General features: G+C 64.8%; 104 protein-coding genes, 1 tRNA gene and 1 other RNA gene (2 of these 106 cut by a window edge). 30 read left to right on the plus strand and 76 right to left on the minus strand.

The genetic code is table 11. The features are described 5' to 3' along the window. The 5 genes from H578_RS12920 to H578_RS12935 all read right to left on the minus strand — a co-directional run. A protein-coding gene (locus H578_RS12920; protein ID WP_022872265.1) for a glycosyltransferase family 4 protein crosses the window boundary here: on the minus strand, positions 1-1,218 show its 5' portion. The gene continues 9 nt to the left of window position 1, outside the view; only the first 1,218 of its 1,227 coding nucleotides appear in the window; the start codon lies at positions 1,216-1,218; its stop codon lies beyond the left edge, outside the window. Between the two features lie 69 nt (positions 1,219-1,287). Further along, positions 1,288-1,839: a 16S rRNA (guanine(966)-N(2))-methyltransferase RsmD gene (gene rsmD, locus H578_RS0103215; protein ID WP_022872266.1), complete on the minus strand. Its 552-nt coding sequence runs from the start codon at positions 1,837-1,839 to the stop codon at positions 1,288-1,290. 12 nt (positions 1,840-1,851) lie between these two features. Beyond that, entirely contained in the window at positions 1,852-4,143 is a 2,292-nt protein-coding gene (locus H578_RS16385) for an ATP-dependent DNA helicase RecG (RefSeq protein ID WP_022872267.1), read from the minus strand. Positions 4,144-4,153: 10 nt separating this feature from the next. Beyond that, positions 4,154-5,149 carry a DAK2 domain-containing protein gene (locus H578_RS12930; RefSeq protein WP_022872268.1) on the minus strand — a complete coding sequence of 332 codons (996 nt, stop codon included), beginning with the start codon at positions 5,147-5,149 and terminating at the stop codon, positions 4,154-4,156. An 11-nt stretch (positions 5,150-5,160) separates the two neighbouring features. Beyond that, positions 5,161-6,264 (minus strand): LCP family protein, encoded by a 1,104-nt coding sequence (locus H578_RS12935; protein WP_022872269.1) that lies wholly within the window; start codon positions 6,262-6,264, stop codon positions 5,161-5,163. Positions 6,265-6,328: 64 nt separating this feature from the next. Between H578_RS12935 and H578_RS0103235 the strand changes: the two genes are divergently transcribed. After that, the gene (locus H578_RS0103235) at positions 6,329-6,844 is read left to right on the plus strand and encodes a DUF3515 family protein (RefSeq protein WP_022872270.1); all 516 of its coding nucleotides are present in this window, start codon (positions 6,329-6,331) and stop codon (positions 6,842-6,844) included. 37 nt (positions 6,845-6,881) lie between these two features. On the opposite strand, the gene H578_RS0103240 is transcribed toward H578_RS0103235, so the two are convergent. From H578_RS0103240 to H578_RS0103255, 4 genes are read right to left on the minus strand one after another with little or no spacing between them, the layout of a single operon-like run. Further along, complete coding sequence (locus H578_RS0103240; RefSeq protein WP_156837193.1) at positions 6,882-8,462, minus strand: hypothetical protein; 1,581 nt, start codon at positions 8,460-8,462, stop codon at positions 6,882-6,884. Continuing rightward, complete coding sequence (locus tag H578_RS0103245) at positions 8,447-9,214, minus strand: ABC transporter ATP-binding protein (RefSeq protein ID WP_022872272.1); 768 nt, start codon at positions 9,212-9,214, stop codon at positions 8,447-8,449. Before H578_RS0103245 ends, H578_RS0103240 begins: the two co-directional genes overlap by 16 nt. A gap of 23 nt (positions 9,215-9,237) precedes the next feature. Next, the gene (locus H578_RS12940) at positions 9,238-9,762 is read right to left on the minus strand and encodes a redoxin domain-containing protein (protein ID WP_028463885.1); all 525 of its coding nucleotides are present in this window, start codon (positions 9,760-9,762) and stop codon (positions 9,238-9,240) included. A gap of 5 nt (positions 9,763-9,767) precedes the next feature. Beyond that, positions 9,768-10,172 (minus strand): DUF3052 domain-containing protein, encoded by a 405-nt coding sequence (locus tag H578_RS0103255; protein ID WP_028463886.1) that lies wholly within the window; start codon positions 10,170-10,172, stop codon positions 9,768-9,770. A gap of 200 nt (positions 10,173-10,372) precedes the next feature. Here H578_RS0103255 and aceE point away from each other — a divergent pair, with 200 nt between their 5' ends. Next, positions 10,373-13,099, plus strand: coding sequence for a pyruvate dehydrogenase (acetyl-transferring), homodimeric type (aceE, locus tag H578_RS0103260; RefSeq protein ID WP_022872275.1), 2,727 nt, complete (start codon positions 10,373-10,375; stop codon positions 13,097-13,099). 338 nt (positions 13,100-13,437) lie between these two features. Here aceE and H578_RS0103265 read toward each other — a convergent pair whose 3' ends face one another. From H578_RS0103265 to ku, 11 genes are all read right to left on the minus strand, one after another. Continuing rightward, positions 13,438-14,697, minus strand: a complete 1,260-nt coding sequence (locus tag H578_RS0103265; protein ID WP_022872276.1) for a beta-ketoacyl-[acyl-carrier-protein] synthase family protein — start codon at positions 14,695-14,697, stop codon at positions 13,438-13,440. A gap of 85 nt (positions 14,698-14,782) precedes the next feature. Further along, positions 14,783-15,028: an acyl carrier protein gene (locus tag H578_RS0103270; protein WP_022872277.1), complete on the minus strand. Its 246-nt coding sequence runs from the start codon at positions 15,026-15,028 to the stop codon at positions 14,783-14,785. A gap of 46 nt (positions 15,029-15,074) precedes the next feature. Next, positions 15,075-16,139: a beta-ketoacyl-ACP synthase III gene (locus H578_RS0103275; RefSeq protein WP_022872278.1), complete on the minus strand. Its 1,065-nt coding sequence runs from the start codon at positions 16,137-16,139 to the stop codon at positions 15,075-15,077. A gap of 25 nt (positions 16,140-16,164) precedes the next feature. Continuing rightward, positions 16,165-17,100, minus strand: a complete 936-nt coding sequence (locus H578_RS0103280; protein WP_022872279.1) for an ACP S-malonyltransferase — start codon at positions 17,098-17,100, stop codon at positions 16,165-16,167. Between the two features lie 46 nt (positions 17,101-17,146). Further along, the gene (locus H578_RS12945) at positions 17,147-18,337 is read right to left on the minus strand and encodes a helix-turn-helix domain-containing protein (RefSeq protein WP_022872280.1); all 1,191 of its coding nucleotides are present in this window, start codon (positions 18,335-18,337) and stop codon (positions 17,147-17,149) included. Between the two features lie 76 nt (positions 18,338-18,413). Continuing rightward, complete coding sequence (locus tag H578_RS0103290) at positions 18,414-18,917, minus strand: DUF3145 domain-containing protein (RefSeq protein WP_022872281.1); 504 nt, start codon at positions 18,915-18,917, stop codon at positions 18,414-18,416. Between the two features lie 102 nt (positions 18,918-19,019). After that, on the minus strand, positions 19,020-19,952 hold the full coding sequence (locus H578_RS0103295) for a tyrosine recombinase XerC (RefSeq protein WP_022872282.1): 933 nt from the start codon (positions 19,950-19,952) through the stop codon (positions 19,020-19,022). Continuing rightward, entirely contained in the window at positions 19,933-21,201 is a 1,269-nt protein-coding gene (locus H578_RS12950) for a DNA-processing protein DprA (protein WP_022872283.1), read from the minus strand. The genes H578_RS0103295 and H578_RS12950 overlap by 20 nt, the downstream gene beginning before the upstream one ends. Next, entirely contained in the window at positions 21,198-22,745 is a 1,548-nt protein-coding gene (locus H578_RS0103305) for a YifB family Mg chelatase-like AAA ATPase (RefSeq protein ID WP_022872284.1), read from the minus strand. Before H578_RS0103305 ends, H578_RS12950 begins: the two co-directional genes overlap by 4 nt. Further along, the gene (locus H578_RS0103310) at positions 22,742-23,104 is read right to left on the minus strand and encodes a YraN family protein (RefSeq protein ID WP_028463888.1); all 363 of its coding nucleotides are present in this window, start codon (positions 23,102-23,104) and stop codon (positions 22,742-22,744) included. Before H578_RS0103310 ends, H578_RS0103305 begins: the two co-directional genes overlap by 4 nt. A 180-nt stretch (positions 23,105-23,284) precedes the next feature. Further along, positions 23,285-24,079, minus strand: a complete 795-nt coding sequence (gene ku, locus H578_RS12955; protein WP_051130761.1) for a non-homologous end joining protein Ku — start codon at positions 24,077-24,079, stop codon at positions 23,285-23,287. 88 nt (positions 24,080-24,167) lie between these two features. Between ku and H578_RS0103320 the strand changes: the two genes are divergently transcribed. After that, positions 24,168-26,666, plus strand: coding sequence for an ATP-dependent DNA ligase (locus H578_RS0103320; RefSeq protein ID WP_022872285.1), 2,499 nt, complete (start codon positions 24,168-24,170; stop codon positions 26,664-26,666). On the opposite strand, the gene H578_RS15415 is transcribed toward H578_RS0103320, so the two are convergent. After that, positions 26,659-27,726 carry a polyphosphate kinase 2 family protein gene (locus H578_RS15415; RefSeq protein WP_022872286.1) on the minus strand — a complete coding sequence of 356 codons (1,068 nt, stop codon included), beginning with the start codon at positions 27,724-27,726 and terminating at the stop codon, positions 26,659-26,661. The genes H578_RS0103320 and H578_RS15415 overlap by 8 nt on opposite strands. A 12-nt stretch (positions 27,727-27,738) precedes the next feature. On the opposite strand from H578_RS15415, the gene H578_RS0103330 reads away from it, so the two are divergent. Further along, a complete protein-coding gene (locus H578_RS0103330; RefSeq protein ID WP_022872287.1) occupies positions 27,739-28,365 on the plus strand; it encodes an NUDIX domain-containing protein in 627 nt (208 codons plus the stop codon). 30 nt (positions 28,366-28,395) lie between these two features. Here the strand turns inward: H578_RS0103330 and panD are convergent, their stop codons facing one another. The 3 genes from panD to H578_RS0103350 all read right to left on the minus strand — a co-directional run bounded on the left by panD (position 28,396) and on the right by H578_RS0103350 (position 31,383). Further along, complete coding sequence (gene panD / locus H578_RS0103335; protein ID WP_022872288.1) at positions 28,396-28,815, minus strand: aspartate 1-decarboxylase; 420 nt, start codon at positions 28,813-28,815, stop codon at positions 28,396-28,398. Between the two features lie 51 nt (positions 28,816-28,866). Further along, entirely contained in the window at positions 28,867-30,309 is a 1,443-nt protein-coding gene (locus H578_RS15420) for a DUF1461 domain-containing protein (RefSeq protein ID WP_051130762.1), read from the minus strand. 78 nt (positions 30,310-30,387) lie between these two features. Next, entirely contained in the window at positions 30,388-31,383 is a 996-nt protein-coding gene (locus H578_RS0103350) for a stage II sporulation protein M (RefSeq protein WP_033420206.1), read from the minus strand. A 37-nt stretch (positions 31,384-31,420) separates the two neighbouring features. Here H578_RS0103350 and H578_RS0103355 point away from each other — a divergent pair, with 37 nt between their 5' ends. Beyond that, positions 31,421-32,239: an RDD family protein gene (locus tag H578_RS0103355; RefSeq protein ID WP_033420236.1), complete on the plus strand. Its 819-nt coding sequence runs from the start codon at positions 31,421-31,423 to the stop codon at positions 32,237-32,239. Positions 32,240-32,277: 38 nt separating this feature from the next. Here H578_RS0103355 and ahcY read toward each other — a convergent pair whose 3' ends face one another. The 6 genes from ahcY to H578_RS16565 form a co-directional block, all read right to left on the minus strand. Beyond that, entirely contained in the window at positions 32,278-33,756 is a 1,479-nt protein-coding gene (ahcY, locus tag H578_RS0103360) for an adenosylhomocysteinase (protein WP_022872290.1), read from the minus strand. Continuing rightward, entirely contained in the window at positions 33,753-33,926 is a 174-nt protein-coding gene (locus H578_RS16390; RefSeq protein ID WP_022872291.1) for a Trm112 family protein, read from the minus strand. Before H578_RS16390 ends, ahcY begins: the two co-directional genes overlap by 4 nt. 27 nt (positions 33,927-33,953) lie before the next feature. Next, positions 33,954-34,328, minus strand: a complete 375-nt coding sequence (locus H578_RS0103370) for a DUF3499 domain-containing protein (RefSeq protein ID WP_022872292.1) — start codon at positions 34,326-34,328, stop codon at positions 33,954-33,956. 1 nt (position 34,329) lies between these two features. Continuing rightward, on the minus strand, positions 34,330-35,853 hold the full coding sequence (locus H578_RS0103375) for a DUF5719 family protein (RefSeq protein WP_022872293.1): 1,524 nt from the start codon (positions 35,851-35,853) through the stop codon (positions 34,330-34,332). Continuing rightward, positions 35,850-38,762, minus strand: a complete 2,913-nt coding sequence (locus H578_RS0103380; RefSeq protein ID WP_022872294.1) for a hypothetical protein — start codon at positions 38,760-38,762, stop codon at positions 35,850-35,852. The genes H578_RS0103375 and H578_RS0103380 overlap by 4 nt, the downstream gene beginning before the upstream one ends. A gap of 323 nt (positions 38,763-39,085) precedes the next feature. Then, entirely contained in the window at positions 39,086-39,631 is a 546-nt protein-coding gene (locus tag H578_RS16565; RefSeq protein WP_022872295.1) for a WhiB family transcriptional regulator, read from the minus strand. A gap of 134 nt (positions 39,632-39,765) precedes the next feature. Here H578_RS16565 and H578_RS15425 point away from each other — a divergent pair, with 134 nt between their 5' ends. After that, positions 39,766-40,485 carry a TIGR03089 family protein gene (locus tag H578_RS15425; RefSeq protein WP_156837195.1) on the plus strand — a complete coding sequence of 240 codons (720 nt, stop codon included), beginning with the start codon at positions 39,766-39,768 and terminating at the stop codon, positions 40,483-40,485. On the opposite strand, the gene H578_RS12975 is transcribed toward H578_RS15425, so the two are convergent. The 5 genes from H578_RS12975 to H578_RS0103415 all read right to left on the minus strand — a co-directional run bounded on the left by H578_RS12975 (position 40,467) and on the right by H578_RS0103415 (position 45,785). After that, a complete protein-coding gene (locus H578_RS12975) occupies positions 40,467-40,988 on the minus strand; it encodes a GtrA family protein (protein WP_022872297.1) in 522 nt (173 codons plus the stop codon). The two genes, H578_RS15425 and H578_RS12975, sit on opposite strands and share 19 nt — an antisense overlap. Continuing rightward, entirely contained in the window at positions 40,985-42,214 is a 1,230-nt protein-coding gene (manA, locus tag H578_RS12980) for a mannose-6-phosphate isomerase, class I (protein WP_211215176.1), read from the minus strand. Before manA ends, H578_RS12975 begins: the two co-directional genes overlap by 4 nt. A gap of 96 nt (positions 42,215-42,310) precedes the next feature. Then, positions 42,311-43,978 carry an LCP family protein gene (locus H578_RS0103405; RefSeq protein ID WP_022872299.1) on the minus strand — a complete coding sequence of 556 codons (1,668 nt, stop codon included), beginning with the start codon at positions 43,976-43,978 and terminating at the stop codon, positions 42,311-42,313. After that, positions 43,975-44,523 carry a 5-(carboxyamino)imidazole ribonucleotide mutase gene (gene purE / locus H578_RS0103410; RefSeq protein ID WP_022872300.1) on the minus strand — a complete coding sequence of 183 codons (549 nt, stop codon included), beginning with the start codon at positions 44,521-44,523 and terminating at the stop codon, positions 43,975-43,977. The genes H578_RS0103405 and purE overlap by 4 nt, the downstream gene beginning before the upstream one ends. After that, a complete protein-coding gene (locus H578_RS0103415; protein WP_022872301.1) occupies positions 44,520-45,785 on the minus strand; it encodes a 5-(carboxyamino)imidazole ribonucleotide synthase in 1,266 nt (421 codons plus the stop codon). Before H578_RS0103415 ends, purE begins: the two co-directional genes overlap by 4 nt. 59 nt (positions 45,786-45,844) lie before the next feature. On the opposite strand from H578_RS0103415, the gene fmt reads away from it, so the two are divergent. The 3 genes from fmt to rpe are packed head-to-tail and all read left to right on the plus strand — an operon-like array spanning position 45,845 to position 48,898. Continuing rightward, complete coding sequence (gene fmt / locus H578_RS0103420) at positions 45,845-46,792, plus strand: methionyl-tRNA formyltransferase (protein ID WP_022872302.1); 948 nt, start codon at positions 45,845-45,847, stop codon at positions 46,790-46,792. Continuing rightward, on the plus strand, positions 46,785-48,254 hold the full coding sequence (locus H578_RS12985; RefSeq protein ID WP_022872303.1) for an RsmB/NOP family class I SAM-dependent RNA methyltransferase: 1,470 nt from the start codon (positions 46,785-46,787) through the stop codon (positions 48,252-48,254). The genes fmt and H578_RS12985 overlap by 8 nt, the downstream gene beginning before the upstream one ends. Next, the gene (gene rpe, locus H578_RS0103430; RefSeq protein ID WP_022872304.1) at positions 48,251-48,898 is read left to right on the plus strand and encodes a ribulose-phosphate 3-epimerase; all 648 of its coding nucleotides are present in this window, start codon (positions 48,251-48,253) and stop codon (positions 48,896-48,898) included. Before H578_RS12985 ends, rpe begins: the two co-directional genes overlap by 4 nt. Before the next feature lie 117 nt (positions 48,899-49,015). Here the strand turns inward: rpe and nrdR are convergent, their stop codons facing one another. From nrdR to dinB, 24 genes are all read right to left on the minus strand, one after another. Beyond that, positions 49,016-49,516 (minus strand): transcriptional regulator NrdR, encoded by a 501-nt coding sequence (gene nrdR, locus H578_RS0103435; RefSeq protein ID WP_022872305.1) that lies wholly within the window; start codon positions 49,514-49,516, stop codon positions 49,016-49,018. 112 nt (positions 49,517-49,628) lie between these two features. Then, positions 49,629-53,180 (minus strand): DNA polymerase III subunit alpha, encoded by a 3,552-nt coding sequence (dnaE, locus tag H578_RS0103440; protein WP_022872306.1) that lies wholly within the window; start codon positions 53,178-53,180, stop codon positions 49,629-49,631. 56 nt (positions 53,181-53,236) lie between these two features. Further along, positions 53,237-54,175 (minus strand): RluA family pseudouridine synthase, encoded by a 939-nt coding sequence (locus H578_RS0103445; RefSeq protein ID WP_022872307.1) that lies wholly within the window; start codon positions 54,173-54,175, stop codon positions 53,237-53,239. Then, a complete protein-coding gene (locus tag H578_RS0103450; protein ID WP_028463895.1) occupies positions 54,172-54,768 on the minus strand; it encodes a signal peptidase II in 597 nt (198 codons plus the stop codon). The genes H578_RS0103445 and H578_RS0103450 overlap by 4 nt, the downstream gene beginning before the upstream one ends. 10 nt (positions 54,769-54,778) lie before the next feature. Further along, entirely contained in the window at positions 54,779-55,699 is a 921-nt protein-coding gene (locus H578_RS15430) for a DivIVA domain-containing protein (RefSeq protein ID WP_022872309.1), read from the minus strand. 143 nt (positions 55,700-55,842) lie between these two features. Continuing rightward, positions 55,843-56,130 carry a YggT family protein gene (locus H578_RS0103460; protein ID WP_022872310.1) on the minus strand — a complete coding sequence of 96 codons (288 nt, stop codon included), beginning with the start codon at positions 56,128-56,130 and terminating at the stop codon, positions 55,843-55,845. Positions 56,131-56,150: 20 nt separating this feature from the next. After that, positions 56,151-56,801: a cell division protein SepF gene (locus tag H578_RS0103465; RefSeq protein WP_022872311.1), complete on the minus strand. Its 651-nt coding sequence runs from the start codon at positions 56,799-56,801 to the stop codon at positions 56,151-56,153. Between the two features lie 46 nt (positions 56,802-56,847). Further along, positions 56,848-57,549, minus strand: a complete 702-nt coding sequence (locus H578_RS13000) for a YggS family pyridoxal phosphate-dependent enzyme (protein ID WP_033420242.1) — start codon at positions 57,547-57,549, stop codon at positions 56,848-56,850. Between the two features lie 213 nt (positions 57,550-57,762). Then, the gene (locus H578_RS0103475) at positions 57,763-58,536 is read right to left on the minus strand and encodes a purine nucleoside phosphorylase YfiH/LACC1 family protein (RefSeq protein WP_022872313.1); all 774 of its coding nucleotides are present in this window, start codon (positions 58,534-58,536) and stop codon (positions 57,763-57,765) included. Positions 58,537-58,764: 228 nt separating this feature from the next. Then, on the minus strand, positions 58,765-59,967 hold the full coding sequence (gene ftsZ, locus H578_RS0103480; RefSeq protein WP_022872314.1) for a cell division protein FtsZ: 1,203 nt from the start codon (positions 59,965-59,967) through the stop codon (positions 58,765-58,767). A gap of 333 nt (positions 59,968-60,300) precedes the next feature. Next, on the minus strand, positions 60,301-61,083 hold the full coding sequence (locus tag H578_RS0103485; RefSeq protein WP_084709875.1) for a cell division protein FtsQ/DivIB: 783 nt from the start codon (positions 61,081-61,083) through the stop codon (positions 60,301-60,303). After that, positions 61,080-62,552 carry a UDP-N-acetylmuramate--L-alanine ligase gene (gene murC / locus H578_RS0103490; RefSeq protein ID WP_022872316.1) on the minus strand — a complete coding sequence of 491 codons (1,473 nt, stop codon included), beginning with the start codon at positions 62,550-62,552 and terminating at the stop codon, positions 61,080-61,082. Before murC ends, H578_RS0103485 begins: the two co-directional genes overlap by 4 nt. Beyond that, complete coding sequence (gene murG, locus H578_RS0103495; protein WP_022872317.1) at positions 62,549-63,643, minus strand: undecaprenyldiphospho-muramoylpentapeptide beta-N-acetylglucosaminyltransferase; 1,095 nt, start codon at positions 63,641-63,643, stop codon at positions 62,549-62,551. Before murG ends, murC begins: the two co-directional genes overlap by 4 nt. A gap of 46 nt (positions 63,644-63,689) precedes the next feature. Beyond that, the gene (gene ftsW, locus H578_RS13005; RefSeq protein ID WP_022872318.1) at positions 63,690-65,126 is read right to left on the minus strand and encodes a putative lipid II flippase FtsW; all 1,437 of its coding nucleotides are present in this window, start codon (positions 65,124-65,126) and stop codon (positions 63,690-63,692) included. Between the two features lie 9 nt (positions 65,127-65,135). Continuing rightward, positions 65,136-66,626, minus strand: a complete 1,491-nt coding sequence (murD, locus tag H578_RS13010) for a UDP-N-acetylmuramoyl-L-alanine--D-glutamate ligase (RefSeq protein WP_022872319.1) — start codon at positions 66,624-66,626, stop codon at positions 65,136-65,138. A gap of 88 nt (positions 66,627-66,714) precedes the next feature. Next, positions 66,715-67,818 carry a phospho-N-acetylmuramoyl-pentapeptide-transferase gene (gene mraY, locus H578_RS0103510; protein ID WP_022872320.1) on the minus strand — a complete coding sequence of 368 codons (1,104 nt, stop codon included), beginning with the start codon at positions 67,816-67,818 and terminating at the stop codon, positions 66,715-66,717. Then, entirely contained in the window at positions 67,815-69,299 is a 1,485-nt protein-coding gene (locus tag H578_RS0103515; protein WP_022872321.1) for a UDP-N-acetylmuramoyl-tripeptide--D-alanyl-D-alanine ligase, read from the minus strand. The genes mraY and H578_RS0103515 overlap by 4 nt, the downstream gene beginning before the upstream one ends. After that, positions 69,296-70,939 (minus strand): Mur ligase family protein, encoded by a 1,644-nt coding sequence (locus H578_RS13015; protein ID WP_022872322.1) that lies wholly within the window; start codon positions 70,937-70,939, stop codon positions 69,296-69,298. The genes H578_RS0103515 and H578_RS13015 overlap by 4 nt, the downstream gene beginning before the upstream one ends. Continuing rightward, a complete protein-coding gene (locus H578_RS0103525; protein WP_028463898.1) occupies positions 70,933-72,729 on the minus strand; it encodes a peptidoglycan D,D-transpeptidase FtsI family protein in 1,797 nt (598 codons plus the stop codon). Before H578_RS0103525 ends, H578_RS13015 begins: the two co-directional genes overlap by 7 nt. Positions 72,730-72,828: 99 nt before the next feature. Further along, positions 72,829-73,473, minus strand: coding sequence for a cell division protein FtsL (ftsL, locus tag H578_RS0103530; RefSeq protein ID WP_022872324.1), 645 nt, complete (start codon positions 73,471-73,473; stop codon positions 72,829-72,831). Then, complete coding sequence (rsmH, locus tag H578_RS0103535; protein WP_022872325.1) at positions 73,470-74,474, minus strand: 16S rRNA (cytosine(1402)-N(4))-methyltransferase RsmH; 1,005 nt, start codon at positions 74,472-74,474, stop codon at positions 73,470-73,472. Before rsmH ends, ftsL begins: the two co-directional genes overlap by 4 nt. Before the next feature lie 153 nt (positions 74,475-74,627). Beyond that, the gene (gene mraZ, locus H578_RS0103540) at positions 74,628-75,059 is read right to left on the minus strand and encodes a division/cell wall cluster transcriptional repressor MraZ (protein ID WP_028463899.1); all 432 of its coding nucleotides are present in this window, start codon (positions 75,057-75,059) and stop codon (positions 74,628-74,630) included. A gap of 444 nt (positions 75,060-75,503) precedes the next feature. Next, positions 75,504-75,911, minus strand: a complete 408-nt coding sequence (locus H578_RS0103545) for a DUF3040 domain-containing protein (RefSeq protein WP_022872327.1) — start codon at positions 75,909-75,911, stop codon at positions 75,504-75,506. A 103-nt stretch (positions 75,912-76,014) separates the two neighbouring features. Further along, the gene (gene dinB, locus H578_RS13020) at positions 76,015-77,238 is read right to left on the minus strand and encodes a DNA polymerase IV (RefSeq protein ID WP_051130763.1); all 1,224 of its coding nucleotides are present in this window, start codon (positions 77,236-77,238) and stop codon (positions 76,015-76,017) included. A gap of 11 nt (positions 77,239-77,249) precedes the next feature. On the opposite strand from dinB, the gene H578_RS13025 reads away from it, so the two are divergent. Both H578_RS13025 and H578_RS13030 read left to right on the plus strand, forming a co-directional pair. Continuing rightward, a complete protein-coding gene (locus tag H578_RS13025) occupies positions 77,250-78,419 on the plus strand; it encodes a polyprenyl synthetase family protein (RefSeq protein ID WP_022872329.1) in 1,170 nt (389 codons plus the stop codon). Between the two features lie 81 nt (positions 78,420-78,500). Then, a complete protein-coding gene (locus H578_RS13030) occupies positions 78,501-79,934 on the plus strand; it encodes a protein kinase domain-containing protein (protein WP_022872330.1) in 1,434 nt (477 codons plus the stop codon). Between the two features lie 60 nt (positions 79,935-79,994). Here H578_RS13030 and H578_RS0103565 read toward each other — a convergent pair whose 3' ends face one another. From H578_RS0103565 to H578_RS13040, 4 genes are all read right to left on the minus strand, one after another. Further along, positions 79,995-81,422 (minus strand): class II 3-deoxy-7-phosphoheptulonate synthase, encoded by a 1,428-nt coding sequence (locus H578_RS0103565; RefSeq protein ID WP_022872331.1) that lies wholly within the window; start codon positions 81,420-81,422, stop codon positions 79,995-79,997. A 73-nt stretch (positions 81,423-81,495) separates the two neighbouring features. Next, a complete protein-coding gene (locus H578_RS13035) occupies positions 81,496-83,394 on the minus strand; it encodes an AMP-dependent synthetase/ligase (RefSeq protein ID WP_022872332.1) in 1,899 nt (632 codons plus the stop codon). A 64-nt stretch (positions 83,395-83,458) separates the two neighbouring features. Then, a complete protein-coding gene (locus H578_RS0103575) occupies positions 83,459-83,833 on the minus strand; it encodes a hypothetical protein (protein ID WP_022872333.1) in 375 nt (124 codons plus the stop codon). 28 nt (positions 83,834-83,861) lie between these two features. Beyond that, positions 83,862-84,584 carry an alpha/beta hydrolase gene (locus tag H578_RS13040; protein WP_022872334.1) on the minus strand — a complete coding sequence of 241 codons (723 nt, stop codon included), beginning with the start codon at positions 84,582-84,584 and terminating at the stop codon, positions 83,862-83,864. 69 nt (positions 84,585-84,653) lie between these two features. Here H578_RS13040 and H578_RS0103585 point away from each other — a divergent pair, with 69 nt between their 5' ends. Next, positions 84,654-85,364: a lysophospholipid acyltransferase family protein gene (locus tag H578_RS0103585; RefSeq protein ID WP_022872335.1), complete on the plus strand. Its 711-nt coding sequence runs from the start codon at positions 84,654-84,656 to the stop codon at positions 85,362-85,364. An 82-nt stretch (positions 85,365-85,446) separates the two neighbouring features. Here H578_RS0103585 and H578_RS0103590 read toward each other — a convergent pair. Further along, positions 85,447-85,530 (minus strand) — tRNA-Leu (locus tag H578_RS0103590). Positions 85,531-85,663: 133 nt separating this feature from the next. On the opposite strand from H578_RS0103590, the gene hrpA reads away from it, so the two are divergent. Next, complete coding sequence (hrpA, locus tag H578_RS0103595; protein WP_022872336.1) at positions 85,664-89,635, plus strand: ATP-dependent RNA helicase HrpA; 3,972 nt, start codon at positions 85,664-85,666, stop codon at positions 89,633-89,635. Between the two features lie 25 nt (positions 89,636-89,660). On the opposite strand, the gene H578_RS0103600 is transcribed toward hrpA, so the two are convergent. Then, on the minus strand, positions 89,661-90,095 hold the full coding sequence (locus H578_RS0103600; protein ID WP_022872337.1) for an HIT family protein: 435 nt from the start codon (positions 90,093-90,095) through the stop codon (positions 89,661-89,663). Between the two features lie 37 nt (positions 90,096-90,132). On the opposite strand from H578_RS0103600, the gene H578_RS0103605 reads away from it, so the two are divergent. Then, complete coding sequence (locus H578_RS0103605; RefSeq protein WP_022872338.1) at positions 90,133-90,546, plus strand: Fur family transcriptional regulator; 414 nt, start codon at positions 90,133-90,135, stop codon at positions 90,544-90,546. 64 nt (positions 90,547-90,610) lie between these two features. Here H578_RS0103605 and H578_RS13045 read toward each other — a convergent pair whose 3' ends face one another. The 6 genes from H578_RS13045 to guaB1 all read right to left on the minus strand — a co-directional run bounded on the left by H578_RS13045 (position 90,611) and on the right by guaB1 (position 97,449). Continuing rightward, complete coding sequence (locus H578_RS13045) at positions 90,611-91,486, minus strand: metal ABC transporter permease (protein ID WP_033420250.1); 876 nt, start codon at positions 91,484-91,486, stop codon at positions 90,611-90,613. Between the two features lie 59 nt (positions 91,487-91,545). Next, a complete protein-coding gene (locus H578_RS0103615) occupies positions 91,546-92,376 on the minus strand; it encodes a metal ABC transporter ATP-binding protein (RefSeq protein WP_022872340.1) in 831 nt (276 codons plus the stop codon). Next, entirely contained in the window at positions 92,369-93,295 is a 927-nt protein-coding gene (locus H578_RS0103620) for a metal ABC transporter substrate-binding protein (RefSeq protein WP_169558493.1), read from the minus strand. The genes H578_RS0103615 and H578_RS0103620 overlap by 8 nt, the downstream gene beginning before the upstream one ends. 98 nt (positions 93,296-93,393) lie before the next feature. After that, positions 93,394-94,467, minus strand: coding sequence for a hemolysin family protein (locus H578_RS0103625; protein ID WP_022872342.1), 1,074 nt, complete (start codon positions 94,465-94,467; stop codon positions 93,394-93,396). Next, positions 94,464-95,882, minus strand: coding sequence for a hemolysin family protein (locus tag H578_RS13050; RefSeq protein ID WP_022872343.1), 1,419 nt, complete (start codon positions 95,880-95,882; stop codon positions 94,464-94,466). Before H578_RS13050 ends, H578_RS0103625 begins: the two co-directional genes overlap by 4 nt. Before the next feature lie 106 nt (positions 95,883-95,988). Continuing rightward, complete coding sequence (guaB1, locus tag H578_RS0103635; RefSeq protein WP_022872344.1) at positions 95,989-97,449, minus strand: GMP reductase; 1,461 nt, start codon at positions 97,447-97,449, stop codon at positions 95,989-95,991. Between the two features lie 135 nt (positions 97,450-97,584). Between guaB1 and H578_RS0103640 the strand changes: the two genes are divergently transcribed. Genes H578_RS0103640 through H578_RS16755 form a run of 3 tightly spaced genes read left to right on the plus strand, consistent with a single transcriptional unit; the run spans position 97,585 to position 102,263 of the window. Continuing rightward, complete coding sequence (locus H578_RS0103640; RefSeq protein WP_022872345.1) at positions 97,585-101,529, plus strand: multifunctional oxoglutarate decarboxylase/oxoglutarate dehydrogenase thiamine pyrophosphate-binding subunit/dihydrolipoyllysine-residue succinyltransferase subunit; 3,945 nt, start codon at positions 97,585-97,587, stop codon at positions 101,527-101,529. An 11-nt stretch (positions 101,530-101,540) separates the two neighbouring features. After that, positions 101,541-102,155, plus strand: a complete 615-nt coding sequence (locus tag H578_RS0103645; RefSeq protein ID WP_022872346.1) for a GDSL-type esterase/lipase family protein — start codon at positions 101,541-101,543, stop codon at positions 102,153-102,155. A 33-nt stretch (positions 102,156-102,188) separates the two neighbouring features. Beyond that, on the plus strand, positions 102,189-102,263 hold the full coding sequence (locus H578_RS16755) for a 50S ribosomal protein bL37 (protein ID WP_370452405.1): 75 nt from the start codon (positions 102,189-102,191) through the stop codon (positions 102,261-102,263). 76 nt (positions 102,264-102,339) lie between these two features. Here H578_RS16755 and rsrA read toward each other — a convergent pair whose 3' ends face one another. Together rsrA and H578_RS0103655 are read right to left on the minus strand one after the other, a co-directional pair. Next, positions 102,340-102,627: a mycothiol system anti-sigma-R factor gene (gene rsrA, locus H578_RS0103650; protein WP_022872347.1), complete on the minus strand. Its 288-nt coding sequence runs from the start codon at positions 102,625-102,627 to the stop codon at positions 102,340-102,342. Beyond that, positions 102,624-103,244 carry a sigma-70 family RNA polymerase sigma factor gene (locus tag H578_RS0103655; protein WP_022872348.1) on the minus strand — a complete coding sequence of 207 codons (621 nt, stop codon included), beginning with the start codon at positions 103,242-103,244 and terminating at the stop codon, positions 102,624-102,626. Before H578_RS0103655 ends, rsrA begins: the two co-directional genes overlap by 4 nt. A gap of 169 nt (positions 103,245-103,413) precedes the next feature. On the opposite strand from H578_RS0103655, the gene H578_RS13055 reads away from it, so the two are divergent. The 13 genes from H578_RS13055 (at position 103,414) to H578_RS13075 (ending at position 113,116) form a co-directional block, all read left to right on the plus strand. Continuing rightward, a complete protein-coding gene (locus tag H578_RS13055; protein WP_022872349.1) occupies positions 103,414-104,055 on the plus strand; it encodes a DoxX family protein in 642 nt (213 codons plus the stop codon). 2 nt (positions 104,056-104,057) lie between these two features. Further along, positions 104,058-105,410, plus strand: coding sequence for a 3-phosphoshikimate 1-carboxyvinyltransferase (aroA, locus tag H578_RS0103665; RefSeq protein ID WP_022872350.1), 1,353 nt, complete (start codon positions 104,058-104,060; stop codon positions 105,408-105,410). Positions 105,411-105,437: 27 nt separating this feature from the next. Continuing rightward, a complete protein-coding gene (rsgA, locus tag H578_RS0103670) occupies positions 105,438-106,595 on the plus strand; it encodes a ribosome small subunit-dependent GTPase A (RefSeq protein WP_022872351.1) in 1,158 nt (385 codons plus the stop codon). A 32-nt stretch (positions 106,596-106,627) separates the two neighbouring features. Continuing rightward, complete coding sequence (gene hisN / locus H578_RS0103675; protein ID WP_022872352.1) at positions 106,628-107,434, plus strand: histidinol-phosphatase; 807 nt, start codon at positions 106,628-106,630, stop codon at positions 107,432-107,434. Between the two features lie 50 nt (positions 107,435-107,484). After that, the gene (locus H578_RS0103680) at positions 107,485-108,402 is read left to right on the plus strand and encodes a metal ABC transporter solute-binding protein, Zn/Mn family (protein ID WP_051130764.1); all 918 of its coding nucleotides are present in this window, start codon (positions 107,485-107,487) and stop codon (positions 108,400-108,402) included. Positions 108,403-108,410: 8 nt separating this feature from the next. Next, positions 108,411-109,184, plus strand: coding sequence for a metal ABC transporter ATP-binding protein (locus H578_RS0103685; protein ID WP_022872354.1), 774 nt, complete (start codon positions 108,411-108,413; stop codon positions 109,182-109,184). Beyond that, complete coding sequence (locus tag H578_RS0103690; RefSeq protein WP_022872355.1) at positions 109,184-110,035, plus strand: metal ABC transporter permease; 852 nt, start codon at positions 109,184-109,186, stop codon at positions 110,033-110,035. The genes H578_RS0103685 and H578_RS0103690 overlap by 1 nt, the downstream gene beginning before the upstream one ends. 10 nt (positions 110,036-110,045) lie before the next feature. After that, positions 110,046-110,747 (plus strand): metal-dependent transcriptional regulator, encoded by a 702-nt coding sequence (locus H578_RS13060; RefSeq protein WP_022872356.1) that lies wholly within the window; start codon positions 110,046-110,048, stop codon positions 110,745-110,747. A 23-nt stretch (positions 110,748-110,770) separates the two neighbouring features. Then, a complete protein-coding gene (locus tag H578_RS13065) occupies positions 110,771-111,265 on the plus strand; it encodes a fluoride efflux transporter FluC (RefSeq protein WP_084709883.1) in 495 nt (164 codons plus the stop codon). Then, positions 111,265-111,621 (plus strand): fluoride efflux transporter FluC, encoded by a 357-nt coding sequence (locus tag H578_RS13070; RefSeq protein ID WP_022872358.1) that lies wholly within the window; start codon positions 111,265-111,267, stop codon positions 111,619-111,621. The genes H578_RS13065 and H578_RS13070 overlap by 1 nt, the downstream gene beginning before the upstream one ends. Before the next feature lie 104 nt (positions 111,622-111,725). Continuing rightward, positions 111,726-112,101, plus strand: a transfer-messenger RNA (tmRNA) gene (gene ssrA / locus H578_RS15865). Positions 112,102-112,267: 166 nt separating this feature from the next. After that, positions 112,268-112,498 (plus strand): hypothetical protein, encoded by a 231-nt coding sequence (locus H578_RS0103710; RefSeq protein WP_156837196.1) that lies wholly within the window; start codon positions 112,268-112,270, stop codon positions 112,496-112,498. Positions 112,499-112,618: 120 nt separating this feature from the next. After that, positions 112,619-113,116, plus strand: a complete 498-nt coding sequence (locus H578_RS13075) for a DUF6480 family protein (protein WP_022872360.1) — start codon at positions 112,619-112,621, stop codon at positions 113,114-113,116. Positions 113,117-113,173: 57 nt separating this feature from the next. On the opposite strand, the gene smpB is transcribed toward H578_RS13075, so the two are convergent. The 3 genes from smpB to ftsE all read right to left on the minus strand — a co-directional run. Then, the gene (smpB, locus tag H578_RS0103720; RefSeq protein WP_022872361.1) at positions 113,174-113,695 is read right to left on the minus strand and encodes an SsrA-binding protein SmpB; all 522 of its coding nucleotides are present in this window, start codon (positions 113,693-113,695) and stop codon (positions 113,174-113,176) included. Positions 113,696-113,799: 104 nt separating this feature from the next. Then, positions 113,800-114,717, minus strand: a complete 918-nt coding sequence (gene ftsX / locus H578_RS0103725) for a permease-like cell division protein FtsX (RefSeq protein ID WP_022872362.1) — start codon at positions 114,715-114,717, stop codon at positions 113,800-113,802. Next, on the minus strand, positions 114,714-115,343 hold the 3' portion of the coding sequence (ftsE, locus tag H578_RS16460) for a cell division ATP-binding protein FtsE (RefSeq protein ID WP_022872363.1). Its footprint extends 570 nt past the window's final position; the window shows 630 of its 1,200 coding nt (coding positions 571-1,200); its start codon lies off the right edge, out of view — the gene reads right to left on this strand; its stop codon occupies positions 114,714-114,716. Before ftsE ends, ftsX begins: the two co-directional genes overlap by 4 nt.

The following is a 115,343-nucleotide window of genomic DNA, read 5'->3' on the forward strand; positions in this document are numbered from 1 at the left end:
CTCGTCTCGTCTGCGGGAGCCCGCCTTCGCTCGCCCCTCTGCGGCCTGCTCGATCACGCCTAAAAAGCGGCGGAACAGCAGGTCCCGGTCGAACTGTTCACGCGCCAGTGTTAAGGCTGCCTCGGAGCCGGTTGCGGGGTCGATCTCCCCGGTGGCCAGCTCAGCGGTGAGTTGATCGGCGGCGGCAGCTGGATCCCGCGGCAGCTGCCAGCCGGCTCCAGCCTCAGCGAGCACCTGGGGCAGCCATCCGGTGTGATTGAACAACACCGGTCGGGCGGCTGCTAGAGCGTCGAAGACTTTGTTCAGCGAGTTGATCTCCAAGGCGGGGTTGTCCACCAGTGTGGAGACAGCGAAGTCAGCCGCCGGCAGCATCCGTTCGATCTCGGTGCGCGGGATCTTCCCTGGCAGCACGTCCAACGGGGAGAGCCCGTACTGTCGGGCGATATCCCGAGCCTGTCCGGTGGCCGCTCCTTCTCCGTAGGCGACCACACGGAAACGTGAGTCACGGCGAGCCAGCTCCCCCGCCAGGCGGACCAACCAGGGGATGTCATAGGTCACTCCGAAGCTGCCAGCATAGAAGAGCACGACGTCGTCGTCGGCCCATCCCAGTTCGGCACGGATGGCCTGGCGATTCCGGCGACCTTCGGCGAAGTTCTCCACATCGGAGGCGTTAGGCACCACGGTGGTGCGTGCCGCCGGCCAGACCCGTTTAACCCCCTCCTCCATCCCCGGGGAGAGCGCGATGACATGCTCAGCAGCCCGGTAGGAGAGCTTCTCCAGACCGCGGGCGGCGGCGATGGTTACGGGGTTCTTCACAAACCCCAGCGCCACCGGGGCCTCAGGCCAGAGGTCCCGCACTTCGAAGACGAAGGGAGCACGGCGCAACCGGGAGGCGATAATGCCCGGCACCGCGGTTGTCAGCGGCGTGGAGGAGGCGAAGACGACGTCGGCGTCGACTTTCGCCGCATACCAGCAAGCACGAGCCATGAAGGAGACGAAAGAACGCACCCGCTGTTGGAAGACCATGGCGTTCTCATAGGGCACGGCCAAACGGTGAACGGTGACCCCTTCGAGCTCGGTGAGCTTATGGTCCCGTCCGCCGCAGATGACGGTGACCTCGTGACCGGCGCGGACCAGCCGCCGAGCGAACTGCCAGGGCCGCTGCCAGCCCGGTTCCCAGGGGAAGTTGAAGTGCTGGTGAATGTAGACGATCTTCAAACAGTCTCCTGGGAAGGTCGAAGGGTGGCGGCCTGCCCTGCTGAGTCTAAAGGAGAGTCCATGGCCGCTTCATCGCGGTTCGGCTAACCACACCGCTGTGGTGCCGTAGGTCTTGTGGTGAAAGGGGCGCATACTCGGGGGCCAGGTGGGTTCGGGGCTACGCGAGGAGCGTTCGACGACCACAGTGGCCGCCTGGTGCAGTTGCTCCGCCGCGGCGGCGAGTACTTCAGCCAGTGCGGTCTCCTCCAGGGTGTAAGGCGGATCAAGGAACAGCAGTTCGATGGGTTCCCCCTGACGCTGACGCAGCGTAGCGAGCGCTGGTCCTTTGGTCACGCTTACCTGGTGCTCCTCGAAGAGTGCGGCGTTGCGCCGAAGCGCCCGGTAGGCGGCTTCGGCCCGGTCCACTGCTTCCAGGCTGCGTGCTCCACGGGAGAGCGCCTCGAAGCCCAGTGCCCCGGAGCCGGCATAGAGGTCGACGACGACGGCGTCATCAAGAGCGTTGAGCCCCTCAAGCCGAGAGAACAGCGATTCCTTGACCCGATCGGAGGTGGGCCGGGTCCCCTCCCCGCTCACCGGCGTCAAGCGACGGCCTTTATGGGTGCCGGCGATAATCCGCGCCATCGTGTGCTCCTCTCAGCTGGTTCTGACCTCGGAGTCGGCCCGCCACTGGGTGACCCGTCGGCGCAGCTCTTTGGCAGTTTCCCACGTGGGGTCCCGGGTGGTCAGCGCGGTGATGTGCTTTTCGGCACTGCGAATGAGGTCCTCGTCGTCGACGAGGCGTAGCAGCTTCAACCGCTGGCTGCGTCCAGTCTGGGTGGCACCGAGCACATCACCCTCGCGCCGGCGCCGCAGGTCTAATCGGGCTAAGGCCATGCCATCGCCGGTGGAGGCGACCTCGTGTAACCGCTCCATCGAGGGGTGGTCCTCGGGCAACCGGGTGACCAGCAGGCACAGATTCCCCTCGGTACGGCCGCGGCCGATGCGTCCACGCAACTGGTGCAGTGTGGAGATACCGAAGGAGTCGGCGTCGAGGATGACCATCATGGTCGCGTTGGGAACATCGACGCCGACTTCGACCACTGTGGTGGCCAGCAGCACATCGATCTCACCGCGTTCGAAGGCACGCATCCGCTCAGCGGTCTCCGCAGCGGGCATCTGCCCGTGAGCCACCTCGAGGCGGACCCCGGCCAGCTGCGGCATGGCCCGTAGGCGTTCCTCCATGCCTTCAACAGAGGCATCCTGGGCGATATGGGCCAGAGCTGCTTGACGGGTGAAGTGCCGGGTGCGCTGGATTCCGGCGGCGTCGGTGTAGGTCAGTTCGACCGCAGCAGCACCCTGTTCGAGCCCGAACCGGGTGAGCAGTTGACGGTTGAGCGTCTCGGCATCCTGTTCAGTCTGGGAGATCTTCGGGCACACGATGTAGACCTGGTGCCCGGCGGCGACTGTCTCGGCCACACGTGCCCACACCCGGTTGATCCATTCGGGTCCGCGGATCATCGGGACCACATGGGTGGCGATGGGGCTGCGGCCGGCGGGCAGGCCGTCAAGCACGGTGAGCTCGAGGTCTCCGAAGACGGTCACCGCCACCGAACGTGGAATGGGGGTTGCCGACATCACGAGCATATGCGGGGTGGGGGTGTAGCGTTCGCGCAGGGCATTGCGCTGTTCCACACCGAAGCGGTGCTGTTCGTCGATGACCACCAGTCCCAGGGCCGCGAAGCTGACCTTCTCGCTGAGCACTGCGTGGGTGCCAATGACGATCCCCGCGGCACCGGAGGCGATATCCAACAGTGCTTTCTTCCGCTCGGAGGTGCTCATCGAGCCGGTCAGCACAGTGATACCAACGGGCAACTCACCCACGGCCGCGTGGATGGAGCGCGCGTGCTGCAAGGCGAGCACTTCGGTGGGGGCGATGAAGGCCGCTTGCCCACCGGCGTCGACGACCTGCAGCATGGCACGCAGCGCGACGAGGGTCTTGCCGGAACCGACTTCACCTTGTAGCAGCCGGTTCATCGGGGCGGCTGCGGCCAGGTCGCCGGCGATGAGCTCACCACAGTGCCGTTGACCCTCAGTGAGCTCGAATTCAAGCTGCTCATCGAAGGCCGCCAGCAACCCGTCCTCCACCGGTGGTGCGGGGCTGGCCACTGCGAGGCTCAACTCGCGGGCCTGGTCTTCACGCACCCCCTGCAGCAGGAAGGCTTCGGTAAACCGCAGCCGTCGCAACCCCCGCTCAGGATCACGCAGATGGCCGGGGGTATGGATGAGTCGGTGGGCTTCGAGCTCGGAAGGGAGGTCTTCTGCTGCACGCACCTCGGCCGGTACCGGGTCGGGCCAGTGCTCTTCGTCAGCGGCGGCGAGCACCCGACGCACACAGCGCAGCAGGGTCCAACTGGGTAAGGATTTCCGCGCCGGGTAGATGGGGATGGGGGCGTCGGTATCGAGCTGTTCCAGCCAGAGAAGGTCTTCTCCCTCGCCCGGGGTCCCGTCGGCCTGTCGGATGACCGCGAAGTCGGGGTTGTTCAGTGTCAGCTGGTCGCGGTACGTGGTGACCTGTCCGTGGAACCAAGCGAGTGTGCCAGCCCGGAGCGCTTTTTCCGCCTGGTACCCCATGAAGAACGCCATGGTCAGGGTGCGTCCGACGACGTCGGCGACGGTGACTTCGACCAGGAAACCTTTACGTCGCTGCATGCTGCGACGGTGCACGTGTTCCACTTCGGCGGTGAAGGTGGCGTACTCCCCCGGAATGAGTGCATCAAGGGAGGACGGCTCATAGAGGTCGGCGTATTTGCGCGGATGCCGGCCCAGGAGTTCGCCAACCGTGGTGTACCCCAGTTCGCGGGTGAGCTTCTTGGCGTCTTTGGAATCCAGGACCCTGGTCAGCGGCGTCTCGGGCCCAATGGTCTGGTCCTTCAGGGCAGTGGTCATGGCAGCGATGTCACCTCAGCGGCGTACTGGATGACTCGAGGATCTCACCGGCCGCGCCGACGGCACTGAGGGCGCCGACGACGTCGTCGGTATGCACGTGGATCCGCCAGCGGTAGGTGCCGCGTTCGTCGGAGTCAGTGTCGATGGGGGTAATGATGACCGCCTCGCCGAGTTCGGTGAGGCGTTGCCGGACCGAGGCCGCACCCAGGGGATCCAGGGCGGCCGTGCACATCAGCTCCACCCCCTGAATCTCACCCCCGGGCTCACCGTGCTGGGCTGAGTCACGGTGATGAGGGCTTCGCTCCGTTGCGGGGGCCTGCCACCCGGAGAGGTCCTCCCACAATGCTGGGTCACTCCTGGTGCCGGTGATGGCCTCGGCGAGCGCGGCCAGCACCATCAGCAGTCCGAGGCCGCCGGCGTCGACGACTTCAGCCTCAGTCAGCGGCGGAAGCTGATGTTCGGTACGGCTCAGTGCGGTATGCGCCGCCTGAAGCATGGGCACCATGGCTTCGTAGAGGGCCTGCGGTGCCTCGGGATTCTCCGCGCTGAGGCTGAGCTCCTTGGCCCGGTCACGGGCAGCGTCGAGCACTGAGAGCATGGTGCCGTCCACGGGGTCGGACAGTGCCGCCCAGGTGCGCAGGCTTCCGCGATCCAGAGCTCGGCTCAGACCCGTGAGGCTCAGCCTGGTGCTGCCTCGCAGCGGTTCGGCCAGTCCACAGATCATCACCGCCAGCAGCGTGCCGGAGTTGCCCTGGGCGGTGCTCATCGCCGCGGAGCCTGCCCGGCCGAGCAGTTCGCCGAGGTCCTCTGTGGGGTGCTCCTGAATCGCTGCGCGGCAGGCCCGCACCGTGGTGAGCATATTTGTTCCGGTGTCGGAGTCAGCGATGGGGAAGACGTTGATCCGGTTCAGCCTTTGGCGATGCTCGCTGAGGGTCTCTTCGGCCAGGGCGAACCACCGGCGCAGCGCCGGTGCTCGGTCCTGCTGTGTGCCTCGGTGTTCTCCCACAGCCGACGAGGTTACCTGCTGAGGTACTCGTCCAGGGTGCCGTCCTTGATTGCTTGGGAGATCTCCTCCATCGCCTGGGGGTCCTGGTGCCAGATCCATTGCCCATCGTCGGAATAGCCGGAGCCGGCCGTGGGCAGGGTGGCGAACTGGATGTTATCGGCCGCGTTACGGTAGCTGAAAGCGATCGAGGCCGCTGTGGTGGAGTCGAGCTCCTCATCGGTGATGAGGTGCTCAGAGAAGGTGGAGACCATCTCGTGCAGGCGCACGGGATTGGACAGCGTGGAGGGGCTGGCCGCTTCACTGATAACCCCACGGATGAAGGACTGCTGATTGCGGATACGCTGCAGGTCCCCATCGGGGAAGCTGGAACGGTGCCGGACAAAGCTCAGCGCCTCATCGGAGTTCATGTGCTGTTGGCCGGGCTGGAAGGTGTACCCCTCGCCGGTGGTGAACGGCTCCGAGTACGTGGAATTGACCGTCACGCCGTCCATCGCGTCGACCAGTCCGGTGAAACCGAGCATGTCGACAGCGGCGATGTGGTCGATGCGCACATCAAACATCTGCTCCACTGTGGCCCAGGTCAACCAGGGGCCTTCTCCCCCACCGAGAGCCAGGCCGGCATTGACCTTGTGCCAGCCGTAGTCATACGGCAGCTCAACCCAGAGGTCACGTGGGATGGAGATGACCTGGATGGATTCGCGGTCAGCCGGTAAATGGATCAGCATCATCGTGTCACTGCGGGAGCCACCGGGGACCCGGGGCAAGTCTTCATCTTCCCCGGATCCGCCTTCGGCATCGGAGCCCAACAGCAGGATGTTCATCGACCCGTCATCCAGCGGGGCGGGGCGGTCCTCTTCAGGGGGGCGCACCGTGTCGGTACCGTCAGCCGATTCGGGGAAGTGCCGGACATTGCCGTCATAGGCCCGGGCCAGGGAGAACAGGTAGGCGCCAGCGCCCAATAGCGCGACCATGACCAGGGTGGCGAAGAGCCCGAGCACTGCCAGCCCGCGGCGTTTGCGGCGGGGGCGGTCGTCGTCGCTGTCGTAGAGGTAGACGGGCCCGTCACCTCCGGGGGGCGATCCGGGGGCGGTATGACGAGGGGGCGCTGCCGTCATCGTGGTTCTCCTTGGACTGGGCGCCGATGGCGCAGAAAGGCTGTAGTAGCCCAGAATAGAGCACATGCCCGCTGTTTCCGCTGTTTTCCGACCCCCTGCCGTGCGTACCGTCCCGCTGGGGGTTCTCTCCGCGGCGGTGTTGCTCACCGGGTGCACCTCGACGGCCTCTGTGGAACCGGCACCCGAGGCAGCTCATCCGGATTGCGCCGAGGTGATGCTGTATCTGCCCGAGGAAATCGCCGGACACTCTCAGCGGCCCACCGATTCTCAAGCCACCAGTGTGTGGGGTGACCCGGCCGAAGTGGTGCTGCGCTGCGGGGTGGAACCACCTGGCCCCAGCCCCGAGCTATGCGTCTCCGCCGGGGAGATCGACTGGATGACCATCGAGCTGGAAGACGACGACGCCGACACAGACATCTGGCAGTTGGTCAGCTATGGGCGAGAACCCGCAGTGGAGGTCGTCCTCGATGTGGCGCAGACGCCGTCGTCGACGGTCATGCTCGAACTCGCCTCCGCCGTGGGCCAGGTGGAGCAGACCCGGGAGTGCACCGAGGTCGAGCAGGACATCAGCGACCCGTAAAAGAACGCGCGTATGCGTGTCCACACCGGCTTCCGCCTCAGTGTGCGCGCACCCTCTGGTAGATCTCCGGGGCTTCAGCGTCGTAGACCCGGGCTCCGATCCGGATCCCGGCGGCGAAGAGGGCCGCTGCCTTCGTCAGTGCCACCACGGTGTAGACCCCCAGCCACACCGAGGAGTCGGTGAAGAACCAGGTCAGCAGCAAGACGATATCTGGGATCATCACCACCGCGGAGAAGAGCATAGTGACGGTCTGGATCACAAAGACCCGCCCGGCAGCCCCCTGAGGCTGTTTGAAGGGCGACTCCCCCGGTTTCGGCACCGGGTAGACGGTCTTGGCAGAGAACACCACGGCCAGACCCAGCACGGAGAAGAAGATACTGAGGCTGAGCACGATCATTACCAGCGCCTGGGTGGCGGTGCCGATGAAAACCATAGGGATCCCTGCGGCGAGCAACACCGCGGGAACACCGATCACGCATACCGCCACAGCTCGGCCGAGGCGATCCGCCTGACCGCTGAGGCCGCTGGTGACATGCAGAGCGAAGGCGGTGTGGTCATAGGAAATATCGGCCGAGGCCTGGTAACTGATCATCCAGGCAACCAGTGGCCCGATGATGTAGAGCAACCAGTCCATCTGAGTCTGCCAGGACATGAACAGTGCCAGAACGATCATCGCCGGGATCAGTGCCAGGGCTCCCCCGTAGCGGGCGTCCCGGATCCAGTAGATCAGCTGGCGTGCAGCCACTGCCCCCACCGGTGATCCCGGGAAACGGCCCAGCAGCCCGAGACGGGCTTGCCTGGTGCGGGAAGAGCCCGTGGAGGCAGAGGCGGGCTTCTCCGTGACCCGGATCAGGGCCATTTTGGTGACCCAGAGGGCGGCGACTGCTGTCAGGACCACGATGCCCAGCCTCAGTGCGGCCAGTCCCCAGTCACCCTCGGCAACGTCATGGGGCAGAGCGTAAACGGCTCCGAGCGGAGTGAAGGCGGTGACCGCCGCAATCTCCTCGGCAAGGTCGGAGAGTGTGTCGACGGTGATGATGACCCCCTGCATCAGCGGGTAGGCGGTCAAGGCAGCGCACATCCCCACGATCGCCAGCAGGTTCCGGAACCGGGAACCGGACAGCCAGGCCGCTGACGCGGCGGAAGCCGCCTGATTGACCAGAGCGCACAGCACAAAGGCGACCGGGGTCGTAAGCACCGCGACGATCAGAGTCACCGCCGAGGCTCGCCACAGCAGCACTTGGCCGACCAGGAACACGACAGTGAAAATTCCCAATAGGGACACCGCGCTGCTGAGGGTCAAACCCAGCATCAACTCTCGCCGTGGAATCCCGTAGGGGATGAACTGCTTGGGGTCCATCAACGGGTCTCCCAGCAGCACCGGGAGCACAATCCACAGCAACGTCATCACGCTACCCAGCAGCACCGCCGTGGCGAAACGCAGCTGCGGGTCGGCCCCACCAGAACCCTGCATCACCTGCGCCACCCCGGCGGAGATGAGAGCGACGAAGCCATAGAGGCCGCCGATCATGGTCCCGACGATGATCCAGGCACTGTTGGAGAAAGTATTACCGAACAGCTTCAGCTTCAGCCGGATGAACGTCACACTCGAAGCCACTGCAATTCCTCTCCAGCGGCCTCGGCTCCCACCAGTTCCACGAACCGAGTTTCGAGATCACTGTCCCCACGCACCTGATCCACTGTGCCGGTGGCCAGCAGCTGGCCAGCAGCGATGATGCCCACATGCGAACACATCCGCTGCACGAGGTCCATCACGTGAGAGGAGAGGATGACTGTGCCACCGGATTCGACGTAGTTATCGAGCAGTCCACGGATGGTACGGGCTGAGACCGGGTCCACGGCTTCAAAGGGTTCATCGAGAACCAGCAACTCCGGAGCGTGCACCATGGCCGTGGCCAGGTGGACCTTCTTCGTCATCCCTGCGGAGTAGTCCTGGACGAGTTTTCCGGCGGCCTCGGACAATCCCAACACCCGCAGCAGGTCACGGGTGCGCTCTTCGACGAGATCCCGGTCCATGCCCCGTAGCAGGCCCGAGTAGACCACCAACTGGTAGCCGGTGAGTTTCTGGAACAACTGGACCCCGTCAGCGAGGACACCCATGTGCTGTTTGGCCTCGGTGGGTTGCTGCCACACATCGATGCCGGCAACCTCGGCGCGGCCGGCATCGGGCCTCAATAACCCGGTGGCCATGGATAACGTGGTCGTCTTCCCCGCCCCGTTAGGACCCACAAAGCCATAAAAGGAACCGCGCGGGATCTCCATGGACAGCTGGTCAACAGCCACCCGATTGCCGAATCGTTTGCTCAGCCCGCTCAGACGCAGGGCCGGCGTTGATGCTGTGTCCTCCATAGTTCACCACCCTAGGGGTGAACTCAGCGGAACTCGTCCATCTCAGGGGTGATCTCTGCGGCCAGTCGTTCCAGCTGAGCGATAGTCTCGGGGAGGCTGCGCGCCTGGCGGAGTTCTGCGGCGATGATGTGTCGGATACGGTGCTCGGCATCGAGGAGGAAGCTCGTCCGCAGAGGAGCCCCGGTGGTGGTGTTGAAGACCCCGAAGGACCGAGCGGTGGCCCCGTGGGGCCAGAAATCGGACAACAGGTGCAGCCCATCAGGCACGGCGTGCTCGGCGGCGAAGGCGCGCAGCGTGTGGACCGAGTCGCAGGAGACCGCCAACACCTCAGCCGGAATGGCACACAGCTGCGGCCATGCACTGACCACGGCCTCCACTTCTGAGGTGCACACCCGGGAGAACGCAAAGGGGTAGAACATCACCAATACCGGAGCCCCACTCAGACGGCTGAGCTCGACAGTCTCACCGTACTGATTGCGTAAGTGCACCACCGGCGCCGGTTGCCCGTGCATCCCCGGAAAGCCAGCCGGATCGAGTTCTCCGCTCACCAGCTTTAGAAGGTCTTCCGATGCACCAACCTGGTGGCCGACCAGTGCGGGCTGACCCCGGCGGTGGTCGTCACGTGCAGCCCCGCATTCGGTGCCGCATCCTGGATTTCCACGGGAGCGATGTAGCCCTCTCTGCCCTTACGCGGAGTCAGCAACCACACCACTCCGGAGTCATCCAGGGTGGTCAGCGCATCCACCAAGGCGTCGGTGAGGTCGTCGTCGCCCTCGCGGAACCAGAGCAACACCGCGTCGACGACTTCCTGTTCGTCCTCGTCGATGAGAGGTTCCTCCAGTGCCCGCTCCAGGGCATCGCGGAAGTCCTCATCGACGTCGTCGTCGACACCGATCTCCTGGACCAGCGAGTCCGGCGTGAGGTCGAGCTCAGCGAGGAGCTCAGTGTCTCCCACCACGTTGGTGTGGGGGTCGTGTGCGTTCCCGGCAGGTGCCTGGGCGTCCTTTCCTGATTTTTCCAGTGACTGTGCCACGCCTCCCACGTTACGTGGATTTGGCTCACCGCGTGAAGTACGACACTGAATGAAGGTGCAGCACAGCGAAGCGGTAGAGTGGCGGCAAACGGCCGACCCCCTCTCGAGAAAGGTGCCCACCACCCATGAGCGCTGGCGAAGAGACCTCCCACATCCGCAGCGGGCTGACCAACCAGTTGCCCGATATCGACCCCGAGGAGACCTCCGAGTGGCTGGAATCCTTCGACCAGCTCGTCGAGGTCCACGGCACTGAGCGGGCCGAATACATCATCCGCACCCTGCTGCAGCGGGCCGGGGCGAAGTCCATCGAAGTACCGATGGTCACCACCACTGACTACGTCAACACCATCCCTGTGGACCAGGAGCCCGAATTCCCCGGAGATGAGGAACTGGAGCGTCGCTACCGCCGCATTCTGCGTTGGAACGCCGCGATCATGGTGCACCGTGCCCAGCGGGAAGGGATCGCCGTGGGGGGCCACATTTCCTCCTACGCCGGTGTAGCCACCCTCTATGAAGTGGGTCTGAATCACTTCTTCCGTGGCCAGGACCACCCCGGCGGCGGTGACCAGGTCTTCTTCCAGGGACACTCCTCCCCCGGTAACTATTCGCGGGCCTACCTGGAGGGGCGTCTGACCGAGGAGCACCTCGACGGGTTCCGCCAGGAAGTCTCCAAAGCACCCCACGGACTGAGCTCCTATCCGCATCCGCGTCTGATGCCTGAGTTCTGGCAGTTCCCCACCGTCTCCATGGGCCTGGGACCGATGAACGCGATCTACCAGGCGCAGTTCAACCGCTACCTGCACAACCGAGGCATCAAGGACACCTCCGATCAGAACGTATGGGCCTTCCTCGGCGACGGGGAGATGGATGAACCCGAGTCCCGCGGTCTGCTGCAGTTGGCGGCCAATGAGAAGCTGGACAACTTGCACTTTGTCATCAACTGCAACCTGCAGCGGCTCGACGGTCCGGTCCGCGGCAACGGAAAAATCGTCCAGGAACTTGAGGCGTTCTTCCGCGGGGCTGGCTGGAACGTCATTAAGGTTCTCTGGGGTCGGGAGTGGGACTCCCTGCTGGAGAAGGACGACGACGGCGAGCTCGTCCGCATCATGAACGAAACCCTCGACGGCGACTACCAGACCTACAAAGCCGAATCCGGTGAATTCGTCCGGGAACACTTCTTCGGCCGGTCACAGAAGACCAAGGAAATGGTCGCCGATATGTCCGATGAGGACATCTGGAATCTCAAGCGCGGTGGCCACGACTACCACAAAGTCTTCGCCGCCTACCAGGCCGCAGTGGAGACCCAGGGCAAGCCCACAGTGATCCTCGCCCAGACGGTCAAAGGCTACGGACTGGGCCCCAGCTTCGAGGGACGCAATGCGACCCACCAGATGAAGAAGCTGACCGTCGATGACCTCAAGCGCTTCCGAGACACTCTGCGGATCCCGATCAGCGACGAGCAGATCGAGGCCGATCCCTACAACGTCCCCTACTACCACCCCGGTGAGGACGCCGAAGAGATCCGGTACATGGCCGAGCGTCGCAAGCAGCTCGGTGGTCCGCTGCCCGAGCGTCGGGTGCCGCGCAACACCCTGCAACTGCCGGGTGAAAAAGCCTATGCCGCGGCGAAGAAGGGCTCGGGGAAGCAGAAGGCAGCCACCACGATGGCTTTTGTCCGGCTGCTGAAAGACCTCATGCGGGACAAGGAAATCGGCCAGCGCATTGTGCCGATCGTTCCGGATGAAGCCCGGACCTTCGGGATGGATTCCTTCTTCCCCACCGCAAAGATCTACAACCCCAAGGGACAGAACTACATCTCCGTGGACCGGGAGCTGATGCTCTCCTACAAGGAGTCGCCGCAGGGACAGCTCTTGCACCCAGGGATCAACGAGGCCGGCGCCACCGCGGCATTCACCGCCGCCGGCACCAGCTACGCCACCCACGGCGAGCCGATGATCCCCATTTACATCTTCTACTCCATGTTCGGCTTCCAGCGCACTGGGGACTCCTTCTGGGCGGCAGCCGATCAGATGGCCCGCGGGTTCATCATCGGCGCCACCGCCGGGCGGACCACGCTCACCGGTGAGGGACTGCAGCACGCTGATGGGCATTCCCCGCTGCTGGCCTCCACCAACCCGGCGGTGAAGCACTTCGATCCCGCGTACGGATACGAGATCGCCCACATCATCGAAAAGGGCCTCTACGAGATGTACGGGGATCACGACGGCGACCACAACGTCATGTACTACCTCACGGTGTACAACGAGCCGGTCACCCAACCGGCCGAGCCGGAGAACGTCGACGTCGAAGGCATCACCCGAGGCATCTACAAGCTCTCATCCTCGGACGCCGAAGGCCCCAAGGCCCAACTGCTGGCTTCCGGTGTGGCGGTGCCGTGGGCCCTGGAGGCACAGCAACTGCTCGCCGAAGACTGGGGGGTCAGTGCCGATGTGTGGAGCGTGACGAGCTGGAACGAGCTACGCCGCGATGCTCTGCAGGTGGAGCAGGCGGCCATGCTGGACCCCGAGCGGGAACCGGAGGTGCCGTTCGTGACGCGCCAGCTGGAGGGTGCTGAAGGGCCGATCATCGCCTCGAGTGACTATCTGGCCGCAGTACCCGACCAGATCCGACAGTTCGTGCCCAATGAGTTCGCCACCCTGGGTGCAGACGGCTTCGGTTTCTCCGACACCCGCCCCGCGGCACGGCGGCATTTCAAGATCGATGCGCACTCGATGGTGGTCCGCACCTTGCAGATGCTGGGTAAGAACAAGAAGGCCGCACAGGCAATGGAGCAGTACCGACTCTCCGATGTCAACGCCGGCACCTCAGGGGAAGAGGGCGGCGACGCCTGACACATTCGGGGTGTTGAAACCACCCTGAGTGCTCTGGAGCACCAGCAAAATGTCATCGCCGCGCTGTGATGGGGCGCAGATGACATTTAAGAGGTGCGGTCCGGCGTCGTGAGTTGATCCTGCACCCGCGATGTGTCATGTCCGCAGGAGACGGCAGGTCGGCCCAGGCCAGGTCGGATGAGAGCCTGCGGGGAGTCTCCCGCGCAGGGGGGGGACGACACGATGCCCTCCCGGTCGGTGAGCGCGACGGCGAGGCGACTCTCCCCCCGCGGCGGGACGACACCATGCTCGCCCGGTCAGTGGGCGCGACGGCGAGGCGACTCTCCCCCGCGGCGGGACTACACCGTGCGGAAGGCAGCGACGGCGTTGTGTCCGCCGAACCCGAAGCTGGAGCAGATGGCGACCTGGTCACCATCGCCCAGCTCCCGGGGAGTACCGGTGACGACGTCGAGCGGGATCTCCGGGTCCTGGTTGTCCAGGTTGATGGTCACCGGCGCTTTCCGGTCAGCCAGCGCCTTCACCGTGAGCACAGATTCCACGGCTCCGGCGGCTCCCAGCAGATGCCCGGTCTGAGATTTGGTCGCCGAGACGCAGATGCTGTCGGTGTGCTCACCGAAGGCTGCTTTCATCGCCGTGTACTCCGGGATGTCTCCCTTGGGTGTGGAGGTCGCATGTGCATTGACGTGGGTGACATCAGTCGGTGCGGCGGACGCCGATGCCAGGGCCTGGTTGATGGCCCGGGTGGCCCCCAAGCCTTCCGGGTCCGGGGCAGTGATGTGGTGGGCATCGGCGGTGACGGCGCCGCCGGCCAGTTCGGCATAGACCCGTGCTCCGCGGGCGGCGGCGTGCTCTTCGGTTTCGATGACCAGGACACCGGCTCCCTCACCCATGACGAAGCCGTCACGGTCGACGTCGTACGGTCGGGAGGCTGCGGCGGGGTCGTCGTTGCGACGGGAGAGCGCCTGCATGTTCCCGAAGGCCGCCAGGGGCAGCGGGTGGATGGATCCTTCCGTTCCTCCGGCGAGTACGACGTCGACCTGTCCGCTCCGCAATAAATCCATCGCCAGGACGAGGGACTCCACTCCAGAGGCGCAGGCGGAGACCGAGGTCCGAGCCCCGGCCCGGGCTCCGAAGGCCAGGCTGATGGCTCCGGCTGCTCCATTAGGCATGAGCATGGGCACGGTCATCGGCATGACCCGCCGGGGGCCCTTCTCGCGGAGGGTGTCCCAAGCATTCAACAGGGTCCAGACCCCACCGATGCCGGTGGCGAAGGAGACGGCGAATCGCAGCGGGTCCACGCCTCCCTCTTCGGGGTTGGCGCTGCCGAATCCGGCGTCGGCCCAGGCTTCCCGGGAGGCGACCATCCCCAGTTGAGTCGAGCGGTCCATTCGCTTGGTCTCCGGCCGGGAAAGCACCTCGGCCGGCTCCACCGCTACCTCCGCGGCGAAAGTGACCGGCAACTGGTATTTCTCGACCCAGTCGTATTCCAGGGTCCGGGCCCCTGGAGTTCCAGCGAGCGCATTGGTCCACAGGGTGGGCACATCACCGCCAATAGGAGTGGTGGCACCGAGGCCGGTGATGACGAGGCGCTTACTCATAGGGCTGGAACCTCCGCTTGAGATCTGGGGTGCGGGGGCCGGAGCCCCCGCACGGGCACTGCAATGTCAGCGAATCCGCGGGGCCTCAGCCCTGAGCGTTCGCGATGTAGTTGACGGCGTCACCCACGGTGGAGAGGTTCTTGACCTCTTCGTCGGGGATCTTGACGTCGAACTTTTCCTCGGCGTTGACCACGATGGTCATCATCGAGATGGAGTCGATGTCGAGGTCCTCGGTGAAGGATTTCTCCAGCTGGACCTCGTCGGCTTCCAGGCCGGTCTCCTCTTCGACGATTTCGGCCAGGCCGGCGAGGATCTCGTTCTTATCAGCCACAGTGGGCTCCTTTCATAGGTAGTGCAGTGAGTGGATACATACAGGTCTACGGTATGCGGATTACCTGAGCACCGTATACGAGGCCGGCTCCGAAGCCGATCTGCAGGGCCAACCCGCCGGAGATCTCCGGGTGTTCGGCTCGTAGTCGGTGCAGGGCTAGGGGGATGGACGCCGCTGAGGTGTTTCCGGCCTCGACGATGTCCCGGCCGATGAGCACATGCTCGGGCAGCTTCAGCTGCTTGGCCAGTTCGTCGATGATCCGGATATTGGCCTGATGCGGGACGAAGGCGGTGAGGTCCTCGGCGGTGATGCCTGCGGCCTCAATGGCCTCCTGGGCGACTTTGGCCATCTCCCAGACCGCCCAGCGGAAGACGGTCTGCCCATCCTGGCGCAGCGTGGGCCACAGGGTGGCTTCGGCGTCGAGTAAGGCGGCCACATCGCCACTGCGGCGGGCATGTTCGAGGGCATCACGCAACGGCAGCAGGGACTGGTTCATCGAGACGGCGTCCCACTTCTGGCCGTTGGATCCCAGGATCGAGGGCGAAATCCCCGGTGTTTCAGTGGGACCGACGACGACGGCGCCTGCCCCGTCTCCCAGCAGGAAACTCATTGAACGCTCATGGTTGTCAATGAAGTCCGAGAGTTTCTCCACTCCGATGACCAGCACATATTCAGCCAGCCCGGAGCGCACCAGAGCGTCCGCCTGAGCGATGCCGTAGCAGTACCCGGCGCAGGCAGCTGACATGTCAAAGGCCGGTGCCGGTGAGGCGCCGAGCCGGTCGGTGACCGCAGCGGCCGCGGAGGGGGTCTGGTAGGGGTGGGTCACCGTGGAGACAAGCACCGCCCCTAACTGGGAGGCCTCGATTCCGGCGTCGGCGAGGGCCTCACGCCCGGCTGCTTCGGCCATATCCACCACGGAGACCTCCGGGCGGGCCCGATGCCGGGTGACGATGCCGGTGCGCTTACGGATCCACTCGTCGGAGGAGTCGATCCACTGGCAGATCTGGTCGTTGTCCACGATGACATCGGGACGGTGAACCCCCAGACCCAGGACAGCGGTGCCGGGCACGATGGCCGGCTGGGCCAAGGCGGGGTGTTCGGGTGCGCTCACAGCGGGTGTGGCCTTTCTCAACGGTTTAGGCAGTGTGCTCAGCGACGAACTCCGCCGCAGCATCGAGGTCTTCCGGGGAGGTCACAGCCACAGTAGCCGTGCCTTTCAGCCCGCGCTTCGCCAGGCCGGTCAGGGTTCCACCGGGTAGCAGTTCCAGTACGCCGGTCACCCCGCGGGCCTGCAGGGACTTCTGCACCAGATCCCAGCGCACCGGTCTGGTGACTTGGTCCACCAGGCGACTGAGGATCTCTGCACCAGCGGTGACGTGTTCCCCGTCCCGGTTGGAGAGCAGGTCGACGACGGCGTCAGCGGCAGTCCAGTCGCTGACTGCCTGGTGAAGAGCCGTTCGAGCGGAGTCCATGTACTCAGTGTGGAAGGCTCCGGCCACCTTCAGCGGGATCACTCGGGCTCGGGCGGGCGGATTCTCTGCCAGGGCGGTGATTTTCTCCTGCACGCCGGCAGCTACAATCTGCCCGGGACCATTGATATTGGCCGCGGTCAGCCCGGCGGTGCTGATGGCTTCACGGACCTGTTCCTCCACTCCGCCCAGCACTGCGGCCATCCCGGTCTCGGCAGCGGCCGAGGCCTCTGCCATGGCTGTGGCGCGCACAGCAATGAGCCGTAGTGCCTGCTCTTCGGTGAGTGAACCGGCCAGGGTGGCTGCGGGGATCTCGCCCACGGAGTGGCCAGCGAGGACCACCTGGTCACCAAAGGAGGCGAGCCGTTCAGGGGTCAACCCCAGGGCCTGTGCGGACAGTAGTGTCGCCGCAGTGATGAGTGGCTGAGCGACGGCCGTGTCACGGATGGTCTCCTCATCCGATGTCGTGCCGTGGGTCCGCAGATCAGTGCCTGCCCAGGCGGAATACTTTTCAAGGCGACGGGCGGCGTCGTCGTCGGTGATCCAGTCGGTGAGCAGGCCGGGCTTCTGGGCCCCTTGGCCGGGGCATACGATCGCTAGCACAGCTCTACCTTTCCACTCGGAGACTTCGACGGCAGTTGTAGGAAGCCTACAACCTTCCCAGGACCAAAGCCGTCTGGAGGACATAGGCGTCCCGGGGGTCGGTGGGATCCCATCCGGTGATCTCCGTCACACGTTTGAGTCGGTACCGCACGGTATTGGTGTGGACGTAGAGCTCACGGGCTGCTGCTTCCAAGGAGAACCCGGTGGCGGCGTAGCGTTCCACTGTTTCAAGCAGCCCATGTCCGGCATCGGCCAACTGGGTGTAGATACCTGCGGTGAGGGCTTCTTTGGCGGTCTCATCTCCGGCGAGGGCTCGCTCGGGGAGCAGGTCCTCAGCTGCCACCGGCCGGGGTGCGGCCGGCCAAGCCCCCGCCGCGGAGTACCCGCAGAACGCGGCCGCGGCGGCCCGGTGAGCCGCAGAGACGGTGCCGCTGTGTTCGCTGTAGACCACCGGCCCCTCACCAAAGTGCGGTAAGACCCGGTCTAGTCCTTCGGTGAGGGATTCCACTCCGCCAAGGAGCAGGATGAGCTTTTCCCCTTGGACTGCAGCAACGGCGTCGGTGGCGAAACGGAGGCAGGCTCGGCGCAGATGGGACATGGCGACCTGATCGGTAGCCACCGGGATCTCACCGACCACGACGGCGATCTTGTCCGGGGAGCGCCACCCGACCGCGGCAGCTCGGGAGGCGATCTGCTCAGCGGGTTCACCGCGCAGCACCGCGTCGACGAGCAGTGCTTCCAGCCGGGAGTCCCAGGCCCCTCGGGATTCAGCGGCGCGTGCGTAGACATCGGCGATGGCGAAAGCGACCTCGCGGGAGTAGCGCAGCACGGCCTCGAGCATCGGTTGGTAGTCGGCAGGCGGCATCAACGGAGGCAGACGCTCTTCGACGGCGTCAACGATCGTGCGGATCAGTTGTAGGGCCCGTTGCAAGGAGATCGTCCGCATCAGGTCCGTCGGAGCTGGACCGAGGATCTCGTTGACTAACGGGATGTTTTGTGAGGCAGGATCCTCAAGCCAATGGGCGAGGCCTCCGATGCCGCGCTGGGAGATCAGGCGCAGGGAGGCGCGCTCTTCGGTGGTGAGCTGGCTGTACCAGGGAAGGTTTTGCTCGAAGTGTTCGGTGACCGTGGTGGTCAGTGGACCAAGGCTGCGGCGCAGCACATCGAGGCCTTCGGCGGAGACGGTGACCTCAGGGGGGAGTCCCCGCTGACCCTGGGCTGCTGTCTCAGTGCTCATCGCCCTTCACTGTAAACGACGCCGGGAGGTTTTTGTAGAGATCTCACAAGTGCCGCGCCGGGAGCGCCGAAGGCTCTCAGCCAGCGCGGGAGAGCCACCGCACCGGGGCACCTTCAGCGGCGTGGCGGAAGGTTTCGAGTTCTTCATCCCAGGCTTCCCCCAGCGCCAGGGAGAGCTCTTGATACACCACAGAGGGGTCCCCGGCTGCGGTTTCGTAGGCGTACCGAATGCGATCCTCGGAGACCATGATGTTGCCAGCGGTGTCGATCGTGGCGTGGAAGATTCCCAGCTCCGGGGTGTGGGACCAGCGAGAGCCGTCACAGCCGGGTGAGGGCTCCTCGGTGACTTCGAAACGCAGGTGGCTCAGGGAGCGCAGCGTGGACGCGAGTTGAGCGCCGAGTCCCGGCGTGCCCCGCCAGCCGAGTTCAGCCCGGTAGGTCCCGGGAGCGGCGGGCTGGGGAGTCCAGGCGAAATCCACGCGGGCGTCGACAACTGACGCCACTGCCCATTCCACATGCGGGCACAGCGCTGCAGGGGCCGAGTGAATATGCACGGCGCCACGGGCCTGGTATTCAGACATATTGATCCTCCACACTGCTTGTCATCGACGGGCTGTTGGTTCGTCTTCCCCTACGACCAGACAGCTCGCTATGAAGGATCTCTCCCTTATGCTAACAGCCCTTTAAGCCCGCGGGTGCGCCTGAGTGTAGGCAGCAGCTAGTTTCTCCACCGAAACATGGGTATAGACCTGGGTGGTTTGCAGGGAGCTATGTCCCAGCAACTCTTGGACTGCCCGCAGGTCCGCCCCACCGTCAAGCAGGTGGGTCGCGGCGGTATGCCGCAGCGCATGGGGGCCGCGGGCGGCTGTGGTGCCCAGGGCCTCGAAAGCGACGTCAACGCTTCGGCGGGCCACGCGGGCATCAAGTCGGGCACCGCGCGCTCCGAGGAACAGTGCCTGGCCGGAGCGGTCTGTACACAACAGGTGGCGGGCTGAGTCCCGCCACCTGCGCACTGCGGTCCGGGCCGGGACCCCATAGGGAACTGTGCGTTCTTTTCCGCCTTTGCCGCGGACCCGGATGAGCTGGCGTTCGTCGTCAATGTCATCGAGATCCAATCCCGTCAGTTCGGAGATGCGGATCCCGGTGGCATACAGCAGTTCGATGAGCGCCTCATCGCGTACAGCCACCGCCCACTGGCGGGGATCCTCAGTGGAGTGTTCTTCGGCCTGCCGCCGTCGGTGGGCGATCTGTTCGGTCAGCTGGCGCATATCGTCGGCCCGCAGCACGTCTGGCAGGTGCTGCCCCCGGGGGGCCGAGCTCAGCCGCACTGCAGGATCCTGGTCGAGATGACCGCGTCGCTGCGCCCAGGCGGTGAAGGCCCGCACACTAGCGGTCTTGCGATTGAGTGTGGAGCGACTGAGTCCTCTGCGGTGTAGTTCGGCGAGCCAGCCCCGCAGGTGATGAAGCGTCAGCGTGTCGAGGCCGCCGGTGTGCTCGGCCAGCTGGTGCAGGTCGGCGGCGTAACTGCGCACCGTGTTCTGCGCCAATCCGCGCTCGTGGCGTAGGAATGCACAGAACGCGGCAATGAGCGGCTCGTCACTTTCCGATGTGGCCATACCCTGCACTGTAATGTTCCCGACCCCAAGAACTGTTGATCCGCCGGGCGAGTCCGGCCCGCTGCAGGCGGGTCAGTCCGGCCAATAGCTGGGGCACCGGCAGTCCCGCCACACTGGAGAGCTTTTCTACGGTGGTCAACCGGCGTGCGGGGAGAGCGTCGTAGATTCGCCGGTCGAGTTCACTCACCTGATCCAGGGCGTTCTGAGCGGGTGACTCAGTGCCATCAGCGCCGGCCAGAGGCAGCATCGGCTCCGTGGCGGCGGCCACCATCTGCATCACATCCGCAGCGTCAGTGACCAACTGCGCGGGAGTCTCCTTCAACAGACGGTGGCAACCCGCTGAGCTCGGCGAGGTCACTGGCCCGGGGACAGCACCGAGTGGACGTCCCAGGGCCAGTGCGTGGTGGGCCGTGGAGAGCGCTCCCGAGCGCCACCGCGCCTCAACGACCACCGTGCCCGCGGTCAGTGCGGCGATGAGCCGGTTGCGGATGAGGAAGCGGTGCCGGCTCGGGGAGGCGCCCGGGGCCATTTCCGCCAGCAGCAGACCCTCGGTGGCAACACGACGCAGCAGGTCCTCGTGGCCGGCGGGGTAGAACCGGTCCAGTCCCCCGGCTAGCACAGCCAGGGTGGGAACGGACTCGGTCGTGGAACTGCAGGCTCTACCAGCACGTAGTGCGCTACGGTGCGCAGCTCCGTCAACTCCGTAGGCGCCACCGGAGACGATGCACACCCCACGGGCGGCGAGGTCTTCGCCGAGCTCAGCGGTGACCCGACCCCCGTAGTCAGTCATCTCACGGGCTCCAACGACGGCGATACTGCGGTGCGTTGCGGGCAGTCTGGCAACTATGTGCTGGGGTGAGGCGGCGGTCTCTGTTGTCCGGAACCACAGGGCTATGGGTCGTTGCAGGCCGAGATCGTCGAGAGCCTGGGGCCACCCGGGGTCCTCTGGGATGAGCAGACCACCACCGAGACGCTCGATGACCTCCAAGTCCCGTTCTCCGGCGGCCTGGTGGAGCCGGGTACGCCACCGCTGCAGTCCGGCGGCAAGGTTGCGTTGCCGGGGGCCCAGACCAGCCGCGGCAGCGGCTTCGCTCATGCGATGACTCAGTTGGTCCTCTGCCGAGCCGGAAACGATGAGCTGGTGGGCCTGCACCGGTCCGAGTTGATCGACGAGTAAGTGGCCCAGCGCATCTCCTGGCTCGATGAGACGGCTGAGTTCAGCGCGCACCAGGCGAACCTGCTCGGTCACCGCGCCACCGCCCGCAGTTGCATTGCGGCGTCGATGTGCTCCGCCGTCGGGTGCTCATCACCGCAGAGGTCGGCAAGCGTCCAGGCGGTGCGCAGCACTCGGACGTAGCCACGCAAGGAAATCAGCGCCCGGTCGAGAGCGGCATCCAGTTCCGCCACCACACCGCTGGGCAGTTTCAAAGCTCCGCACAGCACCGACATGGGGACCTGAGCGTTGAGCCGGTAGCCGTGTGGAGCCAGGCGCGCCGCCTGGGCTTGGCGGGCAGCCTCCACCCGGGCCCGTACCGCCGCGCTGGACTCGCCGGTACTCTCCCGGGCCAGCGCCGCAGACCGGGGACGCTCCACTGTGACCTGCACGTCGATCCGGTCCAACAGCGGCCCCGATAACCGGGCGAAGTACCCCCTGCGCTGAGGCACAGAGCATGTGCACTCAGCTCCACTGCCGACGCTGCTCATGCCGCAGGGGCAGGGGTTAGCCGCCAGCACCAGTTGGAACTGCGCGGGGTAACTCACTGCCCCGGCGGAGCGGTGCAAGGTGATGGTCCCGGTTTCCAAGGGCTGACGCAGGGAATCGAGCACTCCACGGGCGAACTCGGGAGCCTCGTCGAGGAATAACACCCCGTGGTGAGCACGGGTCACCGCTCCCGGGGTCGCCAGCCGTGCTCCGCCGCCGAGGATCGCCGCTGCACTGGCGCTATGGTGCGGTGCCTCGAAGGGGCGACGCCGGCGCAGCCGGGTCACACTGGCCGCCCCCGAGCTGATCGAGTCGATCGCGGTCACTTCCATGGATTCGTCCTCGTCCAACGGGGGCAGAATGGACGGTAGTCGTTCGGCCAGCATCGTCTTGCCAGCTCCTGGAGGCCCCACCAGCATCATGTGGTGTCCGCCGGCAGCGGCGACTTCCAGAGCCCAGCGGGCCTCGGCCTGCCCCCGGACCTCAGCCAGGTCGCCACCGGCCTCTTCGGGCTGCTCGGTCACGACAGATCCGCCCTGGCGGCGATCCACCGGAGTCACCTCGGCCGGCAGCGCCTGAGTGTCAGGAGCCCGGAAGGCGGCGGCGACCTGCACTGCATGGCCTGCACTGAGCACTTCCACCCCGGGAACCAGAGCCGCCTCAGCAGCGTTCTCCTCGGCGACCACTACCCGCTGAGTGCCCGCCTCGGCAGCTGCGGCGACAGCGGGCAGTACTCCGGGCACCGGACGCAGCCGACCATCCAGTCCCAGTTCGGCGAGGAAAACGACCTGCTCGGTATCGACCAGGTGCCCCTGGGCAGCCCAGGCGGCCACTAGGATGGCCAGGTCGAGTCCGGAACCGGACTTCGGCAAAGACGCCGGTGAGAGATTGACTGTCAGCCGACGCGCCGGCAGGTCGATGCCGGTGTTCTTAGCCGCGGAACGGATTCTGTCCTGACTCTCCCGCAGCGCAGCATCGGGCAGCCCCAATAGAACGAAGGCCGGCAGCGCCTGACCGATATCTGCTTCCACGTCGATGATCCGGCCCTGCATACCGATCAGGGCCACACCGCGTGCCCGTCCCATGCTCATGGCCGCACGTCCTCCAAGTGTTCGATATCCTGCGTCGCATCATCGCGATCTAGGAGAACAGAGACGACGTCGACGCGTCGGCGCCTCCGCTGGCACTGGTGGGTCGAGGCGTATTCGCTGAGAAGCCGATGCAGCCGGTACAGCTTCTCAGCGGTGACGGCTTCGAAGGGGTGACCGTAACCGATGCCTCGGCGGGTCTTGACTTCCACGGCGACGAGATCTCCGCGATGCTCGGTGACCAGGTCGAGTTCCCCGGTTCGGCTGCGCCACCGCGTGGCGAGCACCTGGTGCCCCCGTGTGGTCAGCCACTGAGCAGCCACCTGCTCTCCGATGAGTCCGGTGCGATCCTTGGCTCGCATGACTGTTCTCCTCTCCTGCCGATGAGAACAGCCTGCCCATCCTCCGGAACCTGCGCGGCCATCCCGATGGGCTCTGTGGACAACTCGGGCGTGTCAGCAGCTACCCCGCCCGGCGTGGAAAACTCAACGGCCCGCTGCGACGTGTGAAGGCACCTTCGGTTCAGCCTGAGCGTTGGTCTTTCAGGCCGCGCGGCGCTTACGCCGAGCATCAACGGACTTCTTCAACGCCTCCATCAGATCGACGACGTCGCCACTATCGTCCTCGTCCTCCGGTTCGCCAAAAGTGGCCTCCGTGTCGATCTCTTCCCCGGATTCCAGTTTCTCTTCGATAAGGGTCTGGAGTTGCTGCTGGTACTCATCGGTGAACCGTTCGGGATCAAAGTCCTCGGAATAGGCCTCCACCAACGATTCGGCCATCTGACGTTCCTTGGCGCTGACCCGAGAGGAGGGGATGTCGAAGTCAGGTTCGCGCAGTTCGTCAGCCCAGCGCAGCCCCTGCAGCACGATGACGTCATCGCGGACCCGCAGGACTCCCAGTCGGGTCTTCGAGCGCAGGGTGAAGGTGACCACGGCCACCCGTTCGGCATCACGCAAGGTCCGACGCAGCAGCACATAGGCTTTGGCGGATTTCCCGGCAGGCTGGAGGTAATAAGACTTGTCCAACACCATCGAGTCAATCTGTTCGGCGGGAACGAACTGTTCGACGGCGATTTCCTTGGACTCATCGGCCGGTAGCTCGGAGAGTTCGTCCTTGGTGATGATGACCGACTTCTCCCCGTCGTCGTAGGCCCGATCGATGTTCTTGTAGTCGATGACCTCGTCGCAGACCTCGCAGCGGCGCTGGTACCGGATCCGGCCTCCGTCGGCATCGTGGACCTGGTGGAGAGTCACGTCGTGAGAGGTCGTCGCTGAGTACAGCTTCACCGGCACCGAGACCAGCCCAAAGCTGACCTCCCCGGACCAGATTGCACGCATCGTTCCTCCCTGCTAGCCATCAGTAGTCAGCCTTCATGGAGGTCAACCTCCCATGCTGATCTGGGAGAACTCTTGAAAGGCGCAGCCGATGAGTCCACAGAGACAGACCGTAGAGATCGCAGGCCACCAGTTGCGGGTCACCAGCCTGGATAAGGTGCTCTACCCGGCCTCTGGCACCACGAAGGCCGAGGTGCTGGAGTATCTACAGACTGTGGCCGATGTGATGATCCCGCATATGGTCGGCCGGCCGGTCACCCGGAAGCGCTGGCCCGATGGCGTCGGCACCGAGGATTCCCCGCGGGAGGCCTTCTTCCGGAAAAACCTCGAGGACTCCGCCCCGGAATGGGTTCCACGACTGGCGCTACAGCATTCCGACCACGTCAACGTCTACCCGGTGGTGACTTCCCCTGCGGAGTTGGCCTGGTTCGGCCAGGTCGCCGCCCTGGAACTGCACGTCCCACAATGGAGGTTCGACGCCGATCCGGTCACCACGGAGTCCGAGGGCCTCTCCCCCGCCCCGCGCAGTCATCCGGACCGCCTCGTGCTCGACCTCGACCCGGGCGAAGGGGTCGGTCTGCTCGAATGTGCGCAGGTCGCCGACTGGTGCCGGCAGGTGTTGGAGGGTATGGGGTTGGCTTCCGTTCCGGTGACCTCTGGGTCCAAGGGCATCCATCTCTACGCCGCTTTGGACGGTTCATCCGATTCCCAGGAGGTCTCCTCTGTGGCCAAGGAACTGGCCCAGGCTCTGGAGAAGGACCACCCGGATGAGGTGGTCAGCGCGATGAAGAAGTCCCGTCGGGCCGGGAAGGTCTTCATCGACTGGTCTCAGAACCACTGGAACAAAACCACAGTGGCCCCCTATTCGCTGCGCGGACGGCCGGGCTCCGCACAGGGCCCTTGGGTGGCGGCACCGCGCAGTTGGGATGAGCTGACCGACCCTGAGCTGGACCACCTGGATTTCCGCGCGGTGATGCAACGAGTCACTGAGGGCATCGACCCCATGCAGGACATCACCGGAGCCTCCGCTGCCGAGACCTCCTCCGGCGACCGTTTGGCGACCTATCGCTCCAAGCGGGACGCGGCGAAGACCTCAGAGCCGGTTCCGGAGGACACTCCGCAGGCCACCGACGGGGATCCGATCTTCGTCATCCAGGAGCACCACGTCTCTCGGCTGCACTACGACACCCGGATAGAACATGACGGTGTGCTGGTCTCCTGGGCGGTACCGAAGGGTCCGCCTCTGCGGCGTGGCACGCAGCGATTGGCGGTACAGACCGAAGACCACCCGGTGGAGTATGCACAGTTCGAAGGGACGATCCCTGCCGGTGAATACGGTGCCGGTGAGGTCTCGATCTGGGACTCCGGGACTGTGGACATCGAGAAGTGGGAGCCCGGCAAAGTGGTCGCTGTATTCCATGGACGTGCGGACGGTGGGCTGGGTGGTGTTCCGCGTCGCTACGCCCTGGTCCACACCCAGCAGGGAGCACCCGACGACGCCCAGGACTGGCTCATCCGGATGACCAAAGACCAGCCCGTCGCCAGGCGAAAGGCGCCGTCGTCGTCGACGCCATCGGCTCACACCACCCATGACCACCGTGGGCCTGCTGGCTCCGCCGAGGATGAGGCCCAGGTGCCGGATCCGCTGCCTACACCCATGCTGGCCACGCTGCTCGAAGCCGAGGACCTCCACCGCCAGGACTTCGACCGCGGCTGGGTTTTCGAAGGCAAATGGGACGGGTACCGCATGATCGCCGCTGTGACCGGTGGGCAGCAGAGCACCGCGAAGGTGCGGCTGCTCAGCCGCAACGGCAAGGACTACACCGCGGTGTTTCCTGAACTGAGCGAATTGACCGAGGCCGTCCCCCCGGGAACGGTGCTGGACGGGGAGGTCGTGGCACTCAACACCGCTGGCCGCCCAGACTTCGGCCGGCTTCAGCAGCGGGGTCGGCTCACTGGCCGGAAGCAGGTTGAACGTGCCGTAGCGCGCATTCCTGTGCATTACATGGTCTTCGACGTGCTCCACACCGCAGAGCACTCTGATGTCACAGGCTGGGCCTACTGCCAGCGCCGTGAGTTGCTGTCCGATCTTCTCACTGGCACGGCGCACATCCAGCTCCCCGAGGATTTAGGCGATCTCTTCGGCGAGGCGATGGAGGTCAGCCAGGAACTAGACCTCGAGGGAATCCTCGCCAAACGCGCCACCAGTGTGTACCGTCCCGGCCAGCGGAGCCAAGAGTGGGTGAAGATCAAGCATGCCAACCATGCCGACGTCGTCATCATCGGGTATCGAAAGGGCAAGGGCAGCCGGTCCGCGACGTTCGGGTCGCTGCTGCTGGCCACGGAGGACGACGCCGGTCAGCTGTGCTACGCCGGGCGGGTGGGCACAGGGTTCAGCGAGGCGGACATCACCGAACTGCACCGTCACCTCAGAAAGCTGACCCGGAAAACCCCGCCGATTTCGGATGTTCCCGACCCCGATACCGCCGACGTCACCTGGGTGCGGCCAACACTCCTCGCGGAGGTTAAGCATGCCGGTTTCACCGCAGGCAACCGGTTGCGTCACCCGGTGTGGCGCAGGCTCAGGTAGCCAGCAGGCGTTGGCGTTCGGTCTCGACGTCGTAGCTGGCGGCCGGCCATTTCAGGTTCAGATCCGCCAGGGCCGCAATGAGTAGTTCCTGCACCGCCAGCCGGGAGTACCACTTGCGGTCCGCACCAATGGTGAACCAGGGGGCGTAGTCGGCGTCGGTGGCTTCGATCAGCCCAGCGTAGACCTTCTGGTAGGTACTGAACTCACTGCGGGCATCGGCGTCGGAAGGGTGGTACTTCCAGTGCTTATGCTCTCGATCCAACCGGGAGACGAGCCGGTCGAGCTGTTCTTCGGCGGAGATATGCAACATGACTTTGAGGATGACGAACCCCCGGCGGACCAGCTCACGTTCGAACAAGTGCAGCGCCTCGGTCCGTTCGGCCAGCTGATGCAGACTGTGGGCACCAGTGATCGTGGGAACCAGCACGTCTTCGTAGTGGGAGCGGTCGAAGACCCCCACGTGGCCGGGGGTCGGCAGTCGGCGGATGATGCGCTCTAAGTAGTGTTCTCGCTGCTCGGCGGCAGTGGGCCGGCCGAAGGCTGCCACATCGACGCCGAGCGGATCCATATGTCCCACGACGGTCTTGACCATCCCGCCTTTTCCGGAGGCATCCATGCCTTGGAGAATCAATAGCACCCGGGGTCCACGTTCGAGGTCCTCAAGGGCGGACTCAACGGCGGGACCGAAGAGTTCCTGCCGGCGAGTGTTCTCCTGATGGCTAGGACGCGGCGCACGGGCCGAGAGGGCGACATCCACGGCCCGACGGTCGCGGTCCTCCGCGGCAGCCACGTGGGCCCAGAGCAGCTCCTGCATCTGAGCCAGCACCTCACCCCGGGACTCTAGTAGCTTGCGACCGCGCTTCTTCTTCCCGCTAAACCCGATCCGGCGGCGAGTCGGCACATCGGTCAGCTGCAGTGGTGACGGATAACCGGTGATGCGCCACAACCGGCGAGGATCGTCCTCGAGGGGGTGGTCGCCGGCTTCATCGGGACCGGGGATCCCGGAGAGCTCAACATCAAGCGGCGGTGTCACATCTGGTCCAGCAGAGGCATCACTCATAGGCTTCATCCTATGGATATCGCTGACTCGGCTGCAGAGTACCCGGTCCTTGAGGAACGCAGTATTGCGAAGAACCCTCTCTTCGAGCACGTCGAGGCGCGGATCGATCTTCACGGCACACATGTCACCCGGGCCTATGTCAAACATCCCTCGGCGGTGGCTGTGGTGGCTACCAATGACGCCGGTGAGGTGCTGCTGCTGAGACAGTACCGCCACCCGGTGCGCAGCTTGCTGTGGGAGATCCCGGCGGGGATCCTCGATGTGGAAGCCGAGTCGATGCGCGCCGCAGCGGCCCGGGAGCTCGCTGAGGAAGCGGATCTGTCCGCCCGCCGCTGGCATACCCTGGTGGATTTCCATTCCACTCCCGGTATGAGTGACGAGTCACTGCGGATCTATCTGGCTGAGGGGCTGTCCGAGGTCCCTGCCCAGCACCGACACCATCGCCAGGGCGAGGAAGCCGGGATCATCACCCGCTGGGTTTCGCTGTCACAGGCGGTCCAACTGATACTCGCCGGAAAGATCCGCAACCCCACGGCGGTCACCGGCCTGCTCGCCTTGCATGCGGCACGCTCCACCGATACTGCGCTACGCCCAGCCGAGGCCTCCTGGGATCATCACCCGCGCGGTGTGGCTCCGTAGAATTCCCCAGGCGCGTCTGCCCCTCTGTCCTTAGGTGTACGCCGGGCGCGGGTTGAGCTGGTCGGTCGCCCCGGGGACGGGCTCGGCCGGGTCGGCGCCGAGGGCCACCACCCGATTGTTGGCATCCACGTGGACGATGCGGGGGCGGTGCTCGAAGAGTTCCTCATCTGTGCCCATGACGTAGGTGAGGATGATGACGAGGTCTCCTGGGTGGACCAGGTGAGCGGCCGCCCCGTTGATGCCGATGACGCCGGATCCTCGTTCACCGGCGATGGTGTACGTCTCCAGCCGGGCGCCGTTGGTGATATCCACCACTTGGACCTTCTCTCCCTCGACCATGCCGGCGGCCTCGAGAAGATCGGTATCCACGGTGAGGGATCCCACGTAGTGCAGGTCGGCCTGAGTGACGGTGGCGCGGTGAATTTTTCCGCCGAGAACGGTGCGCAGCATAGCCCGCCCAGTCTACTCCCCTGGCGCCCCGGAGTTCAGCCGACGGGTCTTTTAAGGGGTGTAGCTGTACCCAGACTTCTTCAGGTCCTCGATGAGCTTCTCGCGCCGGCGGTCGTGAACCTCGGCGAGCCGTTCCGCCCGGCGGGCCCGGCGAGCCTTCGTGGGCCAGGTGCAGATGAGGATGATGAGTACCATCAGCAGCACCAGTCCGGCGGTCCACATACCGGCGTCGATCCAGAACTGCTCGGGGTAGAGACGGATGAGCATGGCATCGGAGTCGAAGGTCCATGTTCCCTCCTCGAAGAGGAGGCGGTGGAACTCGTCGAAGAACAGCTGCCAGTTCAGCACAGCGACGACGGCGAGACCGGCGAAGAGAGCGATCGTCGCCCAAGCTCCGGCGAACAGTCCACGGGAGAATGCCCCGGGCCGCCACACCCGCAGCAGCAGGAAGAACAAGACCGTCAGAGCCAGCAGCACGAGGGCGATGATCATCGCCCACCACATCACCAGCTTCACATCGGTCATATGAGCCACTTCAGCTTCGGTGAACAGCGGTTCTCCCCCAGGGGCCAGTTGGCTCAAGTACCGGGAGTCTGCACCGTTGAACAAGTAGTCAGTGCCGTAGGAGCCGTAGAGCAGCCGATCCTGTTCATTGAGTTCGGCATCCTGCGGGAACCCGGGCCGGTTGTATGTCACCCAGAGGAACGCCGGGCTGGCGACGAGCCGAATAGCCGCCACCGTGAGGAGCACCGGGGTGAAGATCGCCACCAACACGGTCAGGAACCGGGAGATACCCCGGCGAGACTTGGTGACTTCCTCTTCGATGTCCGCCTCGGTGAGCTCCTCATTGGAGGAGGAATCCTGCCCCCGGCTGGCCGGCTGCGGTGCAGGGGCCTGCTCCGGCGATGTGGTCTCATCCTGACCGGAGGTGGACTGCCGCAGAGCCGCGAGGCGGTCCTCGTCGCTGTCCTGCTGCCCCGGAGCGATCTCACCGGGCCGGGTCTGCTCCCGCTGCGCTGCCCGAATGGGGAAGTCGTCGTGCCGCGGCAGCGCCGTGGTGGTCTGCTGGCCGGCATCCTGGTGATCCGTGCCAGGCACCACAGCCGTGGGCTGCTCGGTGTCTACCGCTGTACTGTCACCATCGCGATCCAAAGCGCTCTGCGCGGCATCTGCGTCTGCGGTGTCTGCGCTGGCAGGTTTCTCGGCAGCGGAGGCGGGAGCCCCTGTTGAGGCGGCTGCGGCGGCGTCGAGCTTGTCCTCTGCGGTCTCCCCCCGGGCCGCGGCGAGCTCCTCGCTCAACGAGCGGGTGACCCGACCGGTCGATGAGGAGGGCTGGGCCGGGGCCGGCTGGTCACCGGGCTGGGAGTCCTCGGCGCTGAGCCTGTCCTCGGGAAAGTCGGGCTCCTCTGAGGCGAAGGCCCCGTAGTCCAGCCCGGATTCGAAGTCCTTGTCCTCGCTGGGCTTCTCGCGCGGCGCATCAGGGTTCTGACTCATATCTCCACAGTAAGCGGCCGTGCCGACCTCACTGTGCAACGCGCCCGGAGAGTCGAGGGATTCTGCCCTCTGTCCCTCTTAAGCCGTCAGCTGGTGCTGACCGGAGTCCTGCCGCCCCAGCCCGCCGGTGACCCCGGCTGCGACAGCCCGGGAACCCAGTACCAGCGTATAGACCCAAAACGCGGCGAATGCGATCACACCGATGCTGATCCGCAGCCAATACGGCAACTCCGAGCCGGTCACGAATCCTTCGATAATCCCACTGATGAGCAGTACTGCGGCCAGACCGATCGCTACGGTGATGAGACGCAACGTCTCCTGGACCAGTGAGGCCGACCGCGGTTGCCGGCCGGGGGCCACCCAGGACCAGAAGATCCGCAGGCCCGCCGCCGCGGCGACGAAGACCGCGGTCAGCTCCAGGAGCCCATGGGGCAGGATGTAAATCCAGAACTCCGCTGCGGCCTGCTGCTCGTACATGATTCCCGCGTTGAGGCCCAGGTTCAGGGCGTTGACGGTGAGAACCAGTAGCGGCCACACCCCGGAGATCCCCAGCCCGACGCAGAGTGCGGCGACCAGAGAGTTATTGGTCCACACCTGGGAGGCGAAGGCCGAATGCGGGTGTTCGTAGTAGTAACCGACGAAGAGCTCCTCAGCATGCTGGGCTCGTTCCGCGGCCGGGATCATCGCATCCAGCTGCGGATGCGTAGCGGTCCACACTGCGAAGATGACCACCAGCGCAATCCAGGCGGCAGCGATGGCCAGGCTCAGCCACCGCAAGCGATACAGCGCCGCCGGCAGCGACTGGGTGACGAAGTAGGCCACCGCGGTCAAGGCGTTCTCTCCGGTGCCGGTGAAGTGGGCCCGGGCCCTAGCGATACGCGCTGAAAGCTGAGCGGCTGCCGGGGAAGCCGGTTCGGCGGCTTGGATCATTGACACATGAGTGGAGGCCCGGCGGTAGAGCAGCAGCAGTTCGTCGATTTCCTCAGCGGTGAGGTGACGGCGTCGGGCCAGCTCATCGAGCCGTTCCCAGCTGCGGTGGTGCACACGCAGGAATGCGTCGACATCGAGGGCCATGCCTCCCACCCTACCCACCGGCGATACGCTGGGGGCCATGGCCCGTTCTGTCCTCACCGGTGAAGCGGTGGCACTTGACCTTCCAGCGGTCTCCCTGCTGACCCGCGCCATCTCCCTACTCATCGACCTGGTGATCTATGTGGCGCTCTTTGTGGTGTGTCTGGTGGCTTTCGGGGTGGGAGGCAGCCGGGTGATCTCCGACGACGCCGGTTGGGCGGCACTGCTGACCGCCACAGCAGTGCTGTGCCTGATCGCCATCCCGATTGCGGTAGAGACCCTGACCCGGGGGCGTTCGGTGGGCAAGCTCATCTTCGGTCTGCGGCTGGTCCGCGACGACGGCGGCTCGATCCGTTTCCGCCACGCTTTAGTTCGGTGGCTCATCGGCCTCGGGGAGATCTATCTCACCCTGGGGCTGGTACCGCTGATCTCCGCGATGGCCAGCCGGCGCAGCAAACGCTTAGGTGATGTGGCCGCAGGTACCTATGCGGTACATGTGCGCCAGCGCGCCGTGGAACCGATGATGCTGCCTGTTCCGGCAACGATGGCCTCGTGGACCCAGATTGCCGATATTGGCCGGATTCCCGATGAGTTGGCCGCCCGGGTCGCTCGCCTGCTACGCACCGTGGAACACGGTGGCGCGGCCCGGAATATGCGGATGCTGGAGCTGACCGCTGAGGCCATGGCTGCAGAGGTCTCCCGGTATGTGTCCCCGCCGGCACCGGCGTCGTCCTCCTTGGAGTACCTCACAGCGGTGATGGCCGAGCGGCGCAACCGGGAATACCAGCGACTGGCGGCCCAGCAGCAGCGGCAGAGCCGCGTACTGGACAGGCTCAGCTCGGTGCCTCACTACCCCTGAAAGCCCTTCAGGAGGGCCCTCAGGGAATAGTGCTGCTTTCAGTACCGATAGTGCTCGGGTTTGTAAGGCCCGGCGACGTCGACACCGAGGTATTCGGCCTGCTCTTTACTCAGTTCGGTGAGTTTGGCCCCCAAAGCGGGCAGGTGGAGCCGCGCAACTTTTTCATCGAGCACCTTGGGCAAGGTGTACACCCCGGTGGTGTAGGCATCCTCACCGTCGTAGGCCTTATGGGACTTCGCGAAGAGTTCGATCTGGGCCATCACCTGGTTGGTGAAACTGGAGCTCATCACGAAGCTGGGGTGCCCGGTGGCGTTGCCGAGGTTGAGCAGACGGCCTTCAGAGAGCACGATGATGGAGCGGCCGGTGGTCTCGTCGAACACCCATTCGTGGACCTGGGGCTTGATCTGCACTTTGCGGACCCCCGGGATCCGGGCGAGGCCAGCCATGTCGATCTCGTTATCAAAGTGGCCGACATTGCCGACGATGGCTTTGTCCTTCATCTGCTGCATATGCCCGGCGGTGATGATGTCTTTGCCCCCGGTGGTGGTGATGAAGATGTCCCCGGTGGCCACGACGTCCTCAAGGGTGCTCACCTGGTAGCCGTCCATGGCGGCCTGCAAGGCGTTAATGGGGTCGATCTCGGTGACGATCACCCGGGCGCCCTGGCCGCGGAGCGCTTCAGCAGCACCCTTACCGACGTCCCCGTAACCACAGACCACCGCGACTTTGCCTCCGATGAGGACATCCGTGGCGCGCATAATGCCATCGGGCAGGGAGTGCCGGATGCCGTAGCGGTTATCGAACTTTGACTTGGTGACCGCGTCGTTAACGTTGATCGCCGGGAACAGCAGCCGGTCCTGGGCGGCCAGCTGGTAGAGCCGGTTGACCCCGGTTGTGGTCTCTTCGGTCACCCCGCGCAGGTTCTGGGCGATGCGGGTGAACCGTTGAGGGTCCTGCGCCAGGGAATCCTGCAGGGTAGCCAGGATGATCCGGTACTCCTCAGGGTCTTCCTCCTCGGCCACGGGTACAGCGCCAGCGGCTTCGAATTCGGCCCCCTTGTGGACCAGCAGAGTGGCGTCTCCACCGTCGTCGAGGATCATATTGGCTCCCAGGGTGGGGTCCTGGTCCGCCCCGGGCCAGGCGAAGATCTGCGCGGCGGTCCACCAGTACTCCTCCAAGGTCTCGTTCTTCCAGGCGAAGACCGGTACGCCCTGGGGGTTCTCGGGCGTGCCCTGTGGGCCGACGACCACCGCGGCAGCGGCTTCATCCTGGGTGGAGAAGATATTGCAGGAGGCCCAGCGCACCTCAGCTCCGAGAGCGACGAGGGTTTCGATGAGTACTGCGGTCTGCACAGTCATGTGCAAGGAACCGGCGATGCGGGCCCCGGCCAGCGGCTGGGCCTGGCCATATTCTTCACGCAGGGCCATGAGCCCGGGCATCTCGTGCTCGGCCAGCCGGATCTGGTGGCGGCCGATCTCGTGCAGGGAGATATCAGCGATGCGGAAATCGAAACTCATGCGGAGGTGTCCTCGGGAAGCAGGCGGGGTACGCCGCGGTCAATGGGGTAACGCAGGGCGGGGTCTTCGGTGGCGACGAGGTCGTCACCCTCCTGCCGTAGGGGGCTGCCGGTGGTGGGGCAGCGCAGGATCGTCAGGATGGCCGGATCGACCGCGGGTGTGCTGGACATAGGTGTACAGGGTATCGCGGCGCGGGGTCAGTCGCGGACCAGTCGCAGGTGCCCACGGGAGACCGGAGCCTCACCCTCCGGGGCGGTCAGCGGGGCGGGGGCCTGCCGAGCCCGCACTGTGGGGGCTGAACTGGCCGGCGCTGGTTCGCGTACGGCGTCAGCCACGGCGAGCAGGTCGCCGTCGTCGTCGCCGACCGGCTGCCCGTAGTCCAGGCGCAGCACGTCCCAGCCGCGCGGGGGGTTGACGCGGTCGGCGTGCCCGGCGCACAGGTCGTAGGTGTGCGGTTCAGCGTAGATGCTGATGGGCCCGACGACGACGTTCTGATCCTGATACGAGTACGTCAGGGTCGCCACGGCGGGCTGGCCGCAGCCGCTCTTGGTGCATCGGCGCTTGGAATCCACGTCAGCCGACCCTACCGGGTGCCGGCTGCAGGATCACGGGGACACGCTCAGCCGCGGGTTCGGCGGGGGTGAAGTCTGCGATGCTGAACCGTCCGGCCTCATCCCGACTCAACACCGCGGCGTGCACGGTACCGGAGACCTCTTCGACGACGACGCCGGATGCGTCCCCCAGCTCCACGCTCGCCCCGGATCCCGGCGGCACCTCGACCTCTTCGGACTCCTGTGGCGTACCGTCAGCGTCGAGCAGGTGATAGCTCAGTCGAGCGGTTCCCTGCCCGGTCGGCATCAGCCGCAGCTGGGCCTCCTCGGCCTGCTCCGGCACTGTTGCCACCATCTCCTCGGCGAGGGGCTGACGAGCCACACTGAAGGAGAAATCCGCCTCGGGCGGTCCTTGCTCGGTCTGCGGTTCGAGCTCTTCACCGGTGATCGGATCGACCTCCGGCTCGAGTTCCACCTCCACCTCAGTGCCATCTCCGGGGCTGCGAACTGCCGCGTAGGTGGGCACATCTGTGTGGACAACGACGTCGTAAACTCCCGCCTCGGGCAGACCCTCCAGATCCACTACGAAGACCTCTCCGGCGGGGGCCTGGAAAACCCCCGGGGTGGATAGCGGCTGTTGACCTTCGGTGTTAAAGGCCTGCAGCTCCACCGTCGCTTCGGCCGTACCGGGGACGTAGAGCCACAGTTCGGCCGCTGCGGTGGTCTCGGCGTCCTCACCGGGGATGGGAACTGCAGGCATCACGTGTTCGGTGCTGACCGCTGACTGCGCGGGCAGCAGTTCCGCCCCCAGTGGCGTACTGCCGGAGGCCCGGGAGGTCTCCAGATAGGCGAGAACGGGGGCAGATGAGGCAGTGACCTCCACCGCCAGCGGGGTCTGTTCGGGTGCTAAGCCGGCGAGGTTGATGGTCTCAGAGGACTCGGCGGGTACCAGCACGGTCGTCGCACCCAGAGCTCCTCGCTCCCCGTCGGTGTCAAAGGTGGTGACCTCCACTGCGGCTTGGCGGTCATAGGGGTTGGTGAGGATGATCTCAGAGACCGAACCGGTTCCTGTTTCCGGCCCGAGGAAGACGTGACGGCGCTGCGGAATCTGGCAGCGTGGACTTATCAGACCGGCGTCTTCGTCCACCTCTGCTTCTCGGCAGAGGGCGGGCAAATGCACCGTCCCGGCGGCGGTGTACGCAGGCAGTACTGTTCCGGCTGGCTCCTGGTGGGGAGCGGGAGCCAGCACAGCGGAAACACCGCCACTGAGGAGCAGCGCAGCCCCAGCGACTACTGTGGCCAGCCGCAGCCGTGGCGTGCCTGCTGAGGCGTGAGCCCTCCCCGTCTGCGACCTCTGCACAGGGTGAGCACTGGGGCGGGTGGCTGTCTGGGAGGATCCGGTGAGCTCAGTGTCCACGGTGTGCTGCGGTGCTGCTGTCTGGCGGGACCGCTCCTGCTGGCGGGCAGCCCTACGCTCTTGGCGGGCGGCACGTTTGGCAGCACGACGCTGCTGGCGAATGTACTTCTTCACCGGCTTAGCGCTCATGATCGCCTCCCTTCGAGCTGGGCGGTGGTCGCCACCGGCAAAATCCGCCAGCTGCGGGGCAGGGGCACCGCAATGAGGATCAGCACCAACAACATCAGCCCGACCGCGGTGAGCAACGGGTACTGATAGTCGGAACGGTGAGAGACCTCGAGGGTTCCCTGGTGTTCTCCCTGCGGCAGGTGGAATCGCCGCATCCAAGGCAGTTCTTCGTCTCCGGTGGAGGATTCCGTGGTCGGCCGTAGCTGTTCTCCGTTGAACTCCCCACGCCAGCCTCCGGCACGCTCGGTGGCAAGCTCCAGGAACTCTGCCTCTTCCGGGAGGGTCAGCGTTGTGCCGTGGATACGGCGGTCATCGGAAGCTACTGTGCTGAGCTGGTTGCCTTCACCGTCGATCAGCCGCGCCCAGGCAATATCTTCGTCCTCCGCCCGCCACAGCAGACCCCGGTCGGTGGGACCCACGGAGATGAGTCCGGCGGCGACGTCGGCGGCATCGGTCAGTGGGGTCTCCCCTTCTGGAATGAGGATGAAACCTACAGCGAGTTCCCGCAGTAAGTCTTCGAGGTCTTCGGCTCCGGGGGTCACCACTGCGGCGGTGAGTTCTGCCAGGCGCTGCTGGGATGCGCTGTGCTCATCGGTGTATTCGGCATCGGCACGCAGCGGCAGTCCCTGTGCGGTCACCGGGGTGCGCACGGCATCAAGCATCACACCCTGACCGGAGACCAGTTCGGCGGTCACCGTACCGTTGTCAATGCCGAGCACCAGCGTACGGGTGGAGTCTGGGCCCTCAGCGGCATCGGCGGCGGAGACCGGCACGTGACGGTGGGAGCCCGGGCTGATGAGCACGGGGTGATGGTTCACCGCGGTGATGGTGCGTTCATCCAGCGGGGAGACCGGCAACAGGCGCGGCGCCGCCCACAACACGGCAGTGGCGAAGATGGCGATGACCAACAGCGTGGAGGCCACCGGGGAGAACAGGCCCCCCAGGTCCACATGCGCGGTGTCCAGAGCGGCCAGTGCTGCAGCTAGCAGGCAGAGCACCAGCACTGAGACCAGCGGGCCGGGATGGGCTGCGACGAGTTCGTCCCCGATACGGCCGGTGGCCACGCCTGTCACCACCGCCGAATAGAACCCCGTGCCGGCGGCGGTCGTTCCGGCGACGAGGAGCAGCCGGCGTCGACCGGCAGCGATGAGCCCGATCAGTGCGATGACCAGCAGTGGTCCGCCGATGAGCAGCGCCAGCCGCAGTCCCCAAAAGTCTCCGTCCAGGACCGCGGGAAGCCAGGCACCCTCAGCACTGGCCCCAGGTAGCCCGGCTACGGGGTCGAACGCCACAGAAAAGCCCAGCAATTGCTGCCACAGTGGCGCCGGTAGTCCTGCCTCCGCTGCGGAGAGCGTCCGTCCGGGTTCGCCTAAGAGGACCGCGGCGAGCTGAGAGCCCCGGTCCAGGGTCGAGAAGACCGTGGGGATGAAAATCGCCAGCGCAGGAGCGGGGAGAAGCCAGAAGATGCGACCAGGACGCCCGAGCAGGCTGGCGGCCAGCACACAGAACACCACCGCCGGCACCAACAGGATCGGCGCACTAGCACAGAGCAGAGCAAGGACCAGTCCCGCTCCGGCTGCCGGTTCAAGTCCGCCGGTGCGCTCCCGGCGTCGACGCAGGGCGTGTACCGCGAGGACCACCACCACCGGTAGCAGGATATGCGCCATCACGGTGCCGATTCGGCCTTGTCCAGCGGCGGTGTGCAGTACGGGCAGCAGCGCCCAGATGAGCGCGGCGAGCACCCGGTGAAAAGCGCGTGGACTCCATAGTCCGGCTGCCCACCAGGCGGTGAGTGCAGCCAGTGGCGCAGCGAGGATGACCACCCACAGCAGAACTGTCGAAGCGTGGCCAGCGCTGAGCAGCGAGAGCACCAGGACCACCAAGGCAAAGGGATCCGCCGCGGAGCGTTCTCCCAGCGAATCAGCCGTGAGGAAGCTCACCGTCTGGTAGAGCGCCTCGCTAACTGAGGGGGAGGCTGGCAGCGCGGCTCCGCCACCGAGCACCGGTGTGGTCAGCAGCTCTCGGAAACCGATGAGACTGACGCCGGTGAGCGCGGTCAAGACCACGAAAAGGCCCAGGCGGTCCTCACTGCGCCGGGCCGGCATCTCATCAAACTCCCCGTCGCCGGTGGCCACATCGAGGAGACCCGCGTCCTCCTCCGCGACGCGGCGGATTTGGGGGGCGACCGTCTCGGCGGTGAGGTCACGGCGGCGCTGCCGACGCAATACAGCACCCGGTACCGGGTCTGCGGGCAGAGGTTCGAAACGTCTGGGTCCGCGAGTCATCATCCGTCTCAACCGGGCAATGGCGACCCAGTTCAGCAATCCATGGGCCGAGCTGGCCACCTGCCCGAACCCGGCCTCGGGAGCTTTACAGGCAATCAGTGCCAGACACCGCACCAGGGCCAGTACCCACTGCCCCAACCACACCAGCGGGATAGCAGCCAGGTGAGCCCGCGCCAACCGGGTGATGATCTGGCTGCGCCGCTGTTCGGCCGGTAGGTAGAGCGCGCCACCGAGCCGGTGAACGGTCTGACGGGTTGGCGGATCACTGCGGTACATCCGGGCTGCCGGCTCGATGACGACCTGGGCCCCCGCCTGCCGAGCCCGAGTGCAGAAATCAGCGGCGGCATAGTCCCCGCTCAGCCAGGGCGCAAAGCCCCCGAGCGCTCCGAAAAGGCGAGCAGAGACGAGCATGCCGTGGGCAGCGACGGCGCTGACGGCGTCGCGCCCGTCGTACTGCCCCTGGTCAAGCTCCTTGGGCTCATTGAGGCTGACGACTTCACTACTGGCCGTCAGGTACAGCCCCACGTTCACTAAACGGTCTTCCCCCATGCCCGCGTAGAGCTGTTTGGCGCCGACGATCTCCACTCGGGCATGGGTCTTCTCATCGGTGACGACGCTAAGCCGCTGCTCGAGTTTCTCCAGGGTGTCGGGGGCGGGCTGGGCCCCTGAGGGAAGGATCCACAGCCACTGGTATTTGGGGGTGAACCCCTCCCCCAGGTTGCGCTCCAGTGTGCGCCACAGCGGCGTCTGGGTGGCGCGGTGCAGGTCCTGTGGCCCGCGATAGCTCGGTGTGCTGAGCTCGATGACAGAGTCCGGGCGGCGGGTCTGTGTCTCAAGGGCAGCAGACGCGAAACCGCCGCCGTCGTGCAGGACGACAGCGGCGATATGCCGGGAGGCCGAGGCGCTAATCAGGCCCTCCGCTTTTTCAACTTACGGCGTTCCCGCTCGGAGAGACCTCCCCAGATGCCGAATCGCTCGTCATTGGCCAGCGCGTAGTCCAGGCACTCCTGCTTCACGGTGCACGCGGCACAGACCTTCTTGGCGTCCCGGGTCGATCCTCCCTTCTCAGGGAAGAACGCCTCTGGGTCGGTCTGCGCGCACAGGGCGTCCACCTGCCAGGCAAGTTCCCCTTCGACCTGTTCAGCGGGGATGAGTGTCGGGATGCCCAACCATACCGAGTCGACACTTTCACCCTGTACCTCAGCGCGGCGGGAAGGAGCCTCGCTGAGCGAAGTGACCGTGGACTCACCGACCTCGGCAGCTTCGGCCTGCTGGTGGGCGGCCAACAGTGCGGTGGCCTGCTCCTCCAGGCTGCTGCCGTGCTCCAGTCGGTCGGCTGCCTCCGGGTCGGCGGGGTCGACGAACCAGTCGGTGGGCACATCGAGCTGGCGCCGGCGTGCCGGCGCGCCCTCAGCCTCTGTGGTGAGGTCAGTTGCCCGCTGTGCCTTCCCCATATGTTGGGCCTCCCCGAAAAAGTGCGATCTGCTGGCGTTTTGCTGCGGTCTGCCCTTAATTACACTGGCGTAAGTATCCGTACGTCAAGTGCTCCGGGCGCGTCGTGGCCGCGGTGACTGCCTACACTGGCCCCATGGCGGCATTGAATCTGGGCAGTGGTCCCCAGCCCACGCCCCGTAGTTTCCCGGAGTTGATCGAACATTTGGCGTCCCGTCCGCAACCGGCGGTGGTCTACTACCACGGCAGCACGGCCGAACGGGTTGAACTCTCCGGGCGAGTGCTGGCCAACTGGACGGTGAAGCTCGTCGGCCTGCTACGGGAGGAGACTGAGATCACCGCCGGTGGCGTCGTCGTGCTCGATATGCCTTCCCATTGGAAAGCCGCAGCGCTATGGCTGGCGTGCATGGCCCTCGATACCGAAGTCCACCTGGGCCAGCCACACACCAGTCGGCGTGAACCCGACCTGGTCCTCACCGATCAGCCGCTGGCCTGGGTGAACAGTGACGAGCTCGCCGACGCGGAGCTAGCGGCGGTCTCCGGCGGGATGGTGGATTCCTCCTTTACCGAAGCGACCGGCCACCAGTTGCCGGCTTGGGTGCTCGATGTCTCGGCCGAGGTCCGCCAGCAGCCGGATCAGCTGCTGCAACCTCTGGAACAGGTGCCGCTTCCGGTTGTGGACTCCTCTATGGAGAGCCCCCTCGTGCTGACCACCTGGACGCCCGACACGGCAGCACAGATGGCTGCTCTCTGGGCGGAAGATGGTGTCGTAGTCCTCTTCCACGGCCCGCCCCACGGTCAGGTGTGGGAGCAGATGCTGCGCAACGAGGCAGCTACCTACCGGTCCTCGCGGTAGAGGATGTCCTGGTCGCCGATCATATGTGGTGCCTCGGTGGAACCGGTGCGTTCGGCTGAACGTGCCGCCGCGGCCCGCGTGGAGCCGTCATCGCCGGTGAACACCCAGAACTTGTAGGCGATAAACCGGAAGCACATCGCCAGACCGAGTCCGATGATGTTACCGGAGACGAAACTGGCCTCCGGGGACTGCAGCCCGAGCAGATAGAAAGAAAAAGCCACACAGCCGGACTGAATACCCAGACCGATGACGTTCATCAGGATGAAGAGCAATAGCTCCCGGGTTTTAGCTGAGCTACGGCGATGCCGGAACGTCCAGTACCGGTTACCCACCCAGGAGAACAGGGTGGCCACCGCACCGGCGATGATCTTGGCCTTGACCTGGGAGTCCTCCATGGGACCGTAGAGCAGCCACAGGAAGATCGCCGAGTCGATGACGAAAGCGATCCCGCCGATCGTGCCGAATTTGGCGACCTCCCGCCAGAGTGCGCGGATGAGATTCATGCGGGCTCCTTCCCCGAGGGATCTGGTGTGGAGGTGATGAACACCTCGGCGGATCGCTCTGCGCTGACCTGCACCGGCTCGTGCGCCGGGACGAAGACTGACTCACCGGCCGGTAGTCGAAGTGCTACTTCCCCCTGACCCAACAGCATGGCCTCACCGGCGGTACAGACCAGGATGCTGGCAGAGGACCGGTTGAGCCGGTAGACGCCGCAGAAGGCTGGGAACTGGAGACGCTCAAGCTGGAACTCCGCCACCGGGGGTTGGTAGAGCCAACGGCCCTCCACCGGGATGCGAGGCTGACAGTACGGCAGGTCAAGCACCCTGGTCTCGACGATCCGGAGTAGTTCGGCCACGTCGATGTGTTTGCCAGTGAGTCCCCCGCGCAGCACGTTGTCCGAGTTGGCCATGACTTCTATGCCGACCCCGCTGAGATAAGCATGGAGGTTTCCCGCGGGAAGATAGAGCGCCTCCGCGGGGCTGAGATCTACTCGGTTGAGCATGAGGGCGACGAAGAGTCCGGGGTCACCGCGGAAGGCAGAGGTGATCCGCCGCACCGTATCAGCACACCCTAAGCCCTCCGGGGTGAGGTCAGTGGCGGCATCAGCCGCCTGGCAGGCTTGGTCTGCCGCTGTGGTCAATGTGTATTCCACTGCGGTCCGGTAGTCCCCTCGAGCCACGTACTCGGTCACCGAGTCCACGAATCCCTTGTGCGGCTGGCCCAGACAGGTGGCAAGGTCACGGAGGTCTTCGGCGGCCTGCTGATGGGGTCGGAAGCCACATAGGGCAGTGAAGTTGGTCACTGCCACGATCGCTTCAGGTTTATGGTGTGGATCACCGTAATTTCGGTGCGGAGCCGTCAGCGGAATACCGGCGTCGTTCTCCGCGGCATAACCGGCCTCAGCCTGCGCCGGCGTGGGGTGGGCCTGGATCGATAAGGGCTTAGCCACGGCGAGGATCTTGGTCAGAAACGGCAACTGCCCATACCCCTGGGCGTCGCCGAGCAGCTGCGGATGTTCGGCGAGCAGCTCCGGTAGGGGAATACTCGGCGGCATGCCTGCAGCGCTGCCAAGTTCAGGATCCGACGCGGAAACCACCTGCACCCGCGAGGGCGCAGCCGGGTGGGCACCCATCCAGATTTCGGCCCGAGGTGCGGCCGACGGCGCCCATCCGAAGAGTTCGGTGAACGCAGTCGTGGATCCCCACGCGTAATCGCGTACGGGGTTCATCATCCTGAACATCGGCATGACCTTATCAGCGGGACCCGGCAGCCTCCGGGGAGGTCTCCCCGAGACGGTAAGACCTCCCTGATCGGCTACGAGCCATTACCCGGCTGGCTCACACTCCCCGTTGGTGCTAGCCGCCTGTTCGAGGATCTGCACCTCACCGCGATCCTGGGCCTGCATGAGGTACTCAGCCGTCAGCGGAGAACCATCGGGCTGGGTTGGCAATGCCGTCTCTTCGGGGTCGTGGCCCGGTTCGTCACCGGCTACGGCCTCGTCGGTGTGCTCGGGAGTGGGGCCCGGTGGTGAGCTATCCTCCGTCTGGTCAGCCCCGGCGTCGTCGGCTGTTTCCTCGGCCTCACCCGCCGCCTCGTCGGCGTCCGGGGACTGGTCGGCCGAGCCTTCCTCCGCGGCGATGAGCTCATCCACCCGGCTGTGGATCTGCTCGAAGTCAGGGTACGTGGAGAACAAATCCCCTTGACTGCCGAAGTCCGGGGCACCCAGGGTGAGTCGCTGCGGGGTATGTTCCTGCGCCTTGGCGGCCAGGTCGAGCAAACGCCCCAATTGGGACTGCGCCAGGTTGGTCTCCACCATGGATTCGCCGGCCTGCATGACCTCGGTGAAACGGGTCAGCAGCATCTGGGGGTTGAACTGACCGATCATTGCCTGCTGAATGCACTGCTGACGCTGGATCCGGTTGTAGTCGGAGGAAAACTCACGCGACCGCGCGTAGGCCAAGGCCTCATCACCGTCGAAGGTGTACTCCCCCGGTTCCCACCAGACATCTCCCCAACTGCCGTCAGGGCGGTGCCCCCGGTACGGCACATACCCTCCAGATTCGATGGTAACCCCACCCATGGCATCGATGAGTTCGGAGAACCCGTCCATATCCACCATGACGTAGCCATGCACGGAAAGATCCAGGGTGCCGGAGACGGCGTCCATCATGGCCTCGGCCCCGGGGTCACGTGCATCGGGGTAGAGGTGGCTGTAATGGTTGTGCACATCGGTGTAGAGGAAGTTGATGATGCACTCATTACCGCAGTCGTATCCGCTGGGGTAGACCTCCCACAGGGGTGAGTCCTCGCGGAACTGGGCGTTCTGGAAGTTGCGGGGAATGGAGAAAATGATCGTTTCGGCGGTCTGCTGGTTCACCGAGATGACGTGGATGGAGTCGGGGCGCACCCCCTGGTCACGTCCCTCTTCGCCGTCGGCACCCATGAGCAGGAAGTTATAGCGGCCCTCCTCGGCGGGAATGGCGGTGCCGCCGTCGAAGATTCCCGCCAGGGCAATACGGGAGTCGTGGAGCATCTTCGCCGCATAGCCCAGTCCGCCGGAGGTCAGGGTCATCAGCACCACCAGTGCCACGCCGATGACCGCTCGAGCACCGGGCGCCAATGTGGCGAACTTCACTAACCTGGCGGTGTCCAGCCAGAGAATGAGCCATCCGATGGCCAAAGCGCCTAACAGGACTGTGCCCAGCCACATCACGAAGGGCTGGGTCAATGCGGTCAGCAACGGTCCTCGCATGGTGAAGGCCATGATGAGCCCGAGCAGCAGCAGCGCCCAACACGCGACTGTCACAGACAGAGCCGCCCGACCCAGTGCCCGGGAACCGGCGGTGACCTGCGCGCCACCGGGGACCACGAGGGTCAAGGTGGTGAGGATGCCCGCCCGGCGGGTGCGCTCGGCCGCGGAGGCGCCACGGGGGTTCCGGACGACGTCGCGCTGTCCGGAGAACTCGTGATAGGTGATGCTGGGAACAGTCACGGGCGGGTTCTGTAGGTCGACAGTTCGGCGGCTTCGCTCCGCAGTGCCGCACCTTTGGCATGGGCGGAGGCGGCGAGGTCCTCGTGAAAAGCCAGCAGCTTCTCACGCAGGCCGGCGGCGAACTCCCCCTCCCCTGCGGCGAGGGCACGCACTGCGAGCAATCCGGCGTTGCGTGCCCCACCTACGGAGACAGTGGCCACCGGGATACCAGCGGGCATCTGCACGATGGAGAGCAGGGAATCCATTCCGTCGAGGTGCTTCAGCGGCACCGGTACTCCAATGACCGGTAGCGGAGTGACCGAGGCGAGCATACCGGGTAAGTGGGCCGCTCCCCCGGCGCCGGCGATGATGACCCGTAGGCCCCGCTGGTGTGCGCTGCGGCCGTAGTCGAGCATCTGAGAAGCCATGCGATGTGCGGAGACGACGTCGGCTTCGAAAGGTACGCCGAACTCGTCAAGCGCCTCCGCGGCGGCGCGCATCACCGGCCAGTCCGAGTTGGATCCCATCACCAGGCCGACCAGTGCTGGGGAGTTCTCCTGAGTCATCCGTGCCGCCCTTCTACGATGATACTGGCCACCTCGGCCGCTGTCCTGCGGGCGCGATCCAGTCGGGCTCGGGCGGCGTCGAAGTCCTCTGTGCGTTTGGTCGTCTGAGCCAGGATGTTGACGTGTCCGATTTTGCGGCCCGGCCGAGGTTCTTTGCCGTAGAGGTGGATCTTCGAATGGGCTGAGCGCTGCATGGCCGCCGGTAGCGCAGCATGGAGGTCCGCGCCGGTTCGCTGTGGGTCATCAGAGCCGAGGAGGTTCTTCATCACCACGTGTCCTCCGGCCCCGCCGGTTACTGCTGTTGAGCCCAGTGGCAGATCAAGCACAGCCCGCAGGTGTTGTTCGAACTGACTGGTCACCGCTCCGTCTTGGGTCCAGTGCCCGGAGTTGTGCGGGCGCATCGCCAGCTCATTGACGTAGATTCCCGCCGGCACGTCGGTGTCAGCGTCCTCGGCGATTTCGAAGAGCTCGACGGCGAGCATACCGGTCACCCCCAGCCGTTCAGCGATGGTCCGGGCAATCCGCTCGGCCTCGGCCAGGTGGGCGGGGCTGGTGTGGGGAGCCGGGGCGATGACTTCATCACACACACCGTGGGTTTGGGTGGATTCGACCACCGGATAGGGCGCGACCTCACCGGACGGGGTCCGGGCGATCTGGGCGGAGAGCTCCCGGGTGAACGGCATCTTCTGTTCAGCCAAGAGCCCGGTGCCGGCGTTCTCGGCGCGGGCGAACCAGTCTGCGGTCTCGGCTGCAGCTGCCGCGGAGTCCACAATCCGTACGCCTTTACCGTCGTATCCTCCCCGGGGAGTTTTGAGCACCACGGGCCATTTCACGGCGTCTCCGAACCGGATGAGCTCGTCGACGGTGCTCACGTGCATCCACTGGGGGTTGGGCAGTCCGAGGTCTTCGATGGCACCGCGCATGGCCAGTTTGTCCTGGGCATAGCGCAGCGCCTCGGGTCCGGGATTCATGGGTACCCCGGCCTCGGCGAGCGCGCTGAGCACCTCAGCGGGCACGTGTTCGTGGTCGAAGGTGACCACCTGGCATCCGGTGGCGAAGGCCAGCACATCCTCAACGCTGCGGTAGTCACCCAGGGTGGTATGCGGGATGACCTGCGCGGCGGAGGCCTCCGGTGTTCCAGCGAGCAGCCGCAGCTCGATGCCAAGGGCCACCGCCGCCGGAGCCATCATGCGGGCCAGCTGGCCATCACCGAGTACCCCCACCACAGGGGGGCCGGTGTATGAGGTATCAGTGGAAGTCACGGCTTCCATTATGCGCGCCGATGCAAGGTGATCGGATCAGCGGCGCGCAAGGTGCCAGAATGGAGGATATGTCTGTGATCTTCGCCGGAACACCCCAGCTTGCCGCCGACTGTTTAGCTGGCCTGTTGGGGGCCGGCGCCCCGATCACTGCGGTGCTGACTCGGCCTGACGCGCCCGTGGGGCGAAAACGAAAGCTCACCCCGTCCCCGGTGGCCCAGGCTGCCGAGGCTGCGGAGCTTGAGGTCATCAAGGCGTCCAGGGTCGACGACGACGTCGTCACCGCGCTGCGAGCGCACCAGCCCCGACTGGGCGTCGTCGTCGCCTATGGCGCATTACTGCCCGAGGCGGCCCTGCAGGTCCCCGAACACGGCTGGGTCAATCTGCACTACTCGAAACTGCCGAAGTACCGAGGGGCCGCCCCGGTACAGCACGCTCTACTCAACGGGGAGACAACCACGGCGGCCACGGTGTTTCAGCTAGAGCGCGGCATGGATACCGGCCCGGTCCACGCTTCGGTGGACTATCGCATCCAAGAGCTGGCCACGGCCGGGGATGTGCTTCAGGACCTGACCCGGGTGGGCACCCACCTGCTGGTGGAGTTGCTACCAGCGCTGCTGGAGGGCACCTCGGAACCGGTCCCGCAGAGCGGTGAACCCAGCTATGCCCCCAAGCTCAGCCGAGCCGATGCCTATATTGACCCCGCTCAACCGGCAGCGGCGGTGGTGCACCGAATCAACGCGACGATCCCTGAGCCCGGGGCCTGGACATGGTGTGGTCCCGCCCGCCTCAAACTGGGACCGGCGCGGGTCTACTCCGGCGCTGTGGACCTTCCCGCAGGGCAGGTGGTACTTGCCGCCTCCGATCGGAGCCCCGGCGAGAAGCTCCCGGTGCTGGCTACCACCGACGGCGGTGTGGTCCTCACCGAGGTGCAACCGGAGGGCAAAAAGATGATGGATGCCACCGCCTGGTTGCGCGGGTTGACTCATCAGGCGGTGCTCGGTGGCTGAGCGGTCCCGGAAGCGGCACTTCAGTCGCCAGGCTCCCTCGCAGCGCTCGCGCCGGGCGGATCCGGCTCGGCTGGCGGCGTTCCGTGTGCTGCGGGCTGTGGCCGCAGATGACGCCTATGCGAATCTCGTCCTGCCCAAGGAGATCCGCCGGGCTCGTTTGGATCAGCGCGACGCCGGCTTCGCCACCGAGCTGACGTACGGGACGTTGCGTGCCCTGGGTACCTATGATGCCGTGCTGGCCCGGTGCGTGGACCGCGAACTGGGGCAGTTGGATCCGCCGGTGCTCGACGCGCTGCGTCTGGGTGCTCACCAATTGTTCTCCATGCGGGTCAGCGACCACGCAGCCGTCAACGAGACCGTGGGGCTGGTGCGCGATCAGATCAGCATAGGGGCCGGGGGCTTTGTCAACGCAGTGCTTCGCCGCGCTGCGGAGAAATCCCTTCAGGCGTGGCTTGATGAGCTCACCGCCGATGCCGACCCGCTCCAGCGGCTCTCGTTACGCACTGCGCACCCGGTGTGGATTATCCGGGCCCTGCGCCAGGCGCTGAAGCTGCACGGCCGCGCTGATGAGCTGGAGGCCTTACTGGCAGCGGATAATGCGGCCCCCGAGGTGCATCTGGTGGGACTGCCGGGAGTCGACGACGCCGGCTCCAGTGTTCTTCAGCAGGCGATCGCCTCCTCTGCTGAACCTTCTGATCTCATTGAGGGCGCGGCGATCTTCCGCGGTGGCGATATCGGACGGCTCGCAGGCGTCAAGGAGGGCACACTGCGGGCTCAGGACATCGGCTCGCAGTGGATTGCCCAGGCCCTGGCCGCTCCGGCGGTGCAACCCGGGGAACGGTGGCTGGATCTGTGCGCCGGACCGGGTGGGAAGGCCGCTTTGCTGGCGGCGCTGGCCGCAGAGTTTGATGTGCAGCTGCTGGCGAATGAACCTGCGGCCCACCGGGCTGAATTGGTGCGCCACGCTCTGAGCCCGGTGGATCCTGCAGCCTGGCGGATCCGCACCGGTGATGGGCGAACACTGGCTGAGCACGACCCGGGACCGTTTGACCGGATTCTGCTCGATGCACCGTGTACCGGTCTGGGGGCGCTGCGCCGTCGTCCAGAGTCCCGTTGGCGGCGCACTCCGAAGGACTTGTCTGACCTGACCCTCTTACAGGCGCAGTTGCTGGACGCCGCAGCCGAAGTCCTCGCACCGGATGGGTTACTGGCCTATGTGACCTGTTCCCCTCATGTGGCTGAGACAGTCCTGCAGGTGGAGGATTTGCTCAAGCGCCGCGATGATCTGCGGCTGCTTGATGCTGCCGAGCCGATGGCTGAGGTGGCACTGCCGACTGGACGGAAGCTGCTCAGTTCCACTCCGAAGGTCAGCGGTACCGCTGGGAAGACCGTCCAGCTCTGGCCGCATGTGCATGGCACGGACGCCATGTTCTTTGCCCTGCTGCAGAAGGAGCCAGTGTGATCGCTATCCACCCGAGCATTCTCTCCGCCGACTTCGCGAATCTCGCCACGGAGTTGGGGCGGGTCCCCAGTGCTGATGCCGTGCACGTCGATGTGATGGATAACCACTTTGTGCCGAATCTCACCCTGGGGTTGCCGGTGGTGCAGGCTATTCGGCGGGCCACGGATCTGCCGCTGGATGTGCATCTGATGATCGAGGATGCTGACCGCTGGGCACCCGGCTATGCGGAGGCTGGTTGTGAGTCGGTCACCTTTCATGCTGAGGCGGCCGCCCGGCCGGCACAGTTGGCTCGCACGCTGCGGCAGGCCGGGGCGCGCCCGGCGATGGCGGTGAAACCGGGGACCGAGCTCAAACCGTTGTTGCCGGTATTCGCCGAGCTGGACATGGTACTCATTATGACCGTGGAACCGGGATTCGGGGGCCAGTCCTTCATGGATGAGATGCTGCCGAAGATCGCCGCAGCTCGTCGGGCCGCCGATGATCTCGGTGGCCGGATTGCCGTCCAGGTCGATGGGGGGATCAGCGCCGAGACGATCCAGCGGGCCGCAGAAGCAGGGGCGGACACCTTCGTGGCTGGTTCAGCGGTGTACGACGCCGAAGACCCGGATGCCGCGGTTGCTCAGTTGCGCGGACTCATCACCTGAGACGATCGGCGAGGCGGTCCACCCTGGTGATGCCACCGGAGAAAGCTGCAGCGAAGAGAAAACCGGTGGTGGTCCCAACCTTCCCCTGAAGAGACCACCACCGGTCTGTGCGGAAGTCTACCGGAAACCGAAGCGGGGCTGGATCACAGTGGCCGGTTCCCCCGTAGGAACGAGTTCTTCCCGACGCAGTTCCTCGATGGCTTCTTCGAAGTCGTCGAGGTTCTCGAAGCCGCGGTAAACGGAGGCAAACCGCATATACGCCACGACGTCGAGGCGTTTCAGTGGTCCGAGGATTGCCAAGCCGACGTCATTGGAGTCGACTTCAGCATTACCGGAGGCCCGGATCGCTTCTTCCACTTCCTGGGCAAGCACCGCGAGGTCGTCGGCGGAAACGGGACGTCCCTGGCAGGCTTTCTGCACCCCGTTAATGACTTTTGACCGGTCGAAGGGCTCAGCGGCCCCTGACCGTTTGATGACGCTCAGCGAGGTGGTCTCCACGGTGGTGAACCGTTTGCTACACACCGGGCACTGACGACGACGCCGGATCCCCGAGCCGTCCTCCAGTGTGCGTGAGTCCACCACACGTGAGGAATCGTGCCGACAATATGGGCAGTGCATTGTTGAGGGCCTCCTCTCCCTATGAACAGGAGTGTACCCACAACATCTTGTGCCCACAAACCCCAACGCCACTACATATGGTGTGGAGCGCTGCAGTGATCCGACCCTGTCGTCAGATTTTCAGGCAGGTGGGTCCCAAAAGCGCCTTGAGGTCCCCGTAGAGCGCCGGCGAGGGAGTCACACAGTAGTCCTGCCCCAGACGCATGATCTGCACATTCTCTCCGGTCACCAACCGGACCTGAACCTCGGAGGGGCCGCTGTGTGAGGTGAGAATTTCCCCCAGCTCCCGCACAGTGGCCTCAGTGGCTCGCTGCACAGGCAACTGGAGCACAACAGGGCCCGAGACGCCGTCGTCGTTGATCTCTGGGACGGTGACGTCCATCGCGCGGATGGCCACGCCCCCGTCCTCCCGCCGGTCGATCTGCCCCTTAATCGCCACGATGAGGTCCTCGGCCAGCACCATGGAGACCGCCTGGTACACCTTCCCGAAGAACATGACCTCCACGGTGCCACCGAGGTCTTCGATCTCGGCCCGGGCGTAGGGGTTGCCGGAGGATTTGGCGACCTTACGTTGCAGAGAGGTGATCATCCCGCAGATCGTCACCGTAGCGCCGTCGGGCGGACCATCCTCGCTGGTCACTGAGGCCACTGACCGGTCGGCGTGTGTGTTGAGGGTTCGTTCGAGCCCAGAAAGCGGGTGGTCGGAGACATAGAGCCCGAGCATTTCGCGTTCGAAGGCAAGTTTGTCCTTCTTGTCCCATTCGGGCAGTTCCGGTACCTGGACGTGGTCGAAAGCATCGGCCTCGTCCTCATCCCCGGTGGCGAAGGCCCCGAAAATATCCGTCTCATACTGTTCGGAGTCCTTCTTCTTCTTCACCGCCTGGTCGATCGCTTGCTCATGTACGGCGACCAGACTGCGCCGGGTGTGCCCCAGTTCATCGAAGGCTCCGGCCTTGATGAGCGACTCCACTGTGCGCTTATTGCACACCTGGGAGGGCACCTTGCTGAAGAAATCGGTGAAGGACGTGTAGGCGCCTTTCTCCTGCCGGGCATCGACAATCCCGGCGACGACATTGGCCCCCACGTTCCGTACTGCCCCCATACCGAAGCGGATCGTGTCATCACCGACCGGAGTGAACGTCAGGTCGGAGTCGTTGATACTCGGTGGGGTCACCGTGACGCCCATCCGCCGCGCCTCCGAGAGGTACATGGCCAGTTTGTCCCGGTTCTCCCCCACACTGGTCAGCAGTGCTGCGAGATACTCAGCCGGGTAATTAGCCTTCAAATAGGCCGTCCAATACGCCACCAGCCCGTAGGCGGCCGTGTGCGCCTTGTTGAAGGCATAGTCGGAGAAGGGCAGCAAAATATCCCAGAGCGTCTGGGTAGCCTCTTCGGAATAGCCGTTGGCTTTCATCCCTTCGAAGAACCCGACCTTTTGCTTATCCAGCTCAGATTTCTTCTTCTTCCCCATGGCGCGGCGGAGCAGATCCGCTTGTCCCAACGAGTACCCGGCCAACCGCTGAGCAATGGCCATGACCTGCTCCTGGTAGACGATAAGCCCGTAGGTGGTGTCCAGGATCTCGGCCAGCGGCTCCTCCAACTCCGGGTGGATCGGGGTGACCTTCTGCTGACCGTTCTTCCGCAAGGCGTAGTTGATGTGGGAGTTGGCCCCCATGGGACCGGGCCTGTAAAGCGCCAGGGCCGCGGAGATGTCCTCAAAGTGGTCGGGGCGGATCTGTCGCAGCAGGCTACGCATTCCGGTCCCATCGAGCTGGAAGACCCCTAGGGTGTCGCCCCGGGCCAACAGCTCGTAGGAAGGCCGGTCATCGAGCTCAAGGGTCTCCAGGTCGATCTCCACCCCCTTGTTTTGCTTCACGTTCTCCAGGGCGTCGGAGATGATCGTCAGGTTACGTAGCCCGAGGAAGTCCATCTTGATGAGCCCGAGGGCCTCACAGATGGGATAGTCGAACTGGGTGATGATCGCCCCATCCTGTTCCCGCTTCATCAGCGGGATGATGTCGATCAGCGGATCAGAGGACATGATGACCCCGGCCGCATGCACCCCCCACTGACGCTTCAGGCCTTCCAGACCCGAGGCGAGGGAGAAGATTTCCTTCAGCCGGGGGTCGCCATCGACCAGTTCGCGGAACTCCCCGGCCTCCGGATAACGGCTGGAGTTCTCGTCATAGATGTCGCCCAACGGCATGGGCTTGCCTTGCTGGTCAGGCGGCATCGCCTTGGAGAGTCTCTCTCCAGTTTGGAAGGGTTCGCCCATCACACGGGCGGCATCTTTCAGGGCTTGCTTGGATTTAATGGTGCCGTAGGTCACGATCATCGCGACACGTTCGTCACCGTATTTCTTCACGACATAGTCGATGACCTCAGAGCGGCGCCGGTCGTCGAAGTCGACATCGAAGTCCGGCATGGAGACGCGGTCCGGGTTGAGGAAGCGTTCGAAGATCAACCCGTGCTGCAGAGGATCGAGGTCGGTGATACGCATCGCATAGGCCACCATGGAACCCGCCCCCGACCCACGGCCCGGGCCCACGCGGATCCCGTTCTCCTTGGCCCAGTTGATGAAGTCCGCCACCACCAGGAAGTACCCGGGGAACCCCATCTGGGTGATGACACCCATCTCATACTTCGCCTGCTCGCGGACTTCATCGGGGATACCGTCGGGGAAACGGTAGTGGAGACCCTTCTCCACCTCCTTGACGAACCACGATTCCTCGGTCTCACCCTCCGGCACGGGGAACTGCGGCATGTAGGCACCGGACTGCTCGGTGAAGTCAACTTCGCAGCGCTCCGCAATGGCTAGGGTGTTGTCGCAGGCCTCGGGGAACTCCTTGAATAGTTCCCGCATCATCTCCGCGGGCTTCAGGTAATACCCCGAACCTTCGAATTTGAACCGGTTGGGGTCATCGAGCGTGGCGGCAGTCTGCAGGCACAGCAGGGCACCGTGGGTGTGCTCATCGTGCTCGTGGGTGTAGTGCAGGTCATTGGTGGCCACCAACGGCAGATTCAGATCCTTGGCCAAACGCAGCAGATCCGCTTTGGTGCGAGCTTCGATCTGGTTGCCGTGATCCATGATCTCGCAGAAGAAATTCTCCGCACCGAAGATGTCCCGGAAGTCACTGGCGGCCTTTTTCGCCTCCTCATACTGACCCTGGCGCAACCGGGTCTGCACTTCCCCGGAGGGGCAACCGGTCGTGGCGATGAGCCCATCGGCGTACTGGGAGAGCAGTTCACGGTCGGCGCGCGGCTTGTAGAAGTGACCCTCCATGGAGGCCCGCGAGCCCAGACGGAAGAGGTTGTGCATTCCGGCGGTGCTGCGGGCCCACATCGTCATATGGGTGTAGGCACCGGTCCCGGAGACGTCATCGACGCCGTCCCCAAACCGCACGCGGGTCCGGTCGGTGCGGTGCGTTCCGGGCGTCAGGTAGGCCTCTAGACCGATGATCGGCTTGACGTCGTATTCCTGGGCTTTCTTCCAGAACTCATAGGCGCCGAAGAGGTACCCGTGGTCGGTCATGGCAATGGCGTCCATACCCAGGCGTTTGGTCTCTGCGAAGAGCTCGTCGATCTTCGCGGCCCCATCGAGCATCGAGTATTCGGTGTGGTTGTGCAGGTGTACGAAGCTGCCGCTCACTGCTCCCTCTCCCATAGGTGGTCTGGGCCCGTGCTGGCCTCCATCATGCCAAGCGGGTCGGACATCGTGCTCTAGCGTTTCAGGATCTCAAGTGCCTGGTGCAGATCCTGCGGATAGTCACTGTTGAAACTGACGTCTTCTCCGGTGCCGGGGTGGGTAAAACCCAACCGCACGGCGTGTAACCACTGGCGAGTCAAACCGAGATCGGCGGCAAGCCGCGGGTCGGCACCGTAGGTGAGGTCCCCGCAGCAGGGGTGCCCCAGTGCGGAGAAATGCACCCGAATCTGGTGAGTCCGCCCGGTCTCCAGGGCCACATTCATCAGGCTGGCCCGCCCGTAGGCTTCAATGAGCTCGTAGTGGGTTCGGGCCGCCCGCCCGTCTTCGACCACGGCAAAGCGCCAATCGTGACCCGGGTGCCTGCCAATGGGGGCGTCAATCGTCCCCTCGGTGGGGTCGGGGAGCCCCTGTACGAGGGCGTGATACGTCTTCTGCGGGGTGCGCTCTCGGAACGCACTCTTCAACAGGGTGTAAGCGCGCTCAGACTTCGCGACGACCATGACCCCGGAGGTGCCGACGTCGAGCCGGTGAACGATGCCGCGACGCTCCTGCGCCCCTGAGGTGGAGATCTCGATACCGGCGGCCAACAGACCCCCAATGACGGTGGGGCCGTGCCACCCGGGTGAGGGATGGGCCGCCACACCCACGGGTTTGTCCACGACGACGACGTCGGCATCCTCGTGCAGTACGGTCAGGTTCTCCACGGGCTCCACCTTTAACAGTTCTTCAGGCTCCGGGCGGTCCAAGCGCAGCACCGTGCCGGCAGCTAGCTTCTCGGATTTCTTCACACTCCGCCACGCCTGCGTCCCAGAGCCTGTCGGGACCCTCACTCGACCCTGAGCGATCCAACCGGCTCCCTCTGAACGAGAGACTCCGCACACAACGGCCAGGACGGCGTCGGCCCGCTGCCCACTGAGCTCTTCGGGGACCTCCACGGTCTCAGCCGGTGTCATTCGGTGGTGTCCTCCGGCGCAGGCGCCTGGTCCCGCGCCGGCTCATCCTGGGCCTTCTTCGTTGCCCGTGTCCCGTCCGGGTTGAGTCCGAAGAGCATCATGGCGCATAGGGCGATGATCGAGCAGACGATGAATGAGTCCGCAATATTGAACACGGCAAAATGCGGCACCGCAATGAAATCCACCACGTGCCCCTGGCCGAACTGTTCAAAGCTGCCCTGAACCAAAGAGGGCGGCCGGAAGAGCCGGTCGGTGAGGTTGCCGGCCACCCCACCGGCCAGACCGCCCAAAGCTGCAGCCCAGAGCCACGATCCGCCCAGTCGACGGGAGTACCACAGGGTGAACAGCAGCACTGCGGCCTGAATGAGGGTGAAGATCCAGGTGTGGTCAGTGCCCATGGAGAAGGCGGCACCGGGGTTGAGGTGGTGGCGCCAGTAGAGCACCGGCGGGAGGACCTCGATCTGTTCACCGAGTTCGAGGGTGGCTTCCACCCAGAACTTGGTGGCTTGGTCCAGGGCAAAGGCGAGGGCCGCGATCCCCCCGGCGAGGAGGAGCGCGGCCCTGCGGCTGGGTCGTGACGGGGATGTGGGCATCCCCTCCATTTTACGCCCCGGAGGCTTCCTTTTCGATGGAACCCTTGGAGTTCAGTTCATTGAGCTGGGATTCGATGTAGTCCTTCAGCCGCGCCCGGTAGTCACGTTCAAAACCGGTCAGCTCGGAGACCTTGCTCTCCAAGTCGGCTTTCTTCCGCTCCAAGGCGTTGAGAGTACGAGTGGAGGTCAGCTCGGCCTCTTCGATCATGTTTTCTGCACGGGTCTCGGCGTCGGTGATGATCTCAGTGCGCTTGGCCTCACCCTCGGCGATGAGCTCGTCCCGCTTGGTGGTGCCCTCTTCGATGAGCTGAGCACGTTTGGTCTCACCGTCGTGGATCAACTCGGCGCGCTTGGTTTCGCCCTCTTCGATGTACGCGGCACGGGTCTGCTCACCCTCGGCGATGTAGGCCGCACGAGTCTGCTCACCTTCGGCAACGTACTGGTCGTGCAGCTTCTGCGCCATGGCCAGCACTCCGGCTGCAGAGGTGGCCTGGTCCTCGAGGCCGGCCTCGGCGGAGGTCTCCGCAGCGGGCTGGGGACGCTCCTGGGCAGGACGGGTGCCGAGGGCGTACTCGGGGTAGGCGGTGACGTTCGGGTCGGCCTTGAGTTCGGGCTCTTCGGCCGTCTGCTCGGGCTCTGGCTCCTCGTCAACGACGGCCTCGAAAGTGCCGGTCTCTTCCCCCGTGGTGCCGGCGTAACCGGAGAGCCCGGCGTCTTTGAGCTCATCGGGCTCGACGACGCTGGGGTTGTTGTCGAGCTGTTCCTCGAGCTGAGCCACCTGGGCCTTGAGGTCCTCGTTCTCCTGGATGAGGCGCCGCCATTCGACGACCACCTCGTCGAGGAAGTCGTCTACTTCGTCCTTGTCATACCCAGGACGGAATTTGGTCTCCGGGAACTCCTTGTTCAGGAGATCTTCGGGCGTCAAAGCCATACGTCAGTCACCTCATCGTCAGTGGCCTCATGCCGGTGAGCAGGATCAGGCCTCAGAATACCCACAGCGGAATTTCACCCTCGACCCTAACCTTCAAGTCGGGGTTTCAACGGATCGGACCCCCTTGCCGCCGATCCCGCAGGTCAGGCGATGGCGCGCACCACGCCCTGACCGATAATCACGGCCAGGAACACGATGATAAACGCCATATCCAGGGCGATGCCGCCCAGATTCAGGGGTGGAATCTTCCGTTGTAGCCACTTAATCGGCGGGTCGGTGACCGCATAGACACTGACCGCCAGAATGAGCACCAGCCCCTGGGGGCGCCAATGCCGGGCGTACTGAGTGCTGATGTCGAAAATGATCCGGGTGACCAATGCGAACTGGTAGAGAACCAGCAGCAGGTACAGCGGTGCGGTGATGAGATCCACAGACGCCTAGCGTACCGGTTTCAGCTCTGGTTGAAGAACTTGGCGCCGGTTTCCTCGGCCGCGGCGGCCTGCTCCTCGGCGAGCACTTCGACGTTCTTCGGGGTCAGCAGGAAGACTTTGTTCGTCACCCGTTCGATGGATCCACCAAGCCCAAAGACCAGACCGGCGGCGAAGTCAACCAAGCGTTTGGCTTCGGCTTCCCCCATTTCGGTGACGTTCATGATGACGGGGATGTCCTCGCGGAAGGACTCACCGATGATCTTGGCGTCGTTGTAGGAGCGCGGGTGGACAGTGGTGATCTTTCGCATAGGCTCGTTCTCATCCCGGGAGGAGGGGGCACGCTTAATGGGGGTGACCGGAGCACGGTAGTCCGGATCGACGGCGAGGTTGGTCCGGTTGTAGGCGCCAGTGGTCTGGTGCTGCTCGCCGGCTTCCCCCTGCTTCTCTGCCAGGGAAACCACGGCACCGGTGGGCTGGTGCTGGGCTGGTGCTGCACTGTGTCCTCCGCCCGCGGCAGTGGGGCGTGCGGGGGCTTCGCGCACTGCGGTGGCGGTGCCGCCGCGCTGCTCACGACCCGCGGCTGGCTGCTCCGTTCCGAAGCTCTCCTCAGCGTAGTCGTCTCCATCGGCCAAACCGAGGTAGATCATCGTCTTCTTAAATGCACCGGCCATAACTCACGCTCCTGGGGAAGGTTGTCGCTTGCGAGCGGTTCTGAGACTACCTGGAGTGGTCGCGCTCACCGAGAACATCCCGTCCGATACGCAGGTGTGTCGCACCATGGGCGAGGGCTTCTTCGAGATCGTGACTCATTCCCGCTGAGATGGCTGTGGCCTCTGGGTGCTCTGCCCGAAGTCTCTGTGCGCACGCAGCTAACCGGGCGAAGGCCTCCCCCGGTGGTTCATCTAAGGGCGCAACAGCCATCAGCCCGGCCAGGTGTAACCCCTCGGCCTCAGCGATCGCCTCAGCCAGTGCAGGGATCCGCTCCGGGGCTGCACCTCCGCGGTTGTCCTCACCGACGGGGTCTCTGAGGTCAACTTGGATGAAGCATTCCAGTGGCTGGCTACGCTCTCCGGCATCGAAGGCCGCTGCCACGCCCTTGCTCAGGGCGGTGACCAGTTTGGGCCGGTCCACGGAGTGCACTGCGGTGGCGTAACGGGCCACGGACTTGGCTTTATTGGATTGCAATTGGCCAATGAAGTGCCAGCGCAGCCCCGCCAGCTGGCCGACATCGGCAGCCTTGGCCGCGGCCTCTTGGTCTTTGTTCTCCCCGATGTCACGGATCCCCAAGCTGTGCAGCCGCTGGACATCCGCGGCAGGGAAGTACTTTGTCACCACAATGAGCTCCACCGGCGTAGTCCAGCCAGCAGCCGCAGTAGCCGTCTGAATCCGCGCCTGAACCCGCTGTAGGTTCTGCCTCAACTGGGCAGTACGTCCGTGCGACGCAGTGTGCTCAGACGGTCCAGCCTGGTGCGGCTGCGCAGGGCGTTCAGGCTGCACCGGGGGTTCAGCCTGCCCAGGGACTTCAGGCCGCCTGTGGGGTTCAGCCTGTGCAGTGCGGTCCGGTTCGGTGTGTGCCTCCATCGATGACCAGGATAGTCACCCCGAGACTGTGCTGGCCCGGATCAGGAAAGATCACCGGCTCGGGCAGATCACTGCGGCAATGCGTCCGGCAGGTTCGCCCTGTTGCTGACTGCGGCGATGGGAGAACAGCCGGGGGTCCTCAATGGTGCATCCTCCGAGGTCGACGACGTCGGCTCCGGCGGCGGTGAGGATACGCACCGCCTCGGCACGCAAGTCCAAAGCGGCACTCCCCCACCGGGTCTGAGAACGGATGGCCGGACGCTCAGCGGCAATCTCTGCGACCATATCCTCGGGGATCTCGTAGCACTGTCCGCAGGCTCCGGGACCGATCCACGCAGTGATCCGCTCGGCTCCGGCCTCACGTAGCGCTTGGAGGGTGTTGTCGAGGATCCCTGCCAGTAACCCGGGGCGGCCGGCGTGCGCGGCAGCGGTCAGCAGGGCTCCACCGCGGCCCTCGGCGGTGAAGAGCACGGGCAAACAGTCGGCCACCAGGATGGCCAATGCGTGCTGGCCTGTGGGTGAGATCCAGGCGTCACCGGTGGAAGCAGGACCGCCGGATGGGTAGGTGGAAGCGTCCACGACGTCGGCGGAGTGCGTCTGGTGCAGAAACTGCAAGGTACCGGTGGGCTGACCCAGGTGACGTTCCAGGGCTCGGCGGTTGGCCTCGGCGTCCTGCGGATCTCCCACGTGGCGGCCTAAGTTACCTGCGGTGACGGAGGTGAACCCCAGTCGCAGCCCACGGGATTCAGCGTGCCGCCCACCAGCCTGCCGCCAGTCGGCCTGCCACCAGAAGGGAGAGTTCTCACGCGGTACGGTGCGGGTCACGGCCTCTATTGTTCCAGGTCTTCGCAGCGTGCTGTCCCTCGCTCGGCTCTCAGCCCGCCTCGGTGGCCGCGTACGCCCTCGGTCCCGGGGCACGGGTGTTCACCTCGGTGGCAGACAGCTCGGTGACAGACAGGCTGTGGGGGCCGGACCGTCACCTGTGGTCCAGCCCCCACCTGCGCTGTGATGGGAAGGTTCTCGCCAGAAGATCAGTGGTACTTCAGCAGTGACTCACTTCAGGAAGTCAGGGACGTCGAGATCGTCTTCATCCTTGCTGCCGGTGTAATCCGATTCCAACACCTCGGGCAGTTCTTCGCGCTGTTGCCCTTCGCTCTGCTGAGAGCTCTCCTCAAACCGCGGCGTGGGGGCCGTGTCCTGTGAGGCAGCGGAGACACCGGCTGCAGTGGTCGCCCCAGCCACCGGCGGCACCGGAGAAGCACTGCGCTGAGGAGCGGCCGTGGGCGGAGCAGCAGGCTTCGAGGTGACATCGGCCTGGTCGAAGCCGGCGGCGATCACGGTCACCCGTGCTTCATCACCGAGGGCGTCGTCGATGACAGCACCGAAGATGATGTTGGCTTCGGGGTGAGCGACTTCCTGGACCAAACGGGCGGCCTCGTTGATTTCGAAGAGGCCGAGGTCACTGCCACCCTGGATGGACAGCAGCACTCCGTGGGCACCGTCAATGGAGGCTTCCAGCAACGGGGAAGCGATGGCCAGCTCGGCGGCTTTGACGGCCCGATCCTCACCGTTGGCCGAGCCGATGCCCATCAGGGCCGAGCCGGCCCCCTGCATCACAGATTTCACATCGGCGAAGTCAAGGTTAATGAGCCCGGGAGTGGTGATGAGGTCGGTGATCCCCTGAACACCGGAGAGCAGCACCTGGTCAGCGGACCGAAAAGCGTCCAGCACCGAGACGTTCTTGTCGCTGATGGACAGCAACCGGTCGTTGGGGATGACGATGAGAGTGTCAACTTCATCACGGAGCGCTTCGATGCCCTGTTCGGCGGAGGTGGCGCGGCGCCGACCTTCGAAAGTGAAGGGGCGGGTCACCACACCAATCGTCAGTGCGCCGAGACTGCGGGCGATACGGGCCACCACGGGCGCCCCACCGGTTCCTGTTCCGCCTCCCTCGCCGGCGGTGACAAAGACCATATCGGCCCCGCGGAGAACTTCTTCGATCTCCTCGGAGTGGTCCTCGGCTGCCTGGCGTCCCACCTCGGGGTTCGCTCCGGCGCCGAGGCCACGGGTCAGTTCACGGCCGACGTCGAGCTTCACGTCGGCATCAGACATCAGCAGCGCCTGGGCATCGGTGTTGATGGCGATGAACTCCACGCCGCGCAGGCCCACCTCGATCATGCGGTTGACGGCGTTGACGCCGCCGCCGCCGATGCCGACGACCTTAATCACGGCCAGGTAGTTGTTCGGTGCTGCCACGTGTATGTGTCCCTTAGCTCTCGAAAAGTCTCGATATGTGCACGGAGACCCCGGCGGAAGATGGCCGGCTCCTCACTGCGTTGCCCGCCGACAGCCGCCGCTGCCTCCTCCGATGCAGTTCGCGGATGCATCGGCCTTGGCCACACGGTACAGCTGTCGGCGCCGGCTCTTCGACCCACCGTTGGCCGGTGGGGCCGGGAGCCTCCGTGACAGATGCCATTGTTCTGTTGCGCCTCCGGGACCGGCAACGTTCAAGTTGCACTTGAACCTCAACTGACGCCGCTGACCCGCGGGAGGGTTCTTGTCCCCCTAGGGTACTGGTCCGCAGCGCATTCAGCGGGTAACCGGGGCCTCGGGCGTGGAGATATCGATGACCTCAGCCTCTGTGAACTCCTCGGCCTCGGATTCGAGGATGGCGGTGAGCACCGCGGCCTTCTCCTGGGAGCGTTCATCACTTCCCCACACCACCGCACGTCCGTCATCGAGGTGCAGGGTCACCGAATCGGCGGAGTCGGCGGCGGCCTCGTCGAGCCGGGCCCGAGCCGACTCGGGCAGTTGTCCCAGCACAGAGACGATAGCGGAGAAGACGACGTCGTCTTCGTAGGCTGCGTCCGCGGAAATCTCCGGGGTGGCGTAGTCCTCAGCGTCGAGACTTTCGGCTCCGGTGAATTCGCGGATCACCTCACCGTCTTCGTTGTAGTAGCGCACGGCGTCGTCGTCCTGGACTTCTGCCACCGGTGGATGTTCGGTGATCTCAATATGCAGAGTGTGCGGAAGCTCCGCATGGGTCTCCACCTCAGCGACGACGTTCTCTTCGGCGAGCAGGGCATGAACATCGGCAGTACTCACCTGGGGCAGCGGTCTGCCGTGGAGATCGGCGGTGAGTTCTGCAGCACGGGCATCGGTGAGCAGCTCGTTGCCGGAGACCTCGACCTGCCTGACCTCCAGGGCCGGAGAGAAGTAGAGCACCGCCACGATGGCCAGCAGCGCCACCAACGCTGAACCGAGCGCCAGCACACCACGACGACGCCGACGTCGCACGGTGACGTTCTCCGGTTCTGGAAACTCCAGCGGAGTCTCATCCCCGGCCGGTTCTGAATCGGGTGTATCCATCATGTGCGGTCGGCGTGGGTTCTACTGCGCTGCAGTGCGCTGACAATCTGCGGACCCAGCTCGGTGATATCCCCGGCACCAAGAGTGAGTACGACGTCGCCTGGTTCAGCGATCTGGACTATTTCCTCGACTGCCTGGGCGCGGGTCCGCACCGGGTGACCCAGCAGTTCGGAGCTCACCCCCGGGATGGGTTCCTCACGTGCGGGGTAGATCTCCAGGACCCTGACGGTGTCGGCCGCACCCAAAGCGGTGCCGAATTCGGTGGCGAAGGCACGGGTCCGGCTGAACAGATGGGGTTGGAAGATCGCGTGCACGCGTCCGGTGTCGGCTGCGCTGCGGGCCGCTGCCAGCACGGCGGTGACTTCGGTGGGGTGATGGGCGTAATCATCGTAGACACGGATGGAGTCCACGGTCCCGCGCCATTCGAAGCGCCGGGAACTGCCCCGGAAACTGGCCACCCCTGCTGCCGCGGTGCTCAGCTGAAGTCCGCAGTACAGTCCTACGGCCACCGCGGCTGCGGCGTTACGCGCATTATGCACCCCTGGGACCGGAAGCTGCAGTTGCGCCCTCTGGCTGCCGGAGTGTAACTGCGCCTGCACTCCGGTGCTGCCAGTGGTCAGCTCAGTCAAGGTCAGGTCAGCTTCGGGTGCGGTGCCGTAGGTCGTCAGCTCCACGTTCCGGGCGGTAAGAGGGGAGCGAACCTTTTCGGCCAGCGACGCCGCCCCCGGGTCATCGATGCAGAGAATCAGCGCCCCGCCGGGCAGGATCCGCTCGGCGAAATCCGCGAAGATCTGGTGGACCGCCTCGGCGGTGCCGTAGTGGTCGAGATGGTCGGCCTCGACGTTGGTCACCACGGCAATTTCGGGGGCGTAGTTGAGCAGCGTGCCATCGGATTCATCAGCCTCGGCAACAAACCACTGACCACTGCCGGCCGCAGCGTTGGTGCCGAAACCGGCCACTGTCGCTCCGATGGCGAAACTCGGGCTGGTGCCGGCGTGATGCAGCATCGCGGCCACCATGGAGGAGGTTGTGGTTTTTCCGTGGGTACCGGCGATCGCGATCCCCCGTTTGGCTGCCATACAGGCCGCCAACCCCTCGGACCGGTGCAGCAGTCGCTTTCCGGCGGCTGCGGCGGCATCGAATTCGGGGTTGGTGCCCGCTTGGGCCACCGAGGAGGCGACTATGGTGTCGATGCGTTCGCCGGTTTCCTGCTCCACGGAGACGAGGTTTTCTGCGGCGTAGCCGACCCGCACCGGCACTCCGGCGGCGCGGAACTCATCCAGCACCGGAAGGTCTTTGGCGTCGGTGCCGGAGATGGGCACCCCGGCAGAGAGCATGAGCCGAGCCACCGCGGAGACCCCTACCCCGGCCAGCCCCAGAAAGTGCACCCGCCCCAACTGCTCGATCCCGACGACAGGGACGCCTGGCACCTGTCCCCGGGACGAACCTGACCCCGTGGTGACGCGGTTCATCGGGTGGCCACCTTCAGCGCCTCGGTGGCCATCCGCTCATCGGCGTCGGTGATCCCGCGTTCGGCCGAATGCTGTTGCATCGTGACCAGACGGCGCGGGTCCTCCAGCAGGGGAACAATATTGCGCCGGATCCATGCCCGGGTGAAGTGCTCGTCCTTGACCATGAGCGCTCCTCCGGCATCGACCAGCCCCCGAGCGTTGAGTTCCTGCTCCCCATTGCCAATGGGCAGAGGTACGAAGACCGCGGGCAGCCCCACTGCGGCCACCTCGCTGACCGTCGCCGCCCCGGCCCGGGCAACGATGAGATCAGCGGCAGCGTAGGCTAAGTGCATCCCGTCGAGGTACTCCCGCTGGTGGTACCCCTCCGTGGTGAGGGGGACGCCGTCGTCGTCGAGGACTGCTTTATCCCGTCCGGTCAGATGCAGGATTTGCGCTCCCGTGGCGAGGAGGTCCTGCAGTGCGGAGGCCACGGCCCGGTTGAGGTTCAACGCCCCAGAGGATCCCCCGGTGACCACCACTGTGGGAATGTCCTCGGCGAGTCCGAGCTCTCGGCGCGCAGAAGAGCGGGTAGCCTCCCGGTCCAACTGAGAAATCTGCCGGCTCATCGGCATCCCCACGTGCTCGGCACCTTTCAGGGGCGTGTTCTCAAAGGCCACTCCGGTGAAAGCCGCGACCCGGGCACCCAGGCGGTTGGCCAGCCCGGGCCGGGCATTGGCCTCGTGGACCACGATGGGGATGCCCAGGCGTTTGGCGGCCAGGTAGACCGGAGTGGAGACATAACCACCGACGCCGACGACGACGTCGGCCTCCTCGGTACGGAGAATCCGTGCCGCCTCAGCCACCGCGCTTCTGAAGCGCCCAGGGAAGGTGACCATATCCCGGGTGGGTCGCCGGGGCATGGGGACCTTTTCGATGGTGCAGAGCGGATACCCGGCGGCGGGGACCAGCCGGGTCTCCAGTCCGGAGGCGGTGCCGATCATCGTCTGCTGTGCAAGCGGCTCAAGCCGGGCGACGGCATCGGCGATGGCCAGCATGGGGCTGATGTGCCCGGCTGTGCCGCCTCCTGCGTGGACGACGGAAACAGCGGTCATCTGGTGGGTTCCCCTTCGGTGGTCGGTGGGTCAGGCAGTCATCGACTCAGGCCTGGTTCAGCGGTGCCAGTGTAGACCCCTTAGCCCCCTGAGCGCGGCGACGTCGGCGCGTGGGGCGACGGGCCTCGCGGCGCTGGCGGCGGGCAAAGTTCAACACCACCCCCACGGCCAGCAGGGCACAGGTCAGCGCAGAGCCACCGTAGGAAATAAACGGCAGCGGTACGCCCACCACCGGTAGCAGACCGGTGACCATGGCGATGTTGATGAAGGCCTGCCCCACCAGCCAGGCGGCAATGCCGATGCAGACCAGCTGAGCGAAGCGGTCCTCCGTGTTGGAGGCGACGCGGAAGACCCCCACCACCAGCAACATGAACAGCCCCAGCACGGTGAAGGTGCCCAGCAGCCCCAGCTCCTCACCGATGATGGTGAAGATGAAGTCGTTGTGGACTTCGGGGATGTAGTCCCACTTCTGCCGGGATTGTCCAAGGCCCACTCCCCAGAACCCGCCGGAGGCCAGGGCGTAGAACCCTTGAGTCGACTGCATACACGGGTCGGTGGGGTGGTCACAGTTGATACCGAGCCAGGCGTTCACCCGGGCCATACGGTAGGGGGTCATCCACATCAGGGCGGCCACGGCGACGGCAGCGATAGCCGCTGCGATGGCGAAGTAACGCAGCTTCACCCCGGCAGCGAAGAGCAACGTACCGACGATGAGGATGATGATGATACTGGTCCCCAGGTCTCCCCCGGCCAGCACTAAGGCCAGCACCGCCAGAGCCCCGGGTGCCACGAACGGCATCATCCAATGGGTGAAGCGACTCACCAACGAGCCCTTCTTCGCCAGGACCGCCGCACCCCAGAGCACCAAGGCGAGCTTGGCCAGCTCGGAAGGTTGTCCGCGCACAGAACCGATCTGCAACCAGTTGGTGGACCCGCCACCGTCAGAACCCAGCCCGGTGAAGGCTACGAGCATGAGCATCGACGCCGAAGAGATCATCGCCAACCACCCGATGCCACCCAACCAGCGGGTGGGCACCAGGGTCATCAGGAACATCCCTACTACCCCGAGACCGGCCCAGGCGGCCTGCCGGGTGGCAGTGGTGAAGGGTTGCCCATCGGGATCCACCGATGTGGAGGAGAGCACCATCGTCAGACCGATACCGGCCAAGGCGATCGTCGGTCCCAGGACCAGCCAGTAGTTGGTGTACGGATTACCGCCTTCGAAGAACCCCCAGAAGGACTTCACCCGTTCGCGGCGGCGACGGGCACGCTCAGCCCGCCAGGCTCGCCCGGCGGAACCGTCCGAGGGGTCAGGGTCTGCTGGAGAGGTTTCCGCCGCTTCAGGGGGCACATCGGTGACCAGGCTCAGCTGCGGGGCGCCCTGTGTGGTCTGTTCAGCAGAGGGTTCCTCCGGTGAGGGAGGGGTGAGCACGGCGGCATCGGAGACCGGACGTGCCGGAAGCCGCGGCGGGCGGTGGTCCACGCGTGTCTCCTAGTCGTTAAAGCCCAGCCTCGTCATCCGCCGGGCGACGGCCTCGATGAAGGCCTCGCCGCGGGCGGCGTAGGAGGCGAACTGGTCCTGCGAGGCCGCCGCGGGGCTGAGTAGAACAGTCTGCCCGGGCTGGGCGACGGCTCCGGCGGCCTCCACGGCGGCGTTCATTGCCTGAACCCCATCATCCCCTCCCCCGACGGCGGTCACCGGCACCTCGGGCGCGTGTCGTGCCAGGCTGGATGCCAGCGGGGCGGTATCGGCACCGATGAGCACCACGTGCCGCAGCCGCCCGGCAACGGCGGTCACCAGCGGGTCATAGTCCACACCCTTGGGTAGTCCGCCGGCGATCCACACCACATCGGTGAAGCTACTCAATGAGGCCTCGGCCGCATGCGGATTCGTCGCTTTGGAGTCGTTGACCCACAGGATGTCGTCTGCTGTGGCGACCGGCTGGATACGGTGCTCACCGGGCTGATACGCCCGAATCCCGGCCTGTACATTCTCTGGACTCACACCGGCGGCCCGGGCAAGGGCGGCTGCGGCCAACCCGTTGGCCACCAGGTGCTGCGGGGCAAGAGGGCCAAAGTCAGCCAGGGTGGCCAGCTCCAGGGCGCGGTGGCGCCGTTGCTGAAGGAAGGCTCGGTCGACCAGCAGATCCTCGACGAGGCCCACCTGTGAAATATCCGGGGTGTCGGTGGTGAACGAAATCGCCCGGCAACCTTCGACGACGTCGGCTTGAGCGACCATCTGCTCGGTCAGCGGGTCAGCGGCGTTGTACACACAGGCCACCCGGGTCCCGGTGTAAATCTTTGCCTTGGCCGCGACGTAGTCTGCGAAACTGCCGTGCCAGTCAATGTGGTCGTAGGCGACGTTCAGCACCGCTGAGGCGGTGGCGGACAGTGGCTCGGTGTAATGCAGTTGGAAGCTGGACAGTTCCACGGCCAGCACGTCGTACCCTTCAGGGTCCCGGATGGCATCCAGGATGGGTAAGCCAATATTGCCGCAGGCCACTGCGCGGCGGCCATCAGCGTGCAGCATCTTCTCCAACAAGCTCACTGTGGTGGTCTTCCCGTTGGTTCCGGTGACCGTTAACCATTCGGGGGAACGGGCCCCCGGGCGTGCCCCGAGCCGGTGGGCCAGCTGGATATCGCTCCACACGGGCACACCGGCAGCAGTAGCGGCAGCGATCACAGGGGACTCAGGGCGCCAACCCGGGGATGTGATGACCAGGTCGGGTGCGGCACCGTCGTCGAACGCGTCCAGAGAACGGGTGGCCGGTTCACCGAAGCGAATGTCCTCCACTCCGACGATGCGCAGTGTCTCTGCGTCCTGCTGTTTGGTGTCCGTGGCGGCACCGTCGACGACGATCACCCGACAGTTGAGTTCGGCCAGCGTGTCAGCCGCGGAGAACCCGGTGGCACCCAGCCCGGCAACGAGCACCCGCAGCCCAGCCCAGGGGCCATCCCAACCCCGCAGGTGGGTCAATGTCATCGTGTCAGCACCCCGCTCGGCCGCTTCCCGGTGCGCCGGCGGCGCACCGGGTCCCCACCGGATTCGCTTACTCGTGGGTGCTGACGCCTCATTGTGTCAGCACCCACTCGCCGTAGAAGATCGCCATGCCCAGTCCCACGGCCAGCGCGGAGATGATCCAGAAGCGGACCACCACGGTCACCTCCGGCCAGCCCTTGAGCTCGAAGTGGTGCTGCAGCGGCGCCATGAGGAAGACCCGTTGACCGCCGGTAGCTTTGAAGTAGACCACTTGGATGATGACCGAGCAGGTGATGACCACGAAGAGCCCACCGAGGATGATGAACAACAGCTGCGTCTGGGTGAGGATCGCGAATCCGGCCAGCGCTCCACCCAGAGCCAGAGAACCGGTGTCCCCCATGAAGATCTTCGCCGGAGAGGTGTTCCACCACAAGAATCCGATGAGCGCCCCGGTGATGATCGCGGCCACTACGGCCATATCCATGGGATCGCGGACCTCGTAGCAGACAGATTCAACCGCACGGGGACGCCCGCACCCCTGGTTGTACTGCCAGATGGAGATGATCGTATAGGCGGCGGTGACCATGGCGGTGGCCCCGGTGGCCAGCCCGTCGAGCCCGTCGGTGAGATTAACGGCGTTGGTCGCCGCCGTGTTGATGATGTTGGCCCAGATGATGAACAGAATCGCCGCCACCACGGGCCCGAAGAACGCGAAATCCACCACAGTGTCCCGTACAAAACTGATCGCCGTGGACCCCGGGGTTTGTCCCTGGGCGTTGGGGAACTGCAGCGCCAGCACCGCGAAGAGACCTCCGACGCCGACTTGGCCGGCGATCTTGGCCCAGGCACCCAAACCGAGGGACTGTTTCTTGGTGATCTTGGCGGCGTCGTCGAAGAACCCGACTAAGCCCATTCCGGCCATGAGCAATAGCAGAAGCATCCCACTGGCGGTGGGACCGCTGGCGGTCGTCAGCAGCACGGTAATCCCGTGCGTCAACGTGTAGGCGATGAGGACCGCGAGGATGATGACCGCCCCGCCCATGGTGGGAGTGCCCCGTTTGACGTGGTGGCTGGTGGGCCCGTCGTCACGGATGAACTGCCCGTAGCCGCGGGCCACGAGGAACTTGATGAACAGGGGGGTGCCGAGCAGCGTCAGTAGCAGACCAAGGGCAGCACCGATGACAACGGCGATCACACAGTGTCCTTCCCCTGCTCGGCGATGCGGTCGCCTAAGAGTCTAAGGCCCGCATCCCGGGAGGATTTGAACAACACGATGTCTCCGCTGCTCAGGTGCTCGTTCAACCACGCGTGGGCGGCCTCAGCATCCGGCACCCAGTGCACCTCATCGGCCCAGGACCCCTCGGCGATGGCCCCTCGGTAGAGCGGATAGGCGGTGTCGCCGACCACCAGAGTCTGATCGATGTTGAGTCGCACCACAGTCTCGCCGATCTGGGCGTGCCGGACCGCGGTCTGCTCACCGAGTTCGAGCATCCCGCCGAGCACCGCGACGGAACGGCGGAGCGGGCCTTCTGCGGGGCGGGCCAAACGAGCAAGGGTCTTCAGCGCCTCACGCATTGATTCGGGGTTGGCGTTGTAAGCATCGTTGATGACCGTCACCCCGTCAGGGCGGTCAGTACGTTCCATCCGCCACCGGCTGGCGGCGGTGAGCCCGTCAAGCCGCTCAGCGATATCAGTCGGAACCAGGCCGGCGCGCCAGGCCGCGGAGGCGGCGGCCAGCAGATTGGTGACGTGGTGGGCACCGATCAGCCCGCTGGTGATCCGGTAAGCATGGCGGTCGGCCTCGGCGTGGTCGTAGAAGACCAGCGTCAGTTCGGCGCGGCCGGTGTCGTCAAGACGGACATCCTCGGCGGCGACGGACAGGTGCTGGCTGCCTCCGACGGCTCCGGAGCCGGTGCCGAACCAGGTCACTGGCGCGTGGGCGCGCTCCGCCATGGCGGCCACCTGCGGGTCATCAGCGTTGAGGATGACGTGGGTGGACGCACATTCGGCCAGTTCCCCCTTAGTGGCGGCGATGACCTGACGCCAGTCTCCGCCGGCTTCGGCGAATTTGCCGGCGTGAGCGGAGCCGACCATGAGAACTGTCCCGATGTCCGGGCGGACCATCTCGCAGAGCTGGCGAATATTGCCCGGAGCATCGGCACCCATCTCGATGACGAGATAGCGGGTGTCCAGTTCCGCGGTGAAAACGGTCAGCGGTACTCCGACTTCCCCGTTATAAGAGCCCTGCGGGGCGATCGTGGGCGCTTCTGCGCTGAGCACAGCGGCCAGCAGATCCTTGGTGGTGGTTTTACCCGCGGAACCGGTGATTCCGATGACTGTGGTCGGTGAATGCGCCCGGATACGGGTGACGATCTCCGCGGCCAGATCCCCCATGGCGTCGACGACGTCGTCGACGAGGACAGCCGGGTGGGCGGTACCGTCTGGGGCGTGGGTCTCGCGTTCAGCCAGCACCAGGACCGCCCCGGCAGCCAGGGCGTCGTCGATGAAGTGGTGCCCATCGGTCTGCTCCCCCGGCTTGGCGATGAACAGTGCCCCCGGGCTCATCTGCCGGGAGTCAGTGTCCGCGGCGGTGACGGTCAGCCGGTGGGGGGCCTCGACGCCGCGCAGCCGCCCGGAGACGGCCTCGGCGATCTCAGCGGCGGTCAACGGGATCACGCGGTGGCCTCCTGAGTCAGCGGGGTGAAGCCGTGCCGGCGCAGCGCGGCGGCCAACTCTGTCCGGTCGTCAATGTCGACCCGCTGGCCTGCCAGGTCTTGGTGGTCTTCATGACCGCGTCCCGCCAGCAGAATGGTGTCCTCTTCCGCTGCGGCGGCGACGGCGGCTTCGATCGCCTCAGCGCGGGGACTGATCTCCTCCAACCGAGTGCTCAGCTCGCCGGTGGCGATGGCATCCCGGGCCCCTTCAAGCAGCCCGGCGCGGATCTGTGCGGGGTCTTCACCGTGTGGGTCGTCGTCGGAGATGATGACGTGATCGGCCATGCGTACTGCGATCGCACCCATCGTGGGCCGTTTACTGACATCGCGTTCTCCGGCGGCTCCGATGACCAGGATGAGCTTGCCGGTTTCCCTCCGCACAGCGCTCAGGGTACGGATCATCGCATCGGGGTTGTGGGCGAAGTCGACAATGGCTGCGGGCCGGGTGCCGATGACCTGCATCCGCCCCGGGACGGCGACGTCAAAGGGTCGTTGATCCGCCAGGGCTGTGACGACTTCTTCGCGTGTGAATTCCTGTGGTCGTTCCGGGTCAGAGGCGGCCTCCAACACCATGACCGCTGCTAGGGCCGCATTCGAGACATTGAAATCCCCAGGAAGGGCGGTGGAGGTACGGATCTGCTCTCCACTGACCCGGTGGTGCAGAGTAAAGGCTGTGCCGAGTCCCTCCGGTTCGGGGTCAAGCACCTCCCAGTGGGCTTTAACCCCAGCGGCCAAGGACCCGGGTGCCGTGGCGAGGGTAACGATCCGGCCGGTCGCCTCCGCGGCCATGCGGTGGCCCCAGGAGTCATCGACGGTGATGACTGAGGTGCGGGTACGCGCCCGGGTGAAGAGTTCAGCCTTGGCGGCGAAGTAGCCCTCCATGGTGCCGTGGAGGTCGAGGTGATCTTGGGTGAGGTTGGTGAACCCTGCGACGTCGTAGTGGAGCCCGGAGATGCGCTTATAACTGATCGCGTGGCTGGAGACTTCCATGGCCGCGGCGGCGACGTTCTTCGCACGGAAGGCATACATCAGCCCGTGGAGAGCCACCGCTTCGGGGGTGGTCATATCTGAGGCGATCCGCTCATCACCGGCGGCGATCTCGATGGTACCGATCAGTCCGGTGGACCGGCCCTTTGGCTCCAGGACGGTCCGCAGCAGGGAACGCAGGAAGTACGTGGTGGTGGTCTTACCGTTGGTGCCGGTCACCCCAAATAGTGAGGGGTCAGAGGTGGCCGTGGTGCCGTAGACCGCCGCCGCAGCGGGGCCCGCGGCATCGCGTACGGCCTGGACTTCGATGATCGGCAGGCGGTAACCGAGGGCTTCACGGGTTTTGGCCACCCCGGCCGCATCGGTCAACACCGCGGCGGCACCCCGGGAACTCACCTCCGTGATGAAATCGGCCCCGTGGGCGCGAGCCCCGGAAACCGCGACGAAGAGGTCTCCCGGCCGGGTGTCGGCGGGGCGCATGGCTGCACCGGTGAGCCGCACGGCTTCAGCCGCTGAGGAGTCGGGCGTGAGGATGGGGCTATAGCCTGCGGCGGTGAGCGCCTCAACGACCGACCCGACGTCGGCCCCGGCAGCCGCGTCGCTGCCGGTTACCACGGATAGTCCTGCCTGTCTCCCACGAAGCCATCATAGGCCTCCGAGTCCTCATTGGAGGGCGGGACCCCGTAGCTGGCCAGGGTGTGGCTCATGATCTCCTGGAACGTGTCGGTGACTTCCCAGTCGCCCCATTCCCCTTCGGGACGGTGAATGGTCACAGAGACCAAAAACTGGGGGTCTTCCACCGGGGCCATCCCGATGAAGGACTGTGTGTAGCCGTCGAAGCCTCCGGAGTCGCCTGCTGCCTCACCAGATCCGGTCTTACCGCCGACCCGGTAGCCTTCGATGGCCGCGCCGGTGCCGCTGCCGTAGTCCACTACACCTTCGAATAGCCGCATCATCTCCTCTGAGGTCTCTGAGGAGAAGACCCGTTCGGAGTCAGCGGAGAGCGAGTGTTCGCTCCCGTCGGGGTCGATGTAGGCATCCACAATGCGCAGGGGGTGTTTTACCCCGTCATTGGCAAGCATCTGGTAGAGCTGCACATTGTGCAGCACGCTGGTGGTGTAGCCCTGCCCGAACTGGGTGGTCATCGGCTGACGGGCGTCCCACTCCTCCGGCGGACGCAGGATTGATTCGGCTTCAATGCCCAGTCCGATGTCGAGCGGTTCACCGATGCCGGCCCGGCGCATCCAGTCGTAACGGGTCTGCTCGTCGAGCTCGTTGCCGATCATCACGGTGCCGGTGTTGTACGAACGGGCAAAAATCCCCGCCGCGGTCATCTCATAATCGTCATGGGGACGGGCGTTTTGGATAGTCTCGCCCGCCCAGGTCTCCCGGTACGGCACGGTGAACGCATCAGTGGGGCTGACCACACCTTCTTCCAAGGCCATTGCAAAGGTGATCGATTTGCCCCCTGAACCTGGCTCGAAGTCCTGGGTCAGGGCGATGGGACGGCGGAAGAGCTCGTCGGCGGCACCGGGATCGGCAGGGTCGACGCTCTGGGAATCGGCCATCGCCAGAATTTCGCCCTCGTGACCCTCACGGAGGTCGACCACCGTGGCGTTGCCCCACTCGGCGTTGTACTCGTTGGCTTTCTCCGCAATCGCTTCCTGAGCGAACCACTGTAAGTCGGTGTCGATGGTGAGGCGGACATCCTGGCCATCCACGGGAGGAATGTCCTCATAGGTGGCCGTGGGGATGCGGACGCCGTCGGCACCGACTTCGTAGATACGCTCGCCTTCGTCTCCGGTGAGCTGCTCATCATAGACCCGCTCGATCCCTTCGAGAGGACCATCGGCACCCAGGAACCCTACGATCGAGCCGGCGACGGGCCCGCCAGGGTAACTGCGGTCGCTGACGGGTTCGTCGAAGATGCCCGGTGCCTGCAGGGCCATCACCTCGGCGCGTACTTCCGGGGAGACACTGCGGGCGAGCACCGAGTAGTGACTGTCATCGGTCATCCGTTCCATGATCTCCTCTTCGGAGATCGGCAGGATATCGGCGAGTGCGGCAGCAGTATCCTCCACAGTGACCGGCACGTACAGGTCGAGATCCTCGTCCCAGATCCGGTAGTCATCGGTGAGACGGGGGTCGGCGACGATGTCGTAACGGTCCACACTGGTGGCGATGATCCGGCCCTGGGAATCGACGATGTCGCCACGCTCGGCAGGCAGGCTCATAGTCCTCATCCGCTCGGAGACAGCGGTCTGGGCATAGCCCTCCGGATCCAGACCCTGGACTTGGAACAGTCGACCACCCAGCAGCAGCATCATGACCAGGGCGACCACCAGTCCGATGCGCATACGGAACCTCAAGCTCCGTCGTCGCGCGGCGGCGCTGGTTGCTGCCATGGGGTTCAGGCCTTTCTGCTGATGCTCTGTGGTCGGTGTCCTCTATGGGGTGAGCGGGCGCGGATCGTCGGCACGTCCCACCGGTTCAACAGCTGCCGCTCAGTGGCGCAGCTGCGGACCCGGGATGGATCCCCCACCACTGCGGGCGGAAGAGCCGGAATCTTCAGCTGCGCTGTCATTGTCTCCGCTGGAGGGGTGGGTCAGCGTGTCCAACGCGCCGAGACCGAGCAGACCGCTCGGGGAGTCAGCCGCCTGCTGGGAGACATCCACCGCCTCACCTCCCTCAGCCGCGAGGCCGGAGGGGATCTCGACAAAATTCGTCGGGGTGGTGCCGGTTTCTGCGACCTCCGCCGTGGTCACGACTTCGCCACTGTCCAGGTCGAAGGTTCCTGCGCTGGCGGGGGCGACCATCCCTAAGCCCACCGCGGCGGTGGAGAGCGCCTGAGGAGACTGCCGGTAGTGCAACTGTTCGGTGAGCGCTTGATTCTCGTGCATGAGCTGACGGTGCTCGTTCTGCAGTTGGACCACGGTGTACTGGGAGTTGGCCACGTGGATATTGATACCGAGCACCGCCGCCAGAGCCGCAGCGAGCATGAGAAGAGCACCGGCCATCAGGCCGCGCTGGCGACGTCGTACTTTAGGCAGTGCCTTCAACGCCGGACGCGAGGCATGACGCTCGGCCGGGGTCTGGGCGGACTGGCCGAGGGTCTCCTCGTGCAGGGGCGCGACGGGAAGAACGCTCATGATGTGCTCCGGGTCATCGGTCTGATCCTCTCAGCGGCACGCAGCTTCGCGGAGGCGGCTCGCGGGTTCATGGTGAGTTCGTCCTCGGTGGGGCGCTCGGCTCCCCGGGTCAGGCTGCGGAAAGTTGGCTTGTGTTCCTGTAGCTCCACAGGCAGTCCCGCCGGCGCTGAAGAACGGGTTCTTTCGGTGAAGGCCCGCTTGACAATGCGGTCCTCCAGCGAGTGGTAGGAGAGCACGACGACGCGGCCGGCGACGTCGACAACGTCACAGGCAGCCGGAATGGCCCGCTCAAGGACGTCGAGCTCCCGATTCACTGCGATCCGCAGTGCTTGGAAGGTGCGCTTGGCTGGGTGTCCGCCGGTGCGTTTGGCGGCGGCGGGCACGGCCCGATCAACGATGTCGGCCAACTGGGCGGTGGTGGTGATGGGTCGGTGCGCGCGAGCTTCCACGATGCGGGTGGCGATCCGCGCGGCGAAGCGCTCTTCCCCGTAGTGCTTGAGGATCTCCTTCAACCGGGCTTCGGAGACCTCGGCGAGGAGTTCCGCCGCGGTGGGGTCGGTGGAATCGGCTGCGGCGTCCATCCGCATGTCCAGCGGGGCGTCGTAGGAATAGGCGAAGCCGCGTTCAGGCTCATCGAGCTGCAGGGATGAGACACCGAGGTCGAAGAGCACTCCGGCCAATGCAGAGTCCGCAGGCAGAGTCTCGGCGATCTCCCCGACCTGGTCGTAGACGGCGCGCACCGAGCTGAACCGAGTGCCGTATTCACCCAGCCGTTCTCCGGCGAGGTTGAGCGCCTGGGGGTCACGGTCGATGCCCAGAACGTGGAGGCTGCCGTCAGCCTCCAACAGAGCCTGGGTGTGACCGCCCATCCCCAGGGTGGCGTCGATCACCACGGGAGTACGACCGGTTCGGCTCACACTTGCGGTCGCCTCGGTGAGCAGTTCCACACACCGGGAGAGCATCACCGGTGTGTGCCGCTGCTGGGCTGCCCCACCCTGCATGCCAACTCCCGTCGCTGGTCTCCAAGCCGGTGCCTTGAGCCGGCTCCCCTTCCGCACCGGGCCTGCCTGACATCGGGGAAGTGAAGTCAGGTCGGTCGGTGCGGCGGGAGGGCCCGCCCAAGGCGACGTCGTCACGGTCACGGGGAGTCCTCCTTACAGAAGGCCGGGGATCGCGTCCTCGTCAGTGGCCGAGAACTCGCTCTCCTTCTCCTCCAGGTACGCGTTCCAGGCCGCACTGTCCCAGATTTCGGCGCGGTCTCCCGCTCCGATCACCGTGACCTCGCGGTCTAGGCCCGCGTATTCCCGCAGCGCGGGCGGGATGGTAATCCTGCCCTGCTTATCCGGGGTCTCGTCGGAGGCCCCGGAGAGGAACACACGGATGTAGTCGCGCGCCTGACGGGATGTCAACGGTGCTGATCTCATCTGTTCGTGAACAGCCGCGAACTGCTCCTCACTAAAGACGTAGATGCAGCGCTCCTGCCCCTTAGTCAGCACCAGCCCTTCGGCGAGCTGGTCCCGGTACTTCGCGGGCAAGATGAGCCGTCCCTTGTCGTCGAGTCGGGGCGTGTACGTGCCAAGGAACATGGCCCGCACCACCTCGTCTCATCGATCAGGTCATCCCATCGCGCTCCACTTTACTCCACTTCCCCCCACTTTCAAACCACAGAATGCCCCTCGAGGGCCGATAAGGCAGCAGGGCCACCCAGAGATCCGCCACACATCATCCGGAATATCCTTCTGACCTGCAGAAATGCATGGTTCTCCCCGGAGTGATCCCGGGTGGTGGGAAGTGGGGGGAAAGTGGAGGAGCCTGGCCAGGGCAGGGTGGTCAAGCCGATGCAGGAGCGGTTTCAGACCGCGTCAATCAGCCGATGCAGAGCTATGCGGTAGCTCGTGGTGGAGGAAAGTGGTGGCCAACCTCAAGGCCTTCTGATGGCAGGCACCAGGATGGCCCGGACATCGGTGTCACCAACAGCAAGAACCCCCGCCCTGCAGCAGGACGGGGGTTCTTGCATGATGTGGTGGGACTTAGGGCTGCTGGCGCCGCTGCTCCCACTTCTCCTCAAAGCTGGCCATAAACGAGGAACCGGAAGGACTTGGGGCGGAGCTGCGAGGTCCGGATCCTCCACCGCCACTGCCGGGACCTGAAGGGCCCTGACCATTGTCACTGCTGCGCCCTCCGCCGGTAGTGGCGAAGTAGGCACCTGCACCCATCAGGAGGAATCCGACAATCCCGACGGGGATCCACTGCTGGTAGATACTGAAGACAAGGACGCCGATCCCCACCAGGGCGACTAAGAGCCCGAGGACGAGATTGCGCACGTTGAAGCGGCCAGAGGCGGGTTCCTGCAATGAGCTGGCGAAACCCGGATCCTCGGTCTGAAGCTGTTCCTCCAGCTCCTTCAGCAGCCGCTGTTCGCGCTCCGACAGTGGCATCGTGACGCTCCTCGCGTGGGGTTCATGGTCTTGGGGAACCAGTCTATCCTGACCAGCCGCTGGTCACATAGCCCACCCCAGAGAACACGGATGGAACTCCCAGTCAGTGACCAGCTTCACCTGTGGGTGAATCGGTGTCCTCAGTCCGGGGCCCGTGACGCCGGCGCAGCACAGAGGCGGGGGCCAGAGCCGCATGGGGGAACCGCTGGGAGACTGCGTCGAGGGCCCGTTCGGCATCAGCCCAGGAGTCTTCGTGGGCATCGATGCTTAACTGCACTGTGCCGTCTGCACCGTGGAGGCGCTCGGCTCGCAGTCCGAGCAGACGCACAGGTTGGGGCCGCTGTCCCAGGCTGGTCAGCAGTCCCATCACGGCATGGTGCAGCACGGGGGCCGACTGGGTGGGATGGCGCAGGGTGCTTGTCCGCGTCACGGTGCTGAAGTCTCGCCACCGTAGTTTCAGGCTCACAGCTTCAGCGGTGAGCCCAGCGGCGCGCAGCCGTGCAGCGACCCGGTGTGCCAAATGAAGCAGTTCGGCGGAAAGATCATCATCTTCGGTGAGGTCCTCGGCGAAGGTCTCCTCGGCGCCGATGCTCTTTTCTTCTCGCACTGGGGTCACAGCCCTTGGGTCGTGGCCCCAGGCAAGCTGGTGGAGGTGCTCTCCGGTGGCCCCGAGCCGCCGGATGAGCGTCTGCCGCGGGGTGTGAGCGAGTTGTTCGACGGTGCGCAATCCCATCTGGTGCAGAGTCTCGGCAGTCTTAGGCCCCACCCCCCACAGCGCACTCACCTCCAGACGGTGGAGGAACTCAAGGCGCTGAGCCGGAGGCACAATGAGTAACCCGTCCGGCTTGGCCTGGGTGGATGCGATCTTGGCGATGAATTTGCGGTCGGCGATGCCCACTGAAGCCGGCAACCCAAACCGTTCCCTGATCTCAGCGCGAATCCGGCGGGCCATCTGTTGCGGGGGGCCCAGCCGACGGACAGCTCCGGTGAGGTCCAGGAAAGCCTCATCGACGCTGAGCTGTTCCTTCACCGCAGTGAGCGTATCGAAGTAGCTCATGATCGCTGCAGAGAGTTCACGGTAGCGCGACATCTGAGGTGGCAGGACCACGGCCTCCGGGGACATCTGTTGGGCTCTGCTCAACGGAATGGCCGAACGCACCCCGTCGGCGCGGGCTTCGTAGGAGGCCGAGAGCACCACCGAGCGACCGCCTTCGGCCGCCACGATGATCTTTCGCCCGCGCAGCTGCGGTTTGTCCAGCAGTTCCGCTTCCACGTAGAAGGCGTCCATATCCACGTGAGCGATGATTGGCGCACGCGCAGAACCCATAGGATCAGACTATGCCGAGCCCCCGAGAAGCACCGCGTCCCCTCCGCTGCGCTGAGGCCTCCACCGCTGAACAAGCGCTTCTGGCCCATCGGCGGGAACAGAATGATTTCATCACCGAGGTCAACAGGACGTTGGAACGTTTTCTGACCGACAAACGCGATCAGATGACCCGGATCGACCCGCAAGCCGCTCCTCTGGTCGATGCGCTGTTGGCGTTGACTGCCGGTGGGAAGAAGCTGCGGCCAGTACTGGCCCGCATCGGGTGGCGAGCTGCCGGCGGCACAGACGAGTACCGTACTGCGGTGCGGTGGCTCGGCACCGCACTGGAACTGTTCCAGGCGGCTGCATTGGTCCACGACGACGTCATCGACCGCTCAGCGACCCGCCGTGGTCAGCCAAGCACCCACCGCCGGTTTGAATCCCTGCACGCCGAGGCGGAACTCTCCGGCGATCGGAACCACTTCGGCACCACGGGGGCGATCCTCTCCGGTGATCTGGCCCTGGCCTGGGCACAAGAAAGCTACGCACTCGCCGAGCAGCACAGTCCGGCCAGAGCACCTCAGGCCCCCCGTGCGGCGTTTCACCGCATGCACACCGAGGTCATCACCGGCCAGTACCTCGATGTACTCGCCGAGGTCTCCCCCGCTGCGGAGACCGAAGCCGAGGCACTTCGCCGAGCGCGCAGTGTCTTGACGTATAAGGCCGCCAAATACTCCACCCAGTATCCAGTGGTGATGGGCGCGGGCCTGGCTGGGGCTCCCCCGGAGCTGTGTACAGCTTTGGGTTCCGCTTCCCTGCCGCTGGGTCTGGCCTTCCAATTACGCGACGACATCCTCGGGGTCTTCGGCGACCCGGAGATCACCGGCAAACCCGTCGGAGACGACCTGCGGGAGGGCAAGCGCACTGAGCTCATCGCCTATGGGCTCCACCGCGCCAGCCCAGCGGAGGCCCGTCGCCTGGAAACCATGCTCGGTGATCCGCACTTAAGCGAGGATGAGGTCGCTGTGGCCCGCGAAATTCTCACCACCTCCGGAGCCCTGACCGCCGTGGAGTCTCAGATCGAACAGCTGACCGAGGACTCGGCCACCGCACGGGCCCGCTTGAGCGACCTGGGGGTCAGCAGCGAGGTGCTCACCGAATTCACCGAGGTGGCCGCACGGTTGACGGCCCGCAGTTCGTAAGCCCTTGACCCGCACTCCGCCCCCAGCCTTCGCCACAGGAACACTATCCAGCTTCCCGGCCCCGTTGGGTACCCTAGGCGGGTGACTGCTGAGGAGACGTGGCTGGGTTCCACCATCGATGGGCGCTACCGCATTGAGGAGCGCATCGCCCGCGGTGGGATGTCCACGGTCTACCGAGCCCGGGATGAACGGCTGAACCGCGATGTCGCTGTGAAGGTGCTGTTCCCCCATATGGCCGAGGACCACAAGGTGGTGCAACGGTTCGAGCAGGAGGCGAAGAACTCCGCACTGATCTCCCACCCCAATGTGGTGCAGGTACTAGACCAGGGACAGACCCGTGAGACCGCCTACATGGTCATGGAATACGTGCCGGGGGTGACACTACGCACACTGCTGAAGCGGGGTCCCATGACCCCTCGACTGGCCTTGGCATATGCGGAGTCGGTGTTGGCCGGGTTGGCTGCAGCCCACCGGGCCGGGCTGGTCCACCGAGACATCAAACCGGAAAACGTCCTGGTCGCCTCCGATGGTCAGATCAAGCTGGCCGATTTCGGTCTGGCGCGGGCAGCCACTCACCATTCGGGCACCTCTACCCTCATGGGCACTGTGGCCTACATCGCCCCTGAGCTGCTCTCCGGGGAAGGCTCTGACGAGCGTGGCGATATCTACGCGCTGGGGATTCTGATCTACGAGATGCTCACCGGGGTCCAGCCCTACACCGGTGACTCTCCCGTGCGGGTGGCGTTCCAACACGTCAACTCCACTGTGCCGGCGCCTTCAGCTTATGTTCCCGGGATGCCGGAGCCCCTCGACGAGCTGGTCCGGGAAGCAACCCGCGGTGATGCCTTGAGTCGGCCCAAGAACGCTGATGCGCTGATGGAGCTACTGCTTGAGGTGAAAGCCCGGCTCACCGATGCTCAGTTGGACTTCGCAGGTGCCATCGAGAAGCACGAACGTCTCCACGGGCGTGCTGCGGAGGATCCGGCCCCCGCCACCGCGGTGATGCCGGCTACACCCGCCCCGGACACCACAGATGAGCACGACGACGCCGCCACGGAGCAGGGCGAAGAAACCGTCACCCTCCATGAAGAGTTCCCCACCGCCGACGACGCCGACCCGTGGGACGAGGATGTCACCGAAGCGCTCGGGGCGGCCAAAGCGGCACCCCGCCCCCGGGCTCCGGAACCCCGCACGGCATCCCTGGCCGTGGATGAACGGCAGACAGTGGCCGAGGTTCCTCAGGTCCCCCTGGGGCGGCTCAGTGTGCAGGACGAGGAGACCTCACCCCAGGAGGTTGCGCCCTCGCGGCTACGGGGTGATCCGGGGTCTGCGAGCAAGAAAGCCCGTCAGCGTCCCACTGTGGAACTGGCGGGACCGACGCCGACGAAATCGTGGATCGCGGTTGCAGTGCTCGTCATCGTCCTGGCCGTGGTGATGCTCATCGCCTATCAGCTGGGGATCAGCAGCTCGATCATTCCCAGCCTCGGCGGAGGCGGAGAGCAGCCCGACCCCTAGGAGCTGTGGCCCTCACCTACTCCCTGGGTGGTGGGTCTAGGGTGGCCACGGGGTGGGTGCTCAGGTCACCCGAGTCAGGGACTCGGCGACTAAAAAGGCCAGTTCCAGGGACTGTTTGTGGTTCAGCCGGGGGTCAACCAGCGACTCGTAGCGGGCGTCGAAGGCGGATTCGTCAATGACGTCGGAGCCGCCCAGGCACTCGGCGACGTCGTCGCCGGTCATTTCCACATGCATACCGCCTGGGTAGGTTCCTGCTGCGGCGTGCACCTCGAAGAACCCGCGCACTTCGTCCATGATGTCGTCGAAGCGGCGCGTCTTATACCCGTTCTGAGCGGTGATGGTATTGCCGTGCATCGGGTCAGTGACCCAGACAACCTTGGCTCCGGAGTCCCGGACCGCTTCCACCAGTGGCGGCAGCTTCTGGCGAATGTTCTTCGCGCCCATCCGTGAGATGAGGGTGAGGCGTCCCGGCTCACGATGGGGGTCGAGTTTGTCGATGAGCGCTAGAACGGTCTCCGGCGTCGTCGTCGGCCCCAATTTGACGCCGATAGGGTTGCGGATCCGGGACATGTAGTCCACGTGGGCGCCGTCGAGGTCCCGGGTGCGCTCCCCGACCCACACGAAGTGACCGCTGGTGATGTAGGGGTGCCCGGTGCGGGAGTCGATGCGAGTCAGGGCACGCTCGTAGTCCAGCAGTAACGCCTCGTGAGCGGTGTAGAACTCGGTGCGCTTCAGCCCCTCGAATTCCACACCACAGGCGTCCATGAACTTCACCGCACGGTCGATTTCCCCGGCGATCTGCTCGTAGCGGGCGTGGGCCGGGTTCTCCATGAAGCCTTTATTCCACTGCTGGACGGCACGCAGGTCGGCGAATCCGCCTTCGGTGAAGGCCCGGATGAGGTTCAACGTGGAGGCGGACTTATGGTAAGCGGTGACCATCCGCTTGGGGTCGGGGATACGGGCTTCTTCGGTAAAGTCGAAATCGTTGACGATCTCCCCGCGGAAGCTCGGCAGGGTCACCCCATCACGGGTCTCCATGTCGGAGCTGCGGGGTTTGGCGTACTGGCCAGCCATCCGTCCCATTTTCACCACTGGCAGGGAGGCTCCGTAGGTCAGGACCACGGCCATCTGAAGGATAGTCTTCACCTTCGCGGAGATCCGGTCGGCAGTGGCGTCCTTGAAGGTCTCGGCACAGTCCCCACCCTGGAGCAGGAAGGCCTCACCCTCGGCCACCCGAGCCAGCCGACGCTTGAGCTTATCGACCTCTCCGGCGAAGACCAGCGGCGGGTTGGCCGAAAGCTGCTCGAAGGCGGAGTCGAAGTCAGGGTGGTTCTGCCAGTCCGGCTGCTGCTTCAGCGGCAGCTCACGCCAGGTGTCGAGGCCCGGATACTCGGCCGCACCGGTGTGGAGGATCTCTCCGGGTGCGGTCAACGGGGTCTCGGTACGCGGGGTATCGCCACGCGGCGTCTCTGCTGCAGTCACCCCCATAGGGTAAGCCGAGCTGCCGCGCTGGCCGAAATGAGGTTAACGGGCTTCCGGATGCTGGAAGCTCTCAGGCGATTCAGCGCTCCTGGTGCCGGCGGTCGTGGATCTCCTTGACGAGCCGGTCACGCGCTGCACTGGCCCGCTCCCGGGCTGCTGTGGCCCGGGCATAGAGCCGGTCGACCACGGTGTGGAAATCACGCATGATTTCCTCGCGGCGGATCTTCAGTGAGGGTGTCAGGTGCCCGGAATCGATGGTGAAGTCCTCGGCGAGCACGGTGAACTCTCGGATGGATTCGGCCTGCGAGACGCTCTGGTTGACGTCGTCGATGACCCCTTGGAGGTGTTCCACAATGGCGGGGTGTTCGACGAGCTGCTCCATGGGAGTCTGCGGGTCGATTCCATGACGTTCACACCACCCGCCGATCGCCTCGGAGTCCAAGGTGAGCATGGCAGCCACGAAGGGCCGACCCTCCCCGACGACGACGGCTTGGGAGACGAGGATGTCGGCGCGAATGGCGTCTTCAAGCTGGGCCGGTGACACGTTCTTGCCTGCGGCGGTGACAAGGATCTCTTTCTTCCGTCCAGTAATGCGCAGCCGGCCTACCTCGTCCAGCTCCCCGAGGTCCCCGGTACGGAACCAGGGTTCCCCACCGTCGTCCGCCTCGACAAACGACTCAGCGTTGGCCTGCTCATTATTGAAGTAGCCACGGAAGACGCAGGTGCCGCGAACCAAGATTTCGCCGTCGTCGTCGATTCTGACGGCGTTGCCCGGCAGCGGAGTGCCCACGGTGCCGATGCGGTAGAGCTCCGGGAGGTTACCGGCCACCGGAGCGGTGGTCTCAGTCAACCCGTAGCCTTCGATGATCTGGATACCGATGCCGTGGAAGAAGTGCCCGAGTCGTTCCCCCAGCAGAGACCCGCCGGAGAAGGCGTGGGTGACATTGCCGCCCATGCGTTTGTGCAGTTTGGAGTAGACCAGCCGAGCGAAGATGGCGTGCTTGGCGCGTAAGCGCAGCGGGACGGAGCCTTCCGCAGTGGCTCGGGACCAGTCGATGGCGGCATTGGCCGCGGAGGCGAAGATCCGCCCCTTGCCTTCGGCCTCTGCTTTCAATGCCGCGCCGTTGTAGATCTTCTCGAAGACCCGAGGCACACCGAGCAGGAAGGTCGGCCGGATCACGCCGAGGTCGTCGACGAGTTGCTTGATGTCCGAGGTATGCGCCACCCGTCCCCCGGCGGCAACGAAGATCACCGAGACGAAACGCGCGAAGACATGTGCCATGGGCAGAAAGAGCACCGTGGAGGAGTCCTTGCCGATGATCCCGTCCACGGCCGCGAGGGTTTGCAGACAGTGTTCGGCGAAGTTGCCGTGGGTGAGTTCGCAGCCCTTGGGACGCCCGGTGGTTCCGGAGGTGTAGATGAGGGTGGCGAGGTCCTTCAGCCCGGCCGCACTGCGGCGGGAGGCAACCTCGGCGTCATCGACCTCTGCCCCGGCGGTGCGCAGTGTGCCGAGGTCTCCCCCGGTGATGGAGAAGATGTCCTCCACCCCGGTGATGTTCTCCCGGTCGATAGCCTCCAGCACGGACTGCCGGTGGGCGTCCTTTTCCACGATGACGGTGCGCGCCCCAGAATCGGAGAGAATCCATGCGATCTGGGATGGTGAGGAAGTTTCGTAGATCGGCACGCTGATCGCGCCGGCATACCAGATGGCAAAGTCGATCAGTGCCCACTCGTAGCGGGTGGCGGACATGATGGCCACCCGGTCCCCGGGGGCTACCCCGGTGGCGATGAGCCCTTTGGCCACACGCACCACGTCGTCACGGAATTCCCCGGCGGTGATGTCCTCCCATTGACCGGGGCGCTGCTGCACCGTGTAGAGGATATTGTCCGGGTCCTGGTTCGCCTGGTCGGCGAGCAGGTCGGTGATGTTGGTGTCGGGGTCGACCTCGACCGCTGGGGGGGTGGAGATCTCGCGCACCGGGGGTTCCTCCTCGTGAGTGTGGGACAGGGACTGGACTCAGGCGGTGGGGTTCATGCGATCGTCATACTTGAGCACCATCACCTGTGGTGGGGCGTTTCGACGGCATCTGCAGGAACAAGATGATGAGGCCGAGCACGGCTGCACCGATCAGCGCCGGAGTGGTCCAGGAGGGGAAGCTCACCGGCAGGAACGGGAAGATGACCAGGGCCAGAATCGCGGCAATGACCAGGAACCAGCCCAGTACGACCCCAGGTTTAGCTCCAGCAAGCGGGTTCTTGGGGTTGGGCGGAGTGAAGTCGTCTTCTTCCTCCGGCACGGTGTAGTCCCGCGGGCCACGGCCGGAGGGGCCGCGCGGGGCCGGCCCTCGGCTCACCGGGCGGGCCTGTCCGCGGCGGCTGAAGATCGCGCTCGGTTCGTCGTCGCGTCGTTTGTTCATAGGGGAAGAATACCGGCAGGCCTGGAATTCAGGCAGAGTGGCTGCGTTCGGCGAGGAATCTGGTGATACGCCGGGTCAGCAGTTCGGCGTCCTCATCGAGGGTGGCCACGTGCTGACTGCGGCGCAAGATGACCTCGGTGAGCTGCTCCGGAGACAGGGCTTTCTTCAACACCTGCGCAGAGGCGGAGCCCAGGACATTGTCCCGGGGTGAGCGCAGCAGCAAGACGGGTGTGCCATCGGCGGCCAGTCGGGGCAGGCTAGCCCGGGCGGTGGTCAAGATGTGGTCTAGTGCTACCACTGCGCGCACCGGAGTCACCGGGTAGGCCTCTTCGGCGACGCCGGGTTTCGCGATGTCCCCGGCAATGGCGGGCAGGGTGGGTTTGATGGGGGCGAGCAGACGGGCCGCAGTCGCCGTGCCGCGGCGCAGCCGCAGGGCCGGGTTGATGACGGCTGCCCCGCGGAGCTGGTGTTCGGCAGCGATGTGTAGTGCCAGCGCCCCGCCCATGGACAGCCCCACCGGCACCACCGTGGCGCAGCGTTCGGCGAGCCGGTGGTAGGCCTCATCGACAGCGGAGAGGATCGTGCCGGCCTCGGTGGCGGCCAGGTCTCGCCAATGGGTGCCGTGCCCGGGCAGCAGGGGAACCTCTGCATCGAAACCGGCGGCACGTACCGCCTCAGCGACCGGTTCCACCGAGGCGGTGGTGGAGGTGAAACCGTGGACGATGAGCGCGCCTGTGCTGCTGTTCACCATGTGTTCACTTTAGGGTCTCTACAGTTGTGGCTGAACACGTGATCCGGCGTGCTGGCAGAGAGGACACCTGTGACCAACGCTTTCTACGTCAACGCGAAGCGCTTTCTGGTCGGCCCGGTGGTGAATGCAACCTTCCGCCCCTGGGTGAAGGGACTGGACAATATTCCCACCGAGGGCGGGGCGATCCTGGCGGCGAACCACATGTCCTTCTCCGATTCGGTGTTCATCCCTGTGGTGGTTCCCCGCCCGGTGCGTTTCCTCGCCAAGGATGACTACTGGAAGGGTCAGGGGTTCTCCGGAGCGTGGACCCGGTGGTTTTTCGGTATTACCGGGCAGATTCCGATGGATCGTTCCGGCGGACAGGCCTCGGCGGATTCCTTGGCGCATGGGGAGCAGGCGCTGCGCAATGGGGACCTGTTGGGGATCTACCCGGAGGGCACCCGTAGCCCGGATGGGCGGTTGTATCGCGGCAAGCTCGGGGTCGCCAAGCTGGCCCTGCGCGCCCAGGTGCCGGTGATTCCCATGGCACTGATCGGCACAGATAAGGTCCAACCCATTGACCGGCACATCCCCCGGATCCGGCGAGTGGGGCTCATCATCGGTGAACCGATGCACTTTGACGCTTATTACGACGTCGCCGAGGACCGATTCGCCCAGCGGAAGGTCACCGACGAGATCATGTATCAGATCATGCGTCTGTCCGGACAAGAGTACGTGGACGTCTACGCTTCAGAGGTTAAACAGCAGATGGCCGAGGAGGCCAAGAAGAACCGAAAGTAGCCGGCAGTCCCCCTGGGGCCTAGACCAAGAACGATGAATGCCCCTGACCGGCTTTCCCCAGGTCAGAGGCATTCATCCGCTGTGCGCGAGGGGGGACTTGAACCCCCACGCCCGTGAAGGCACTGGCACCTGAAGCCAGCGCGTCTACCAATTCCGCCACTCGCGCAGATCGAGGCTCATTCCGAACCTCTAGGAGCTGAAAACAGCGAGAACTACTGTAACCCGGAACGCCACCGCACGCCTAATCGACAGCCTCGGCCGCAGTGGGTCAGCAGGCATCCCGCTATAGTCGGATAGCTATGCCTACCGAGCCACGCGCGCACCCGGGGTACACCGCTGAGGATCTCAACTACCCCGAGCACCTGCCGGTCACCGCGGAACGAGAGTCCATCCTCACCGCATTGGCCGAACACCAGGTGGTCGTCGTCGCCGGTGAGACCGGCTCAGGCAAGACCACCCAGCTGCCCAAGATGCTGCTGGAGCTGGGGCTGGCCGACCGGGGCATAATCGGGCACACCCAGCCCCGCCGGCTAGCGGCCCGCTCAGTCGCCGAACGCCTCGCCGAAGAACTGGGAACCACCATCGGGGACGCGGTCGGCTACCAGGTCCGGTTCACCGCCGAGGTCAGTGCGGACACCGCGGTCAAACTCATGACCGATGGGATCCTGCTTGCAGAGATCCAGCGGGATCCTCTGCTGCGCAAGTACTCGGCCATCATCATTGATGAGGCCCATGAACGCAGCCTCAACATCGACGTCATCCTCGGCTATCTCAAACGCATCCTGCCTCAACGGCCTGATCTGAAAGTCGTGGTCACCTCCGCGACCATCGACCCGGAGCGTTTCGCCCACCACTTCAGCCAGCAGAACACCTCCGAAGGACCCCTGCCGGACGATGTTCCCATCATCGAGGTCTCCGGGCGCACGTATCCGGTGGAGATCCGGTACCGCCCGGTGGTTGATGAGGATGACGACGACGCCGAGGAGCGTGACCTCCTCGATGCGGTCAGTGACGCCGTCGTCGAACTCGCCGAGGAACCCCAAGGTGACATTCTGATCTTCTTCCCCGGCGAACGGGAGATTCGCGACGCCGCCGAAGCGCTCCGTGAAACCACCAGCGGGCACCGGAGGTTACAGAACACCGAGATCCTGCCTTTATTCGGACGGCTCTCCCTGGCGGAGCAGAAACGCGTCTTCACCCCAGGCGGCCGGCGGCGCATCGTGCTGGCCACCAATGTGGCTGAGACCTCCCTGACCGTGCCGGGGATCAAATACGTCATTGACACCGGCACCGCGCGAATCTCCCGCTACTCCACCCGCACCAAGGTCCAGCGACTACCTATCGAGCCGATCAGCCAGGCCAGCGCCAACCAGCGCGCCGGCCGGTGCGGACGGACCTCCGACGGTATCTGCATCAGGCTCTACAGCGAGGAGGACTTCCTCGCCCGTCCGGAATTCACCGACCCGGAGATCCTGCGCACCTCACTGGCCAGTGTGCTGCTGCAGATGTCAGCCATGGGCATCACCGAGACCCCTCAGCAGCTGATGGACTTCCCCTTTGTGCAGAAGCCCGACGCCCGGGCCGTCAACGACGCGGTGCGTCTACTCACCGAGCTCGGTGCTCTCTCCTCTCGGGGCAAGGTCACCGCCACTGGGCGCTCATTGGCGCAGCTGCCCGTGGATCCGCGGCTGGGCCGGATGATGGTCGAGGCCTCGCGCCGCGAGTGCCTCACCGAGGTCACGGTTCTGGCGGCGGCGCTGTCCATCCAGGATGTCCGGGAGCGGCCCACCGAGCACCGGCAGACCGCCGATGAGTTCCACCAACGGTTCGCCGATGAGAACTCTGACTTCTCCGCGCTGCTGAACCTGTGGCGCTACATTGGCCGCCAGCAGGCCGAGCTCTCCTCCTCGGCGTTCCGTCGCCTGTGCCGCCGGGAGTACCTCAACTGGCTCCGGATCCGCGAATGGCAGGATCTGGTCACCCAGCTGGGTGAATTAGCACAGCAGGCCCATCTGACCACACGCCGCATCCGGTGGCGGGACACCATTGACCCGGTGGGGCGGCACGAGGCGGTTCATCAGTCCCTGCTGTCCGGACTGCTCAGCCACATCGGTCTCTACAACCCGCGGACGCGTGACTACCAAGGCGCCCGGGGTACCCGCTTCGCCGTGTTTCCCGGCTCGGGTCTGTTCAAGAAGAACCACGACCTCATCATGGCCGCGGAGCTGGTGGAGACTTCCCGGCTGTGGGCGCGGACCTGCGCGACCATCGACCCCGCCTGGGCGGAGCAGGTCGGTGCTCACCTCATCAAACGCAACCATTCGGATCCGGTGTGGAGCTCGAAACGGGGTGCTGTGGTGGCCACCGAGCGGGTCACGCTCTTCGGAGTGCCGGTCATCGCCGACCGTACGGTGCTCTTCGCGACAGTGGACCCCGCCTTCGCGCGCGAGGAGTTCATCCGCCGTGCTCTGGTCGAAGGCGACTGGAACACCCGGCACCACTTCGATAAGCGCAACCGCCAGCGGATCGCTGAGGCTGAGGAACTCCAGGAACGCGCCGGACGTCGCGATCTTCTGGCAGAGGACCACGTCCTCGCCCGATTCTTCGCCGAACGGATTCCTGAACACATCACCTCCCAACGGGCTTTCGACGCCTGGTGGAAGAAACAGCGGCACCACACCCCTGAACTGCTCGATCTCCCTGAAGAGGTCCTGTACAAACCTGCCGCCGAGCAGGTGGACCTCGAGCAGTTTCCGGCCACCTGGGATCATGACGGGCTCGCCCTGGAACTGACCTACGCCTATGAAGCCGGGGTCACTGTCCGGGTGCCACTGGTCTTCCTCAACCAGTTGGACCCCGCACGTTTCGAATGGTTCATCCCGGGCCGGCGCACCGAGATGATCACCGCACTGATCCGCGCGATGCCCAAACAGTTGCGGCGCAACTTTGTGCCCGCTCCGGATGTGGCCACCCAGGCCCGCACCGTGCTGGAGGACCAGTACGACGCCGGTCGGGAGCCTTTCCGCCCCGCCCTCGCCCGAGTGCTGCGAGAGTTGAAAGGCATCCCGGTCACCGCCGAGGACGTACCAGTGGACAAGCTTCCGGAGCATCTGCGCTTCACCTTCGCCGTGGTCAGCGAGAAAGGGCGTGTGCTGGAGACCAGCGAACATTTGTCCCAGGTGCAGGAGCGCTTTGCCGGTCAAACCCGCGAGGCGATCCAACGCTCGGTCACCAGTGGCAGCGCATCCCGACCACTACCCGATGACGGTCGTACCACCACCGCCTCCCCCGGCGCCGACTCGCCAGCCCCGGAGCCGGGTGCCTCTTCTGCAGCCGGGCAAGGCGTAGACCTGAGTCTGCGCCATCAGAGGACATGGAGCTTCGGGGAGATCCCGCGGGCTGTCAGCAGCACCGTGGCCGGTCGTGAGGTCACCGGCTATCCTGCTCTCACCCCGGAAACAGGCGAACAGACTGACCGCACCACCGGCCAGGGGGCCAACACCGCTGACGGGGTGCGTCTGACCATCACCGGCTCAGAAGCCGAGCAATACAGAACCCACCGGCGTGGCGTCGTCGTGCTCTTACGCCATGTGCTGCCCTCGCCCCACCAGTACGTGGTGGACCACCTCAGTAACCGGGAGCGACTAGCCTTCGGTCAGTTCGCCTCCGCGGAGGACATCGTCACCGAGGCCACCACGGCTGCCCTGGATCACCTGGTGCCAGATGAATTGCCTTACACTGCCGAGGCGTTCGAGCGGATCTGTCGGCATGCCCGAGCCGAACTGATCGAGACAGTGCTGCAGCTGACCGGAATCGTCGCCGAAGTGCTCACCCTCAGCACAGAAGTGCGCAGCCGTCTGGACGGGGTGCGCTCCCAGGCGCTGAGTGCCGCGGTGGAGGATATGCGCGCCCAGATCGACCACCTGGTCTACCCCGGGTTCATCGCAGAGACCGGGTTCGCGCAGCTAGGGCATATGCCCCGTTACCTCAAGGCGATGCTCATCCGGCTTGATCGGCTGGAGTCGGGACAGTCCCTGGGCAAGGACACCACCGATATGCAACAGATCCAGCAGCTCGAGGATGAGTACGACGCCGCCATCGATGCCGTGGGCCCTCACCGCCCAGTTCCTCGGGCCTTAGGTGAGGTGAAATGGATGCTGGAGGAACTGCGGGTGAACCTCTTCGCCCAGCAGCTGGGAACTGCTCAGACGGTCAGCGCCAAACGGGTGCGCCGAGCCCTCAAACAGGCAGGCACTGAACCTCAGCGCTAAGCCGGCTATGCGGGTGGAATGCGGCTCAGTCGCTCTCAGCGGGGACGTGGTCGGTCTCTCCCATCAGTCGCAGCGCGACCCGGAGCTTCTCAGCGGCCTCGTCCATCTTCGCTGGATCCGGGTTATCCATGGCGTTGGCGAAATCGTGATCGGCCATGGAGTTCGACGGCCAGACATGGATGTGCAGATGCGGCACCTCAAAGCCGACGATCGCCAGCCCGGCCCGTTCGGAGCCAAAGGTCTCCACCTGGGCGGTGCCGATCCGGTGAGCCACCCGGGTCAGATGGGTGACCGTCTCGACGTCAGCATCAGTCCACTTATCCACCTCCGCCCGGGGCACCACCAGCGTGTGCCCGTAGGCCAGCGGGTTGATGGAGAGGAAGCCGACACAGGTCTCATCCGACCAGACGAAGCGCCCGGGGATCTCACCGGCGATGATCTTGGAGAACACAGTGCTCATACCGCTAGATTAACCCGACTGCTACCCTGGGGCGAGCATGAATGACACCTCCTCCGCCCCGGTCAAAGGCCGCTCTACTCGCCAGAAGAGAGCGGTCTGGGCGGCGCTGAACTCGTTAGAAGATTTCGTCTCCGCTCAGGAGCTACACCGGATCCTCACTGACCGGGGGGAGAAAGTCTCCCTGGCCACGGTCTACCGCGTGCTGCAGTCCCACCAGGAAGAAGGCCTGTTGGATGTACTGCGTCCCGACGACGGTGAGGCGATCTTCCGGCTGTGCGAGCGCACCGAACATCACCACCACCTGGTGTGCCGCAACTGCGGACTGACCGTGGAGTTCTCCGCCCCCGATGTCGAAGCATGGGCCGAGCAGCTGGCCGACAAACACCAGTTCACCGATGTTCGGCACACTCTGGAGATCTTTGGCCTCTGCGCCAAGTGCACTGCGGCCTAACCGAGGGGCACGCGCATCCGGGACAGCGATCCGGTCGCTGCTCAGGCAGCCGGCGGCGGAACCCTCATGAAGCAGCCGGAATGACCGGTGGAGCCTTGCGAATGCTCACCCTGCGGCGGCGTCGGGCGACCAGCAGGCATCCTAAATAGATGAGGAAACTGATCGTGGTGATATAGGGGCTGATGGGGATCGTCCCGGTGATGGCAATCATGATTCCGGCCACGGCACTGAACACACCGAAACCCATGGCCAGCAGCACCACCGTCAAGGGGCGGTGACTGACCTTCAGCGCGGCCGCCGCCGGAACCACCAGCAGGGACAGGACCAGCAACGCTCCGACCACCTGGACACTCATGGCAACCGCTAGTCCCATCAGCACCATGAAGATCATCGACAGCACCGAGGTGTTGACCCCTCGGGCTGCGGCGAGCTCGGGGTCCACCGACGCGAACAGCAGTGGCCGCCATAAAAGCACCAGAACCACGGAGATGATGACCGCCACGGTGACCAGGGTGCGGGTCTGAATATCGTCGACACCGACGATCTGCCCGGTGAGCAGACCGAACTGGTTAGCGCTGCGCCCCTGATACAGGTGCAGGAACAGGATGCCCAGACCCATCCCGAAGGGCATGAGCACGGCGGTGACCGCGCTGACCTCACGGTCCCTTAAGCTCAGCACTCCGATGAGCACCGCAGCCGCCACCGCCCCGACCGCTGAACCGGCCACCACGTTCAGCCCCAGTAGCAAGAAGAGCGCCGCCCCGGCAAAGCTGATCTCGGCGATCCCGTGGACCACGAGCCCGGCTCGGCGCAGGGCGATGAACACACCGAAGATCCCGCCCATCAGTCCGAGGACAGCGGCGGTGATGACGGAGTTTTGCACCAACTGGAACAGATCCCAGTAGCCCTCGAGGGTGTAGCTACTGCGAATGCGCTCCACCAGGGCAAGCGGCGGGGATTCAGCGAGCGAGGCAGGGAGGTTCAACGAGGCAGCGAGGTTCACAGCGCCTCCCGGATGGTGTCGGCGTCGTGCTCGTGATGGTGTTCGACGTGATCGGCGAGCACAATGAGCCGGCCCTTGTGTTCGACGACGTCGACCGGGGCGTCATAGAGCTCACTGAGCACCTCCGAGCGCATCACCTCAGAGACCGTGCCGATGCGGTACTGCCCGCGAGCGAAGTACACCACCCGGTCCACAGCCTCAATGATCGGGTTGATCTCATGGGTGACAAAGACCACCGCCGCCTCCCGTTGGCTGGCTTGGGTGGTGAGCAGCTCAGCGATGGCCTGCTGGTGCTGCAGATCCAGGGAGTGCAGCGGCTCGTCGCAGAGCAGCACATCGGGGTTCCCGGCCAGTGCCTGGGCGGCCCGAAGCCGCTGCTGTTCGCCACCGGAGAGCACTCCGACCGGCTGGTCGGCGTAGGCTTCGGCACCCACCCGCTGCAGCAGCTCTTCCACCGCGGCGCGGGTTCGAGCGGATTTCCAGGGGATCCCCCACCGGTGACCGTTAAGCCCCAGAGCCACAAGATCCCGAGCCCGCAGGGGGGTCTCGGCTGGCAGGCTCTGCTGTTGGGGGATGTAGCCGACTCGGGAGGAACCGCGACGCACTGGCTCGCCGAGGATCTCGGCGGTGCCGGTGCTGAGGTCCTGCAGACCGAGCAGCACTTTGAGGAAGGTGGACTTCCCCGAGCCGTTGGGACCTAATACGGCAAGGAACTCCCCCGGGTGGACCTCGAGGTCGAGGTTCTCCCAGAGGGTGCGCCTACCGAAGCTGATACCGGCTTGGCGAAGCCGGATCACCGGTGCTGCATGGCGGGAGTGTTCAGTCATGCATCGCTTCCAGCGCTTCGGCCACGGCATCGATATTCTGGCTCATCCACTCCTGGAAGTTCTCCGCATCGTCAGGAAGGGTCTCGGTGAACTCTACGATGACCACCCCGTTGTTTTCAGCCTCCTGCCGAATCCGCTGGGACTGTTGGGTCTCGGTCTGTGGGTTGTAGCTGAGCAGGTCGATCTCTTCAGTCAGCTCCAATGCCTGGTTGTAGAGCCGGGGCGAGACGTCGTCACCGTGTTCGACGGCGGCGAGGAACTCCTCTTCGGTGCGGTTGTCGAAACCGGCGTCGTCAAGCAGGTACCCGGAGACTGCCTCAGTGGCCAGGTAGCTACGTCCCTGGGCGTCCAAGGCCCGATTGCGCTCGTCCAGCTGGCTGATCTCTGCGGCCAGGTCTTCGGCATTCTCGGTGTAGACCTCGGCGTTCTCCGGGACGATGTCGCCGAGGTGCTCGGCCATATCCAGGACGAACTCCGTCATTCGTTCCAGGTCGTACCAGATGTGTTCGTTTTCGTAGGTTCCGTCCCACTCATGCGAGTGCCAGTTTTCGCCCTCGATGAGCTGGTAGACGTCGTCGTCCTTCTCCGCGGCGGAGGCCAGCAGTGTGATGAACGAATCGTAGCCTCCGCCATTGGCGACGACGACGTCGGCATTCTCCACCGCCAACCGGTCCTGGGGGGTCGCCTCATAGGTATGCGGGTCCACCGCGGTGGAGGTCACGATCGCCTCGGAGGCCACCGTGCCGTCTGCAATCTGGTCGATGAGATCGGCGTAGACGTCAATGGATGAGACCACGGTAATATCCGTCTGCTCCACCGGGGCGTCTGCGGCATTGTCCTCTGCGGTCTGGCCATCCTGCGCACAGCCGGTCAGGACAAGAACTGCCGCGGGCAGAACAGCCATCCACCTGGTACGCATCAAGCCTCCATCAGGGCGTCGGGACGAAGAGAACCGCCCACGAGCGTACATCTATTGAAAACAGTTCTCAAAATTAACGAGGCCGCCATGCGGGCAGCTTACGATCCGCTGACCTCATGACGGCGTCGGGAGTCTCGCGCCTGGGTCGCATCGTGGATCTCTCCGACGAGAATCTCCAACACATCCTCTAAGAAGAGGATTCCCAGGGTGTCACCGTCGGCGGCGAGGACACGTCCCAGATGCGAACCTGAAGCCTGCATGCTCGCCAAGCAGTCGTCGAGTTCCTCATCGGCAGAGAAGTTCGCCAGCGATCGGACTGCGGTCAGCGGGATGCGCTGATGGCTGGTCTCTGCCGGAAGGGACATCACGTCTTTGAGGTGGATGTAACCGACGTGGGCACCATCGTCCTTGGCCACAGGGAAACGGGAGAAACCTGTGCGGGCCACCGCTTTCTCGATCTGCTGAGGGGTGACATCCACCGGAACAGTCACCAGATCTTCCAGAGGGATCATCACCTCCTGAGCGGTGTGCCCACCGAAGTCCAGGGCTCCGGCGATGATGCCGGCGTCGTCGCGCACTGTCCCTCCACGGAAAGACTCGTTGACGATGGACTCCAACTCCTCCAATGTGAACGTGGAGACCACTTCGTCCCGGGGAGTGACGCGCAGAGCCCGCAGGATGAGGTTCGCCGACACATTGAGCACCCAGATCAGCGGGAAGAAAACCCGGTAGAGCAGCACCATCGGCGGGGCCAGTAACAGCACCGCACGGTCGGCCACAGAGACAGCGAAGTTCTTCGGCACCATCTCCCCGAACGTTACGTGCAGGAAGCTGACCAGCAGCAGGGCGATGAGGAAGGCCGTCGCACTGGCAACGGTGTATGGCACACCGAGTGCCACCATGGGATCAGTCAACAGGTGATGGATGGCCGGTTCGGAGACCAGCAGGATCAGCAGCGAACACACCGTGATGCCCAGCTGGGCCACCGCCAGCATCTGAGAGACGTGCTCCATGGCGTAGAGCGCTGTCTTGGCACGTTGAGAGCCTGCTTCGGCCTTGGGCTCCACCTGACTACGGCGAGCCGAGAGCACCGCGAACTCTCCAGCGACGAAGAACGCGTTACCGGCCAGCAAGACCACCAGCCAGAGAATCCCGAGCAAATCGGTGGTCATCGCACCTCCCGGGTCTCAGCGGCTCGGGCGGCTGCCGCCCGGATGTGCTCTTCTCGTTCGGCGGCCAAGCGTTCGGCACGTTCAGCCGCGGCTCGTAGGGCTTCACGGCGGGCGTGCGGATCTGGGATGAACTGGACCCGATCGATCCGCCGACCATCAACTGCGGCGACGACGAGCCGGCCACCATCGACGTCGACCTCATCCCCGATTCCGGCGATCCGACCCAGTTTCAGCAAGATGTAGCCAGCGACCGTCTCATAGGCGGAGTCTTCAGGCACCGAGAGTTCCAGGATCTGTTCGTTGATCTCATCAGGCCGCATCAACCCGGGGAAGAACCAGTCCCCTCCGGCCCCTTGGAGGACTCCGGGAGTCAACGCATCGTGTTCATCGGAGACTTCTCCAACGATCTCCTCGACGACGTCTTCTAAGGTCACCACCCCGGAGGTCCCGCCGTATTCGTCCTCGACAATGGCTGCCTGCAGCGGAGCCGAACGCAATTGGAATAACAGGGCATCCAGCGGGATCGTCTCCGGCACCCGAACCGGTTCGCTGCTCATCACGGTGGCAGCCACGAGCCCTTGTCGTTTGGACCGGGGCACCGCCACGGCTTTCTTCACGTGGACGATGCCGCGCACATCATCGGACCCGCCCTCCCCCAGTACGGGGAAGCGGGAGTAGCCGGTGCGCCGGGCGGTATCGATGAGTTCCTCAAGGGGAGCTTCGGCGTCGACGGTGACCATGCGCGGCCGCGGTGTCATGACATCGGAAGCAGTCTGCTCCGAGAAGTGCAGTGTGCGGTCCAGGAAGGCCGCCGTGTCCTCATCAAGGGTGCCCAGCGAGGCCGAGCGGCGGACCATCGAGGAGAGTTCCTCCGGAGTGCGCGCTCCGGAAAGCTCCTCTTTAACCTCCAAGCCGAAGCGGTTGAGCACTTTATTGGAGAAGCCGTTGAGCACCACGATCAGGGGTTTGAAGACTGCGGTGAAGATCAACTGCGGCCGAGCCAGGGCACGTCCGACGCGGAAGGCTTCGGCCACGGCGAGGTTCTTCGGGACCAACTCACCGATGAGCATCGTGACCATGGTGGCGATGAGGATGGCCACCAGCATCGCCACCGGACTGATTGCCTGTTCGGGGATGCCCAGAGCCCCCAGGGGGCCAGCAAGGAGCCGACCCAGGGGTGGTTCAGTGACATAGCCGATGAGCAGGGTGTTCAGGGTGATACCCAGCTGGCAGCTGGACAGCTGGGTCGATAGCGACTTCAAGCAGCGCATCAGCGGCACTGCTCGGCGGTCTCCCTGATCGATGGCGTTTTGGACAGTGGGCTGGTCGAGAGCCACCAGCGAGAATTCAACGGCAACGAAGAAACCGTTGCCCAGAATCAGCAGGAGGCCGATTCCCAGGAGCAGCCACTCCACTTAAGCGCCGCACCCCCGCTCGTAGCCGGGTGAGGTCACTGCAGAAAACGGGCGCCAGCCCGGTTGTCGATACTCCATGAGGTCTCGGATTTTACCGCAGCACCGGCTACCACGAGGCCCGCAGTGGTTTTCCTTCCTCATACCCTGAGGCGGATTGGACACCGACCACAGCGCGCTGGCGGAATTCGGCGAGCGTGGTGGCCCCCGCGTAGGTCAGGGCCGAACGCACTCCGGAGGTGATGTGGTCGAGTAGATCCTCAACCCCCGGGCGGTGGGGGTCCAGAAACATCGTGGAGGTGGAGATCCCTTCTTCGAACAGTCCCTTACGGGCACGGGCGAAGGCCGACTCCCCGGCGGTACGGCCTGCCACCGCCCGTGCGGAAGCCATACCGTAGCTCTCTTTGTACCGGCGCCCATCGGCGTCGGTGAGCAGGTCGCCGGGGGATTCGAAAGTGCCAGCGAACCACGAGCCGATCATGACTTGGGAGGCCCCGGCTGCCAGGGCCAGGGCCACGTCGCGGGGGTAGCGGGCGCCACCATCGGCCCAGACGTGAGCCCCCAGTTCCCGGGCCGCTTCAGCACATTCGAGCACCGCGGAGAACTGCGGCCGCCCTACGGCGGTCATCATCCGAGTGGTGCACATTGCACCCGGCCCCACGCCGACTTTGACGATATCGGCCCCGGCTTCGATGAGCTCGCGTGTACCTTCTGCGGTGACGACGTTGCCAGCGACAATGGGCACCACCAGTCCGGTGATGCGCACCGCTTCGCGGACCGCCTCGAGGGCCTCGAACATCTTCTGCTGGTGCCCATGAGCGGTGTCAACCACCAGCACATCGGCCCCGGCCTCCAAAAGCGCGGCAGCCTTGGCCGTCACATCCCCGTTGACACCGACAGCGGCGGCGACTTTCAGCCGTCCGGCGGCATCGAGATTCGGGGTGTAGATCGTTGAACGCAGGGCCCCGGCCGGGGTGAGCACTCCGGCGAGCCGGCCGTCATCGGCGGTGACCGGGGCGTAGGTCGAGCCTGCAGCATCCATTGCCTCGAAGGCGCCGCGCAAAGCCTCGGACCCCTCGAGGTCACCAACGGTCAACTGGACCGCAGGCATCCGCATCACCGAGGCCACAGAAGAAAACCGGTCCACACCTTCGCAGTCGGCCGCGGTGACCACTCCAGCCAGGCGAGTCTCGTCGTCGAGCACGCAGACGGCGTCGTGGTTGCGTTTATCCAACAGGTGCAGCACATCGAGCACCGTGTCATCAGCCGTCACTTTCAGCGGGGTCTCAAACACCGGGTGCCGATCCTTCACCCAGGCGATGACCTCCCGGATCACTTCGGCGGGAACGTCCTGGGGCAGCACTCCCAGTCCACCGCGACGCGCCATGGTCTCCACCATCCTGCGACCAGTCACCGCGGTCATATTCGCCGCAGCCAAGGGCGTGGTGGACCCCGTGGCGTCCTCACTGGAGAGGTCGACGTCGAACCGGGAACCGGCGGCCGAGCGGGAAGGGACTAAGAAGACGTCCGAATAGGTCAGCTCGTACCCGGGGCTGGTGAGGAATCGCATCACCAGACACGATACCGGCGCTGCTGGCAGAGACCTACCCAAACTCACTATGCTGTACGGCAGGTGACATTGAGGCCGCGAGCACACCGACGTGCCGCGCGACCACCGATCCATAAGGGAAGAGGCGTATCCACCGTGCCAGAGTTAACGTCCAGCCGACTTGCCGAGGAATTTCCCGGAAATGAGTGGCTGGTCGCCGATATTTACGAAAAGTACCGCCAGGACCCGGACTCCGTAGACCGCAAATGGGCCAAGATCTTCGCCGAGTTGGAGTCCGAGACCTCTGCTGGCGACAAGGCGGACTCATCGGAGACCACAGGCAACAGTGGCGGGAAGGCTCAGGGCAGTGCCGCCTCGAGCTCCTCACGCAACGGCGCAACCAGTAACGGCACCTCCTCCGGCGGTAGCGCCACCGCTGGTGACACGAAGCAGTCCGCCGGCCAGCGGACCAATTCCCAGACCTCGAGTTCCTCCTCTCGCGTGGACTCTCAGCCCAGTGCCGGTAACCAGCGCACCGCTGATGACACCACTCCGGCCACCGCCAAGCCCGCCGAGCCGGAGTCCGCTCAGAAACCGGAAGCTCGCAAGGCGGCCAAGCCGCAGGCCCCGACGCCGACGACCCGGAAGTCGGGCTCCGAAGGTGCCCCCATCCCCTCCGAGCCGGCCCAGCCCAAAGTCCCGGAGGATAAGACCGCAGAGGCCGAGGACGAGGTCACTCCCCTGCGCGGGATCGCCAAGGCGATCGCCTCGAATATGGATGCCAGCCTGGAGGTGCCCACTGCCACCACGGTCCGTGCGGTGCCGGCCAAGCTACTCATCGACAACCGCACGGTCATCAACAACCACCTCAAGCGCACCCGCGGTGGCAAGGTCTCCTTCACCCACCTCATCGGGTACGCGATGATCAAAGCGCTGCGGGCTCACCCGGAGATGAACGTCACTTACGACGTCCAGGACAAGAAGCCGGTGGCCATCAAACCGGCGCATGTGAACTTCGGTCTGGCCATCGACATGCCGCGCCCCGACGGTTCCCGAGCCCTGGTGGTACCCAGTATCAAGGGCGCCGAACAGATGAGCTTCACCGAGTGGTGGGGAGCTTACGACGACGTCGTCAAACGTGCTCGGGACAATAAGCTCACCCCCGCAGACTACGCGGGCACCACTGTCTCCCTGACCAACCCCGGCGGAATCGGTACGACCCACTCGGTACCGCGACTGTCTAAGGGCCAGGCGGTCATCGTTGGTGTGGGCGCCTTGGAGTACCCCGCCGAGTTTCAGGGTGCCTCCGAGAAAACACTGAACAACCTGGCTGTCTCCAAGGTCATCACCCTGACCTCCACCTATGACCACCGCGTCATCCAGGGGGCCGGTTCTGGGGAGTTCCTCAAGACGATCCACCAGCTGCTGCTGGGCGCGGAGAACTTCTACGAGGAGATCTTCGAGGCCCTGCGGATCCCCTACGCCCCCATCCACTGGTCGGCCGATATCCAGGTCAACCCAGAAGAGCAGGTCAACAAGGTGGCCCGCATCCAGCAGCTCATCCACGCCTATCGGGTGCGCGGGCACCTGATGGCATCGGTGGACCCGCTGGAGTACAAGATGCGCAGTCACCCGGACCTCGACATCGAGAACCACGGACTGACGCTCTGGGACTTGGACCGCGAATGGCCCACCGGCGGTTTCGGTGGGAAACCATCCCTGCCGCTGCGCAGCATCTTGGGGGTCCTGCGGGACACCTACTGCCGCAACACGGGCATCGAATACATGCACATCCAGTCCCCCGAAGAGCGGGAGTGGTTCCAGGACGAGATCGAACACCCCTACTCCAAGCCCACCCGGGATGAGCAGTTCCGCATCCTGGGCCGGCTCAACGCCGCCGAGGCTTTTGAAACCTTCCTGCAGACCAAGTTCGTCGGGCAGAAACGTTTCTCCCTAGAAGGCGGGGAATCACTGATTCCACTGCTGGACACTGTGCTTTCTGAAGCTGCCGACGAGGGACTCGACGAAGTAGCCATCGGCATGGCACACCGGGGTCGGCTCAACGTGCTGACCAATATTGCCGGCAAGACCTACGCCCAGGTGTTCCGCGAGTTCGAAGGACGCGAGGCCGGCACCGGCTCCGGGGACGTGAAGTACCACCTGGGCACCCGTGGCTCCTTCACCTCAGACCGGGGCAATTCCACACGTGTCTACCTCGCGGCCAACCCCTCCCACCTGGAGGCAGTCAACCCGGTGCTCGAAGGAGTGGTCCGTGCGATGCAGGACCGCCTGGACCAGGGCTCGGACAGTTTGAACAGCTTCTCGGTGATGCCGCTACTCATCCACGGCGATGCCGCCTTCGCAGGGCAGGGTGTGGTCGCTGAGACGCTGAATATGTCTCAACTGCGCGGCTACCGCACCGGCGGGACACTGCACGTGGTGGTCAACAATCAGGTCGGCTTTACCACTGCACCGTCCTCGGCCCGGTCGATGACCTACTGCACAGATATGGCCAAGGCCATTCAGGCTCCGGTCTTCCACGTCAACGCCGATGACCCTGAATCCGTGGCTCGAGTGGCCCGGCTGGCCTTCCGCTATCGGCAGCGGTTCAACAAGGACGTCGTCATCGATCTGGTGTGCTACCGGCGTCGTGGGCACAACGAGGGTGACGACCCCTCGATGACCCAGCCGAAGATGTACAACCTCGTCGAAGCCAAGCGCACCACTCGCCGCCTCTACACCGAGGCTCTGGTCGGACGTGGGGACATCACCCAGGAAGAGGCCGACCAGGCCCTGCAGGACTACCGGCAGCGTCTGGAGCGGGTCTTCACCGAAACCCACCAGGCACAGACCCAACCGGTGTCCACCATCGGCAGCGGTGCCGACGTCGCCCCCACTGCCTCCGAGGAAGAGGAGGAGACTCCCGCACGCTCCCCCGAGGACACTGCGGTCTCCGAGTCGACTTTGGTGCACATCGGGGAAGTGCACACCAATATCCCCGAGGGATTCACTCCCCACCAGAAACTGAAGTCACTGCTGGAGAAACGAGCCAAGATGGCTCGCGAAGGTGGCATCGACTGGGGCTTCGCTGAAATCGCGGCTTTCGGTTCTCTGCTCATGGAGGGCACCGAGGTCCGTCTCTCCGGTCAGGACTCCCGGCGCGGAACCTTCGTGCAACGGCATGCGGTCTTCCACGACCGGGTCAATGGGGACGAGTGGTACCCCCTGAAAAACCTCACCGAGGATCAGGCCCGGTTCTTCATCTACGACTCGCTGCTCTCCGAGTACGCAGCCTTGGGCTTTGAATACGGTTACTCCGTGGAGAACCCGAACTCTCTGGTGCTCTGGGAGGCTCAGTTCGGTGACTTCGTCAATGGAGCCCAAATCATCATTGACGAATTCATCGCCACCGCGGAGCAGAAGTGGGGGCAGCGCTCATCCCTGGTGATGCTGCTGCCGCACGGCTATGAAGGACAGGGCCCCGACCACTCCTCAGGCCGCCCGGAGCGGTTCTTGCAGCTGTGCGCCGAGGACAATATGACCGTGGTCATGCCGTCCCACGGGGCTAATTACTTCCACCTGCTGCGCCGTCAGGCCGTGGCTCGGCCGCGCCGCCCGTTGGTGGTGTTCTCACCTAAGCAGCTGTTGCGTCTGAAAGCTGCGGCCAATGGTGTGGAGGACTTCACCTCGGGGACCTTCGAAGAGGTCATCGCTGATCCGCAGGCCGACCCGGCCAAGGTCAAGCGCGTCCTGGTGGTCTCTGGACGGTTGTATTACGACCTCATCGCCACCCGGTCTAAGCACAATGACGAGGCCACCGCGATCCTGCGGCTCGAGCAGCTCTACCCCATGCCGGTGCAGCAACTGCAGGCCGAGTTGGATAAATACACCGAGGCCGAGGAGTTCGTCTACGCCCAGGACGAGCCAGCCAACCAGGGCCCCTGGCCTTTCCTGGGTCTGAACCTCCAGCCCGCACTGCGGCAGCAGCTGCAGTTGGTCTCCCGCCCTGAGTCGGCGGCGACCTCGGTGGGTCAGGCGAAGCGGCACGCCAAGGAGCTTGAGGAGTTGCTGCAGCAGGCGTTCCCGCACCTGGACCTGTAGTCTTCCTCGGTATGGAGGACGAACACACCGAACGGCAGATCCGAATCGTCGTCGTCGGCGATGAGCTGCTCACCGGGACCGGGGACCCGCGCGCCCTGGGCTGGGTGGGCCGGGTGATCTCCAAGACCCCCATTGACGATGTCGACCTGCAGCACTATGTGCTCGCTGTGCCCGGTGAAGGGGCTGAGGCGCTCTCCCAGCGGTGGCAGACCGAGGCTGCCCCTCGGTTCGCCGCCGAGACGGAGAACTACCTGGTCATTGCCCTTAACGGTCATGACCTGCGGTCATCGACGTCCTCGGCCCGCTCTCGGCTGAACCTGGCGAATATTCTGGACCGGGCCAGCCAGCAGGGCATCCGGTGTCTGTGCTTGGGCCCCACGCCCACGTTGGATCCGGAGTTCAATCGTTCCCTGACCGAGCTCAACCGGGCGTGGGAGGATGTCGCCACCCGGCGCAGTCACACCTACGTGGATGCCTTCACCCCGCTGCTCAACCATGGGCAGTGGCGTGAAGACCTCGCGGCCAATGAGGGCCGACCCGGTCAGGCCGGCTACGGGCTCATCGCCTGGCTGGTGTTGCACCGCGGGTGGTATCAGTGGCTGGACCTGCCCGAACCCTCCCCGTAGGATGGTGTGGTTGTCTACGTAAGGAGGTCTGCTATGAGCAAGCGCGGACGTAAGCGCCGGGACCGCCGCAAGAAGAACGCCAACCACGGCAAGCGGCCGAACTCCTAGAGCACTTCAAAAGAAAAGTCCGCCGGGGTACCACCCGGCGGACTTTTCGTGTGCGTAGTGACCGCACACCGCCTACTCATCCCGGCTCGTGTCCGGCTTCGACCCGAATACGGCTGATCTTCTCCATAATGGTGATCTTCAGTGTCTCCGGGGCTCGTTCCACACAGGACCGGCGCACCGCAGTGCGGATCAAGCACTCCAGGTCATAGTCGGAGGCACATTCCGGGCAGCCGTCCAGGTGGGCACGGACCTCTTCGATGTCCTCGTAAGACAGTGCCCCATCGAGGTACTCGTAGATCCGGGCAAGCCGTGCGGCGTGCTCGGTGTCGTCGCAGTCAGCGCAATCGGTGGTTTTCTCACTCATGAGCGTGCCTCCCCTCGCTGAAAGCCTCTCTCCCGGGCATAGTCTGCCAGCAGGTTGCGTAGCAGCTTCCGGCCCCGGTGCAGACGGGACATCACTGTCCCGATGGGGATGTTGAGAATCTCGGCGATTTCCTTGTACGCGAATCCCTCGACATCGGAGAAGTACACCGCCAAGCGGAACTCTTCGGGGATCTGCTGCAGGGCGTTCTTCACATCGGAGTCTGGTAAATGATCCAGTGCTTCAGCCTCAGCTGAGCGCAGTCCGGAACTGGTGTGCTCGGCAGCCTGGGCCATCTGCCAGTCTTCGACAGTGTCGGTATTGGCCTGGTGGGGCTGGCGTTGTTTCTTCCGGTAGATGTTGATGTAGGTATTGGTCAGGATCCGGTAGAGCCAGGCCTTCAAATTGGTGCCGGGCTTGTACTGGTGGAAGGCCGAATACGCCTTGGTGTAGGCCTCCTGGACCAGGTCTTCAGCGTCCTGAGGGTTACGGGTCATCCGCATGGCTGCCGAGTACAGCTGGTCGACGTACTGCAGGGCATCACGTTCGAACCGTGCCCTGCGTTCGGCCTCGGTCTCCTCGCCGGCGGTGTCGACGGCGGACGGGGTGGACTCAGTCATCACAGACGAGTCTACTGGCCCCGGCGCCCGGAGCAGAGTGGCCGCTGCTGGTGTCATATCGGAGACAACGACGGCGGCGCCCGTGTCATTCCTCGCCGGAGTTGGGTAGATTGGAGCGTGGACTGCGTGAAAGATCACAGCTGCGCCCCGCCCGATAAGGAGGATCCACATGTCCCTGGTCCGCAGAATCGCCCGCCCGCTGCTCGGCGCGACGTTCATCGCCGACGGCGTCGATCGGCTGCGCAACGCCGACGAGGCGGCGGAGCAGCTGGAGCCCACTTTTGAGGAAATCGCCTCGGTGGTGCCGCAGGCCGAGGTTGTGACCTCCAATCCCCAGCTGGCGGTGCGGGTGATCGGTGGAGTGGAAGTTGTCGCGGGCACTCTGCTGGCCATCGGCCGCTTCCCTCGGCTCTCGGCTCTGGTGCTCTGCGGAGTACATGAGCTCTCGGCGTACAACGAGTACCGCACCGCTGAGCTGAACACTCCCGAAGATGTCGCCGCCCAGCGCCGGACTCTGCTGAAAAATGTTGCCATCCTCGGCGGGCTTGGCCTGGCCGTGGTGGACCTGGCCGGTAAACCGTCGCTGAGCTGGCGGGCCGAGCACATCTCCAAGCAGGCCAAAAAGAAGGGCGCCAAGTTCGGAGAAAAGACCGTCAAGCGCGCCGAGGAGCTCGGTGACGACGCCGCCAAGCAGCTGAAGGCTCTGGAGCGTGACGCGAAGAAGCAGTTCAAGAAGGCGGAGAAGCAAGCGACCAAAGCCGCTCAGTCAGCAGCCAAGGAGGCCCAGAAGGCCAAGAAGAAGGTCGCCTGAGTGTGAGCATTCCTGCTGCATCGACTGTGCCCTGGTCCGCTCCGCGGGCCGGGGCACCGGTCTGTTCAGAGGCCAGTGTGCCGGCCTCGAAGTCCTTAACAAACCGCTACCTGCTGCTAGCGGGACTGGCCGCTGGCCCCTCTACTGTGGTGAATCCTTTGGACTCTCGAGACTCCCGGCTGATGCTGACCGCCCTGGAACGGCTCGGCTCCACGGTGGAGCACCTCACCGTCGGGGACGAACCCGCAGTCCGGGTGGGTCCTATCACGATCGCCACCGAGAGTACCGCGCTGGATCCGGTGGAGATCTACTGTGGCCTGGCCGGTACTGTCATGCGCTTCGTGCCGGCTGCCGCCGCCCTGACCGGACGGCGGGTGTTCTTCGATGGTGATCCTGAGGCACGGGTTCGCCCGATGGCTGCGGTACTGGAGGGCCTACGCTCCCTGGGAGTGACGGTCACCGAGCACGGCGAACCAGGTTTTCTGCCCTTCACTGTGGCCTCCTCCGGGGGGGTCGAAGGTGGAACGGTGACGATCGACGCCTCAGCCTCCAGCCAGTTTGTCTCCGGGCTGCTGCTGGCTGCACCACGGTTCAACCGGGGAGTACGGCTGACCCACTCCGGAACCCAGGTCCCCTCCCTGGAACACGTGGAGATGACCCTCAAAGTATTGGCCGACCTTCGCACTCACCCCACGCCAGCGGCCAGCGGGGTGTACTCCCCCGAACCGTATACCTGGGTCGTTGAACCGGGTGAGATCCCCGCCTTCGAGGTACGGGTGGAACCGGACTTATCCAACGCCGGCCCGTTCCTCTGTGCGGCCGCAGTAACCGGCGGGGAAGTCTCCATGCCGGGGTGGCCGCTGACCTCCACCCAGATCGGCCGGCGCTGGCCACAGCTGCTGGCCGAGTTCGGCTGCCAGGTCGACCTGACTGCTACCTCGGCCACCACCGGCACACTCACTGTGCGGGGCCCGCAGACGCTGGTGTCCCCCGGAGTAGTGGATGGCACCGCCGAACTGACCCCTACAGTGGCTGCCCTGGCGGCAGTAGCTCAGGGGGAGACCACGTTCACCTCCGTACAGCACCTGCGTGGACATGAGACCGACCGGATCGCGGCTCTGGTCACCGAAATCAACCGGCTGGGAGGCGCCGCCGAGGAGACCGAAGACGGCTTCCGAGTCACCTCTGGGGTGCGGCACGGCGGACTGGTCCGGGCCTATGCCGATCATCGGATGGCGACCTTTGGTGCAATCCTCGGGCTGGTCCTTGACGGTGTGGAAGTCGACGATATCGCCACCACCGCCAAGACCATGCCGGATTTCCCCGACCGCTGGCAGCGCCTGCTTCGCCCATGAGATCAACTGAGCTGATGCGAGGTGCGAATGGGTAAATGGGACCAGTGGGACGAATCAGCGGTGAAGGTCCGCCCCAATAAGAAGGGCTCCCGACCACGCACCAAGGAGACCCCAGATTATCCCGACGCCGAGGTGGGACGGGTCGTGCAAGTCGACCGTGGTCGGTTCACCGTGTCCATGGGTTTGGAAGCTGATGGCAGCGAGCGGGTCGTCACCGCGGTACGGGCCAAGGCACTGCGCCGCACCCCCGTGGTTCCGGGGGACCTCGTCGCCCTGGTCGGTGACACCTCCGGGGCTGACGGAACCCTCGCCCGATTGGTTCGGATCGAGGAACGCACCTCATTGTTGCGCCGGTCCGCCGATGACACCGACGACGCCGAACGCGTCATTGTGGCCAATGCAGACCAGTTACTCATCGTGGTCGCAGCAGCAGACCCCGAGCCCCGCACCGGATTCATCGATCGAGCCCTGGTCGCCTCTTACGAAGCCGGCATTCAGCCGCTTCTGCTCATCACCAAAGCGGATCTCGCCACCGACCCGCAGGATCCCGCCGGTTTGGTCAGCCATTACGCCGAACTTGATCTGCCCACGGTGATCTCCGGGTTCTCCGCTACTGAAGAGACCTCTGCCCCGCAGGGGTCAGAGTCCGCACCGGAGGTAGCCCTCTCGGCGGATGCTATTGCCCGGCTGCGCGGACTCCTTGCCGGCCACGTCACTGCGCTCATCGGTCATTCGGGGGTGGGAAAGTCAACGATGGTCAACGCCTTAACCGGCGCCGACCGTGCCGTGGGTGGGGTCAACGCCGTGACCGGCCGGGGACGGCACACCTCATCCTCAGCTGTGGCTTTAAACCTCGAGCCAAGGGGGGACCTTCACGAAGAGACGGCACGGCGGTCCTGGGTTATCGACACCCCCGGGGTGCGTTCTTTCGGTTTGGCACATGTGGATCCTGACGACGTCGTCGCCGCCTTTGAGGATCTCGCCCCGGGCACGGCCGAGTGCGAACCGGGATGCGCCCATCAATCACCGGCCGGCGGCTGCGCCCTGGATGCCTACGTGGACTCCGGAGCCGCCGGTGAACACGGTCCGGCACGGTTGGCCAGTCTCCGCAAACTGCTGGCCTCTGTGACCGGCAGTGAGGACGATTTCGGACACAAGCAGCTCGGGATGACCCCGCCTGCCTGATCCTGCCCCGCCGCCCGGGTAGCGTAAGCCCTATGAGCACCGCTTCAAGCCCGTATACCGAGGACCTGCGCCTGGCGCATATGATCGCCGATTCCGCCGATGACCTCACCATGTCTGCCTTCACCTCCATGGATTTCGAGGTCGAAACCAAGCCTGACCTCACCCCGGTGACGGAAGCTGATCGTTCCGCTGAGGAGCTCATCCGCGGCCAGCTCTCCCGTGCCCGCGGTCGGGATGCGGTCTACGGGGAGGAGTTCGGTTCCAGCGGATCAGGTCCTCGCCGGTGGGTGATCGACCCCATCGACGGCACGAAAAACTTCGTTCGCGGTGTGCCGGTGTGGGCCACGCTCATCGCCCTCGTTGATGAGGGTGAACCGGTTGTGGGGCTGGTCTCCGCGCCAGCTTTGGGGCGTCGATGGTGGGCAGCCAAGGGCGGCGGTGCCTACACCGGACGTTCCATGTCTCAGGCACGCCAGTTGCAGGTCTCCTCAGTGAGCACCCTTCAGGATGCCTCGTTCTCCTACTCCTCACTGGGCGGATGGCGTGACATTGGCCGCTCGCGGAGTTTCCTGGAGTTCACCGAGCAGGTCTGGCGCACCCGGGCCTATGGAGACTTCTGGTCCTACTGCCTGGTGGCCGAAGGCGCGGTCGACGTCGCCGCTGAACCCGAACTCGCGCTCTACGACATGGCTGCGTTGGTGCCGGTGGTCACCGAGGCTGGTGGCCGGTTCACCTCCCTGGAGGGCGAACCTGGTTGCAGCGGAGCCAACGCCCTGGCCAGTAATGGGCTGCTACACGAGGCAGCACTCAACGCTTTGGGTCCGGACGCCGGAGCGTGAACCTCCCCCGCCAGTCGACATTTAGGCACACCTAACACTAGGATGTAGGCATGCCTAAAAAATACGTAGCAGCAATGTCGCTGCCTCTGTTCTCCCTCACCGCCGGCTGTGCCGATGCGGACCCGGCCGCAGATGCCCCGCTGGTGGTGACCTCCTTCAGTGTGTTGGAGGACATCACCGCCCAGATCGGTGGGGAGCACATTGATGTCCAGTCCATCACCCCGGTGGGGGCTGAAGTCCACGAATACGATCCCACGCCTTCCGATGTCGCCGCCGCCACCGAGGCGGATCTCTTCATCGCTAATGGCCTGGGACTTGAGGAATGGTTCGAGCAGTTCGTCGCTCATGGTGAGGCCGCGGTGCATGAGGTCTCCGATGGGGTGGAGACTCTTCCGGTGACCGCCATTGAAGGACACCCCGACGACGCCGGTGATCCCGACTCCATGCCGACCGATCCACACGCCTGGCTCTCCCCTACACAAGCTCAGGTCTACGTGGAGAACATCGAGGCTGCACTGAGCGAGACCTACCCGGAGCACGCCGAGGACTTCGCGGAGAACGCCGCTACCTACCGTGAGCAGATCGAGGCGATTGCCGCCGATGCCACCTCCCGCGCCGGTGAAATCAGCGAAGAGGTCTTCATCGTCTCCTGTGAGGGGGCTTTCAGCTATCTGGCAGCTGACCTGGGTCTGACCGAGCACTACCTGTGGCCTCTCAACGCTGAGGACGAGGGATCACCCCGCCAGGTGGAAGCACAGATCGAGTTTGTCACCGAGCATGAGGTGCCGGTGATCTTCTGCGAATCCACCGTACCGCCCGGCCCTCAGGAGCAGGTCGCTGAAGCCACCGAGGCCGAGCTCGGTGAGACACTCTACGTCGACTCACTCTCCGAGGCCGACGGCCCGGTGCCGACCTACCTCGATCTGCTCGAGCACAATATCGACGCCGTCCTCTCGGTACACGAGTGAGATCGCTCATGACGCACGAGCACGCAGAAGCGGACACACCAGACCCCACAGCTACCCCACCGGCTCAGCTTCTTGAGGTGACCGCCGGCTACCCCGGAGTGACCGCACTGGAGGGGGTGACCCTGGGGCTTCACCCGGGGCGTATCACCGCTCTACTAGGTGCCAACGGATCCGGAAAATCCACACTCTTTAGCACCCTGCTTGGCTTGGTCACACCACGCTCCGGCACGGTCGAGATCTTCGGGCGCTCCCCCCACCGCGCACGGCGGGACAACCTGGTCTCCTTTGTCCCTCAGCACGAGGCGATCGATATGACCTTCCCCGTCAGTGTCGAACAGGTGGTCACTATGGGCCGGTACCCACATATGGGTCTGACTCGCCGCCCCCGAGCTGCCGATCGGAAGGCCGTCGAAGACGCCTTGGCAGCGACCGGTCTGGATACCTACCGGCGTCGCGGGATCGGTGAACTCTCCGGGGGGCAACGCAAACGCGCCTTCACTGCCCGCGCTCTGGCCCAGGACGCTCCACTGATGTTGCTCGATGAGCCTTTCGCCGGCGTGGACCGTACCAGTGAGCGGCTCCTGACCGATGTCCTCCACCGACTGCGCGAAACGGGCACTTCAATCCTGGTCTCCACACACCATCTCGATGGGGTGAAGGACCTGGCCGACGACGTCGTGCTCCTTCACCGTCGAGTACTCGCCTCCGGCTCCCCCGATGAGGTTCTCACCGAGCACAATATGGCCCGGGCCTTCGGTGCGGTCATCGCGGAGGCCGGCTGATGGACTACCTCATCCAACCGCTGGAGTATGCGTTCATGCAGAACGCCTTGGCCGTGGCGGTCATCACCGCGACTGTCTGCGGGATGCTCTCGGCCTGGCTGGTGCTCATGGGGTGGTCGCTGATGGGTGAGGCGGTGGCACATTCTGTGCTTCCCGGCGTCGTCCTCGCCTTTATCCTCGGAATCCCCTTCGGGGTGGGGGCGTTGGTGTTCGGGCTCCTGGCGGTCGCGCTGATTGGGGGGTTGGGGCAGACCACTGCACTGAAGCGGGATACGGCTATCGGGGTGGTGTTCACTTCCCTCTTCGCCCTAGGTTTGGTGCTCATTTCCACGGTGACGACCTCCACTCACTTACAGCACATCCTCTTCGGCAATGTGTTGGGGACCTCCCGGGCGGATCTGTACCAGGTGGCCGCCTTAGCTGCTCTCACCGCGACGGTGCTGCTCATCAAACGCCGGGACTTCACTCTGGTGGCCTTTGACCGGACCTATGCGCTGTCCATCGGCCTGCCAGTCGGTGCGCTGACCTGGACGCTGCTGGTGCTGCTAGCGCTGACCACGGTCACCGCTTTGCAGACTCTCGGGGTGATCTTGGTGGTCGCTGCGCTGGTGATTCCCGGGGCTACCGGTTTCCTGTTGGCACGCAGCTTCGGCCCCATGCTGGGGCTCTCCGCCGGCGTCGGCGCGGTGGCTGCCGTCGTGGGGGTCTACACCAGCTACTACTGGGATATTTCTACCGGTGGGGCGATTGTCCTGGCAGCCTCATCCCAGTTCCTGCTCGCCTATCTCTTCTCCCCGCGGCGGGGGCTACTTGCCCGCGGGGTGCGGCGCCTGAAGCGTCGACGCGCATAGAATATGAACCATGCCACGCACCTCCGCCCAGGGCCGCTCTACTGCCACCACGACGGCGACCACCTCCGTGGAGGACTACGCAAAGACGATCTACGGGCTTGCTGAGTGGGAGGGCGCTGATGTGACGGCGTCGGCTCTGGCAAAGACGTTGGGGGTGTCCAACCCCTCAGTGACGCTGATGGTGCGGAAGATGGCGGACCTGGGGCTGGTCGATCACCAGCCGTACGCCCCGATCCGTCTCACCGAGGAGGGACGGCGTCTGGCACTGGCCATGGTGCGGCGTCATCGGCTCATCGAGACCTGGCTGGTGCGGGAGCTTGGCTACAGCTGGGATGAGGTTCACCAGGAAGCCGAACGACTCGAGCACGCCGTCAGTGAGACCTTTGTGGAGCGCCTGGCTGAGAAGCTCGGCCACCCGGAGACCGACCCCCATGGGGATCCCATCCCCGCCGAAGACCTCTCCATGCGTTACCCCCAGACCACTCGGTTGTGCCAACTGCCCTCCCCCACCTCAGCGCGAGTGGAGCAGGTCGACGACGCCGTGCCGGAGGCGCTGCGTGTACTGTCCGAGCGGCAGGTGACGATCGGCTCCACGGTGGAGGTTGTGGAGACCGAGGACGGCCATGTCCGACTGGCCGCGGCACCGGCTGCTGAACCGTTCACTGTTCCCCATGACATCGCCCACGCCGTGCGTGTGAGCGTTACTGCCTAGCTCGCGGGTCTACCCTAGTTTTCATGTCCACTACTGAAGCGCGCGCCGAGCCCACGCGCCTACAGCTGACTCCACGGCTTGTGCTCGCTGTGGCGGCTGCTGGAGCGGCCGGGGCGTTGCTGCGCCTGCTGGTGGGGGAACTGATTCCCGAGTTACACATGAAGTTCCCGTGGACGACCTTCGCCATCAACGTCGCCGGTTCGGCGTTGTTGGGGCTGCTGGTGGGCATAGTGCATGCCCGGACACGGTTCAGCTGGACGATTCCGGTATTGGGTACCGGTCTGTTGGGTTCTTTCACCACGTTCTCCGCGGTGATGCTGGCTGCGGTGCCGGCGCTGTCTGGGGCCGATCACCTCAGCGCCGGTGTGGATTCCCCTCCCGGCGGTTTTGAGATGGTTTCCTACTTGGTGATTTCTGCAGTGCTGTGTACTGCTGCCGCAGCGGCCGGGATCACCCTGGGCCGGGCGGTCTTCGGCTGTGCGGCTATGGATTGTCCCGAACCGGGGGGTGCTCAGTGATGCTGGCCCTGACCCTTGGGGTTGCCCTCGGCGGGGCGATCGGCGCGACTCTACGGTGCCTACTGGATGCCTATCTGCCCGGCGGAGTGCTGATCGCTAATACGGTCGGCTCGCTGGCGATCGGGTGGCTCTACGGAATGCTGGTTGCGGGGAGTTCGTGGTTGACGGAGACGACGACGGCGGCGCTCACCGTGGGCCTCATCGGTGCCTTGAGTACTTTCGCTACAGTCTCCCTTCGCGCGGCCCAGCTGTGGACCGGACACCGCCGGTGGGCTGCGGTGGGCCTGTGGAGTGTGCATATCGTGTGTGGGTTGCTGGCTGCCTCAGCCGGGGTGTTCCTGTCCGGGGCATGGTGACCTGAGCCAGGCTGACCGACTCCCGGGAATGTTGCAGCCGGCGGAGCTGTTGAGATATTCTGACAAGTCCCGCTGGATGCGGGTGTTTCTTGATAAATGAACACGGGGACGATCGGTTTCGACGATCTGAGGTGATCGTGGGGAAGCGAGTCGTGGATGCCAAGTGACCACGTTAAAACCACTTGAGCAACCCAATAAGTGCCGAATCTAAGCGCACTGACTTCGCCCTCGCTGCCTAATCAGCGACTGGTGAGTCTGTCAGCCTGAGTTTGCTATCGACTCAGTGTCTGGCATCAGCTAGATAGCCACTGGAGTCTCACTTTCGTCACCGGGGTGAGACTCGACAATTGAGGTGACTGGGCCTGTCAGGCGCTTGTCTGCGTGACGCCTGGGGCCGAGCAACACGTTGAGCAGACTGCACTCGGAGAAGCCCACGAAAATCCAGATCGGACGCGGGTTCGATTCCCGCCGTCTCCACCATGTGAAGTGTCAGGACATCGTTCCGCGATTGTCCTGGCACTTTTCTTTTGTGTGGCGCGGGGGTGTGTCAGGTCATCGTTCCCGGGTTACCGGAAGACACCCCTGGATGGCCGGGGCACGGTGCATCGTATTCCGGGAGTTCCACAACCCTGCTAAGTTCAAGGCTGTGACTGTCACCGCGCGGATTCAGCACATCGTCTTCGACGCCCTGGAGAAACACCCCGAGGGTCTGCAGTGGGCTGAGCTGCTGCGCATCATCGAAGACACTGACCCCACCATTCACCCGAAGACCGCTAACGGCGTCGTCTGGAAGCTGGTAGAGAACCACCCGGAGACCATCCACAAGCCCGCTCGAGGCCGCTTCCAGCTGAAGAAATTCGCCCCAGAGACACACTGATCCGCCCTGGCTCTGCCCCACACACCACGTCTTGATCGATGCGCGGCATCGGCAAACTCTCATGAGACGTTGAGGTGATGTGCGGCTGACCTGGAGCGTCGTATTCCTACAGTAGAGGGTATGAGCCCTACAGAGAACAACGATCCTACCCAGAGCAACGACCCGCAGCGCAGCGACCGTGGACGGGATGATTCTGCCCGCGGCAGTGACTGGTTTACCCAGAAGCTGGGCTCAACCTCGGCCAGTGGGAACACCGAGCCGAGCCAAGAGTCCCAGAACCAGCCGACCACGGAGAACCCACGCCCCGCGCCGCGTGAAGACAGCCAGCAGGCTCGGCAGGATGCACCAGCCGAAGCCACCGATGAACAGGCCCGCTACGGTCGGGATGAAACAGCCCGGAATCCCAATCTGGACCCCGACCCGGCCGAGGCTGCTCAGGCCGGCGGTGGGCATCCCGGCGAGACACCCCCGGAGTCGTCTTCTGCGACAGCCACTCCCCCGGCTCCGGCACCGAGTAGTCCACCGAAATCAGCCACCATCATCACAGTGGTGGTGATCGCCATCGTGGCGCTGCTGGGGCTGTTCTTCCTCGGTTACATCGCCGGCATTATCGGCTGAGCCTGCCCTGAGGAGCCTGCCCTGAGCGGGCGCGCCGACATCGTGCTGTGCTGGGCCTTACACCACACCGCGCAGGTTCCGGTAACGCATGGCCCGTTGCGCTTCACGGGCGTCCTGCTTCTCCCGGAGCGCGTGCCGCTTATCGAACTCACGTTGACCGCGAGCGACTCCGAGTTCCACTTTGACCCGTCCGTCCTTGAAGTAGAGGCTCAGCGGCACCAGCGTTAACCCGGGGTCTTCGATCTGCCGGGAAATCTTCGTCAACTCCTTGGCATGCAGCAGCAACTTGCGCTTCCGACGTGCCGAATGGTTGGTCCAGGTCCCATTGAGGTACTCCGGGATGTGGACCTGTTCGAGCCAGAGCTCACCGGCGTCGTCGAAGGCGGCGAACCCGTCAGTGAGAGAGGCCTGCCCCTCCCGCAGGGACTTCACCTCCGTTCCGGTGAGGACCACCCCCGCCTCGTACTTATCGAGGATCTGGTAGTCATGGCGGGCACGCCGGTTCAGGGCGATGACGTGGTTATTCGGGTCTTTGGCCTTCTTGCCGGCCTTTTTAGTGTTGGTGCTGTACTTCCCCACGTGTCACCTCCTGGAATCCGTCTGATACCCACGACGTCGCGGGCTTGGGTGAAGAAAGTCGACGGCCCACTATACACCCGGTGCCCGGGATCACACCGGCGGGATCAGACCCGCAGATACCGTCGCACGGTGACCCATGAAGCTAAAGAGGCCAACAAGACGGCGATGAGGACCAGGCCCGGCATGACGATCCATGAGTCGGCAGCAGTGATGAACTGAACCCCGGAGACCTGTTCGGCCAGCCACTGACCCAGCAGGAATTCGGCGATCACCCAGGTAGCCGCACAGGCCAGCAAGGAGCCGAAAGCCGCAGCAATTATCCCCTCGAAGACGAACGGCAACCGAATCATCGACTTCGAGGCTCCCACCATCCGCATAATCGAGGTCTCCCGACGTCGGCTGAACGCGGCCAGCCGGATCGTGGTGGAGACCAGCAGCACGGTACAGAGGATCATCACCGCAGCGATGATGAGGGCGATGACGGTCAGCCCGTTGAGGATCCCGAAGATCTGGTCAAGGACTTCCTGCTGGTCGGCGACGTTCTCCACACCGGCGACCCCGGCGAAGAGCTCACTGACAATGGGGTATTCCTGAGGGTCCACCAGCAGCAGGCGGTAAGACTCCGGCATATCCTCAGGGGTCAGCGCCTGGGCCCGGATGCTCTCCTCTCGTCCGGCCACGAAATTCTCCAGGGCTTCTTCCTGGCTTTCGTAACGGAAGGAGTCCACGTACTGACTGGCCGCACCGGTGGTGAGCATCTCCTCGATGTTCTCCCGCTGGTCGGCGGTGACCGCCCCGGTGGGGCAGGCCACCTCCGGGGAGTTTTCCGTGCATAGGAACACCGAGACTTCCAACCGGTCGTAGAAGTCATCGGTCATCTGGGCCACCTGAATCTGCATCAGGGCGGCCGCCCCCACGAACGACAAGGAGATAAACGTCACCAACACCACTGAGGCAACCATGGCGACGTTACTGCGCAGAGAGCTGAAGGTCTCCCGCAGCATATAGGGCAACTGGCTCATCGGGACCTCCTGCGGCCGAAGAGCCGGCGCTTGGCTGAGGCGGAGAGCTGTTCCTCCGTGCGCCGGGCTTCGGCGTAGCCTGCTTCGACGGCCGAAGCCCGCGGACGCGGTACCGGGCGGGCAGCGGGAGCCTTCGACGCCGGCTCGGCGGGTTCCTCTGCCGCCGCACCTCCAAAGCGGGGTGCGGCAGGGGCTTCGGGCTCTGTGGGCTCTGGGGCCTGGGCCAACCAGGAGAGTCGGGGAGCAGCCTGAGTGGAGGCCTCCGGCTCCTTAACGGCAAGGGCCTCGACCGTGTCGGTATCCGGCTCATCAGGGTCGGTATCGGCTGGACCGGTTCCGACCGGGTCGGTCTCAGCGGACGCTTCTGGCTCTGTAGCGGCCGGAGCCACGGTCTCGGTGAGGTGGGTGAACACCGCCACGGGTTCTTCCGACCGGGTAGGTACCGGATCTGAGGCCCGTAGACCAGAGGATTCCTCCTCGGCGACCAGTGCTTTCCAGGCCGCCGAACCTTCGGGCGGGTCATACCGTCCCGGTGAGTCGTCACGGACCAGTCGGCCCCGGTGCAGCTGGACCACACGATGAGCGGAGGCATCAACAATGGCCCGGTCGTGAGTGGCCATGATGAC

The sequence above is a fragment of the Nesterenkonia alba DSM 19423 genome, assembly GCF_000421745.1.
Lineage (GTDB): Bacteria > Actinomycetota > Actinomycetes > Actinomycetales > Micrococcaceae > Nesterenkonia > Nesterenkonia alba.

Bases quoted from the DNA above. Each gene is read 5' to 3' on its own strand.
- rsmD (WP_022872266.1), bottom strand. From the start codon at position 1,839: ATGGCGCGGATTATCGCCGGCACCCATAAAGGCCGTCGCTTGACGCCG.
- H578_RS16385 (WP_022872267.1), bottom strand. From the start codon at position 4,143: ATGACCACTGCCCTGAAGGACCAGACCATTGGGCCCGAGACGCCGCTG.
- H578_RS12935 (WP_022872269.1), bottom strand. From the start codon at position 6,264: ATGACGGCAGCGCCCCCTCGTCATACCGCCCCCGGATCGCCCCCCGGA.
- H578_RS0103235 (WP_022872270.1), top strand. From the start codon at position 6,329: ATGCCCGCTGTTTCCGCTGTTTTCCGACCCCCTGCCGTGCGTACCGTC.
- H578_RS0103245 (WP_022872272.1), bottom strand. From the start codon at position 9,214: ATGGAGGACACAGCATCAACGCCGGCCCTGCGTCTGAGCGGGCTGAGC.
- aceE (WP_022872275.1), top strand. From the start codon at position 10,373: ATGAGCGCTGGCGAAGAGACCTCCCACATCCGCAGCGGGCTGACCAAC.
- H578_RS0103265 (WP_022872276.1), bottom strand. From the start codon at position 14,697: ATGAGTAAGCGCCTCGTCATCACCGGCCTCGGTGCCACCACTCCTATT.
- H578_RS12945 (WP_022872280.1), bottom strand. From the start codon at position 18,337: ATGAGCACTGAGACAGCAGCCCAGGGTCAGCGGGGACTCCCCCCTGAG.
- H578_RS0103290 (WP_022872281.1), bottom strand. From the start codon at position 18,917: ATGTCTGAATACCAGGCCCGTGGCGCCGTGCATATTCACTCGGCCCCT.
- H578_RS0103295 (WP_022872282.1), bottom strand. From the start codon at position 19,952: ATGGCCACATCGGAAAGTGACGAGCCGCTCATTGCCGCGTTCTGTGCA.
- H578_RS0103305 (WP_022872284.1), bottom strand. From the start codon at position 22,745: ATGAGCATGGGACGGGCACGCGGTGTGGCCCTGATCGGTATGCAGGGC.
- H578_RS0103310 (WP_028463888.1), bottom strand. From the start codon at position 23,104: ATGCGAGCCAAGGATCGCACCGGACTCATCGGAGAGCAGGTGGCTGCT.
- ku (WP_051130761.1), bottom strand. From the start codon at position 24,079: ATGCGTGCAATCTGGTCCGGGGAGGTCAGCTTTGGGCTGGTCTCGGTG.
- H578_RS0103320 (WP_022872285.1), top strand. From the start codon at position 24,168: ATGAGTCCACAGAGACAGACCGTAGAGATCGCAGGCCACCAGTTGCGG.
- H578_RS15415 (WP_022872286.1), bottom strand. From the start codon at position 27,726: ATGAGTGATGCCTCTGCTGGACCAGATGTGACACCGCCGCTTGATGTT.
- H578_RS0103330 (WP_022872287.1), top strand. From the start codon at position 27,739: ATGGATATCGCTGACTCGGCTGCAGAGTACCCGGTCCTTGAGGAACGC.
- panD (WP_022872288.1), bottom strand. From the start codon at position 28,815: ATGCTGCGCACCGTTCTCGGCGGAAAAATTCACCGCGCCACCGTCACT.
- H578_RS15420 (WP_051130762.1), bottom strand. From the start codon at position 30,309: ATGAGTCAGAACCCTGATGCGCCGCGCGAGAAGCCCAGCGAGGACAAG.
- H578_RS0103350 (WP_033420206.1), bottom strand. From the start codon at position 31,383: ATGGCCCTCGATGTCGACGCATTCCTGCGTGTGCACCACCGCAGCTGG.
- H578_RS0103355 (WP_033420236.1), top strand. From the start codon at position 31,421: ATGGCCCGTTCTGTCCTCACCGGTGAAGCGGTGGCACTTGACCTTCCA.
- ahcY (WP_022872290.1), bottom strand. From the start codon at position 33,756: ATGAGTTTCGATTTCCGCATCGCTGATATCTCCCTGCACGAGATCGGC.
- H578_RS16390 (WP_022872291.1), bottom strand. From the start codon at position 33,926: ATGTCCAGCACACCCGCGGTCGATCCGGCCATCCTGACGATCCTGCGC.
- H578_RS0103375 (WP_022872293.1), bottom strand. From the start codon at position 35,853: ATGAGCGCTAAGCCGGTGAAGAAGTACATTCGCCAGCAGCGTCGTGCT.
- H578_RS16565 (WP_022872295.1), bottom strand. From the start codon at position 39,631: ATGGGGAAGGCACAGCGGGCAACTGACCTCACCACAGAGGCTGAGGGC.
- H578_RS15425 (WP_156837195.1), top strand. From the start codon at position 39,766: ATGGCGGCATTGAATCTGGGCAGTGGTCCCCAGCCCACGCCCCGTAGT.
- H578_RS12975 (WP_022872297.1), bottom strand. From the start codon at position 40,988: ATGAATCTCATCCGCGCACTCTGGCGGGAGGTCGCCAAATTCGGCACG.
- manA (WP_211215176.1), bottom strand. From the start codon at position 42,214: ATGAACCCCGTACGCGATTACGCGTGGGGATCCACGACTGCGTTCACC.
- purE (WP_022872300.1), bottom strand. From the start codon at position 44,523: ATGACTCAGGAGAACTCCCCAGCACTGGTCGGCCTGGTGATGGGATCC.
- fmt (WP_022872302.1), top strand. From the start codon at position 45,845: ATGGAGGATATGTCTGTGATCTTCGCCGGAACACCCCAGCTTGCCGCC.
- nrdR (WP_022872305.1), bottom strand. From the start codon at position 49,516: ATGCACTGCCCATATTGTCGGCACGATTCCTCACGTGTGGTGGACTCA.
- dnaE (WP_022872306.1), bottom strand. From the start codon at position 53,180: ATGGGAGAGGGAGCAGTGAGCGGCAGCTTCGTACACCTGCACAACCAC.
- H578_RS0103445 (WP_022872307.1), bottom strand. From the start codon at position 54,175: ATGACACCGGCTGAGACCGTGGAGGTCCCCGAAGAGCTCAGTGGGCAG.
- H578_RS0103450 (WP_028463895.1), bottom strand. From the start codon at position 54,768: ATGCCCACATCCCCGTCACGACCCAGCCGCAGGGCCGCGCTCCTCCTC.
- H578_RS15430 (WP_022872309.1), bottom strand. From the start codon at position 55,699: ATGGCTTTGACGCCCGAAGATCTCCTGAACAAGGAGTTCCCGGAGACC.
- H578_RS0103465 (WP_022872311.1), bottom strand. From the start codon at position 56,801: ATGGCCGGTGCATTTAAGAAGACGATGATCTACCTCGGTTTGGCCGAT.
- H578_RS0103485 (WP_084709875.1), bottom strand. From the start codon at position 61,083: ATGATGGATACACCCGATTCAGAACCGGCCGGGGATGAGACTCCGCTG.
- murC (WP_022872316.1), bottom strand. From the start codon at position 62,552: ATGAACCGCGTCACCACGGGGTCAGGTTCGTCCCGGGGACAGGTGCCA.
- murG (WP_022872317.1), bottom strand. From the start codon at position 63,643: ATGACCGCTGTTTCCGTCGTCCACGCAGGAGGCGGCACAGCCGGGCAC.
- murD (WP_022872319.1), bottom strand. From the start codon at position 66,626: ATGACATTGACCCACCTGCGGGGTTGGGATGGCCCCTGGGCTGGGCTG.
- H578_RS0103525 (WP_028463898.1), bottom strand. From the start codon at position 72,729: ATGGCAGCAACCAGCGCCGCCGCGCGACGACGGAGCTTGAGGTTCCGT.
- ftsL (WP_022872324.1), bottom strand. From the start codon at position 73,473: ATGAGCGTTCTTCCCGTCGCGCCCCTGCACGAGGAGACCCTCGGCCAG.
- rsmH (WP_022872325.1), bottom strand. From the start codon at position 74,474: ATGCAGGGTGGGGCAGCCCAGCAGCGGCACACACCGGTGATGCTCTCC.
- mraZ (WP_028463899.1), bottom strand. From the start codon at position 75,059: ATGTTCCTTGGCACGTACACGCCCCGACTCGACGACAAGGGACGGCTC.
- H578_RS0103545 (WP_022872327.1), bottom strand. From the start codon at position 75,911: ATGCCACTGTCGGAGCGCGAACAGCGGCTGCTGAAGGAGCTGGAGGAA.
- dinB (WP_051130763.1), bottom strand. From the start codon at position 77,238: ATGGGTTCTGCGCGTGCGCCAATCATCGCTCACGTGGATATGGACGCC.
- H578_RS13025 (WP_022872329.1), top strand. From the start codon at position 77,250: ATGCCGAGCCCCCGAGAAGCACCGCGTCCCCTCCGCTGCGCTGAGGCC.
- H578_RS0103565 (WP_022872331.1), bottom strand. From the start codon at position 81,422: ATGGGGGTGACTGCAGCAGAGACGCCGCGTGGCGATACCCCGCGTACC.
- H578_RS0103575 (WP_022872333.1), bottom strand. From the start codon at position 83,833: ATGAACAAACGACGCGACGACGAACCGAGCGCGATCTTCAGCCGCCGC.
- H578_RS13040 (WP_022872334.1), bottom strand. From the start codon at position 84,584: ATGGTGAACAGCAGCACAGGCGCGCTCATCGTCCACGGTTTCACCTCC.
- hrpA (WP_022872336.1), top strand. From the start codon at position 85,664: ATGCCTACCGAGCCACGCGCGCACCCGGGGTACACCGCTGAGGATCTC.
- H578_RS0103600 (WP_022872337.1), bottom strand. From the start codon at position 90,095: ATGAGCACTGTGTTCTCCAAGATCATCGCCGGTGAGATCCCCGGGCGC.
- H578_RS0103605 (WP_022872338.1), top strand. From the start codon at position 90,133: ATGAATGACACCTCCTCCGCCCCGGTCAAAGGCCGCTCTACTCGCCAG.
- H578_RS0103615 (WP_022872340.1), bottom strand. From the start codon at position 92,376: ATGACTGAACACTCCCGCCATGCAGCACCGGTGATCCGGCTTCGCCAA.
- H578_RS0103620 (WP_169558493.1), bottom strand. From the start codon at position 93,295: ATGCGTACCAGGTGGATGGCTGTTCTGCCCGCGGCAGTTCTTGTCCTG.
- H578_RS0103625 (WP_022872342.1), bottom strand. From the start codon at position 94,467: ATGACCACCGATTTGCTCGGGATTCTCTGGCTGGTGGTCTTGCTGGCC.
- guaB1 (WP_022872344.1), bottom strand. From the start codon at position 97,449: ATGCGATTCCTCACCAGCCCCGGGTACGAGCTGACCTATTCGGACGTC.
- H578_RS0103645 (WP_022872346.1), top strand. From the start codon at position 101,541: ATGGAGGACGAACACACCGAACGGCAGATCCGAATCGTCGTCGTCGGC.
- rsrA (WP_022872347.1), bottom strand. From the start codon at position 102,627: ATGAGTGAGAAAACCACCGATTGCGCTGACTGCGACGACACCGAGCAC.
- H578_RS0103655 (WP_022872348.1), bottom strand. From the start codon at position 103,244: ATGACTGAGTCCACCCCGTCCGCCGTCGACACCGCCGGCGAGGAGACC.
- H578_RS13055 (WP_022872349.1), top strand. From the start codon at position 103,414: ATGTCCCTGGTCCGCAGAATCGCCCGCCCGCTGCTCGGCGCGACGTTC.
- rsgA (WP_022872351.1), top strand. From the start codon at position 105,438: ATGGGTAAATGGGACCAGTGGGACGAATCAGCGGTGAAGGTCCGCCCC.
- hisN (WP_022872352.1), top strand. From the start codon at position 106,628: ATGAGCACCGCTTCAAGCCCGTATACCGAGGACCTGCGCCTGGCGCAT.
- H578_RS0103680 (WP_051130764.1), top strand. From the start codon at position 107,485: ATGCCTAAAAAATACGTAGCAGCAATGTCGCTGCCTCTGTTCTCCCTC.
- H578_RS0103685 (WP_022872354.1), top strand. From the start codon at position 108,411: ATGACGCACGAGCACGCAGAAGCGGACACACCAGACCCCACAGCTACC.
- H578_RS0103690 (WP_022872355.1), top strand. From the start codon at position 109,184: ATGGACTACCTCATCCAACCGCTGGAGTATGCGTTCATGCAGAACGCC.
- H578_RS13060 (WP_022872356.1), top strand. From the start codon at position 110,046: ATGCCACGCACCTCCGCCCAGGGCCGCTCTACTGCCACCACGACGGCG.
- H578_RS13065 (WP_084709883.1), top strand. From the start codon at position 110,771: ATGTCCACTACTGAAGCGCGCGCCGAGCCCACGCGCCTACAGCTGACT.
- H578_RS13070 (WP_022872358.1), top strand. From the start codon at position 111,265: ATGCTGGCCCTGACCCTTGGGGTTGCCCTCGGCGGGGCGATCGGCGCG.
- H578_RS13075 (WP_022872360.1), top strand. From the start codon at position 112,619: ATGAGCCCTACAGAGAACAACGATCCTACCCAGAGCAACGACCCGCAG.
- ftsX (WP_022872362.1), bottom strand. From the start codon at position 114,717: ATGAGCCAGTTGCCCTATATGCTGCGGGAGACCTTCAGCTCTCTGCGC.